Raw genomic sequence first — 112,619 nt, 5'->3', positions numbered from 1 at the left:
CGCTTCCGTGTGGAGCTGCTCGACGAGTCGGCCCGCGGTTATGTGTGCGAGAACTACGGCGCCCCCTTCCAGCTCCCCGACCTCGGCCCCATCGGCGCCAACGGCCTCGCCAACGCCCGCGACTTCCTCGCCCCCGTCGCCGCGTACGAGGACGTCGAGGGGCCGGTGGAGGTGGTCAACAAGTTCTGCGGCAACCTCTGGTCGGCGACCTACGACCACTCCCCGCTCGACGTGGTCGCCTGGCACGGCAACCATGTGCCGTACGTCTACGACCTGCGCCGCTTCAACGTCATCGGCTCCATCTCGTACGACCACCCCGACCCGTCGATCTTCACCGTGCTGACGTCCCCGTCGGACACCCCGGGCCTGGCCGGCGTCGACTTCGTGGTCTTCGCGCCGCGCTGGCTGGTCGGCGAGGACACCTTCCGGCCGCCGTACTTCCACCGGAACGTGATGAGCGAGTACATGGGCCTGATCGAGGGCGCCTACGACGCCAAGGCGGAGGGCTTCGTGCCGGGCGGCGGCTCGCTGCACAACATGATGTCGGCGCACGGCCCCGACCGGGAGACGTTCGACCGGGCGAGCGCGGCCGAGCTCAGGCCGCAGAAGGTCGACGACGGGCTGGCGTTCATGTTCGAGACGCGCTGGCCGGTGACCCTCACCGCGCAGGCGGCCGGGGCGGACCACCTCCAGTCGCACTACGACGACGTGTGGCGGGGCCTGGAACGCCACTTCCGCCCGTTGCACTGACCGATCCGCGGAAGGTACGGATAGCCCGTGACCTCCTTCGCCCCGGACTCGATCGTCCTGAACCGCAAGCTGCCGCTCTGGTACCAGGTGTCGCAGTCCCTGCGCGCCTCGATACTCGGCCGCTCCCCGCAGGACCCGCTCCGCCTGCCCACCGAGGAACAGCTCGCGGGGCACTACGGCGTGAGCGTGCTGACCATGCGGCAGGCGCTGAAGGAGCTGGAGGACGAGGGGCTGATCACCCGTCACCGGCGCCGGGGGACCTTCATCGAACCGGACGCGAGAAGGGGCAGCCCGGTCCGGCTGCTCGGCTCGGTGGACGCGATCGTGGCCCAGCAGTCCGGTATGACGACCGAGCTGCTGGAGCACGGCAAGTCCGCCGTGCCGTCCGAACTCGCCGAGCACTTCCCCGAGTTGGACGAGGTGACGGCGTACCACCGGCTGCGCAGCGACGAGCGGACGGGCGAGCCGACCAACCACGCCCGCAACTACGTCCGCCCCGAACTGGCCGCGCTCATCGACCCGTCCGACCTGGTGCGCTGGCCGATGACGAAGGTGCTGCGGGACGTCGTCGGGGCGGACATCAGCCGCATCACGGACACCGTGGAGGCCCGGCTCGCGGACCCGGAGACGGCGCGGCTGCTGCAAGTGCCGCTGCTCAGCCCGATCCTGCACTACACGGGCCTGGCGTACGACGCGCAGGGCCGGGTCCTCGACGCGGCGGTGATCCACTACCGGGGGGACCGCTTCTCCTTCACGGTCACCCTGGACGCCACGTGAGCCCACCGGCCCCGGCTGCCTGTCGGCGGAAGGCCGTACGATGCCCAGCGTGACGCACGACGACGCTCCGCCGCTGGCGGACCTCATGCCGTGGTCCGTCGCACCGCCGCGGCTCGGCCGGGGGTGGCCGACGGGCCCCGACGCGGCGTCCCTCAAGGCCCGCTGGGACGCCCTGCTGAAGGCCGAGGGGCCCGACCGTGAGGCCCTGTTCGAGCCGACCCGGTCCCGCACCCTGCGCTCGGCGGTCGGGCAGCTTCCGGGCCGCACGGGCGGCACGGAGAGGCTGGCCCGCGCCACCGGCCCCTGCCCGGAGCCGGTACGGGTCCTGCACGCGCCCTTCGACGAGCAGTGGCTGATCCCGGACCACCGGCTGATCGACGCGGCCCGGCCCGAGCTGTGGCGGGTGGCGGACGAGGCCCAGGTGTTCGTGGTGGAGACCCCCACGGACGGGCCGGGCCCCCGGCTCCTCGCGACCTCGCTGCTCCCCCTGCTCCGCCCGGGCCGCGTCCGCCCGCTGTACCGCCGCCCCGGCGGCACCGAACCGAACCTGGCCCCGGGCCTCCTGGAGCACCTGCGCACCCGGCTCGGCGTCCCGGTGGAGCCCTTGGACGTGCTTGCCTGGATGCTGACGGCGGTCCGCCCGGACCTCACCGTCCCGCTCACCGCCGACCCCGAACTGTGGCTGCGGGGCGTCGAGTCGGGCCACCGCGCCCTGTGGCTGATGCGCCGCGACGGTGACCGCCCCAAGCTGCCCGGCGGCCGCCGCCCGTACGTCCGCGCCCCCCTGCCGTCCCGCCCCCTGCTCCTGGACTACGACCGCGACGAGGAGGCTCTGCTGCTGGACGAGGGACGCGTGTCCCCGGTACCGCCGGAGGCCTGGGACTTCGAGGCGGGCGGGGTACGGGTGCTGGAGCAGTGGTTCGCGGCCCGGGTCGCGGAACCGGAGCCGGGCACCCTGTCCGCGATCCGCCCGGCGACCTGGCCGCAGACGTGGACGTCGGAACTGCTGGAGCTGATCACCGTGCTGGCGCTGCTGGCGGATCTCCAGCCCCTCCAGGACGAGTTGACCTCACAGATCACGACGGCCGACCTGCGCGAGGCGGGGGTGCTGCCGGCGCCGGAGTCCTCGCGTCGCCCGGCGTCGGTCCTGGACGGCCACGAAGAGGGCCCCGAAGGTCAACTGACGTTGCTGTAGCCCGCCGGGGGCGCGGGGCTGCATTGCATTTGCGGCTACCGCCGCGCGGGCGCGACCTGCCACGACCAGCGCCGCACCGGGCCCCCGGACAGCCCCCCGGTCCTTCCTCGTGCCGGGACCGCTCGTGGCGACGGCGGCGAGCGGGATCATGACCGGGATGTTCCAGGCCGCCCAGGACGGTCTGCTCACCGGCGGCGAGGAGGCCGCGGGTCAGCTGGGCGGGGCCGCCTTCGTCCTGCCGCCGCTGTCGAACGCGTACATCCCGACCGAGGGGCTGCCCGGGTGGCTGCGCGCCCTCGCCGAGTGGAATCCGGTCAGCGCGGTGACGACGGCCCTGCGGGACCTGTTCGGCGACGCTCCAGTGCCGGAGGGGGCCGCCTGGCCGGTGGCCCATCCGGTCGCCGGGTCACTGATGTGGTGTGCGGTGCTGATCGCGGTCTTCGCTCCGCTCGCCGTACGCAGGTACGCGCACGGCGGAGGCTGAACACCTCTTGCCGGGAGGGGAGTTCGGGCCCTGCCGGGGCCCGGGCCGACCTCGGAGGCGTGCATGCCAAAGGTGTTGCGTACGGGAGGGCGCCGGGGCACGGGCCCCGCGCTCGGCCGACTCACCTGGATCGTGCTGCATGCCGTGGGGATGGCGGGCAGGATCGCAGCACGATACCGGGCGGCGAGGGCTCAGTGTCCGCCGAACAGCGAACGGCGCAGTCGGCGCAGAGGCGCGAACAGCGAGACACGGCGAACCCGTGCACCCCTGTCACTGCGCTCCTGCTTGCTGGTGTCACGCGCGGTCAGCTCGAGCATCAGCGACGTCGCCTCGGCCGTCTCCCGCTGCGGGACAGCAGGTCCCGACAGCACCGAGAGATGGCGGTCGAGGCGCGAACTGGTCGCGCTGCTCCCGCAGGTGATCGCAGGGACCCTCGCCCTGCGCACTGCTATCTGTTCCATGTCACTCCCCACCCGTACGAGTCCACCCGGCCCGGGCAGGGTAACCCTATCGCCCCGTCGAGGCACACGTGTATCGGCGTCACAGGATTCACCTTCCCCGTAAGGGCGTTGACGACCCCTCCATGATTACTCTCCGAATCCAACAGATTTCAGGGCGAGTTGGACAACCGGCTGGGTAGTGGGCTGTGGTGATCCCCCGTCGGGCTCGACCGTCACAGCGAGTGATGTCGCCGACTTGTCGAGTCCGCTCGCGACCAAGGGCGTGTCGGCGGCGAACAGCCCGAGGGAGCGCGGTTGCTCGTTGGGGCGCATGAGCCACAGTTGGCGCACGCGGCCGCTCGGAGGCGCACCGTACCCGCTCAGGGTGACGACCGCGCGCCCCTCGGATGCGGAAGCGATCACTCCGATCGTTCGGCCCTGGGCGTCCTGCCCCCGGGTCGCGAGCGCGTCCGCGGCCTGGAGAACGTGGGCGATCTCACTGGCCTGGGCCTTCTGCGCGTCCAGTTCGTCCTGGGTCCGGTTGGCCTGGACGGCGAACAGGGAGGCGACGACGAGGGCCGCGGCGGCGGTGGCGGTCGCGAAGGGCACGAACAGGGGACGCCGGCTCTGCCGGGGCGGCGGCTGGGTGCCCCAGACGTGCGGCGGCAACTGCGACCTGCGCGCGCGGGCCGGCTCCGGCCGCGCGCGGGCCGGCTCGGGCCGTGCGGCGGACTCCTGCGGGGTGGCGCGTACGGCCGCCAGCACCCGGTCGCGCATCGCACTCGGCGGCGGAGCGGCGGCCGACCACGCGAGCCGTACCGCGTCCTCGGACAGCGCGCGCACCTCCGCCGCGCAGCTGTCGCAGTTCCTGAGGTGCCGCTCGAAGCGGGCCCGCTCGGCGGGCTCCAGCGCGTCGAGGGCGTACGGGGCGGCGAGGGAGTGGAGATCCTCCCGGCGGAAGAGGCTCATGCCGCACCTCCCAGGCACTCCCGCAAGCGGGTCAGTCCGTCACGCATCCGCGTCTTCACCGTCCCCAGCGGCAGGCTCAGCCGCTCGGCCACCTCACGGTACGTGTAGCCGTCGTAGTAGGCGAGGGTGACCGACTGGCGCTGGAGCTCGGTCAGCCGCTCCAGGCACCGGCGCACCCACTCGCGTTCGAGGCCCGCCTCGACCTCCTCGGTCACCTGGTCGAAGGCGGGGTGATGGGCCTGGCGTGCCTCGCGCTGCTCGCGTTCGCCGGCCGCGCGGGCGCTGCGCACCCGGTCGACGGCACGGCGGTGCGCGAGGGTGAGGACCCAGGACAGCGCGCTGCCCCGGCGCGGGTCGAAGCGCGCGGCGGACCGCCACAGTTCGAGCAGCACCTCCTGCGACACCTCCTCCGACTGCGCCGGATCACGCACCACACGCCGTACGAGCCCGAACACCGGCCCGGCGACGAGCCCGTAGAGCTCCTCGAATGCCTTCTGGTCCCCGCCCGCCACGAGCAACAGAAGCTCGTCCGCCTCCAACTCGCCGCCCCCTCCCGCAAAGCCGCACCTGGGCCGTCCCGTCCCACGAGGTATTCGCAACGAACACACCTCCGGATGGGGTTACGGATCAGATCGCCGAAAACGCGGGTCGAGCAGCAGAAAAGAAGTTTTGAGATTCGACCAATCCGGCCCGGCCACCACTCCGAATCCCCGAGCGTCAGGCAAGTTGGACTGAGGACGGACGGCATGACACCTATCTCCAGGAGCGGCTCGGGACGCAGGAGTCTCGCGACCCTCGTATGTGGTGCGCTGGCCGCCGGAGGGCTCGCAGCCGCCGGTGTGGCCACGCTGGAACCGGGGGCGGCCTCCGCCTCCAGCCACCGGGAGGCCCCGCTGATCTCGGGCGACCCGCAGTACGACAACACCGACGTGTACGCGTTCGTCAGCCCCGACAAGCCGGACTCGACGACGATCATCGCCAACTGGATCCCCTTCGAGGACCCGTCGGGCGGCCCGAACTTCTACCAGTTCGCCGAGGACGCCCAGTACGACATCCACATCGACAACAACGGTGACGGCCAGGGCGAGCTGCTGTACCGCTTCACCTTCAAGACGCACGTCAAGAACAAGAAGACGTTCCTGTACAACACGGGCGCGGTCGACAGCCTCGACGACCCGGACCTGAACGTCACGCAGACGTACGACATCGAGCTGTTCCGGCTGAAGAACCAGAAGGTCCAGTACAAGACGAAGGTCGCCGACGACATCCCGGTGGCCCCGTCGAACGTCGGCAAGGCGTCGATGCCGAACTACGAGAAGCTGCGCGACCAGGCGGTCTACAAGCTGCCCGGTGACGCGACGGCGTTCGCCGGCCAGGCCGACGACCCGTTCTTCCTGGACCTGCGCGTCTTCGACCTGCTGTACGGCGGCAACCTCAGCGAGGTCGGCAACGACACGCTCAAGGGCTACAACGTCAACTCGATAGCCCTCCAGGTCCCGACGGACATGATCACCGAGTCCGCGCACCAGCCGGTCGTGGGCATCTGGTCGACGACCCAGCGCAGGAACGCGCAGGGCTACTACTCCCAGGTCTCGCGCCTCGGCAACCCGCTCGTCAACGAGGTCGTCAACCCGCTGAAGGACAAGGACAAGTTCAACGCGTCCGCGCCCTGGGACGACGCGCAGTTCCTGAAGAACGTCACCAACCCCGAGCTGCCCAAGCTCATCGAGGCGATCTACAAGATCCCGGCCCCGAAGGAGCCCCGCAACGACCTCGTGGACGTGTTCCTGAAGGGTGTGAAGGGGCTGAACCAGCCGCCCCACGTGCGGCCCGCGGAGGAGCTGCGCCTCAACACGTCCATCAAGCCCACCGATTCTCCGAAGCGGCTCGGTGTGCTTGATGGCGACAACGCCGGATTCCCGAACGGGCGCCGGCTGACCGACGACGTGATCGACGCCTCGCTCCAGGTCGTCGAGGGCGAGCTGGTCGGGTCCAAGAACGACCTCGGTGACGCGGTCGACAAGAACGACAAGGACTTCGAGAAGTCGTTCCCGTACCTGGCGCTGCCGACGGAGGGTTCGCGGGGTCCGCTCGCCAAGGGCACATCCGGCGGGAACGACGTCCGCAACCAGCTGGGTGACGCGCTGTCCCCGGCGGGGTCCTCCGGGTCGGACGACATGGGGCTGATCGCCGGGTCCGCGGGTGCGGGTGCGGCCGGGATCGTGCTCATCGGGGCGGCGCTGGTGTGGTGGCGTCGGATGCGGAGGCGTGCCTACTGAGGTGGGCGGGTGCCTCCTGGGGTGCCTCGGTCTGTCGTCCGGCGGCTGCGGGTTCGTGGGGGCTGGTCGCGCAGTTCCCCGCGCCCCTAAGACCCCCCCCATCACCCCCTGTTACTGGCGCGGCCTGCGCGTATTCATCCCCCACGGTGCAGGCCGCGCCGCAGTACACGATCGATCACGAACGAATCAGGAGCGGGCATGTCCGGGTCCACGACCGACAGCGCACCCGAGGACGAGCAGAGCGGTTCACCGGTGACCGTGGAGCCTTCCGCCCGGGCCGAGGACGAGAAGGTCGCCGCCGTGCGGCGGGTCGCGGCGGCCGGTCGGCGCTGGCGGGCCGCTCAACTCGCCGGGTGCGCGGCCCTGTTGGCCGTCGCCCTGACGGGCGGGTCGATCGCCTTCGGGGCGCTGCGGGACGGCGGCACGGCCACCGTGGCCAGCACGTCGCCCGCGGTCTCGCCCGGGCTGATGGCGAGCGGCGACCTCGATGCGGGCATCGAGGCGGTCCAGGCCCATCTGCGCGGCCAGCCGAAGGACTTCGGCGGCTGGGCCACCCTCGGGCTCGCCTACGTCGAGCAGGCCCGGACCAAGGGCGACCCCTCGCGCTACCCGCAGGCCGAACAAGCCCTCCGGAAGTCGCTGGAGTTGAAGGCCGACAACGAACAGGCACTCGCCGGTCTCGCCGCCCTCGCCGCGGCCCGGCACGACTTCAAGGGCGCCCTCGCCCACGCCGACCGGGCCCTGCGGCAGAACCCGTACAGCGAGCGCGCCCTCTGCTCCCGGATCGACGCCCTCGTCGAACTCGGCCGCTACGACGAGGCGTCGAAGGCCGCCGACCTCGCGGACGAACGGCGGCCCGGCATCCCGGTGTTCACCCGCTATGCCTACGTGCACGAACTCCGCGGCGACGTGCGCACCGCCCGCACCGTGCTGGAGCGGGCCCTGTCGAGCGCGACCGGCCCGGGCGACATCGCGTACGTGGCCACCGCGCTGGGCCAACTCGCCTGGAACCAGGGCGACTACGACACGGCCCTGGCCGACTACGCCCGCGCCCTCGCCGCCGACGACGCCTACCTCCCCGCCCTGGAGGGCAGGGCCCGCGCCCAGGCCGCGAGCGGGGACCGGGCGGCCGCGATCGCGGGCATGGAGGCGGTCGTAGCCCGGTACCCGCTGCCCGGGCCGCTCGTCGCGCTCGGGGAGCTGTACGAGGGCCGGGGCGGCGCCGGCGACAAGGCAAGGGCAGGCGACCAGTACGCGCTGGTGGACGCCTGGACGGCCCTCGCCCGGGCCAACGGCGTCAACGCCGACCTAGACACCGCGATGGCCGCCGCCGACCACGGCGACCGGGCCGCCGCGCTGCGCGCCGCCCGTGCCGAGTGGGCCCGTCGGCACACCGTGCACACCGCGGACGCGCTCGCCTGGGCCCTGCACGTCAACGGCCGCGACGAGGAGGCCCTGCCGTACGCCAGGCAGGCCACCGCGACCGGTTACCGCAACGCCTCCTTCCGCTATCACCGCGGGATCGTCGAGCTCGCCGCGGGTGACCGGAAGGAGGCCGAGTCCCAGCTCACCTCCGCCCTGAAGCTGAACCCCGGCTTCTCCCCGCTCGGTGCCCACGAGGCCCGCAAGGCACTGAAGGAGATGGCCCGTTGAAGCCCCGCCGTCTGTTCGCGTCCCTCACGGCCGTCCTGACGGCGGCCTGTGCGCTCGCGCTGCTCCCTTCCGGCAGCGCGAGCGCCCACCCCCTGGGGAACTTCACCGTCAACCGCTACGACGGTCTCGTCGCCGCGCCGGGCCGGCTCCGCGTCGACCACGTCGAGGACCTCGCAGAGATCCCCGCGACCCAGGCCGGGCCGGACATCGAGAAGCTCGGCATGACCGAGTGGGCCGCCCGACGCTGCCGGAAGGCCGCCGAGGGCGCAGTGCTCACGGTCGACGGCCGTACGGTCGGCCTCACCGCGAGGAGCAGCCACGCGCGCGTGCGTCCCGGTCAGGCGGGGCTCGACACCCTGCGCGTGGAGTGCCGGCTGACCGCCTTGCTGCCCAAGGACGCCACCGTCACGCTCGGGTTCCACAGCGCGGGCACCGACTCCGGACCCGGCTGGCGCGAGATCACCGCACGCGGCGACCGGATGACACTTACCGCGTCGGACGTGCCGAGGACATCGGTGTCCGACGAACTGACCTCGTATCCGCAGGAGTTGCTGTCCTCCCCCGCCGACACCGTGACCGCCTCCCTGCGGGTGCGGCCCGGTGGGGCGGCCCTCACCGAGGAACGGCAGGACGCCCCCGCGGCATCGGTGCTGCCCCGGGGCGCCGACCGCTGGACCCGCGCCCTGGACTCCCTGGTCGCCCGGCACGACCTCACCGTCGGCTTCGCGGCGCTCGCCCTGCTCGTCGCGGTCGCTCTCGGCGCGATGCACGCGCTGGCCCCGGGGCACGGCAAGACCCTGATGGCAGCGGTGGCCGCGGCCCGCGGCGGCCGCGCCCGGATGAAGGACGTCCTGCCGCTGGCCGCCTCCGTGACCGTCACCCACACCCTGGGCGTGGTCGCCCTGGGCCTCCTCGTCGCGGCCGGCTCGACGGCGGCGCCCTCGGTGATCGCGTGGCTGGGCCTCGCGAGCGGGGTGATGGTGACCGCGGCGGGCGTCACCCTGCTGCGCCGGGCCCTGCGCACCCGCGCGCACCAGCACGGACACGGACACACGCACGACCACGATCATGACCACGGCCACGGCCACGGCCACAACCACAGCCACGGCCACCCGCACGACACCACCACCGGCGCCGACCGGCCCGAGGAACGCTCGCTGGTCCTGGTCGCCGCTCGCACGGAGACCGCCCGGGCGACGGCGGAGGCCCACCCGCACCCCCACGCGCCCGGACACCCGCACGACCACGGCCACGATCACGGGCACCCGCACCCCCATGACCACGACCACGGGCACCCGCACCCCCACGACCACGGTCACGACCACGGACATGACCACCCCCACGCCCTGGAGCACACCCACGGCGGCTTCACCCACACCCACGCCGTCGCCCCCACCCTCCGCGGCACCATCCTGCTCGGCTTCGCCGGCGGCCTCGTGCCCAGCCCGTCCGCCGTCGTCGTGCTCGTCGGTGCCGCCGCGCTGGGGCAGGCCTGGTTCGGCCTGCTGCTCGTCGTGGCGTACGGGGTCGGGCTGGCCCTGACCCTGACCGCGGCCGGATTCGCCGTCGTCAGGCTGGGCAGTGGAGTCACACGGCTGCTGGACAGGCGCCCCCGCCTGGCCGCGAGCCCGGTGACCGCCCTGGTTCAAAGGACCGCGCCCCTGATGTCGGCGTTCGTCGTGGTGGCTCTCGGGGCAGGATTGGTGCTCAAGGGGGCGGCATCCGCACTCGGCTGAGCTACTTTTGTACAGAATTCACGTGCAACATCACGCGGAGTGGAGATTTCGCCCGGATGCGAATGGGGGACGCCCGTGTCCGAAGAACCGGGCAGTGAACGAGTGATCGCGGGCCGCTACCGCCTCCTGTCCCCGCTCGGCGAGGGCGGCATGGGAACCGTGTGGCGGGCCCGTGACGAGGTGCTGCACCGCGAGGTCGCCGTCAAGGAGGTGCGCGCACCGCACGGACTGCCCGCTCACGAGGTCGAGCGGCTGTACGCCCGCCTGGAACGCGAGGCGTGGGCGGCGGCCCGGGTCGCCAACCGCAACGTGGTGACCGTGTACGACGTGGCCACCGAGGACGGCCGCCCGTGGATCGTCATGGAGCTGGTGCGCGGCATCTCGCTCGCCGAACTCCTGGACGCGGAGGGCCCGCTCGGTCCGCAGCGCACCGCGCACATCGGCGCCGAGGTGCTCTCCGCGCTCCGGGCCGCGCACGAGGCCGGGGTGCTGCACCGGGACGTGAAGCCCGCCAACGTACTGCTGTCGAACGACGGCCGTGTGGTGCTCACCGACTTCGGCATCGCCCAGGTCGAGGGCAGCTCGGCGCTCACCATGACCGGTGAGGTCATCGGCTCCCCCGAGTTCCTCGCCCCGGAGCGGGCGCTCGGCCGCACCCCGGGCCCGGAGTCGGACCTGTGGTCGCTGGGCGTGCTGCTGTACGCCGCCGTCGAGGGCAACTCCCCCTTCCGTCAGAACACCCCGCTGAGCACCCTGCGCGCGATCGTGGACGAGGAGCTGCCGCCGCCGTACCGGGCCGGTCCGCTCGCGCCGGTGATCGAGGGGCTGCTGCGCAAGGACCCGGCGGAGCGGCTGCCGGCCGAGCAGGCCGAGCAGGAGCTGCGGATCGTCGGGGCGGGCGGCACGCCCCGGGCGGACGCCGTGCAGGCGGGGCCGTACGCCCCGACCGTCGCGGCACCCTTCCCGCAGGAGCCGCCGACGGCCCCGTACCGACCCGCGCCCACGCCCGCCTCCACCGCCACCGCGGCCTCCCGGCCCCCGGAGCGCGACCGCCGTGCGGCCGTCTTCCTGGTCGCGGGCGTGCTGGCCGTGGCGCTGGCGATCGCGGGGCTGACGTACGCGCTGCTGAACCGCGACAACGGCGACAAGGACGGGGAGACCGCCAAGGACTCCGCTCCGGCGGTGAGTTCGCCCGCGCCGACCAGGACCGACGAGACGGGTGAGGACTCCCCGTCGGCGAGTCCGAGCAAGAGCACCACGAGCGCGCCCCCGCCGCAGTCGGTGGACGTCTCGCTCTCGGGCTCGCACACCGAGTACACGGGCACCTGCCCGCCGGACAGGTCCGCGGCCCCCACCTTCACGGTCAGGCTGACGGTCGGGCGGCTCCCGGCGACGGTGACCTACCGCTGGGTGTCGGAGAACGGCTCGGTGAACGGCAGTTGGAAGACGCTCACGTTCCCGGCCGGCGGTGACCGGACGCAGGAGGACCGGCGGTTCGTCACCACGCAGGACGACAGCGGGACGTTCGAGGACACCATCAGCGTGGAGGTCCGCGAGCCCGTCGAGAAGACGTCCGAGTCGGTTCCGTTCTCGCTGACGTGTGTGGCGGAGACCCCGTCCGGCGCCACCGGCGGGGCCTCCTCCTCTGCGTCCCCGTGAGGGGGGTTCAGGCCGCGCTGTTCAGGACCGGGAGGTAGCCGCCGGACTGACCGGCCGCGGTCGGGTGGTAGGACTCGCCGATGTTGAGCAGGTTGAGGCTGTGCAGCCAGGCACTGCCGGAGCAGAGTTCGTGGCCGGTGAAGGCGGAGCGGACGTCGCCCCAGGTGAAGCCGTGGTCCGCGGCCCGCTTGGCGATGGCGTCGTCGAGGTGGTCGGCGGCGTCGTTGATGGCCTTGCGCTTGGTCTCGGAGAGGCCGAGGCAGGTGGTGCCGAGCTTGTAGAAGCGGGGGTAGCCGAGGACGACCACGTGGGCGTTGGGGGCCCTGTCGCTGATCTGTGTGTAGACGGTGTCCAGTTGGCCCGGGAGGGTCGAGTCGACGTACGCCTTGGCGGTGTTGATCCGGGAGAGGCAGGAGCTGTCGGACTGGAGCACACAGGTCGTCATGACGTCGGCGAAGCCGGCGTCGTTGCCTCCGATGCTGATGGAGACGAGGGCGGTGGCGGAGCTGAGCGGGGTGAGCTGGTTCGCCAGAACATCACCCGTTCGGGCGCCCGAGCAAGCGGTGAACGCGAACGACGAGGGTGAGTGGGCGGCCGCCCAGAGGTAGGGGTAGGACTTCGTGCTGCGCTTGCAGTCGCCGCTCGACGTGAGGTAGCTGCCGGCGCCGACACCCGAGGAATACGAGTCGCCCAGGGCCACATAGGGGCCCTCGGCGGCGTGGGCGGTGCCTGTCCCGGTGAGGACTGCGGCGAGTGCGAGGAGGAGCGAGCCGACGTACGCGGCAAATCGGGAACGTCTCATGGAACCTCCCTTTAGCAGGATCTCTGCCGTATCCGTCGTAGCAACGACACGCAGCGACGGGAAGTGTCCATGCCAAAATCGGTGCCGCCGCCATCGACCGCGGGGCTGTGCGCTCTTGACGCTCCCCCAGGCGCTGCGCGACATTGAAGCCCGGCATCCGGCGCTTTCTGGGGGGAAACGTCGCCCATGCAGACAACAGACATCCGCAGACCTTCCCGTGCGTCGGGAAGAGACCTGACGCCCTTGCTCGCGGGCGCCGCGAGCGCCGTGGGGGGATGCGGCGCACTGCTCGCGCTCACCGGCTCCGACTCACCGCTGCGGGCCCCGCTCGCGCTCTTCTTCCTGCTCGCGGCACCCGCCGCGGGCATCGCCGCCGCCCTGCGCGGCTTCGATCCGTTCGCCCGGGCGCTGGCCTCGCTGGCCGGCTCGGTCGTCCTCAACATGCTGGTGGCGCAGGGCATGCTGGCCACGCACCGCTGGTCGGCGCGCGGCGGGGTCACGGCGATGGCCGTGATCAGCGTCCTGATCCTCCTGCCGGTGCTGCTGCGAAGGCGCCGTACGGCGAAGGGCCAGGACGCCTGACGTGGACATCAGCGTGTACCGCCCCGGCGAGCTGAGCGCGGCCGACCGGGTGGCGTGGACCGCTCTGCAGTCCAAGGCCCATCTCCAGGGCTCGCCGGGTCTGGCGAACCCCTTCCTGTCCCCCGAGTTCGCGCTCGCGGTGGGCCGGTGCAGGCGGGGCGTGCGGATCGCCGTCGTGCGGGAAGCGGGCGAGCCCGTCGCGTTCCTCCCCTTCCAGAGGACCGCCGCGGGTGTCGGCCGGGCCGTCGGACTCGGCGTCTCGGACGCCCAGGGGCTGGTGCACGGGCCCGGATTCACCTGGGACGCACGGGAGTTGCTGCGCGCCTGCGGGCTCGTCGTCTGGGAGTTCGACCATCTGGTGGAGGGACAGGGGCCGTTCGAGGCGGGGGCCTCCGGCCGGTTCCCCTCTCCGGTCATGGACGTCGAGCAGGGCTACGAGACCTATCTGGCCGGGCTGCGGGAGCGCTCGCCGAAGTTCACCCGCACCACCCTCGCCAAGGAGCGCAGACTGGCCCGCACGGCGAGCGGGGTGCGCTACGTCCACGACGAGCGCGACCCGGCCGCCCTGCGCGCCCTGATGGCCTGGAAGTCCGCCCAGTACCGCAGGACCGGCCGCAGCGACCGTTTCGCGCACGAGTGGATCACCCGCCTGGTGGAGCAGCTCTTCCACACCCGCTCGGAGTCGTTCGCCGGGATCCTCTCGGTGCTGTACGCCGACGGGAAGCCGGTCGCCGCCCACTTCGGGCTGCGCACCGAACGGGTGCTCGCATGCTGGTTCCCGGCCTACGACCCGGAGTACGCGAAGTACTCGCCGGGCCTGATCCTGCACCTGCGGATGGCCGAGGCGGCGGCCGCCGACGGCATCGCCCACCTCGATCTGGGCCGGGGGCAGAAGGAGTACAAGGACTCCCTGAAGACACGGGACCTGACCGTGTCGGAGGGGTGGGTGACCCGCCGGCACCCGGTCGCGGTCGGACACCGCGTCCGCCGGGTTCCGATGCGGGCACTGCGCAACGCCGTGGTGGCACGTCCGGAGCTGTTCGAACCCGCCGACAGGCTGCTGAAGAAAATGGGAAAGATCCGCTCCGGCGCGTCTGTAACGGTCAAACCAACAAAAACGTGAGACGTCGTTCCAGGTCTTGCCATACAGGTTCAAACGTCAATACCGTCATACATCACACCCGCATCGTCCCGTCATCGAGCGGCTCTAGGGGAGGGCTCAAGGACCGCGACGGGGGACGCGGGGCGCGGTAGGGGGGTGCCGTGCTCGGTGACCGCAGGTGACCGAGTCGTGCCGCGCGACCGGCTGTCGTCTCTTCGGAACAAGCACAGCACGACGGCGGTCGGCCAGCTTTGCCAGCTCACCCGGCACGTACGGAGATTCCTTCCGGCATGCCGTGAGTGAGAACCCCCCTTTCGAACCGGAGCAACAAGCCGGACCGCCCAGGGGCGGGCGGTCCACCGGACGAGAGGGAACCAGACTCATGAGTTCAGTTCTGCGCCCGGCGACTGCGGGCCAGGATGTGCCGACAGCCAGCCAGTACCGGCCGATCTCCACCCATCTGGCCATAGCGCCACCGGTGAGCGTGGTCATACCCGCCATGAACGAGGCGGAGAACCTTCCGTACGTCTTCAAGACCCTTCCGGACTGGATCCACGAAGTGGTCCTGGTGGACGGCAACTCCACGGACGACACCGTCGCGGTGGCCCGCGAGCTGTGGCCCGAGGTCAAGGTCGTGAAGCAGCACGGCAAGGGCAAGGGGGACGCCCTGATCACCGGGTTCGAGGCCTGCACCGGTGACATCGTCGTCATGATCGACGCCGACGGCTCGGCCGACGGCAACGAGATCGTGTCCTACGTCTCCGCCCTCGTCTCGGGCGCGGACTTCGCCAAGGGGTCCCGCTTCGCCAACGGCGGCGGCACCGACGACATGACCTTCGTCCGCAAGCTCGGCAACTGGGCGCTGTGCACCATCGTCAACCGCAAGTTCGGCGCCCGCTACACGGACCTCTGCTACGGGTACAACGCCTTCTGGCGGCACTGCCTCGACAAGATCGACCTCGACTGCACGGGCTTCGAGGTGGAGACCCTGATGAACATCCGGGTCGTCAAGGCGGGGCTGAAGGTCCAGGAGATACCGAGCTACGAGTACCTGCGCATCCACGGCGCGAGCAATCTGCGGGCCGTGCGGGACGGGTTCCGGGTGCTCAAGGTGATCCTCGGGGAGCGGTCCAACCGGCGTGCGCTGCGCCGCCGCGCCCACCACTCGCCGATGCTCGACTCGGTGCGGGGAGAGGTGTCTTGAGCGGTCCCGACGTCTCCGTCGTGATCTGCGTGTACACCGAGGACCGCTGGGAGGACATCCTCGCGGCGGTCGCCTCGGTGCGGACGCAGTCGTACCCGGCCCTGGAGACACTGCTGGTCGTCGACCACAACCCGGCGCTGCTGGACCGGCTGGCCAAGGAGTACAAGGAGGTCGAGGAGGTCCGGGTGCTCGCCAACGCGGGCCCCCGCGGCCTGTCCGCGGGCCGCAACACGGGGATCGCCGCCTCGCGCGGCGAGGTGATCGCCTTCCTGGACGACGACGCCGTCGCCGAGCGCGACTGGCTGCGGTACTTCGCCGCCGCCTACGCCGACCCGCACGTCATGGCGGTCGGCGGCCGTACGGTGCCGATCTGGGCGTCGGGGCGCAGGCCGGCCTGGTTCCCGGAGGAGTTCGACTGGGTGGTGGGCTGCACCTACAAGGGCATCCCGGCCGGCCGGGTCCAAGTCCGCAACGTCCTCGGCGGCAACGCCTCCTTCCGCCGCAGCGCCTTCGAGGCGGCGGGCGGCTTCGCCACCGGCATCGGGCGGGACGGCGACAAGCGCCCGCTGGGCTGCGAGGAGACGGAGCTGTGCATCCGGCTCAGCCGGGCCGCCCCGGACGCGGTCCTGCTGATCGACGACCGTGCGGTCATCCACCACCGGGTGCCCGAGGCGCGCGAGCACTTCGGGTACTTCCGCGCACGCGCCTGGGCGGAGGGCCTGTCCAAGGCCCTGGTGGCCCGAAGTGTGGGCGCCGGCAAGGGACTCGAGTCCGAGCGCCGGTACACCACCCGGGTGCTGCCCGCCGGGGTGGCGCGCGGGCTGCGGGACGCCGCGCTGGCCCGGCCGGGCGGGGCGGGCCGGGCGGGCGCGATCGTCGCCGGGGTGCTCACGGCGGCCGGCGGCTACGCGGTCGGCTCCGTCCGGGCGCGGCGCGGCGCGGCCACGTTCTCGGTCGTGGACATACGGGGGGACGAAGATGGCTGAGCCGCCCGTACCCATCCTCATGTACCACTCGGTCGCCACCGACCCGAACGACGCCACCCGCGTGCTGTCGGTGTCCCCGGAGGCCTTCGCCCGGCAGATGGAGCTGGTCGCCGAGTCGGGGCTGACACCGATCAGGACGGCGGATCTCGCGGCCCGTTGGCGCACCGGCCGACCGCTGCCCGCGCGGCCCGTGCTGATCACCTTCGACGACGGCTACGAGGGCGTCCACCGGCACGCCCTGCCCGTGCTCGCCAAGCACGGCTTCCCGGCCACGGTGTTCGTCACCACCGGCTGGCTCCGTGGGCCGTACGACACCGGCGGCGGCCTGGACACCATGCTGGACTGGGACCAGGTCCGCGAACTCGCCGCGGCGGACGTCGAGATCGGCGGCCACACCCACACGCACCCGCAGCTCGACCAGCTCGACGACACCGCGCTGCGCCACGAGCTGATCCGCTCCCGGGAGATCGTCACCGACGAACTCGGCACCGCGCCGGCCTCGCTCGCCTACCCGTACGGCTACTCCAGCCGCCGGGTGCGCGAGGCGGTCCGCGAGACCGGGTACGGTCAGGCGCTCGCCGTGAACAACGGCCTCGCGCGGCGCCGTCAGGGGCCGTACGCGCTGACCCGGCTGACCGTGCGCCGGGCCACCACGGCCGAGGAGTTCGAGCGGCTCGTCCAGGGCCGGGCGATCGCCCGGAGCTTCGCCAGGGACCGTGCCCTCACCAAGGGGTACGCGTTGGTCCGAAGAGCACGACAGGTCCGCCGGAAGGTCTCCCGTTCCCGTGTCTGACACGACGACCACGACCGAGCCCGAGTCGACCGCGTCGAAGGCGCCCGAGCAGCCGGGGCGCCGTCTTCGGCTGCCCGGCCTCGGCGGCAGCGGGGGCGGCGGCAGCCAGCTCTTCCGCAATGCCTACGCCCTGATGCTGAACACCGGTATCTCCGCGGTGCTGGGCCTCGGCTTCTGGCTGGCGGCGGCCCGCTACTACTCCGAGTCCGCGGTCGGCCAGGGCTCCGCCGCGATCGCCGCGATGAAACTCCTCGCGGGACTGACGGCGGTGACCCTGACCGGGGCGCTGGCCCGCTTCATACCGGTCGCGGGCCGGGCCACCGGACGTCTCATCGCCCGTACGTACGTGGGCAGTTCGGTGGTCGTGGCGATCGCCGCGGTGGTCTTCCTGCTCACCCTGGACGTGTGGGGGCCGTCGTACCGGTTCTTGCACGGGCCGGTGAACGGCCTCGGCTTCATCGCCGCCGTCGTCGCCTGGAACGTGCTCACCCTCCAGGACGGCGTGCTGACCGGGCTGCGCAGCGCGCTGTGGGTGCCGGTCGGCAACACCGTGTTCTCCGCGGTCAAGCTGGGGCTCCTGGTCGCGTTCGCGGTGGCGATCCCGACGGCCGGTGTCTTCGTGTCGTGGGTCGCGGCGATCGCCGTGTCCGTGCTGCCGCTGGGCTGGCTGGTGTTCCGGCGGCTGGCACCGCGCCATGTGAAGGCGACCGAGGACCACGCCGAGCCGCCCTCCCTCCGGGAGATCGGGCGTTTCCTCGCGGGCGACTACACCGGCTCGCTGTTCTCGCTCGCCGTGGTCTACCTGGTGCCGGTGATCGTGGCCTCCCAGGTCAGCTCCCAGGACAACGCGTACTTCTACATCACCACGACGATCGGCGGCACCTGCAACCTGCTCGCCATCAACATGGGCGCCTCACTGACCGTCGAGGGCTCGCACGACCCGGGCCGGCTGGCCGCCAACACCCGTGCCGCGCTGAAGCGGATGGCGCGGATCATGCTGCCGGTGGCCGGGATCCTGTTCTTCGGGGCGCCCTGGATCCTCGGCGTGTTCGGGGCGGGCTACGCGGACGCGGCCACCCCGCTGCTGCGCTGGTTCGCCGTCGGCGCGGTGCTCCGGGTCGTCATGGAGACGTACTTCGCGGTGCTGCGCGCGCAGAGCCGGACCTCCGGACTCGCCTGGTTGCAGGGCCTGTTGTGTGCCATGGTGCTCGGCCTGACCCTGCTGCTCCTGCCCCGCATGGGGCTCACCGGGGCGGGCGTCGCCGAGATCTCCTCGCTCGCGGTGATCGTCGCGATCGCCGCGCCCAGGCTGTACCGGACGATCCGGCACGCCCCGGCCGCCGAGGTGCCCGCGGCCGCCGCTCCCGACGGCGACCTCGCCGATCTCGGCGCGCGCGAGGCACCGGCCGCCGGACGCACCCGGCGCCCCGGCTGGGCGCTCGACCAGGACACCCTCGCGCTGGGCATCCACGTCGACTTCGACCACCTGGAACGCCGTCCCGACGTACGCCCGGGGCCCGGCACCCCGCCCACCGGCACACCCGTGACCGGCGTGACGCGCGACCGGCCGACGTGGGCGCTGCGGAAGCCGTCCGACCCGGGACTCCCGGTGGAGCAGCGCGAGCCCGGCTCCGAGTCGTCGCTGGGCCCGTCCGAGCCGGAGGTGGACGCCCCGTTCGAGGTGGCCTTCGACGCGGGCAAGGAGATCGCCGTACGCGAGGAGCCCGTCGGAGCGGAGGAGCCGGTGGTGCCCGAGGAGGCGCCGCGGCCCGCCCAGCCGCCGCGGCCCCTGTCCCCGCGGGAGCGGCTCCAGCCCACTTGGCTCGGGACGTTCCTGGGCGGTCTGCTGGCCGTGGCGCTGCTCCTGTACTGGGTGCCGGTGCTGGGCCTGGGCGAGGCCGACCTGGACCGGATGGGCGGGCTCGGGCTGATCTCGGTCCTGCCGCTGCCGACCCTGGCCGGCGCGGCGCTGCTGGTCGTGGTGTTCGCCTCACTGCTGTGGCTGGGCCGCGAGCACAAGGCGCTGCTGCTGCTCACGCTGGTGGCGACGGTGGTCTCGCTGCACGCGCTGCCCGCGGTGATCGAGGCCGAACCGCGGTTCGCGACGGCCTGGCAGCACCTCGGGTTCATCGACCACATCGACCGGACCGGCTCCGCGGTGCCCGACCTGGACGCCCGCTGGAGCTGGCCGGGCTTCTTCGCTGCGGCCGCGTTCGTGGCGCAGGCGTGCGGGGTCACGGACTTCACCGAGGTCATCCGCTGGTGGCCGACCGCGATCCAACTCGCCTACCTGGTGCCGATGTTCCTGCTCGTCCGGCACATGCGGGCGAGCTGGCGGGCCAAGTGGACCGGGATCTGGATCTTCGTGCTGAGCGGCTGGGTCGGCCAGGACTACTTCTCCCCGCAGGGCTTCACCTATCTGCTGTACCTGGTGTTCGTGGCGGTCCTGCTCGTCTGGTTCCGCGCCCCGCGCGTGATCTGGACGAAGCGGCGCCCCGGCGAGGCGGAGGTCGAAGCCACGAACCGCCGTCAACGGGCCGTGCTGCTCGCGGTGTTGATCGGTCTGTTCGCGGCGAGCGTGCCCACCCATCAGCTCACCCCGTTCGTGATGCTCGGCGTGCTGGCGGCGCTCGTGCTGATCGGCCGCAGCGAACTGCGGGGCCTGCCCGTGCTGTTCGCGGTCATGGTGACCGCCTGGATCGGCTGGATGGCCGAGCCGTACTGGTCGGGTCACTTCGACGACCTGTTCGGCGGGGTCGGCGGCGTCGGCGGCAATGTCTCCTCGTCGGTCTCCGGCCGTATCGAGGGCGGCAGTTCGACCCACAAGCTGGTCCTGTACGTGCGGGTGCTGCTGGCCGGCGGGGTCATGGCGCTCGCGTGCTACGGCTGGTGGCGGCGGCGTGAGCACAAGTACCGGGAAGCGGCACTGCTCGTCCTCACCTTTGTGCCGTTCCTCGGCTTCGGCATGCAGTCGTACGGCGGCGAGATGGCTCTGCGGGTCTTCATGTTCGCCCTGCCGGGTGCCGGTCTGCTCGCCGCGCTGGCGCTGTTCCCGCGCACCGGGATCACCGCGAAGGAGCGCGAGAAGGACAGGGTGAGCCTCGCCCCGGTGGCCGCGCTGATGGCGGGCCTGCTGCTCGTCGGCGGCTTCCTGGTGGCCCGTTGGGGCAACGAGCCGTTCGAGCGCATCCAGCCCGGCGAGGTCGCCGCCATGGACTACGTCTACGCCCACGACGATCCGACGGTCCGGGTGCTGTGGCTGTCCAACGACACGGTGAACAACGTGACCCCGGCGATGCCGTGGGGCGCGAAGGACATGGAGAAGGTCTCGTACGTGCCGACCCTGGCACCGACCGACCCGGTGCTGGTGTCGGGCCTGGTCAAGGCGCTCAGGGACGCGGGCCCGAACTCGTACCTGATGGTCAACGTCAGCCAGGTCACGTATCTGCGCCTCGACGTGGGCTATTCGCGGACGTGGGAGCCGCGGCTGCTCGACAACCTGGACAGCCGCAAGGAGCTCAAGCGGGTCCTCACCAACGACGACGTGACGATGTACGCCCTGCGCGACCAGCCCGCCGGGAAGGTGCCGAAGGCCGATCCGGGGCCGATCGGACCTCAGGTGACCTGGACGCCCTGGTCGGTGGTGGGGGCGCTGGCCGCGCTGGCGCTGATCCTGCTGCTCTCGGCCCGTGAGGTGGTACGGGTCGCGGTGCGGCCGGGGGTGCGGCAGCTGCGGTGGCTTCAGAGCAGCTTCTGGTTCGCGCTGCCGCTCCTCGCGGTGTTCCTGGCGGCCCTGGTGCAGCGGTTCCTGACCATGAAGTGAGGCCCCCCGGAGGTCAGGTGGCTCAGCGGGTGAGCCACCTGACCTCGTAGGCCTGCATGTCGAACCGCTTCCCGTCGACCTTCGCGCTGATCCTCCGGTCCAGGGTGTTGACCACCAGGACCGTGCTGTCGGTGGCGAGGACGCGGACGTTGGGCACGTCGTCGGGGGCGACGGGGACGGTCGAGTACGCGGTCCCCGGCGCGAAGGCCCTGCTGAACCGGCTGACGAGGTCGTACATCGGCAGTGGCTGCCCGCCGCCCTTGCCGCTCGTCGGCGTCCAGAGGCAGCCCGCGCAGTCCGTGCCCTTCTCGTTCTCCGGGTTCCAGTAGAAGGCGGACGTGGTGCCGCCCTTGGCCAGCGCGATCATCCCGGCGGCCTGCACGGCGACCCGGCGGTTCTCGGACCAGCCCTCGCGTTCGTCCCGGCTGTCGGCGGGCTCGACGTAGTACTCGGCCCACCACAGCGGCAGGTTCCCGGTCCGCTGCCGCACCCACCGGCTCACCGCCGTGAACTTGCCGGTGGCCGCGAACTCGTCCGGCAGCAACTCGTCGTCGTTGGTGTAGCTGGAGCCGTCCACGACCACGAAGTCGGCGCCGGCCTTGTTCCGGTTCCAGTAGTCGAAGGCGTCGAGGATCCGCTGGTCCATCGCGCCCCAGGGGCCCTTGAAGGTCGCGGAGGCGTCCGGGGAGCGCGGGTCGACGCTGTCCATCACGAGGTAGGGACCGCCCACCATGATCTTGGGGTCGACCTTCTTCAGCGCCTTGTAGACCAGGTTGTAGAGCCGGGTGTACCCCTCGTAGTCCCAGCGGGCCTGCGCGTCGTTCCAGAAGCCCTTGAACTCGTTCCAGACGATGAAGTGCCGCACGTCCGGGTAGCGCTTGGCGACGGTCGCGGCGAGCTCGGCGTAGTCCTCGAAGTGCGCGGGATCCGGCGCGGTCTCCAGCGCGGCCTTGCTCCAGTCGGTGTTGCCGACGCCCGCCTCGCCGCCCTTCATCCAGTCCGGCGCGCAGCACAGGGTGATGGTCGGGGTGGACCCGGAGGCGCGCATGAAGTCGACGCGCCGGTCCAGGTCCTCGAAGTCGTAACGCCCCTTCACCGGCTCGGGGTTGTCGGCGCCCCAGCCCATGATGTGCTGGTTCTGTGGGAGTCCGCCCGCGTCCTCGATCCGGTGCCGGACCCGGTCGGTGGCCGCTGCGCTGCCCTCGTCGGCGCTGAACTGGGTGTGCGTGAAGCCCCAGCCGACCTCCGGGGTGTCCGCGTCCGGCGTGGTGGTCGGAGTGCCGTGGACCCTGTCGCCGTTGCGCGAGGTGCCGTCGGTGCCCGCGCCGCTGCCCGGAAGCGTGTTCAGAAGGGTCACGACCAGCGCCAGAGCCGCCGCGCCCACACCGAGCAGAGCGGTGAGCCGCCACCGCCGTGCCCCCGAGTTCCACTCATGACGTCCCATCGAGGGCAACGGTATCCGCGAACACACCTGTGCGGGCAGATGCCGGAGATGCACAGCTCTGTAACAGGATGTACGGGACAGAGCGGAAGTACGGGGACAGGCCCGACACACCTGGCGCACCACGGAAACCGGATGCGTGGGGCGTACTCGTGCCGGATCATGGGCGGCATGTCTGCGAACCCACACGACGCTCTGCCGATCCGGCTCAACGTCGACGACAGCGACTCGCCGTCCGACGTCGTCGACGCGCTGTTCCTCGGCCGCTTCGCGACGGGCGAGCAGCCGTACTCGCACGCGGCCAACATCGACCGGGTCCGCTCCGGGGCCACGCTGCTGCCGCCGGACGCCCGGGTGCTGCGCGTGGCCCGCGACGACGACCGCAGCGCGACCCTCGCCGAGGGCGACGGCTGGACCCTGCTGATCTCCCGCTGGAACCGCGGCGCCGACGTCACCGTCACGGCGACCGACGCCGACCTGGCCAAGAAGGTCCTCGACCAGGCCACCGACGGGGCGGCGGACGAGCCCGAACCGCAGCCGGAGAACGTCACGATGGGCTTCTGGTACGTCTCCCCCAGGCGCGGCCCGCACCGCACGACCCGGCAGATCTCCGCGGGCACCTGGGCGGAGGTGCGGGACAACTACACGGCGCCGGTCGCGGACGCGATGGACCGCCTGATGAAGACGACCCCGCAGGACATCGCGGGCCGGCTGCTCCTGCTCCACGGCCCGCCGGGCACCGGAAAGACCTCCGCCCTGCGCACGCTGGCCCGCTCCTGGCGGGACTGGTGCCAGGTGGACTGCGTGCTGGATCCGGAGCGGCTGTTCAGCGACGTCGGCTATCTGATGGACATCGCGATCGGCGAGGAGGACTCCACGGGCAAGGGCCGCTGGCGGCTGCTGCTCCTGGAGGACTGCGACGAGCTGATCCGCGGCGAGGCGAAGCACACCGCGGGCCAGGCCCTGTCGCGGCTGCTGAACCTGACCGACGGCCTGCTCGGGCAGGGGCGCAACGTCCTGGTCGGCGTCACCACCAACGAGGACCTGGAGCGCCTGCACCCCGCCGTGGTCCGCCCCGGCCGCTGCCTGGCCCGGATCGAGGTGGGCCCGCTGACCCGCCGGGAGGCGGTGAACTGGCTCGGCACCGAGGAGGGCGTGGGCCGCGAGGGAGCGACCCTGGCGGAGCTGTACGCGCTGCGCCGGGGCACGTCACCGACGGCGGTGCCGGAGCCGCGGCCCGGGGCGGACGCGGGGCTGTACCTGTAGTGCTTTGATGGGGGTATGACGCTGTTCGTCGGCACGTCGGGATGGCAGTACAAGGACTGGCGGGGCGTCCTGTACCCCGAGGGTGTCCCCCTGCGGCTCTGGCTGGAGGAGTACACGGCGCACTTCCCGACGGTCGAGATCAACAACGCGTTCTACCGGCTGCCGTCCCGGGAGACCTTCGAGGCGTGGCGGCAGCGGGTGCCGGAGGACTTCGTGGTGGCGGTGAAGGCGAGCCGGTACCTGACCCACATCAAGCGGCTGAAGGACCCGCAGGAGCCGGTGCACCGCCTGATGAGCCACGCGGAGGGGCTGGGCGACCGGCTGGGTCCGGTGCTGTTGCAGCTGCCCCCGACCCTGCGCGCCGACCCGGACCTGCTGGACGCCTGCCTTGCCTGTTTCCCCGCCTCGGTCCGGGTCGCGGTCGAACCCCGGCACGTGTCCTGGTGGACGCCCGAGACCCGCGAGGTGCTGGAGACCCGCGGCGCGGCCCTGTGCTGGGCCGACGTCCGGGCCCGTCCGGTGACCCCGCTGTGGCGCACCGCCGACTGGGGGTACGTCCGCTTCCACGAGGGCCGGGCCCGGGCCTGGCCGGGCTACGGCAGGCAGTCCCTGAAGACCTGGGCGGACCGCGTCACCCAGACCTTCTCCGGCGACGAGGACGTGTACGCGTACTTCAACAACGACCCGAACGGCGCGGCGGTCCGCGACGCACCGGTGTTCGAAGCGTTTCTCCGCCGCAACGGCGCTCAGTTACGACGACGCATCACGGCGGTGCCCGACCCCGCTCAGCTCTCCCCGTAAGTCGCCCGCAGGGCATCCCGTACGGCCGCCAGGGCCTCGCCCTCGGTCAGTCCCAGCCGCCGCACCCGCTCGGCGTAGGTCTGAGCAGCCGACGCCGCCTCCCGCTCGGCGGCCGAGCCGGCGGCAGCCACGAACGTGCCGTTGCGCCCCCGCGTCTCGATCACCCCGTCGCCCTCCAGCGCCCGGTACGCCTTGGCGACGGTGTTCGCGGCCAGCCCGAGCGACTCGGCGAGCCCCCGCACGGTCGGCAGCCGGTACCCCACCGGCAGCACCCCCGCCCGCGCCTGCTCGGAGATCTGCACCCGCACCTGCTCGTACGGCGGCGCGCTGTCGTCGATGTGGATCTTCAAGGTCACGAGCCGATTGTCCCGCACCCGCCGGAAAATGAGAGGCATCCGGGCGGGCCTCCCCCGTAACGTGCGCCTTCATGACCGTGATCGTGCGCGACCTGCGCCCCCAGGACCCGGCCGACGTCGAGAGCTTCGCCCACGTCCGTCATCTGGCTCTCCCGTACGTGCTGTGGACCCCGGCGGGCGTGCTGCACCGCCTCGTCCACACCCATCCGGACGCGCACTACGCCTCCCTGGTGGCCGAGGAGGACGGCGAGGTGATCGGCACGGCCCAGGTCGGCCTCGCCCACGACAGCCCGGAGCCGGGCCAGGGCTATCTGAACATCTACGTACGCCCGGACCGCACCCGGCGCGGGGCCGGCGCCCTCCTCGTCCGCACCGCCGAGGAACACCTGGCGGCGCACGGGGCGACCAGGCTGTTCTCCTGGGTCCTGGACGAGCCGCAGAACCGCGAGTTCGCCGAGCGGCACGGCTACCGGCCCAGCCGCTCGGCGCACTTCCTGCGCCTGGACCTGGCGAACGGCACACTGCCCCCGCTCCAGCCCCTCCCCCCGGACGTGGAGGTGCGCACCGCCGCCGACTTCGGGGACGACCCGCGGTTCTTCTTCGAGCTGGACGCGGAGACCTCGGGCGACGAGCCGAGCGACGTGGACACCGAACTCACCGACTACGAGGCGTGGATCGAGGAGAACTGGAAGCACCCTCTCCTCGACCGTGCCCTGACGACGATCGCCCTCGTCGACGGCCGCCCGGCCGCCTTCAGCGCCGCCCACACCGACGGCGCCGGCCGCTACGCCACCGCCATGACCGGCACCGCCCGCGCCTTCCGCGGGCGCGGCCTCGCCAAGCTCGCCAAGAACCACTCCTTGCACCGCGCCCGCGCCGCAGGCTGCACGGAGGCCCTGACCGGCAACGACGCCGCCAACGAACCCATGCTCGCGATCAACAAGTGGTTCGGATACGAGATCTGCGCCACGGAGGTACGTCATGTCCGCGAACTCACCTGAGCCCCCGCAGCGGGTGGACGTCGTCCTGCTCAAGGGGGGCCGCACGAAGATCCGTTACGCGGCCGACCTGCTCACCGACGACGGCACCCGGGTCACGGTCCGCGCTCCCTGGGCCGGAGACGGCGTCCGCGACTTCGGCTTCGTCCGCTTCGAGCCCGGCGACGTGTTCACCGAGCACTACTGGCGGGACCGCTGGTACTCCGTGAAGGAGGTCCGCACGGCCGACGGCACCCTGAAGGGCTGGTACTGCGACATCACCCGCCCGGCGGCACTGAACGGCGCCGAGCTGGTCGTGGAGGACCTGGACCTCGACCTGTGGGTCTCGGCGGACGGCAAGGAGGTGCTCCGCCTGGACGAGGACGAGTTCGAGGAGAGCGGATTGAGGGAGCGGGACCCGGAGGCAGCCTCAGCGGCAATGACAGCTCTGAACGACTTGGAGCGACTTGCCCGACCTAGGGGCGCGGGGAACGGCGCGACAAGCCACGGACGGCCCGCACCCGACACGCAACACAGCTTCCCACCCCTCTAGTCGCCCGACACCACCACCGCATACCGCTCGTCGTCCACGTCCTTCCCCCACAACAGGGAATCCTCCGAAAGCCGCTCCACCCGCACACGCCCCCCGAGCGGCTCAGCCAACACGCTGACGGCCTCGGCGGACATCCCGAACGCCCCCCACACCCCCTCCACCAGCACCAGCCGTCCAGCCGGCCGCAACAACCCCCACCACCGCCGCAGCACCCGCCCGGGATCCGGCAGCGCCCACAGCACATGCCGCACGAGCACGACGTCGAACCGTTGCTCCCCAACGGGCGGATGCGCGGCGTCACCGACCAGGAACACCGCGTCACGCCCCGCGAGCTTGGCCCGAGCGCGCTCCACCATGGCCGGAGAGAGATCCACCCCGGTCACCCGGTGCCCCTGCTCGGCAGCGAGGAGCGACAGGCTGCCGGTCCCGCACCCGAGGTCGAGGACGTCGGACGCGCGCGCCGGGAGCCACCCCCGCAGCCGCTCGGCCCAGGCCGCGCGCACCCCGGGGTCCCGCAACCCGTGGTCCGGCTCCTCGTCGAAGGACGCTGCCTCGGCGTCCCAGTCCACGCCCTCCGCGCCCCCACCACCACTGTTCTGCGTCATGTGCCCAAGAGTGACACCCGCCACTGACAGTCCGATCGTGACAGCCGCCACTGACAGACCGCCGAGCGATGAGGAACTCTCCCCCAAAGGGTCTACCTCCGTGAGAACGCGGAACTCGGTAGGCACTGAAGGAGGCAGCCATGCGCCGTACGACCGTGCAGAAGCCCCTGAAGAGGACTGACGCCCGCCGACTCCCGGAGGAGGCCGACGAGCGCCCCGCGGGACGACCCGAGGTCCGCAAGGACATCGCGCGGACCTGGTGGCCCGACGGCTGACGGCGGCAGGCGTGCTCCGTGTCAGACCAGTCGCTTGCGGTAGTGGACGCGGTCGTAGGGCCCGTCCACTCGCCGTTCCACGACCTCGTAACCGAACTTCGGGTAGATCTTCTGGTTCTCCCACATCATCGCGTTGGTGTAGAGCCTGACCTCGGGCAGTCCCCGCGCACGCGCGTGTGCCTCGACGAACCGCAGCAGCCGTCCGCCGACGCCCTGCCCCTGGGCGTCGGGCCGGACGGCGATGTTGTCGAGATAGAGGTGGTCCGGGTGCTCCTCGACCACCACGAGCCCGGTCACGGGGTCGCCCGTCACGTACACCCGCCCCGCGGCCACGTTCGCCGCGTGGTCCCGCCGCATGGGCTGCGGCACCTGCCCGATGCGCTCGATGTAGTGCTCGTACGCGGCGTCTGTGACGGCTTTCACGGCCGGTACGTCGGCCGCCTCGGCGCGTCGGATCTCCTCGTTCGTCATGCGCGCACGCTACCTACCTGATCTGCGTCTCAGCACTCCCTTAAGAGGGCCATAAAGATCGCCACGGGCCGTCACAGGCCGGGGATTTCAGGGTTTCTTTGATCCGGCACGCATCAGTACCGGTTCCGAGGAGATCCCCCATGCCCGCACGCCGCAAGGCCGCAGCCGTCGCCGCCGTCGGCCTCGCCCCGCTCGCCCTGACCGCGTTGGCCGCGGCGCCCGCGTCCGCGCACGGCTCGATGGGCGACCCGGTCAGCCGGGTCGCGCAGTGCTACGCGGAGGGTCCGGAGAGCCCGAGGTCCGACGCGTGCAGGGCGGCGGTCGCGGCGGGAGGCACCCAGGCGCTCTACGACTGGAACGGCATCCGTATCGGCGACGCGAACGGGCGGCACCAGGAGCTCATCCCGGACGGCAGGCTGTGCAGCGCGAACAACGACGAGTTCAAGGGGCTCGACCTGGCCCGCGCCGACTGGCCGGCGACGAGCGTGAGCAGTGGCTCGTACACCTTCAAGTACCGCGTGACCGCCCCACACAAGGGCACCTTCAAGGTGTACCTGACCAAGCCGGGCTACGACCCGGCGCAGCCGCTCGCCTGGGACGACCTGGACCTGTCGAACCCGGTCGCGACGGCCACCGACCCGGTCGCCTCGGGCGGCTTCTACACGTTCTCCGGCACGCTCCCCGAGCGCTCCGGCCGGCAGCTCCTGTACGCCGTCTGGCAGCGTTCGGACAGCCCGGAGGCGTTCTACTCCTGCTCGGACGTGACGTTCGGGGGCGGTGACTCCGGTGCCCCGGCCGGCGGTGTGACGCCTGCCCCGAGCGCCTCCGCGCCCTCCGAGGAGCAGATCGAGGACGGCACCGACAGGTCGACGGTCGAGCACCACGGGCACGGTGACGACGACGCCGGTACGTCGGCGGAACCGGTGGCCGCCGCGTCGGCGAGCCGTCCGGCCAACGACGTCCAGGCGGCGGGCAGTTCGCAGCTCCTCGCCGAGACCGGCGGTGACGGCAGCACCTCGTACCTCGCGGTGGGCGGCGCCGCCGTGCTCGCGGCCGGCGCGGCGCTCCTGTTCGGCTCGGTACGTCGGCGGGCGGCGAACGGCGGTGCACGGCACGGCCGTTGACCGAGGGAACTCCGGGGCCTGACCGGCGGCTCAGGCCGGACAGGCCCCGGTGCCGCTCAACTCAACGCCGACGCGCAGGTGGTGGCGGTGGCGTGGGCCGGGTCGAGGGCGTTGGCCACCTCGTGGAAGGCGATCCGGTCGAACAGTCCGATGGCCACGTGCTCGGAGAGGTCGAGCGGACACAGGTCCTGGAGCAGGACGTTGTGGACGCCGTCCCCGCTGAGGAACTGGCTCCGGTACGGCGTGACGACCTCGTCGTACCTGGTGGCGAGGACGGTGTACCTGACGCCGGGGACGGTGTCGCCGCCCGCGTTGAGCTTGGTGAGGAAGGCGGAGCCGGCGACCTGGTCGGCGAGGGCGGGGGTGTTGGTGGTGAGGAAGTCCCCGACACCCGGGAAGTACGGCAGCAGGTTGGTGAGGCCGGACAGGGTGGTGCCGTGGTTGTCGGGTGCGATGCCGACGAGGGCGTTCACCTTGGCGGCTCCGCCGAGGAACTTGAGGTAGTAGCGGGGCATCAGACCGCCCTGGGAGTGGCCGACGAGGTCGGTCTCGGCGGCGCCGGTGGCGGCGAGCACCTTGTCGACGAAGGTCTTCAGCTGCTCCGCCGACTTGTCGATGGGGCCGAGGCCGTGGACGAGGGGCACACCGGGGAGCTGGCCGTAGTCGAGGGAGAAGACGCAGTAGTCGCGGTTCTCCAGGTAGGGGGCGAGGGCCAGCCAGTTGTCGACGGAGTTGGCGAAGGTGCCGTGCACGAGGACGACGGGGCGGGGGTGGGCGGCGGAGGGCTTGCAGGAGTAGTCGTTCCAGCCGCTGCTCGGGGCGTCGGCCGCCTGGGCGGCGGCAGCGGGGACGACGGCGACCGCGGCGGTCAGCAGCAGGGCGGCGAGGGGTCTGAGCAGTCTGTTCCAGGGCAGCATCGGGTGATCTCCTTGCGGCTCAAGGGGAAGGTGCGATGGCCGTACGCCCTGTGACCCGGATCACGGGATGCTGTTCAATTCGAAAGTTACGGACGAGTAGTGCGCTTGTGAAGTTACGCGTCAGTAAAAACTTCCAGCGCTAACCGTCGCGTACGCGTCTACTGATGAACCGTCACCAGGCGGGCCTGATGGGACCATAGGGAGCGATCCGCCCCAATCGTTCGCGCAACGCGCGCACTTCACTCTCACCGAGTACGTCGACCCACGTCCGCACGGCCTCCGCGGCGGCCTCCTCCGCCGCCCGGGTGCAGGCCCACCCCCGCTCGGTCAGCACCACGAGCCGGGCCCGCGCGTCCCCGGGGTGCGGCCGCCGCTCGGCGTACCCCTTGCGCACGATCTCGTCGACCAACTGGCTCGCCGCCTGCTTGGTCACCCCGAGGTGGGCGGCGAGTTCCGTGACCGTGGCCCCGTCCGGCGCGAGCCTCGTGAACGCGAACCCCCAGGCGGGCCGGGCCTCGAAGCCCCGGGCGACGACCCCGTCGTTGATGCGCTGGGTCAGGTCGCCGGCGGCGGCGAGCAGGGCGGCGGACAGGGCGAGGGCTTCGGAGTTCTGCACCCACGCATTGAAACACCCTTGACGAATTGGTCAAGCAGCTTGACCATGGGTCATATAGTCAATCTGCTTGACCATCTGTCGACCTGGAGGCCCCATGCCCGTCGTCCGCTCGTCCGAGGCCGTCACCCATGAGATCCACGGCGCCCGTTTCGTCTCGTACGCCACTCCCCTCAGCGGTTCCAAGGAGCTCTGCGCCTGGCGGGGCGAGATCCCCGCGGGGACGAAGGCGCCGGCGCACACCGTCAGCCGTGAGGAGATCTTCCACCTGCTCATCGGCGAGCTCCTGATCACCCTCGACGGCACCACCCACCGGATCACCGCGGGCGACACGGTGATCGTCACCCCCGGGGCGACCTTCGCCGTCGAGAACCCCACCGGTCACACCGCCCTCACCTGGGTCACCACCTCCGTCGGCCTGGAGGCGACGCTGGCGGACGGCACCCGGATCACTCCGCCGTGGGCCAACTGAGTCACGCGGCCAGCGTCCCCGGCAGCACCGCCAGCGGTCCGAACCGGGCCCGGGCGCGGTCCGCGGCCTCCTCGATGCGGCGGAGTTTCTCGTCGGTGGGGTCGAAGGTGAGCTGGTGGGAGGCATGCTCGGCGGGGTCGAGGCCCTCGGCGCGCAGGGCCATGGAGCGGACCCGGGCACGCTGGAGACCGAGCGCCTCGTACATGCCGTAGGCCGCCCTGGTGAGGGCCGCCGAGTGGGCCGTCGGTTCACCCAGGGTGCGGCTGCGGGTGGTCGCGGTGCGGTCGGCGTAGCGCACGGTGAGGGTCAGGGTGCGGCAGACCTTGTCGAGGGCGCGCAGCCGGGAGCCCAGTTCCTCGGCGGCGGAGAGCAGGGCGCGGCGATGCCGGTCGGGGTCCAGCTCGTCGCGGGTGAAGGGGCGTTCGGTGGCCAGGGAGCGCGAGACGCCGTTCGGGACCACCCGGCCGCGGTCCACGCCGTTCGCCTTCTCGTGCAGTTCGCGGCCCGCTTTCGCGCCGACCAGCCGCTGGAGGGTGGACAGGGGTGCGGCGGCGACCCGGCCCAGGGTGTCGAGGCCGTACTCGCACAGGGTGCGGGCGGTCGCGGCGCCGACGCCGGGGAGCGCGGCGACGGGCCGGCCGGCGAGGAAGTCCGGCACCCCGCTCTCGGGAACCGCGCGGGTCACCCCCGGCCGGGCGTCCTTCAGTGCCATGCGGGCCAGCATCGGTCCGGGTCCGGCGCCGATCGCGCAGTCGACGCCGTGCAGGGCGAGGGCGCGGACCCGGATCACCGAGGCCAGTTCGACGGCGTCCCGCTTGAAGTACCGTTCGGCGCCCCGCAGGTCGGCCAGCGCCCGGTCCGGCGGCAGCGCCTCGACGACCGGGGTGAACTCCTCCAGGAGGCCGAGCAGTTCGGGCAGGGCCGCCTCCCGCGTCGGCGGCAGCTGGAAACGTACGCAGAGGATGGTCATCCCGCACTCCCCGGACTCTGGTGCCACAACTTCCTTGTCTGTGAGGGCTCTTGACCCGCCGGTCGCAGATCGGCCCACGGATGCAGTTCGTATCCCGTCGGCATTTGGATTCGCCGGCCGCCGGTGGGATCGCCGGCCGGGTCACCGTCCCCGGTCGGCACCGGCTCCGCCAGCCGCGCCGCCACCGCGTCGAGGCCTTCCCTGTCCCGCAGTTCGACCAGTTCGGCGAGGTTCCAGGCGGCCGCGCCCACCACGCTGAGGCTGCGCGGGCCGCGCCGCTGCACCACCCCGCGCACCAGCAGCAGCCAGGAGTGGAAGACGGTGTGCGCGCAGGTGTCGTGCGAGTCGTCGAAGAAGGCGAGGTCGACCAGGCCGGTGCCGTCGTCCAGGGTGGTGAAGATGACCCGTTTGCCGGACCGGATCGGCGGTGTCTGGGTGGCCGCCTTGGCCCCCGCGACCAGCACGGTCTCGCCGTGCCGCGCCTCGCGCAGCCGTCGTGCGCTGATCACGCCCAGCTCACCCAGGAACTCCTGGTGGTCGTCCATCAGGTTGCGCGAGACGTCCATCGACAGCACTCCCAGCTCGGCGCTGAGCTTCTCCACGGAGGACAGGTCGGGCAGCCCGACCGAGGCCGTCTTCCGCCCGCCGGACAGGGGGAGCTGGCCCCCGCGGCCGGCGCGGGCGCCCCGGTGCAGCTCGGTCAGGTGCAGTTGCAGATCGCGCCGGTTGGCGCCGAAGGCGTCCAGCGCGCCGACCTGGGCCAGCCGCTGGGCCACCGGGCGGCTGGGCCGCCCCCGTTCCCAGAAGTCCAGCAGCGAGGAGTACGGCTGTCCCTCGGCGATCCGTTCCGCCTCGGCCTCGCTGATGCCGTGCACGTCGGAGAGGGCGAGCCGCAGGCCCCACACCGAAGGATTATCAGACACCAGTTCGATCCTGTGTGCGACCCCCGACTCGTTCACGTCCAACGGCAGGATCGGCACCCCGCGCCGCCGCGCGTCCGCCAGCAGCAGCCGCTTCGGGTACATCCCGGGGTCGTGCGTGAGCAGCCCGGCGTAGAAGGCCGCCGGGTGGTGCGCCTTCAGCCACGCCGACTGGTACGTGGGGACGGCGAAGGCGACCGCGTGCGCCTTGCAGAAGCCGTACGACCCGAAGGCCTCGACGATCTCCCAGGTGCGCTGAATCGTTTCCGCGCTGTATCCGTTCGCCGCCGCGTGCTGGGCGAACCAGAACCGGATACGGCCCTGCGACTCCGGATCGGACAGCCCGCGCCGCACCCGGTCCGCCTCACCCCGCCCGCACCCGGTCATGATGTCGACGATGTCGATGATCTGCTCGTGGAAGACGACGACCCCGTACGTCTCCTTCAGCGGTCCCTCCAGGTCGGGGTGCGGATAACGGACGGGCGCCCGTCCGTGCCGGGCCTCGATGAACGGCCGGACCATGTCGGCGGCGACCGGACCGGGCCGGAAGAGCGAGATGTCCACGACGAGATCGTGGAAGGTGGCCGGCTGCAACCGTCCGACCAGGTCCCGCTGTCCCGGCGACTCGATCTGGAAGCACCCCAGCGTCTCGGCGGACCGGATGAGCCGGTACGTCTCCGGGTCGCCCGGCGGTACGGCGTCCAGGTCGACCCGCTCCCCCGTCGCCCGCTCCACCTCCGTGACCGCGTGCGCCATCGCCGACTGCATCCGCACGCCCAGCACATCGAGCTTGAGCAGTCCGAGGTCCTCGACGTCCTCCTTGTCGAACTGCGACATGGGCAGCCCCTCGCCGCTGGTCGGCACGACCGGGGTGCGGCGGAGCAGGGACGCGTCGGAGAGCAGCACCCCGCACGGGTGCATGGCGACCCCCCGGGGAAGGGCGTCGAGTGCCTCGACCAGTTCCCACAGCCTGCCGTACCGCTCCTTCTCTCCCGCGAGTTCCTTGAGCTCGGGCAGTTCCTCCAGGGCGGCGCGGGCGTCCCGTGCCCGGATGTGCGGGAAGGACTTGGCGATGCGGTCGATGTCGGCGGGGTCCATGGACAGGGCCGCCCCCACGTCCCGGATCGCGTGCCGCACCCGGTACGTCTCCGGCATCGAGACGGTCGCGACCCGTTCGGTCCCGAACCGCCCGATGATCGCCCGGTAGACCTCGATGCGGCGCGCGGACTCCACGTCGATGTCGATGTCGGGCAGCACGAGCCGCCGCGTGGACAGGAACCGCTCCATCAGCAGCCCGTGCTCGACGGGGTCGGCGTGGGCGATCCCCAGGAGGTGGTTGACCAGGGAGCCGGCGCCGGACCCGCGTGCGGCGACCCGGATGCCCATGTCCCGTACGTCGTCGACGACTTGAGCGACCGTCAGGAAGTAGGAGGCGAAGCCGTGGTGGGCGATGATGTCCAGTTCCTCGTGCATCCGCTCCCAGTAGGCGCGCCTGCCCGTGTATCCCTTCAGCACCATCCCGGCCGCCGCCCGGGAGGCCAGGGCCCGCTGGGCGCTGCGCCGGCCCGCGCCGACCAGGTGCGGTTCGGGGAAGTGGACGGTGCCGATCCCGAGGTCGTCCTCGGGATCGACCAGGCATGCGGCGGCCATCGCCTGCGTCTGCTCCAGCAGCCGGTGCGCGGTGTCGCGCCGGAAGCCCGCGGCCTCGACGATCCGCTCGGCGGCCGCCAGCATGGCGCCCGCGTCCTTGAGCCAGGCCTCGCCCGAGTCCAGTTCCTTGACGGCGCCGACGGGGACCAGGCGGCGGGCGGAGTCCAGGACGTCGGCGACCGGACCCTGTCCGGGATCGGCGTACCGTACGGCGTTGCTGAGCACGGGCCGGATCCGCTGCTCGGCGGCGAATCCGACCGTACGGGCGGCCAGCCGCAGGGAGCCGGGGCCGGTGCCCTTGCGTCCGTGCCAGACGGCCTCGAGGCGCAGTGCGTCGCCGTAGGTCTCCCGCCAGGGGGCGAGGAGCCGGGCGGCCCGGTCGGGGCGGCCGGCGGCGAGGGCGCGGCCGACCTCGGAGTCGGGTCCGAGCAGCACGGTCAGTCCGTCCCCCCGGTTCTCGGCCCGGGGCACCAGGGGTATGCCCTGCTCGTCCTTGTCGGCGTGCGCCGCCGTGACGAGCCGGCACAGGTCGGCCCAGCCGCGGGCACCGTCCCGGGCGAGAAAGGTGGCGCGGGGAGCCGACTCGTCGACGAAGGCACCTCCGCGCACGGGGGCGCGGCGCCGCTCCTGCCGTACGGGCTCGGCCTCCGCCACGGCCAGCTCCGCCCCGAACAACGGGCGCACCCCCGCCTTCGCACAGGCCTTGGCGAACCGGACCGTGCCCGCGAGGGTGTCGCGGTCGGTGAGCGCGAGGGCGTCCATGCCCCGCTCGGAGGCACGCTCGGCGAGGCGCTCCGGGTGCGAGGCGCCGTAGCGCAGGGAGAACCCGGAGACGGTGTGCAGATGAGTGAAGCCAGGCATCCGCACCTCCCGCTGTCGAACATCAGTTCCCTATCGCCTCACCTCCACCATAGACCAAAAACCGAACATGCGTACGACAGCGTTCGGGCCACCTCCCACCTGCGGAAACGGCTATTCGGACCCGGATGTGTCGGTCTCGGTGGATTCCTCTCCGCGGGGCTCGCCCGTGACGCTCTGCGGGGCCCCGGCGGCCGTCGCGCGCTGCGCGGTCTCCAGGGCGTGCAGGCGCCGTTTGATGTCCCGGAGCTCGGTGAGGAGGGTGTCGGGGCGGTTGATCCTGGTCACGGAGTGCTCCTCGGGTTCAGGGGATGTCGGTGGCGGGGGTGACGGTGAGCTGGACCTGCTCCTCGCCCGCGTCGTTGCCGGGGGTGACCTCGATCCCGGTGATCCGTACGCCGAACCGGACACCCTCGGGGAAGAACACGTCCTTGATCACCACGAGGGCGTCGTCGCCGACCTGGTAGGAGCCGAGGACCGGCTCCAGGTCGGCGCGCACGGTCAGCTCGGGCAGGACCACGGGGGCGGAGACGGCGGCGAGGGCCGAGCGGGCCTGGGAGCGCAGCAGCTCCGGGTCGGTGAGATGGACGTAGGAGACCTCGGTCTCGGTGAGCGGTCGCCCGGTGGCGGGGTCCTCGGCGACCGCGACGAGCTGGCCGGCCTCGCCCTGCTCGCCGAGGGCGAAGACCCGGCTCGCGGTGGAGGCGCCGTCGGCCGGCCAGGTGTAGCCGATGAGGTTGGCGCCGTACTCCCACACGTGCGGGGTGCCCTGCTGGCCGAGGTGCGGGGTGCCCACGCGCAGCCTGCGCACGGGACGGCCGTCGCTGCCGTACGCCATGTCGAAGAGGAAGTCGGGGCCGTCCTCCAGGCTCGCCAGTTCCCGCAGCGCCTCCCCCGTGCTCTTGAGGTCGCTGCCGGGGTAGACCAGGGTGCGGGTGACACCCGAGCGGGTCCCGGCCTCGGGGCGTACCCGGATGTCGCCGCCGGGGTGGGCCTGGGCGATGGCGACGAGGTCGCGGGCGATGTCGCACTGGTCGCGGTCGGTGAAGGAGACGGTGACGGAGGCCAGGTCGGGGACGGCCGGGTCGAAGTCGGCGGGCAGGACCCGGCGGTGGTCGAAGTAGGAGAGGAAACCGGCCGCCCCGATCTCCAGGTGCTGGTCCGCGGAGGTGTACTTGACGGTCCAGATCACCCCGCCCCAGACGAGCACGCCGTCCCGCTCGACGTAGAGGGCGGCGCGGCCGGGCTCGGTGAGTTCGCGGGGCCGGTGGACACCGGCCCGCGGGTCGCCCAGAGGCAACCGGGCGCGGAACTCGCCGGCTTCGTTGAGTTCGGTGCTGAACGTGGCGTCGTACAGGGGGAGTTCGTCGGTGATGGCGCCGGTGGCGAGGTCGGCGATGTAGTAGGTGTAGCGGGTCGGGCGGCCGGTCACTAGCCCACCAGCCAGGTGGTGTTGATGTAGACCAGCTGGTCGACGGGCAGGGCGGTGGTCTGCGGGTAGAGGTTCACGTTGCCGTCGGTGTCGACGATGCCCTCCACGCCCGTCCGGGTGCCGCCGAGCACCGCGTACCAGTGGTGCCGTACCGCCGGGCGGAAGGCGGCCGGGAGGTTCATGAGGATCGTGGGGTTGGCGGCCTGGGCGACGCCGGTGCGGATCGCGCCGCGCAGGTAGGCGACCGCGCCGACCCTGCGGACCGCCGGTGTCTCGTTGTTGTACACGGTCCAGGCGGCGGGAAAGGTGAGCGTGGTCCAGCCGGTGTCGTTGTTGACCGCCCGCCAGCCCGCCGTACTGTCGTACCACTCCAGGTGGTTGGTGTCCCAGCGGTGGATGTACATGCCCGAGTAGGGGTACGTGGGCCGTCCGGCCTCGCCCCAGACCCGCAGGATGCCGCCGGCCGCCGCGGTCCAGGGGCGCAGGTCGTCGATGTCGGCGGCGGTGACGGAGGAGGCGTTCTTCGCGATCCTGATCCGGGCGAGCGGGATGAAGTCGCCGGTCACCGCGGGGTCCACGGGGGTGGCGGCGGCGGTTCCCTTCACGAGTTCCACGGTCATGCCGGTGGTGGGGTCGCCGTACTGTGCGTCGCGCTGCCGGGCCACCACCAGGTCGTTGCGCGGGTTGCCGGAGTCGGCGGGGTTGGTACCGAGGACGTCGAGGGTCTTCTGCTGGCCGAGGGTGACGAGATAGGCGCCGGTCGCACTGGCCCGGGTCCCCTGGATCACGCCCTGGAAGGGGGCGACGGTGACCTTGCCGGAGACGGTGGCGGTGGCCTGGACCCGGCCGGGGTCCCCGGTGGCCGGCCGGATGCCGCTGCGGGCCTGGACCGGGCTCGGCCCGGGCGTGGCGAACACGCCCGTGGCGAGGCGGGCGTCCTCGGCGTCGACGACTCCGCCGGAGATCCAGCCGGAGTCGCGTTCTGGGGTGGGCGTGCTCATGGGGATGCCTCTTCCGGTCGGAGCGTCACGGGACGGGGAACGCGATCACACGCAGGCCGGTGTAGTGCGCCTCGGCCGAGCCCACGCCGGCGGTACCGGTCGTCATGCCGCCGCCCCGGCCGACGTACTGCGTCAGGACCAGCGGTGTCGCGGCGGGCAGCAGGTGATGCCCCTGGGCGACGCTGGTGGTGATCCTCGTGGGGCCGCCGTGGAAGCAGGCCAGGGACAGGGCCGTCCCGTCCTGCTTGCGCACCACGTGGTCCCACCGCTCGTCGGCGCCCGAGGTCACCGCGTACAACTGCCCTGTGATCAGCAGCATGCGGGGGTACGGCGCCGCGGGCACGGTGACCTGGTTGAAGGTGTACCCGGTGGCTCCCGCCGAGCCGCTGGTCCGCGGCCAGCCCGCGTCGGCCGGCCCGAAGAACTCCACCGCTCCGGTGGCCGCGGGACGCCACGCCGTGCCGGTGCGGACCAGGTCGAGGCCGTTCTCGAGGTCGTACAGCCGCTGTCCGGGATGGCCGTCGGCCGGGAGCGACTCGTAGGACTGGAGCGGCAGCACCCCGCCCGCGGCCACGGTGAACATCCGCAGATCCTTGATGTCCGCCTGGGTGACGGAGCCCGCGTTCGCCCGCACGGTGATCTGGGCGAGTGGCAGGCAGTCGCCGGTCAGCCTCGGCGCGACCGGCGTCGGCGCGGGTGCCCCGGCCTCCACCTGCACCACCATGCCGTCGCTCGCGTCGCCGTACTGCCGGTCGGTCTGCCGGGCCACGACGAGGACGATCCGGGAGTACGACGAGTGGGCCGGGGCCTCGGTGAGCACGTCGAGGCGCTTCAGCTGGCCGAGCGTGATCAGGTACGCGCCCGCGTACGGCGCGCGGGTGCCCTGCACGACCCCCTGGAAGGGCCGGATCTGCACAAAGCGCGAGGGTGTCGCCTCCGCCTCGACGTAACCGGGGTTGCCGGGGCCGGGTTTGATGCCCGTGCGGGCGGCGATCGGGTTGCCGGGGTCGGCCGCCGCCGAGGCGAGCACGCCGGTGGCGAGCCGGGCGTCCTCGGCGTCCACGACCCCGCCGGAGAGCCATCCGGAGTCGCGCTCGAAGTCTTTCGCCATGCGGGTGCGTTCCTTCTGCTAGCTGAGGCGGGCGGTATCAGAGCCAGGCGTCCCGCCACTCCGCGGTCAGCCGGGCGGCCGGGGCGTAGTCGCGGGCGCGGAAGAGCACGGGCGTCGCGCCCGGTCGCAGCGGAAACCAGTCCGAACCGGGCAGCAGTGCGGCCCGCCGGGAGGCGGTGCCCTGGAGGAGGACAGAGCGGGCGTCGGTGTCGACGAGCAGGAACTCGCCTTCCTGGAGGGTGAGTTCGAAGGCGAGTTCCTCACCGGTGGCGGTGTTGCTGATCACCGGCTGCACGCAGGGTCCGCCGATCCGCCAGACCGGCCAGGTGGGGACGGTGCCCTTGTTCTCGAGGAGCAGCCGGCCACCGGAGGAGCCGGACCCGAAGTCCAGGGGGAAGGAGAGCGGGAAGGCGACACCGCCACTGGAGGACGGCAGCGGGCAGGTGCTGCTGTTCAGTCCGTACGAGTACCGCAACGGGTCCGGCGCGGTCATGGTCAGGGAGAACTCGAAGGCACCGGACTTGCGGTCGACGATCTTCGTCTCGGCGGTGAGCCGGACCAACGCCCGCCGCACGCGGTGCGGTTCGGTGACGACGAGCGGCGACAGCGTGCTGCCGTCGGCGAGCACGGCGGCCAGCCGGTCCTTGGCCTCCTCCCGTACGGCGCGTTCGGGGGCGATGGCCATGCCCTCCAGGGTGACCACGCGAGGTCCCCGGTAGGAGGGGGCGTCGAACGCGCCGTGCCGTTCGGGGCGGTCGGTCAGGGTGAGCCGGACGGGCGGGGTGGCGGCCCAGCCCTGCTCGCTGGTGACCCACCACTCGACGCCGTCGTCGTCGACGGTGTTCCCGGCCCAGCCGTCCACCTCGAACACCGGCTGCTGGAGCTGGCGCCCGCTCATCGCTTGGCCGCCCAGGCGAGTTCGCGGGCGGTGATCCGGCCGATCTCGTACTCGGACTGGCCGGGGCGGGGGTGGACGTTGACGGTGACGGGGGCGGTGGCCGCCGCGGCCGCCGTACGGCCTCCCGCGCGGGCGGCGGTGCCGGTGAGGCCGTAGCCGGGCCCGATCACCCCGCGCGCGGTGGCGTCGGCGAGCCGCCCGGCCGCTCCGGCCACCCTGTTCCCGGCGCCCTCCATGCCGAGGGCCAGTCCCTCTCCGACGTCCCCGCCGAACCCCATCATCACCTTGGACGGGGACGAGATCCCCAGGATGCTGCGGATGGGCCCGGGAATGGTGTTGACGATGAAGTTCTTCACGGTGTTGAGCAGCGCCGAGGCCGAGTTCTTGATGCCGTTGATGAGGCCCTGGACGATGTCGCCGCCCAAGCGCAGGAGTTTGTCGGGGAGTTCGGCGAAGAAGCCCCAGATCTTTCCGGGCACGCCCCGCAGAAAGTCCACCACGGCGTTCCACTTGTCGACGATCCAGTCCCGTACCGAGCCGACGGCGTCCTTGATCCGGTCCCAGTGCTTGACGATCGCGAGCACGGCGATGCCCACGGGGCCGGTGAGGATGGCGACGAGCAACGGCCAGTTGGCCTTGAGCCAGTTGACGACGTTCTTGCCCGCGTCGATCAGCCAGTTGATGGCGACCGACGCCCCCTTCATGACCGTCCCCACCACCTGCCCGATGACCTTGAACGCCGCCTGCATGACGGCCTGCACGGTCTTCGACTGCATCGCCATGTCGATGAGCTTGGTGATCAGCGGCATGATCAGGGCGAGGATGGCGCCGAGGATGTTGGCCTTCATGGCGGTGTTGAGACCGCGCTGGGCGGTGGTGGCGGTGCGCAGCCCCTGACTGAACCGGGAGAACAGCCCCCCGCCGGACGCCGCGTTCCGCCCGGCCCGCTGCACGTCACTGGATGCCCGGGCGGCTGCGGTCCGCACCTGGTTGAGCCCGGCGCTCGCCTGAGTGGCGGAGGTCCGGAGCCGGCCGGTGGCGGTACTGGCCTGGGTGGCCGAGTTCTTGAGCCGGTCGACGGAACTGCTGGCCCCGGTGACGGCGGTCCGCATACGGGTGACGGCACCGCCGGTGCTGGTGGCCGCGGATCGCATCTGGTTCAGCGCCCGGGTGACCGATACGAGTGACGTCTGCATGATGGGTTGGCTCCGTCGCTGTCGTGTGTGCCGTTATCGCCGCAGGTCGCGCTCGAGCGCGTTCAGGTCGTTCCGCAGCCCCTTGACTGCCTGGCTCGTCGTCTTGGCTCCGCTTTCCAGCGCGCGAACCCGCTGCATTCCCTTGTCGACCTGACCGCGCAAGCTGTCGACCTGGCGGAGAGCGGCTCTGGTGTTCCGCTCCACCTCGTTCGTTCTGGTGCGAACCTGCTTGCGCACCTCGCTGACCTGGGTGAGGGCGTTCTGGGCCTTTCGCTCGGCGCTGTTCGCCTTGGTGCGCGCGGCCCGGCTGACACTGCCCGCCTCCTTGGCGAGTGCCTGGGCCTTGGTGCCGCGTTGCTCCGCCTTCGCGGCCGTCCGTTCGGCGGCCCTCAGATCCTTGCGAAGGGCCGCGATCTGTTCCTTCAACGCGCGGTCACCTTGCCGCGCGACGTCACCGGCCTTCTTGACTGCGGCATCGATGCTCTCTCGGACCTTCTTGATCGACGCCCTCTGCGTGCCGTCGATCCGTTTCAGCTCTGCCAGCTGCTCGTCGATCTTCCGGTCCCGCTTGAGCTGCTCCCGGTCCTCGAGGAACTTGGTCACGCTGTACTCATGCTTGAACAGGCCGTACTCGAACTGCCCGACGAACACGTCGGACTTGAGGCCGGTGGCTTCCAACTTGGCGCCGGTGGCCGGAATGTTGTCGGGAAGCCATTTGGGATCGATGAGCTTCTTCTGTTCGGCGTCCTGCTGCGCCTTCCAGGAGGAGATCTCTCCTTGAACAGCCTTCTTGAACTCGCCGCCCGCACTCAATGCCTGCGCGAACTGCTCCTTGAACCGAGCAGTGAAGTTCTCCGTGCCCTCCAGAGTCGCTACCCGGGCGGTCAGCTTCTCGACCAGGTCCCTGATGTCCTCACCCACGCACCGGCTCCTCTCAACTCGGTGAACTCAGGAAGGCCATGATCTCCACCGGCGACGCCCCTTCCTGGACAGTCGCCCGAGGCCCGCCCTCAGAGCTCTCGGTGCTCCGGCCCCCGGGCCGCGGCACAGCCTCCGGATAGTCCGCCGGCTCCGTGTCCTCGTCGCGGTTGACCGTTGCGAACATCCAGTTGGCGACGGCGAGATGGTCCACGACCGCTGCCAGCAGATGGTCCGTCACCGTCCAGTCCGCCTGTTCGCCGTGGACCGCCCGGGCGAAGGACGAGTCCGCGGGAAGGTGTTCCACGAGGACCCGCAGTCGGCGGGAGGAGAGCCGGCCCCGGTGCCAGTCGAGCAGGTCGACCCCGTAGTGGCGGAGCAGATCCGCCTCCAGAGCCTCGGCGTGCTCGTCGACCAGCGCGCCGAGGCTCAGCCTTCCCCCAACGACATGCCGGTGTCGTTGCCGTACGCCTCCAGGATCGCGGAGACATCCTGGACACTGGTGTCGTACTTGCAGAAGCGCTCGAACTGCTCCGCTCCGAGCAGCAGCGCCAGCAACCCGTCGATGTCGTTGTCGTCCAGCGCGGCGATCTGCTTGGCGATGCTGCGCGGGAACTCGGTGGGCAGCCGGAACACATCCCCGTCCACCTCGAACTCCCAGTTCTTTCCGACTGCTTCGAGGCGCTGGGCACGGGCGGCGTTGACGTTGAAGGGGGCCATGTCGGTGGAGCTCCTTGCTGTGGCACGAAAGGGGGCGTACGGAGGGGTCAGGCCGCGCTGAAGTTCGGGTCCTTCATCAGGAAGGTCGCCAGCGGGGCACCGTCCACCGTGGCCAGCGCGGTGAAGGTGACACCGAGCTTCACGGGGGCGGTACGGACGAGCGCGAGCTCCTCGGTCTCGGTCACCTGACCGCGGGCGACGATCATGCGGTACTTGACCTCGTCCCCGTCGCTGAACTCCAGTCCGAGCATCCGCTCGTCGAACTTCGGCTCGGCCGCCAGCTCGTACTTGTAGAGGCCGGACCCGGTCGCCGTCTCCTTCACCTGCCCGCCGCCGAAGAAGAACGGCAGGGTGTCCTCGTTGAGCTGGAGGAGCTGGAACTTGAAGCTGAGGTCGCGGTCGGAGTAGACGAACCGCGCCGAGCTGACGCTCTGCCAGGTGTCCACCGGGTCCAGCTTGTCCTTCTTGGAGATCTTGACCCCGTCGGTGGTGGTGTAGCCGAGGTCCTTCCACCCCGCGCCCCACGCCGCGGCGGTGTCGGCGGGCGGTGCGGTGGCGAGCGGGGCGATGAGCACACGGCCACTGCCCGCGACCCGGATCTCCTTGGCGTTCGTTCCGGCCATCACTGCTCCTTGCTGGGAGTTGGACATGACGTGCTGATCTGGGAGTACGGCGAAGTCACGCCGGGAGTACGGCCGTTCAGGCCGGACGGACCACCAGGCGGGTGGTCGAGACGTAGCGGTTGGCACTGCCGTGCCGGTAGTCGGGCAGCCAGCGCGGCCCGTCCTCCTCGACGACGTCCACGACGGTCGCCCCGCCGTGGCGCACCCCGCGGAGCTGGAGCATCAGGGAACGCGCCACGAGGGAGACGGTGTGGGCCGCGGCCTTGGAGGGGCCGTACACCTCCAGGTCGACCAGCGGATTGTCGAGCCGGGGGTCCTCCGCCCAGGCGCCGCCCATCCGGGAGACCAGTACGGCGCGCTGCGAACCGTCGAACCCCGAGGGCGGCTCCACGTCGACGACGACACCCGCCAGCTCGCTGCGGTCCTTGAGCAGATCGACGACCAACTGCTCGACGTCCGGAAAGGCGACGTAGGGCTCACTCATCGGAGTCTGCGGAGGAGTTCGCGGAGTCCTCGGAGACCTCCAGGCCCTCCGCGGGCCGCGCGATGACACCGAGCAGTTCTCGCGCGATCGGGTCGTCGACGTCCACGACGTCACCGGGCTCGTGCCCGTCCCACCAATAGGTCAGCTGGATCTTCTGCACAGCGCTTCCCCCGAAACGATTGCCTGTGAAGGACCTGATGAGTGATCAACTTCCATTGGTCACGGGGAAGTTGAAGCCCCAGGAACCGCAAATGTAACGGCCGCCCCAAGCGTGACGTGAGCAACTCGAGGTCTCGAACGGATAACGATGGCGGACGGCGACGACAGGAAACGCGGAAGCCCCGCCCCCACATACAGGGGACGGGGCTTCACGCACACCGAACCGCTGAACCGTCAGCCGATCGACGCGCCCGTCGCCGACAGCGCCTCCGTCACCGGCTGGAAGAACGTCTCCCCGCCGGAGGTGCAGTCACCGCTGCCACCGGACGTCAGCCCGATCGCACTGCTCCCCGAGAACAGCGACCCGCCGCTGTCCCCCGGCTCCGCGCACACGTCGGTCTGGATCAGCCCGTTCACGATGTCGCCGTTGCCGTAGTTCACCGTCGCGTCCAGGCCGGTGACCTTCCCGGAGTGCACCTGGGTGGTGGACCCGCTCCGCGTCACCGACTGGCCGACCGTCGCCGACGCGGCGCCGGTGATGGCCTGCGCGGACCCGTTGTAGAGATCGACCTCGCTGGGGTGGTCGACGTCGGCCGTGTACTTCACCAGCCCGTAGTCGTTGCCCGGGAAGCTCGACACCTCGTTGGTGCCGAGCTTGTTCCCGCTGGAGTCCGACCACGTCGAGATCGACTCGGTGCAGTGCCCCGCGGTGAGGAAGTACGGCTGTCCGCCCTTGACCACGTTGAACCCGAGCGAGCACCGGCCGCCGGACCCGCTGATCGCGTCGCCGCCCGCGATGAAGGGCTTGAACTCCCCCTTCGTACGCCGAAGTTCGGCCACCTGGCCCAGTCCGTCGACCACCTTGGTGAGCTTGGCCCACTCGGCCGCGGAGACCGTGCGGTCGGCGGTGACGACGACCTTGTTGGTGGTGGGGTCGGTCACCCAGGACGTACCCGGGACGGTCGCGTCGTCGGCGAGCGTCGTACGGGCGCTCTTCAGCTCGGCGAGCGAGTGGGAGACGACTCTGGCCGAGGCCCCGGCCGCCGTGACGGTCCGTGCCGCGTCCTCGTCGAGCACGTTCACCACGAGACTCCTGGTCTTCGCGTCGTAGAACGTCCCCGCCGCGTCCGCGCCGAGTTGCGCCCCGAGCGTCGAGGCGAGTTTTCCGGCCGCGAGGACCGAGAGGGTCTTCACTTCCGGCACGGCCGGCGTCTCGCTGGCGTTCGCAGTCTGCAAGGTGACGCCCGCGGCGACGAGCGCGGTGACACTCGCGCCCGCCATGACGATCCGCCGCCTGGGTATGCGTCGGTGCTTCAACTCGCGTCCTCCTGTGGGGGGTCGGCCCCGGAGACTGTGGGGGTCTCGGGGGCCGGAAGGCTGGTTGACGAGCCCTCACTCTTCCGAACCCCGCAGGGAGCGCACAAGGGTGACTTCCGGACGCGCGTAGAACGCGGTTGCGCGCCCCCGCCGCTTTTGACAGTCCACGGTCACCACTGGCCGTTCACGCTGCAAACACTACGTGCGAGTAACACCTCACCGGCCTGTGAGGTCTAGTCCTGTCCTGAATTCGCCCCTGCGGAATCCCGATCCGGCCGGGGCTCAAGAGACGGACGTTGCTCCTGCACCGATTGCTCCACGGCCTGTACGGACGGCACGGGCTGCACCGGCTGCACCGGTTGCCGCGAATCCGGCGGCGCCACCACCGGCTGCCCCTGGCCTTGGGCCTGTCCCTGCCCCTGCCCCTGTCCCTGCCCCTGCCCCTGCTGCGCCTTCTCCAGGAACCGCAGCAGTTCGACGGGAAACGGCAGCACCAGCGTCGAGTTCTTCTCCGCCGCCACCGCCACCACCGTCTGCAACAGCCGCAGTTGCAGCGCGGCCGGCTGCTCGGACATCTCCCTGGCCGCCTCGGCCAGCTTCTTCGACGCCTGGAGCTCCGCGTCCGCGTTGATGACCCGGGCCCGCCGCTCCCGGTCCGCCTCGGCCTGCCGGGCCATGGACCGCTTCATGGTCTCGGGCAGGGAGACGTCCTTGATCTCGACCCGGTCGATCGTGACCCCCCACTCCACCGCGGGACTGTCGATCATCAACTCCAGTCCCTGGTTGAGCTTCTCGCGGTTGGACAGCAGATCGTCCAGCTCGCTCTTGCCGATGATCGACCGCAGCGAGGTCTGCGCCATCTGCGCGACGGCGAACCGGTAGTCCTCGACCCGCACGACCGCCTCGGCCGGCGAGGTCACCTTGAAGTAGACGACGGCGTCCACCCGCACCGTGACGTTGTCCCGGGTGATGCCCTCCTGTCCGGGCACCGGCATGGTCACGATCTGCATGTTGACCTTCCGGAGCTTGTCGATGCCCGGAACGATCATCGTGAACCCCGGCCCGCGCACTTCCGGCAGGAGCTTTCCGAGACGGAAGACCACGCCCCGTTCGTACTGCTTGACGACCCGCGCGGCCGCCATCACGTACACCGCTCCGGCGGACACGAGCGTCACGCCCGCCGCCACCAGCTCCTCGACCATCGCGACCCCCAGGGTCCGAACCAGGCGCTCAAGGTGAGTACTTCGACGGTAACTCCGCTGTGTACACAACGGGAGACGGAGGACACGGGTGGTCCACGGCATCAGGACACCGGACGGCCGACACCTGACGCCCGGGACCCGACGACCGACACCTGACGCCCGACACCGCCCAGGACGTGGTGGGACCGGCCGGCGCCCTCGAACTGCGCGACTGCTCGTCTCCCTCCGCGACGGGCTCACGGACACCGACCGGCGGACCGTGCCCGTCCCGCCGGTCGGCGAGATGCTGCGCGCCTACCGGGAGGCGCCGCGCGGTTCGTCGTACGGCTGCTGCGGCACGGCCCCCAGGACACGCTCTCCGGGGCCGGACCCCGTCGTGAACACGACGAACCCCCGTACGGCGGATGCGTACGGGGGCTCGAAGGGTGCCGGCTGTGCTGCCGGCCGTGGCCGGGGCTAGAAGACGCTGACGCCGTAGGCGCTCAGGGCCTCGGTGACCGGCTGGAAGAAGGTCGTGCCGCCGGAGGAGCAGTTGCCGCTGCCGCCGGAGGTCAGACCGTAGGCGATACCGCTGTTGGAGTAGAGCGGGCCGCCGGAGTCGCCGGGCTCGGCGCAGACCGTGGTCTGGATCATGCCGTAGACGACGTCGCCGCCGCCGTAGTTGACGGTCGCGTTCAGGGCGGTGACCCGACCGCTGTGGGTGCCGGTGGTGGAACCGCGGCGGTAGACCGTGGTGCCCACGCTCGGGGTGGCGGCGCTGGTGATGTCGACGCTGCCGACGGTGCCGGAGATCGACGAGGTCGGGTAGCTGGACGAGTACCGGACGAGCCCGTAGTCGTTGGTCGGGAAGCTGGAGCCCGCCGTCGAACCGAGCGTGCTGGTGTGCCCGGAGTTCGACCACCAGGTGCCCGCGCCGTCGGTGCAGTGACCGGCGGTCAGGAAGTAGTAGGTGCTGCCGCTGCGGACGTTGAAGCCGAGGGAGCAGCGCCAGCTACTCGCATAGATGGCGTCGCCGCCGGAGATCAGCTTGTTGAACTTGCCCGGGGTCCGCTTGATCGTGAGCGCGTCGGCGTTGCTGCCCGCCTGCTCCTTGATCTTGGCGATCTCGGCCTGCGAGACCGTGCTGTCGACGGTGACGACGACACGGTTGGTCTTGCTGTCGACGGCCCAGGCGGTGCCCGGGATGTCGGCCTTGAGCACCGAACTGCTGGCGCTCTTGAGTTCGGCGGTGCTGAACGGGGTCGCAGCAGTCGCGTTCGCGCTGGGGACCGCGATCGCGGCCGCGGCCACGAGGCCGGTGGTACCGGCGATCAGCCGGGTCCGTCTCGCAATGCCGCTGCGGGGGTTGGTGCGCTTGATCCTCACGTTTCGTTCCCTCCAAGGGAAGTCGGGGGCCCGCGTGGGGTCGGGGCCCGTGAGGCGCAGTCAGCGGCACGAGTGTCCGGTTTACGAACACGCCGTGCTCCTGACAAGCGCTGAGGGGGAGTATTCGGCCGAACGGACGGTCGGCGCAAGGGCGCCTTTCGGCCGTCAACCTTTGGAAGATCTTTGTGTTTCAGCGGGAACCGCGACGCCCAGAAGTACGTCCCGCTCCCCTGCCGCGACGGTGACTTCCGGGGCTCCCGGCGGACGCGGAGGGCCGCGGAAGCAATGGTCGGCGAGGGGACGGGGCGTCAGCGGCGCCCGGTCGACGCCGACCTTCGTCCGGCCGTCGGCCTCCGGCGCGGACGGGGACGGAAACGGAATCCGCGGTTGCCGTCACCGCCCGCCGGATCGCCGAAAACAGACCCCGGCAGTTGCCCCCGCTCGGTGCCTGCGACGGCGCCGCCCGCCCGGGAGCGAGCGACTCGGAGGCATCCCCTCACGCCTCACGAGGCTCTCCCGTGGCCGGCACCCTGCCGGGCGGGTCCGGCGAGGCCCAGGTGTTCGCGGAGCGTGCTGCCCGGATAGAAGGTGCGGAACAGTCCGCGGTGCTGGAGCACCGCCACTGTGCCGTTGACGAGCCGTTCCAGGTCGCGCGGCGATTCGGCGGGCGTGAGGTGGAAGCCGTCGACGACGCCCTCGCCGTGCCAGGTGGCGATCAGTTCCGCGAGGTCGACGGGGCCGCCCCGGTACAGCGGCCCCCGTGCGGTCTGTCGGGGGCCGCCTCCGCCGTGGCCCGGCTCGGCCGCGTGCTCGCCGTCCCCGAGGTCGACGAGAAGGCCGGCCAGGACCCGCGGCTCCTCGGGACGACGCCCGAACTCCGCTGCGGCAGCACGTATTTGATCCCGTACGGCGGCCGCCTGCGCGGCACTCGCGGCACGCACGAGGGCCACGTCGGCGTACCGGGCGGCAGCCCCGCGGGCGGGCTCGTCGGTGGCGTCCACCACGCGGACCGGCCGGCCGTGCGGAGGTCCCGGCACGGTGAGCCGCGGCGCCTTGACGGAGGAGGACACGCCCCGCAAGTCGACGCGGTGCCGCCCGGCCCGGTCCTCGGAGGGGGCGGCCGGCATCCCGGCGCCGTCCACCCGGCGGTCCCCCGACTCCGCTCCCGCGTAGGCGACTTCACCCGTCTCCTGAGACAGCGCGCCGACCGGCCCGGTCCGCCGACGGCCCGGTGGACGAGCCTCGCCCCCGGCGGTCGTGACGTCGGTCCACCAGCCGGCCCGGCCCCCGCTGACCCGGTCGAGGACCGCGACGCCGGCAGGCACGTGGAAGGGCTCGGTGTGCGGGGTCGCGACGGGCACCAGGCCGATCCGGTCGGTGGCGGCCGCGACGCGGGACAGGACCGAGAGCGCGTCGAGGCCGGGCCGGGCGAAGGTGTCGTCCAGGGTCACGAAGTCGAGCCCGCCGCGTTCGGCGAGCTGTGCCGCCTCGACACAGGAACGCTCGTCGTACGACGAGGACAGATCGAGGGCGGCGGCCAGGTGCACCAGCCCCCGGCCGGACGAGGAAGCCATGTGGGATAAATCCTTTCGGGAAAGGGAGAATCCGGCCCGCCGGCCGGAAGCGGCCACCGGCGCGCGGACCGGCAGCCGGATCGCTCAGCGCGCCTCGGAGAGCGCGGTCGAGGACCTCGGCCCACCGGGCGTGGGTTCGGGCCGCCCCGCGAGGAGCCGCAGCACGGCCCGCGCGGTCGCGTCGTTCTGCCGGAAGGCGGGGCCGCCGGTGCGGGGCCGGGTGAAGGCGCCCGGGGTACGGCCGTCGGTGTGCGGCCCGAGCGCGAAGCGCCGCGGGTGCGGCCGGCCGGACCGGTCCAGGAGCCGCCCGTCGGCACGGTCCACGCGCAGCAGCCCGTCCAGGGTCTCGCCCACGCCCTCGGCGTGCAGCCCGCGCAGCAGCGGATCCAGGGCCCGCCGGACCGTCGGGTCGGGCAGCCGTGCCTCGACCAGCGCCCGCGCCTCGACCGAGCGGCCCGGCACGGTCGGGCTCGACGCCCGGAACACCCCGTCCTCGGCGCGGACCGCCATGTCCGCCCCGACGAACCTGACCACGCCTGCCCTGGACAGCGCGAGCAACTGCCGCAGCCGGGGCCCGGGCGGCCCGGAGGCGAGGTAGCTGAAGAAGCCGTGCCACCAGCCGCCGATGTCACCGAGCCGGACCACCTGCCCGTAGACGGAGAGCAGTCCGAGGAACACGGCCAGGTCCGGGCTGTACTGCGGGTCATGGCGACGCCTCAGGTCACTCTCGACATACGCCCGCAGCCCGTCCTGGAACTCCTCGTGCGTCGCGTACCGCACGCCCTCCAGCGGCCGGTCGAGCGCGGCGAGGTCGAGCCGGTCGCGGGGATCGGGCACGGCGGAGGCCACCAGCGCCTCGCGTTCGACGGCGTCCTCGGCGGCCGCGTACTTCTCGTCGAAGTCGCCCCAGGGCATCGCGGTCCGCTCCGGATGGACGGTGAACAGCCGGTGGTAGTGCGCGAATCCGAGCTCCTTCTCCACCAGCGGCCACACGTCCCGCCGGAAGTCGAAGCCGTCCGGGCGGGCGAGCAGCCCGTCGATCTGGGCAGGTCCCAGGAAGCGGGGCAGCGGCGGCCGCTCGCCGGTCCAGTCGTAGCCGATCTTCGAGTGGTACGGCACTCCCCGCCGCGATCCGACGTGGAGCACCGGCTCCCGCCCCGACGGCACGTACGTGTCCCCGTCGTACCGTCCGCCCCGGCCCTCGGTGAGCAGCGCCATCAGGTCGACGAAGGCGAGTCCGAACCCGCGCACCAGGACCGGTTCGCCGGGCGCGAGGGCGGACAGGTCGCTGTCGGCGGTGAAGTCGGGCGGCAGGTGGACGAGGCCGTGGGTGCGGGCGTACTGCGCCAACTCCTTCTGTTCGTCGTCGGGTTCGGCGTCGAGGTGGCCCAGGGTGAGGACGACCAGGTCGGCGAGGAGCGGGCGTGGGCGGCCCTCCAGCCAGACCCGCTGGCGTCCGTCGCGCGGTCCGCTCACCCGCACGGCGCGCCGCGGATGGTGGTGGACGCGGACCGACGGCGGCAGCGCGGCCACCGCCTGCTCGTGCACCCAGCGCAGGTACGCGCCCTGGAGCTGCCGGTCCGCGAAGGTGCGGCCGTCGATGCCGGCCCACTCGTGCAGGGTGGGGCCGGGGCGCACGGGTCCGGCCATGTCCACCGTCTCGTCGGTGAACATGGTGACGTCCTCGGCGTGCGAGTTCATCCACAGCAGCGGTGACTGCGCCGCGCGCCAGATGCGTCCGGCGCCGGGCGGGTGCGGGTCCACCAGGTGCAGGTCGAGCCCCGCTCCGTCGTACAGTTCGGGCGCGTTGGCGGCAATCCGCTCGATGAGGCCGGTGCCCCGCGGCCCGGCTCCGACGATCACCAGCGAGCGCCTCATCGGGTGCGCTCCGAGCCGGGGATCAGCCGGTGCGGACGCTCGTGCGGGGCGAGCCCCTCGGGGGCGGGGATGACAGGTTTGCGGGAGGGCATGCGTGGGCTCCGTGGCATCGAGTCGGTCGAACTCGGATCGGTGCCTTCACACGCGTACGTCTGACACGGCCGAGCCCCTCAGCAGGGCCGTATCCGCCGAGACTACGGGGCTGTTTCCCCGGACTGTCAAGGTTGTCCACACTGTGGGCGGTACGTCTCAAGTCAGTTGACGCCGCACCGAATGCCTGTTCCACTTGCCCCATGCATCCGCAGCAGTGGCTGGTCAAGCGCTCCCACATCGACCTCGGTCGCGTGTGGTCCTCTTCCTGTTGAGCTGACCCACTGCGCGCCCCGCGTCCGCGGGGCGCCTTTCGCGTTCTCCTTCTCCGCCTTCACGCACACCCCCGCCTTCACACGCGCCCACCCCTCACCCGGCGTTTCTCATTTCCCAGAAGTCCGCTTCACCGCGCGCATGTGCGCCTGAGCGACCGTCAGAACCGGTACCCGGCAGCGGACGGCGACGGCCCGGCGAATCCGGGAACAGCGATTCCCCGTGCTCGGCACGGCGTTGAGCAGCGGATTCACCCCGGGCGTGGCGTTCACCCGTACGCCCCGCGCCTCACCCGTACGCCGTGAAGAATCATATTTCACTCACAGTCAGCAGCCGTATGGGACGCGACCCTTGGGGTACCTGGGCTCTCGACGTATTCGCTGTGCACCAGTACCGTCACAAACCCCCCGCGCGGCGGCTATCCACTTGGCGCGCGATCCGCATCATGGATGACCATAGGGATACAGAAGCAAGAGAAACCGCTGTGAGAGGAGGCGTCCATGGGATCGGTGCGCAAGGCGAGTGCCTGGCTGGGCCTCGTTGACGACAACGATGACGAGCGTTACTACGACGACGACGGATACTCCGAAGGGACCGAGCCCGGGGATGCCTGGGTCACCGACCCACGGGTCAAGGTGGCCTCGGACGTCGCCGAGGAGAAGGGCCGTCGCATCGGCACGGTGACCCCGGACAGCTTCCGGGACGCCCGCGCCATCGGCGAACTGTTCCGCGACGGCGTCCCCGTCATCATGAACCTCACCGCGATGGAGGCCGGTGACGCCAAGCGCGTCGTCGATTTCGCGGCCGGGCTGATCTTCGGACTGCGCGGTTCCATCGAGCGCGTGTCCACCCGGGTGTTCCTGCTGACCCCCGCCAACACGGAGATCGTGAACGGCGACCCCGCCGCGCACCGCACGGACGGCTTCTTCAACCAGAGCTGAGGCAGGGCCGCTCACCGGCCCTGCCCCCAGCAGGGTTCACCGGAAGGCATCCAGTCCGGTGAGCGCCTTGCCCAGCACGAGCTGGTGCATCTCGACGGTGCCCTCGTACGTGAGCACCGACTCGAGGTTCGTCGCGTGCCGCATCACGGGGTATTCGAGGGAGATCCCGTTGGCACCGAGGATCGTCCGCGCCGTACGGCAGATCTCGATGGCCTCGCGGACGTTGTTGAGCTTGCCGAAGCTGACCTGCTCGGGACGCAGGCGGCCGGCGTCCATGCGCCGCCCCAGATGGTGGGCGAGCAGAATCCCCTTGTGCAGTTCGACCGCCATGTCGGCGAGTTTGGCCTGGGTGAGCTGGAAGCCCCCGATCGGCCGCCCGAACTGCTCCCGCGTCTTCGCGTAGTCCACTGCGGTCTCGAAACACGACCGCGCCGCTCCCATGGCACCCCACACGATCCCGTACCGGGCGTGCGAGAGACAGCTCAGCGGCCCCTTGAGCCCGACGACCTCGGGCAGCACCGCGTCGGCGGGCAGCCGTACGTCGTCCATGACCAGTTCACTGGTGACGCTGGCCCGCAGCGACCACTTGTGCTTGATCTCCGGCGCCGAGAAACCCGGCGTTCCGGTCGGCACCGCGAAACCGCGGATCCCGTCGTCGGTCTGCGCCCACACCACGGCGACCCCGGCGACCGACCCGTTGGTGATCCACATCTTGCGCCCGTTCAGGACCCAGTCCGTGCCGTCCTTCTTGGCGTAGGTCCGCATGGAGGCGGGGTCGGAGCCGTGGTCGGGTTCGGTGAGGCCGAAGCAGCCGATCACCTCACCGGCGGCCATGCGTGGCAGCCAGTTCTGCTTCTGCTCCTCGCTGCCGAACCGGTGGATCGCGTACATGGCGAGCGAGCCCTGCACGGAGACGAGCGAGCGGATGCCGGAGTCGGCGGCCTCCAGCTCCAGACAGGCGAGTCCGTACTGCACGGCGGAGGCGCCGGCGCAGCCGTACCCGCTGAGCGACATCCCGAGGGCGCCGATCTCCCCGAGTTCACGGGCGAGTTCCCTGATCTCCGGCAGCTCGCCCTTCTCGAACCAGTCGGCGACACGGGGCAGGACGCGGTCGGCGGCCCAGGTCCGCACGGTCTCCCGGATCGCCAGGTCCTCCGGCTCCAGCAGGTCGTCGAGGCCGAGGGGGTCGGCGGGGTCGAGGGGGTCGGCGGGGTCGAACGGGGGCATGGCACATCCTCCGGCAGACGAACGGCTCGAAACTAGCAGCGCTAATTAAGGTGCGCGGCCGACGTTACAGCGCGGTCCCCCGCACAGCCAGACACCGTCAGGCCGAGACGCGTGACTCCGCGACTTCCCTGGGCGCCGGCAGCTCCACGGCCGCCGGGGCCTCTCCACACTGCATCGTGCGCGGCAGCCGCAGCGCCATCACCGCGCCCAGCAGCAACAACCCGGCACTCACCAGCAAGGTCACGTGCAGGCCGTGCACGAAGGAGTCCTGGGCGGCCCGGCGCAGGGCCACACCCGCGGACCCGCCGAGGCGTCCGGCGACCTCGTAGGCCTCGCCCAGGGAGTGACCGGCCGACCTGGACGCCGACTCCGGCACCCCGGGCACGCCCGAGAGACCGGGCGTGTACGCCGCGTTCATCACGCTGCCGAGCAGCGCGATCCCGATGCCGGCGCCGAGCTGGTACGAGGTCTCGCCGATCGCCGCGGCCCCGCCCGCCTGCTCCGGCGGCGCCTCGCTGAGCATCGACTCGTACGCCCCGAACAACGTCGTCTCCAGCCCGAACCCGAGCAGCACGAACCCGGCCACCAGCAGGCCCGTGTTGTCCGCGTCGCCCATCGCGGTGAGCAGCAGCACGGCCAGGGCCGTGAGACAGAACCCGGCGCTGACCATCCGGCGTGGCCCGAACCTGCGCAGCAGCCGCGCCCCGGCCAGCCCCGCCGCCATCGCGGCGATCGTCAGCGGCAGCAGCCGCAGACCGGTCTCCAGCGGGGACAGGTCGAGCACCAGTTGCAGGTACTGGGCCGCGATCAGTTCGAGCCCCACCAGCGCGAGCATCGCCAGCACGATGCAGCCGACCGAGGTGCTGAACGCGGGGCGCGCGAACATCCGCAGGTCCACCAGGGGATGCGTGAGCCGCCGCTGCCGCCGTACGAAGAGGACGAGCAGGGCCGCGCCCACGAGCAGCGGGACAGCGGTGAACGCGTCGAGGTCCCCGGCGCCCAGCCGCTTGACGCCGAGCACGAGGGCGAACAGCCCGGCGGCCGCCGTCAGCGCGCCGACCACGTCCCAGGGACCCTCCCGGCTGCCCTTCGACTCGGGCAGCAGCAGCCGGGCCACCGGCAGGCTGACCAGCATCAACGGAATGTTGACGAGGAAGACCGAGCCCCACCAGAAGTGCTCCAGCAGGAAGCCGCCGAGCAGCGGTCCGACGGCCGCGCCGACCGCGGCGACCGCGCTCCAGATGCCGATCGCGAGCGCCCGCTCACGCCGGTCGGGGAAGACCTGGCGCAGGATGGACAGCGTCGCGGGCATGATCATCGCGCCGCCGACGCCGAGCAGCGCCCGCGCGAGGATCAGTACCTGGGCGGTGTCCGCGACGGCGGCGACACCGGAGGCGACACCGAAGAGGGCGTAGCCGAGGAGGAGGACTCTCCGGCGGCCCACGCGGTCGCCGAGCGTGCCGAAGAGGATCAGCAGCGAGGCGCAGACGAGCGGATAGACGTCGACGATCCAGAGCAGTTCTATCGCGCCGGGCTTGAGGTCCTCGGTGACGGCGGGCACCGCCACGTGCAGCACGGTCGCGTCGAGGGCGACCAGGAGCAGGCTCACGCAGAGGACCACCAGGACGACCCAGCGGTTTGCACCGGCCCCGGCCGCCCGACGGCGCAGCGCGACGGCGGCCGTGGTCGTCCCGGACATGTACGTACCTCCCAGATGTTCCCTCGCGTTCGGCGGGCGCACGGGGTGGGGACTCCCCATGCTCTCGGCCGGAGAGGAGCGGTGGTCTCCGGCCCGCGCAGCGAACGGCGGGTGACACGTCAGGGTACGCGAGTTCACGTCCAGGCCCAGTGGCGGACCTCTCACACTTCGGACGGAACACGTGTGGCGTGCGCCACTTCTCCCGCCTGTCGCCACCGCCCGGCGGACGGGCGGGTGCGGCGGCCGGTCGATAATCGGACCCGTGACCGATCTTGGAACGCGCACCGAACCGGCCCTGCGCCGAGCCGCCCCGGCCCTGCTCGGCTACGCGGCCGTCCGCGCCCTGGGCCTGCTCGCGCTGGCCCTGTGGAGCGCCGCGCGCGACAAGAACGCGTACACCCTGCTGACCGCCCGCTGGGACGCCCTCTGGTACACGAGGGTCGCCGAGCTCGGTTACGGCTACGAGGTGCGGCTGCCCAACGGGGACGTGCACTCCAACCTGGCCTTCTTCCCCCTCCTTCCGTGGCTGGAGCGGCTGCTGTCCGCGACGACCCCGCTGTCGTACGCCGACGCGGGCTTCACGGTCTCGCTGCTCGCGTCCCTGGCCGCGGCCTGGGGGATCTTCGCGGTCGCGGACCATGTGTACGGCCGTCGGGCGGGCGTCTGCGCTGCCCTGCTGTACGCGGTCGTGCCCGTCGGGATCGTCCAGTCGATGGCGTACAGCGAGTCGCTGTTCACGGCCCTGGCGGCCTGGTCGCTGTACGCGGTGCTGACCGGCCGCTGGGTGACGGCGGGCCTGACGGCCTGTCTGGCGGGCCTGACCCGCCCGGTGGGTCTCGCGGTGGTCGCGGCGGTGTGGGCTGCGGGCATCGCCGCGTTCCTGCGGGACCGGCGGGCCCCCGGCGCGGGCGCCGACCGGACGGCCGTCCCGGCCCGGCGCGCCCTGGGCATGGCCCTCGCTCCGCTCGGCACCGCCGCCTACGTCCTGTGGGTGGGGCACCGCACCGGCCAGGGCCCGCTCGGCTATCTCGACGTGCAGGCGGGCTGGCGCAACGGATTCGACGGCGGGTACGCCTTCGCCCGCTTCGTCGCCGACAAGTTCACGTCGTTCCCCTCGGCTCTGGCGGGGGCCGGCCTGATCGTCGGTGTCGGGCTCGTGGTGTGGCTGTACGTCGTCTGCGCACGGCAGGGCCAGCCGCTGCCCCTCCTGGTGTACACCGGGGCCGTCACCGCGCTCGCCCTGTGCGCGTCGAGCTACTTCGGCTCGAAACCGCGCCTGCTGATGCCCGCCTTCCCCCTGCTGTTCCCCCTCGCCCTGGCCCTCGCCCGGGCCCGGACCCGCAGGTCAGCCGCGATCGTGGCCCTGGTCGCCCTGGTGTCCGCGCTGTACGGCGCCTTCTGGCTGAACGGCTCCGGTCCGCCATGATCCACTCCGGGCGTCGATGAGCGCCCGGAGAATTCCGCCCCATGATTCGGTGAACGAATTCATAAGGGCCATAAAACCGCCACCCGGAATGATCAAAAGAATTGAAGGGCGCAGCCGCCCGCCTTTGCGGAATCCCTGGAAATAGGGCCCCGCCTGAGAGGAATCCCACATCACATCGTCATCACAAAGCCGCTGATTCGCCAGGGAACAGAGCTCACTCGCTGTAACGTCGATTGGGTGCGTACCGAACGAAACCCCACCCGTCTGGACCGGGTGTTCGCCAGGCTGGACCGTGAGCCGGAACGGCCGGCCCACCTCAGCGTGCCTCGGGCGAGCCGCCACCGGACCGTCCTCGTGGTCGCCGCCCTGGCGTTCTACCTGGCGATCGTGTGGCTGGTGGTGACCACCTCGTGGCTGGTCCGCCTCGACTGGCAGGTCATGTTCTTCCGGCCGTACCAGCAGTGGGCCTCCATCCACTGGTTCGTCGACTACTACGTGGTACTGGGCCAGCGCGGCCCGACCGCGGTGATGGTCGCGGCCTGGCTGGGCTGGCGCTCCTGGCGGCAGCACACCCTGCGCCCGCTGCTGACCCTGGGCACCTCGCTGCTGCTGCTGAACATCACGGTCGGCGCCGCCAAGTACGGCATGGGACGGCTCGGACCGCACTACGCGACCGTCATCGGCTCCAACGAGATGGGCCTGGGCGGCGATATATTTCCCAGCGGCCACACCGCCAACGCCGTGGTGACCTGGGGAATTCTGGCGTATCTGGCCTCCACCCCGAGAGCCCGCCGCTGGCTTTCCGCGATCTCCGCGGTGACCTCGCTGGGCGTCGGCATGGCCACCGTCTACCTCGGTACGCACTGGCTGAGCGACGTCCTGCTGGGCTGGGTCGCCGGTCTGCTGATCCTGCTCGCGCTGCCCTGGTTCGAGCCGCTGATCGCCCGCACCGAGGACTACGCCTTCGACCTGCGCGACCGCTGGCGGTCCCGCGGCGGCGCGAAGGCCCCGGCCCCGGTCACCCCCGTCACCGCGCCCGCGCCCGCCCGCCTCAAGCCGCTCACGGCCCCGCAGAACGAGACGGCGGCCCGCGAGGCCACCGCCCCGGCGCGCGGCCCCAGGTCACCCGCCTATCTGTCGCCGGGCCCGCACACCGCCCGCTCGGAGCGCACCCCGGTCACCCCGGCCGGCAGCCGCCGCCCGCCGCACCCGGACCGGACCGTGCGCGGTACGGCGTCGCCGGCCACCCGGCCGGTGACCGGCGGCTGACCCGCCTCACGACCGTCGGGGCCGGTACGCACCGCCGCCCCGGGCACGACAGGGCCCCGGCTCCCCCACAGGGAACCGGGGCCCGTGTCATGCCGTTCAGCCCTTCCAGGCCCGTGCCACGCGGCCGTCCTTCACCTCGAAGTTCAGCCGGCCCGCGCGGTACTCCATCGTGATGATCGCCCCCGGCGGCAGCGACCGGACCGTGGACCAGCCCCGCTCACGCGCGATCCGCTCGGCGGAGTCGGAGTCGAGGCCGAGGTAGGTGTCCGGGCTGTCCTGGGGTTCGGCGGGCGGTGTCGGAATGGATGCCATACGGCCACGCTAGGCCCTGCCCGGCGGCCGCGGAAGTCCGGATCCCGCCCGCCCCCTGTCACGCTTCTGTCACAGGATGCCGTCACCCGTTTCCCTCGCGCTGCGTCACACGGACGGGCGTTTCCCCCGCCCTTCCGCGCGTATTCGAACGCAATTCCCGCGCGGCGTACGACTTCCACGAATGCGTCCCGGGAAGGCTTGCCCGAGGACTGGCCCGCACCTGTTTTCCCACCGATTCCGGACAGGGTCATGACGGTCCGCCGCGCATAGGAATTACACGGTTCCGACACAGAACCCCCTTACGCCCTCTGTCGCCGCGCACGACGGCCGAGCATCATGGCGTGAGCCGAGCGAAGGGGCGAGCGATGGGGACGCAGACCGTGCAGGCCACGGCACGACCCGTGCGGACCGAGCGGCACGGGCGGCTGATCGTGGACTGGCTGACCACGACCGACCACAAGAAGATCGGTCACCTCTACCTGATCACATCATTCGTGTTCTTCCTGGTCGGCGGGGTCATGGCGCTGCTGATGCGCGCGGAACTCGCCCGGCCGGGGCTTCAGATCGTGGACAACCAGCAGTTCAACCAGCTCTTCACGATGCACGGCACGGTCATGCTGCTGCTGTTCGCGACCCCCAGCTTCGCCGGTTTCGCCAACGAGCTGATGCCGCTCCAGATCGGCGCCCCGGACGTGGCGTTCCCCCGGCTGAACATGCTGTCGTACTGGCTCTTCCTGTTCGGCGGCCTGATCGTGACGGGGTCGCTGCTCGTGCCGTCCGGTCCGGCCGCCTTCGGCTGGTTCGCCTACGCGCCGCTGAACGACTCCGCGCACTCCCCCGGCGTCGGCCCCGACCTGTGGATCATGGGCCTCGCGCTGGCCGGCTTCGGCACGATCCTCGGCGCGGTCAACTTCATCACCACGATCATCGGGATGCGCGCGCCCGGCATGACCATGTTCCGGATGCCGATCTTCACCTGGAACACGCTGTTCACGTCGATCCTGATCCTGCTGGCGTTCCCGGTCCTCGCGGCCGCGCTGCTGGTCCTGGAGGCCGACCGGCGCTTCGGCTCGCAGGTGTTCGAGGCCGACAACGGCGGGGCGCTGCTGTGGCAGCACCTGTTCTGGTTCTTCGGGCATCCCGAGGTGTACATCATCGCGCTGCCGTTCTTCGGGATCATCACGGAGATCATCCCGGTCTTCAGCCGCAAGCCGATCTTCGGCTACCTGACGCTGGTCGCGGCGACGATGTCGATCACCGGACTGTCGGTCGTGGTGTGGGCGCACCACATGTTCGTCACCGGCGCGGTGCTGCTGCCGTTCTTCTCCTTCATGAGCTTCCTGATCGCCGTCCCGACGGGCGTGAAGTTCTTCAACTGGACCGGGACGATGATCAAGGGCTCGCTGTCCTTCGAGACGCCGATGCTGTGGGCCACCGGCTTCCTGGTGACGTTCCTCTTCGGCGGTCTGACCGGGGTGCTGCTGGCCTCGCCGCCGCTGGACTTCCACGTCTCGGACACCTACTTCGTGGTGGCGCACTTCCACTACGTCGTGTTCGGCACGGTCGTCTTCGCGATCTTCGGCGGGCTGTACTTCTGGTGGCCGAAGTTCACCGGGAAGATGCTCGACGAGCGGCTCGGCAAGATCCAGTTCTGGACGCTGTTCGTCGGCTTCCACACCACGTTCCTGGTCCAGCACTGGCTGGGCGCCGAGGGCATGCCCCGCCGCTACGCCGACTACCTCGCGGCCGACGGCTTCACGGCCCTGAACACCATCTCGACGATCGGCGCGTTCCTGCTCGGTGCCTCGACGCTGCCGTTCCTCTACAACGTCTGGAAGACCGCCAGGTACGGCGTGCCGGTGGAGACCGACGACCCCTGGGGCTTCGGCCGCTCCCTGGAGTGGGCCACCTCCTGCCCGCCGCCCCGGCACAACTTCACGACGCTGCCGAAGATCCGCTCCGAGTCCCCGGCGTTCGACCTGCACCATCCGGAGTACGCGGCGCTGGCTCCGCAGCCCGAGCCGAAGAGCGAGCAAGCGAGCGAGCGAGGCGGTCGTGAGCCGTCCTGATCGCCTCGGTCAGCTCGGCCGGCTCCAGCACCTCGAAGTCGAAGCCCGTCATCATCACGTGGATCACCATCACGTCGAGGCTCGACGCCCCGGTGCGCAGGATGCAGCTGTCGGGCCCCTCCGCCTCCAGCACCCCGGCGCTCGGTGAGATCCGCTCGGCGGCCCGCTCCTTGGACACCAGCAGCCGCACGACCGCGTGCGCGGCGTACGCGCGCGTGGAGACACCCCGCGAGACATAGGCGGCGAGGTCCTCGGCGGGCGGGGTGCGCGGCACGAACCGCGGGCCGTGCGGCGGCTTCGGGGTGATCCGGTCGACGCGGAAGGTCCGCCAGTCGTCCCGGTCCAGGTCCCAGGCGACCAGGTACCAGCGCCGCTCGCTGCACACCAGGCGGTGCGGTTCGACGCTGCGGCGGCTCGGGGTGCCGCCGTGGTCGGCGTACTCGAAGCGCAGGCGCTCGGCGTCCCGGCACAGGTTGGCGAGCTCGGTGAGGACGCCGGGGTCGACGGCATCCGGTTCCGGGCCGCGGAGCATCGGCACCGTGAAGGCGTTCAGGGCGCCCACCCGGCGGCGCAGCCGGCCCGGCAGGACCTGCTCCAGCTTGGCGAGGGCCCGCACCGAGGTCTCGCCGATGCCCTCGATGCCCTGGCCCGCGGCCGTGCGCAGGCCGACGGCGACCGCGACGGCCTCGTCGTCGTCGAGCAGCAGCGGGGGCAGTTCCGCGCCCGCGCCGAGCTGGTAGCCGCCGCCGGTGCCGGGGCTGGCGTTGACGGGATAGCCGAGCTCGCGCAGCCGGTCCACGTCCCTGCGGACGGTGCGCGGGGTGACGCCGAGGCGGTCGGCGAGGTCGGCGCCGGACCATTCGCGGTGGGCCTGCAGGAGCGAGAGCAGGCGCAGGAGTCGTGCCGAGGTCTCCAACATGGTGCCGAGTCTGCCAGCCATTGCGGACAGCAACTGTCCGCAAGCCCTCCTACCTTGGACTCATGGCAGACCACAGCGCGACCGCAGAGAACCGTGAGAGCCGTGAGACCGGTCGGATCCGTCCCTTCCGGATCGACATCCCGCAGGCGCAGCTCGACGACCTGCACACCCGCCTGGACCTCACCCGCTGGCCGGACGAACTCCCGGACGCGGGCTGGGAGTACGGCGCCTCCCTGCCCTACCTCCGCGATCTCGCCGCCTACTGGCGGGGCGCGTACGACTGGCGCGAGCACGAGGCGGCCCTGAACGAACTCCCGCAGTTCGTCACCGAGATCGACGGCGCCCAGGTGCACTTCCTGCACATCCGCTCGTCCCGCCCGGACGCCCTGCCGCTGATCCTGACGCACGGCTGGCCGGGGTCGGTCGTGGAGTTTTTCGGCGTGATCGGCCCGCTGCGCGAGGACTTCCACCTGGTGATCCCGTCCATCCCGGGCTTCGGCTTCTCCGGCCCCACCCGCGAGAAGGGCTGGAACGTCAACCGGGTCGCCCGCGCCTGGGCGGAGTTGATGCGCAGGCTCGGCTACGAGCGCTACGGCGCCCAGGGCGGCGACATGGGCGCGCTGATCTCCCCCGCGCTCGCCCGGATCGCGCCGGAGTCGGTCGTCGGCGTCCATGTGAACGCCGCCTCCGTCGGCTTCATCCCGCTCGGCCCGGTCGACGAGGAGGCCCGCGCGGGACTGACCGAACGCGAGCTGAGGAGCCTCGCGAGCATCGCCGACTTCACCACGGACGGCTTCGGCTACAACGCCCTCCAGTCGACCCGCCCGCAGACCCTGTCGTACGGCCTCACCGACTCGCCGGTCGGCCAACTGGCCTGGATCATGGAGAAGTTCCAGGCGTGGACGCACTCCTCGGCCGTGCTGCCGGAGGACGCGGTCGACCGCGACACCCTCCTGACGAACGTGATGCTGTACTGGCTGACCGGCACGGCCGGTTCCGCGGCCAGGATGTACTACGAGAACAGCCATGTACCGGACTGGTTCCCGACGTCGAGCTCCGGGGTGCCGACCGCGGTGGCCAACTTCGCCGAGGACGTGGCGGTCCGCCGCTGGGCCGAGCAGGCCAACACCGTCGTCCGCTGGACGGAGTTCGACCGCGGTGGCCACTTCGCGGCCCTGGAGGTGCCCGAGCTGCTGGCCGGTGACATCAGGGAGTTCTTCGGCTCACCGCGGTGACGGGCGGGAGCTCACTGCCGGTAGGGCAGTTGGGGAACGTCGAAGCAGGTGCGGTTCATGTCGCCCTGGGAGACCCAGCCCCGGCCGTCCTGCCAGCGGGCCACCGAGAGGCAGGTCCTGCGGGACCTCGGCGGCTCGGCCAGGCGCTCGAACCGTACGGGGACGAGCAGGCCGTGCGCGGTGTACTCCTGGCTGCGGTTCATGAAGGCGTCGACGCACGCGCGCGTGACGCCCTGTGGCGCACAGGACTTCGCCGCGTCCGTGAACCACATGGCGGCCGCCCAGCCCTCCAACTGCCACTGGGAGTGCGTCTCCAGGCCCTTCGTGGCGTCCCTGAACTCCCGTACGGCCGCGTTCCCGGTGTCCTCGTGGTTGCGGCTGGATCCGGTGGCCCACAGGGCGTTGCGGCAGCGCGGCGCGTCCTTGTAGTCGTCCTGGACGGTGGACGTCCAGGACTGCACGTTGGTGACCTTGGCGGTGACCTCGACGCCGGCCGCGTCCATCGCCTCGCACAGTCGGGCGTTGCCATGGCTGTCGACGGCGTCGAAGACGAGGTCGGCGCCCTGCTCCTTCAGGTCGGCCGCCACGGCGCGGAAGTTGGGCAGCGCGAAGTCGACCTGCTCGGTGACGACCTTGTAGCCCTCGGCCCGCAGCCCCTGCTCGACGAGCCGGGCGTACGCGGCGGACGCCGCCTGGTTGTAGGAGACGACGGCGGCCGTGCGGGCCCCGTGCTCGCGCTTGAAGTAGCGGTAGACCTCGGTGCCGCCGTACTGCTGCCCGTCCCAGCCGGTCGTGCCGTCGCGCGGCGCGAGGCTGCCGTAGATGCCGTAGAGGTGCGGCCAGGTGTCGTAGGCGGCACCGATGGGCTGGCCACCGATGTCGGGCACGCGCGCGTGGGAGACCCGGGAGGCGCCCGCGTAGTCGAGGACGGTGGTGGCGACCAGGGCGACCACCTTGTCCTCGTCGATCAGCCTGTGCACACAGGTGTTGTTGCCGACCCCGCTGCCGCCGTCGTCGCACGCGCGCACCTCGACGCGGCGGCCGTCGACGCCTCCGCGCGCGTTGAGCCGCTCGAACCAGACCCTGGCGCCGTCGCGCGGGCCGGTGAAGGCGCTGCCGCCGACCGGGCTGGTGGCGCTGGTGACGATGCCGACGCGGATCGGGGTGCGGTCCCGGACGGGGGCCGTCCGCTCGCGATGCTCGAAGTCGCTCTCCGGCAGCCTGCTGCCGCACGCCGTGACGAGCGCGAGCAGCAGGACCGCGAGGGCGGCCTCAGCAGCCCGGAAGCGCCGACGCGGAGGCATTGCCGCTCAACTGGACCAGTGCGCACAGGGTGTTGACCGAGACCTTCCAGGTGCCGCCCTGTTCGACCGCCGTCCCGGAGGCGTCCGGCAGGGCGGTGGCGCCGTTCAGCAGCAGGGTGTACGACACGTCGGCCGCGGTCGCCCCGGTGAACGCGACCTCGGTGACCCGCGCCTGCACCTGTCCGCCGCGCTGGTCGCCGCTGAAGGCCCGGAGCACCGGACCCATCCGGTCGCCGTTCTCCAGGACGGCCTGCTTGTCCTCGGTGGAGGTCTTCGGGTCGAAGAACTTCTCCCAGTTCGCCTTGATCTCCCGCCGGGCGGCGGCCGCGTCGGCGGGGCCGCTCGGCGACGGTGCCGCGGACGGTGCGGTCCGTTCCACGGAAGGCGTCGGGGGCGGGCTCTCGCTGCCGCCGCCGCTGTCGTCGCTGCACGCCGTGAGGGCCACGGCGAGGGCGAAACCCACCGCCACCAGCCCCCGGCTGCCGTTCCCCCACGTGCGGTCGCTCCCGAGAACCATCTGGCTCACCACCGGGTGTCGGTCCGGGCCACGTGCGCCCGGTGCTTTCAGGGTCAGCTTCAAGAAGGCATAGTGCAAGCGATTGGCTTACATGGACAGGCATGCGACATGTGGGAGCCAGAGATGCGGACAGCCCGACTGCGGACCGTGCACCCCGTCCTGTGGGCGGGCTGGGCCGCGCTCGCCGCGGGCGCGGTGCTGTGCGTCCTCGGCTGGTACGGCGTCTCGGGTGAGCGTTTCGCCGAGCGGCAGGTGCCCTACCTCGCCTCCTGCACGGTGCCCGGGGCCGCGCTGATCGTCGCCGGGGCGGTGCTCCTCACCCACGGCCGGGGCGCGCTCGCCGCCGCGCGCGTCGAGGAGCTGTACGGCCTCCTGGTCGCCGAGGAGCCCGCCGGAGCCGCGGGGGAGCCCGGTACGGCGGCCGGCGCGCCCCTGGCGGTCAGCGGGGACCTGCTGATGGTGCCCGGCGGCACCCTCTGGCACCGCGCGGACTGTCCGCTGGTCGCCGGGAAGGCGGAGTCGGTGCCGGTGGACGCCAAGCTGCTGGCGAGCGGCGAGCTGGGCCCCTGCCCGATCTGCGAGCCGGTCGAGGAAACCGACTGATGTCGTCGCTGACCTACGACCTGACCCTCGCCGGGTTGTCGGTCGGCGCCGCGGCCGCGCTCACCGGGATCGGCCTGATCGTGACGTACCGGGCGACCGGGGTGCTGAACTTCGCCCACGGGGCGGTCGCGATGGTGTGCGCGTACGTACTGCGGCAGTGCGTGGTGGAGTGGGGCTGGCCGCTGTGGGCCGGGGCGGCGGCGACCCTGCTGGTCCTGGCGCCGGCCCTGGGCGTGCTGCTGGAGCGGTTCGTCTTCCGGCCCCTGGCGGTCCTGGGCGGCGACCCCGCCCAGACCCTGGTGGCCTCGCTCGGCGTCTTCGTGCTGCTGGTGGGCGGGGCCGCGCTGCTGTGGGGCCAGGGCGCCCGGGACGACGCCCCGGAGCTGGTGCCGGCGGACCCGTGGGGGCAGCTCGCGGTGGTCCTGGTCCTGGCGGCGGGCGTCGGGGGCGTGATCCGCTGGACGCGTTTCGGGCGGGAGCTGCGGGCCGTCGTGGACGACCGCGGGCTGGCCGTGCTCGGCGGGATCGACGCCGACCGGGTGGCGGCGGCCGGCTGGGCGTTCGGGTCGTTCACGGCGGGCCTGACGGGCGTGCTGCTGGCTCCTTACGTCCGCCTGGACCCGTACGGGCTGCCCCTGCTCGTCATGGAGGTGGTGGCGGTCGCGGTGGTCGCGCGCATGCGCAGCCTGCCGGTGGCGGTGGTGGCGGCGCTGGCCGTCGGGGTGGCGCAGAGCCAGCTCACCCGGCTGCACCCCTCGGGCCGCTTCGAGCCGTTGCTCCAGGCGGTGGGGTCGAACCTGTTCGTCGTGGCCCTCCTCGTCGCGGCCCTGGCCCTGCCCGGCGTCGGCACCCGGGACGTGCTCCCGCGGACGGCCACCGCGCGCGTGCCCACGCCGCCGGGCGCGTGGATCGTCGCGGCGGTGCTGTTCCTGCTCCCGCTGGGCTTCGCGGGCTCGGACCTGCACACGTCGGTCCAGGTCCCGGCGCTGGGCGTGGTGCTGCTCTCCCTGGTGGTCGTGACCGGCAGAGGCGGCCAGATCTCCCTCGGCCAGGCGGCCTACGCCGGCCTGGGCGCCCTGTTCACGGCTCTGCTGGCGGCGGGCCGCTTCCCCGGCCTGCCCCGCCTGCCGGAACTGGCCGCGCTGGCGACGGCGGTCGTCCTGGTGGCCCCCCTGGGCCTGCTGACGGGCTGGCCGGCGATCACCCGCCGGGGTCTCGCGCTGGCCCTCGCGACCTTCGCGGTCGGCGTCGGGGTGAGCCGCTTCGTCTTCGCCCAGCCGTACGCCACCTCCGGCCTGTCCCTGGACCGCCCCCACGGCTTCGACGGCGACCGCGCGTACTACGTCCTGGAGCTGGCCCTGCTGGCGCTCGCCCTGCTGGCGACCCGCGCGCTGCGCAGGGGCCGCACGGGCCGGGCCCTGGCCGCCCTGCGCGACCACGAGTCCGGGGCCTCGGCCGCGGGCGTCCGGGTCCCCGCCCTGAAGCTGCTCGCCTTCGTGGCGGGCGCCGCGCTGGCCGCCCTGGGCGGCGGCATGCTCGGCATGGGCCTGCGCGCCTTCGACCCCACCGCCTACGACCCCGTCCGCGGCCTCCTCTGGTTCGCCGCGGTGGTCGTCCTGGGCGCCGACAGCACCCTGGGCGCCCTGGCGGCCGCGGCTCTGCTGGTCGGCCTGGACGCGGGGGCGCGCGGCGGGGTCGCGGCGGCGCTGATCGGCGTGCTGGCGGTACTGGTGGGCCGCTTCCCCGGGGGACCGTACGAGGCGGTACGAGCACTGAGGGTGCGGCTGAGGCCGACCGGCCCGGCGGTCCTCACCCCTTCGGGAGCCAGGGTGAGACGACATCTCCACAGGCCACCCCTCCGCGCCCCCGCACATGGGCCGGCGCCCGCACAGGGCCTCACCCCCGCAAACGGCACCACCGCACCCGCGCCCGCCGAGAACGCCGCCCGCATGGGCACGCCCGCCCCCGCCGACGGCGCTCCACCCTCACAGGGGTCACGCGCACCCGACCGTGAACGCGGCACGGGTGGTGCGGGTGGGTGCACGAACCCGGCCGGCGGCCGGCCAGTCCTCACCGCCCACGACCTCCACGCCCGCTACGACGGCTTCACCGCGCTCGCCGGAGTCGACCTGACCGTCCCACCCGGCCGCATCACCGCGATCATCGGCCCCAACGGCGCCGGGAAGTCCACGCTGTTCCACTGCCTGGCAGGAACGATCCGCCCCACCCGAGGCCAGGTCCGCTACGCCGACCGCGACATCACCCACCTCTCCGCCCACGCCCGCACCCGCCTCGGCATCGCCCGCACCTTCCAGCAACTCGCCGTCTTCCCGACCTTGACCGTGGCCGAGAACATCCAGGTGGGCGCGGAACAGGGACGGGTCCCGGACCCGGCAGCGCCGGACCGCGCCCTGAGGCTGTTCGGTCTGCACGGCCGCCTGCGCGACGCCCCCGCCGCCGGCCTGCCCACCGGCACCCTCCGCCGCGTGGAACTCGCCCGGGCCCTCGCCGGCTCCCCCCACGTCCTCCTCCTCGACGAACCCGCCGCCGGCCTGGACACCGCCGAGGTGACCGCCCTGACCCGCGTCCTGCGGGCCCTCGCGGCGGACGGCACCGCCCTCCTCCTGGTCGAGCACGACCTCGACCTGGTCGCCGACCTCGCGGACGTCGTCCACGTCATGACTGCGGGCCGGGTCATCGCCTCCGGTCCTCCGGCCCACGTGCTGGACGCGCTCGACGCCCGGGAGACCGCCGTATGACCGCGAGGACCGCGAGGACCGCCGTGGCCCTGCGCCACGCGCGCGTGCGCTACGGCCCCCTGGAGGCCCTGCACGGCGTCACCCTCACCGCGCCCGGTCCCGGCCTCACCGTCCTGCTGGGCCGCAACGGCTCCGGCCGTACGACGGCACTGCGCGCCCTGGCCGGGACGGTGCCGCTCACCGACGGCAGCGTGCTGTGGGACGGCGTCGACGTGACCCGCGTACCGGCGTACGAGCGGGCCCGGCGCGGTCTGTGCCTGGTCCCCGAGCGGCAGGCGGTGTTCGGCACCCTCACCGTCCGCGAGAACCTCGAACTCGCCGCCCCCGACCCCGACCCGGCCCTGGACGCCTACCCGCAGCTCGCCCCCCTGCTGGCCCGCCGCGCCGGCACCCTCTCCGGCGGCGAGCAGCGCATGCTCGCGCTCTCCCGCGCCCTGCTGGCACGCGCGCGCGTGGTGCTCGTCGACGAACCCGCGCAGGGCATGTCCCCCGCGGTCGCGGCCCGCACGTACGAACTCCTCGGCGCGCTGGACGCGTGCGTGGTCGTGGCCGAGCAGCGGATCCCGCCCGCGCTGCACCGCCGGACCGCGATCGTGTACGAACTGCGGCGCGGTGCGGTGGTCTTCAGCGGTGAGGCGGCGGAGCTGCGGCCCGGGCGGCCCTGACCGCCCTGTGCGCCCGCACGCCCCGGGGCCCCGCCCGGTCGCAGGACCGGACGGGACCCCGTGCCCGTGCGTGGGGCACTCAGATCTCCAGGCGCTGACCGGGCACGATCACGTCGGGATCGGCGCCGATGACGGCCTTGTTGGCGGCGTAGAGCTTCTGCCAGGTGGTCCCGTGCCGGGCGGCGACCTCGCTCAGCGTGTCGCCCGCGCGGACGGTGTAGTCGCCGCGGGAGGCACCGCGGTCGGTGCGGTTCTGCGAACGGGCGGGTGCCTTCTCCTGTTCGGCGGGAGCGGCCTTGCCCGCGGACGAGGTCCGCGCCGGGTCCGAGGAGGCCGCGGGGGCGCTGCCGTACGCGCCGGCGCGGGCCGAGCAGGTCGGCCAGGCTCCCCAGCCCTGGGCGCGCTGGACCTTGGTGGCGACCGCGATCTGCTGTGACTTGGTGGCCTGGTCGGCGGTGGGCGCGTAGGCCGTGCCGCCGTACGCGCGCCAGGTGCCGGCGGAGAACTGGAGTCCGCCGTAGTAGCCGTTGCCGGTGCTGATGTGCCAGTTCCCGCCGCTCTCGCACTGGGCGATGCGGTCCCACACCCCGCCGTCCGCGGCCACCGAGTTGCCGGCCGCGGCCAGCAGCCCGAGGGGGGCGAGGAGGGCGGCCCCGGCGAGGGCCGCGGTGGTCCGGGTCCTACGAGCGCTGTCGCGCCCGGTATGCGCACATTCGGACATGTGATCCCCTCTCGAAGGACTCGGGGTCCCCCAAGACGGAACGCGCTCCCGGCACAGGGGCCGGGCGGTCGCGCTCCGCCCCGTCCGCCGGAGGTGGTGCGAGGTACGGCTTCGTGCGCCGACGGACGAACCCGAGCGGTGCTCGCTGCACACGGCGGAGGAATGTAGAGAGGCCGACCGGCCGGTATCAACCAACTCCTTGTCATTCCAGGCCAGTTCGCCGTTACCGCTGGTATCGGCGATTTCCGGCCACCCACTTCATTCCCTGATTTCCTGATTTGTCGACCAAGCGCCATGGCGATCTGTGACCCACTTCACGCACCCAACTCCCCTACCTTTCCCGGGTGTTGACGGTGAGTGCCGAATTCCGCACGAACTGTGACCCTGCGCTGTGGATGGTTCGATTCCGTTCGCCGTGGAGCGTGACTCCCGCCACAGATCACCCGTTGTCATCTTCATGAGCCCGGGACCGCCCGGTTCACGGGCCGGGAGCCACCCGGTCCCGCCACGCACCACTTCCCGAGGGAGCCACCCGTGCCGCGCATGCTCGACGTCAGCGACGAGGTACGCGCTGAGATCGGCGACGAAGAAGCCGACCGGCTGCTCGCCGGAGAGAACGCCCCCGGCAGCTACGACTGCACGTCCTGCCGCACCCAGGGCGACTCCGAACAGGAGCGCACCAGCACCGTCCTGTTCATCGGCGACGAGACCGCCGTGCTGGCCTTCGCCCACGCCACCTGCCTGCCCTCCCAGGTCGTCCAGGTCACCGAGGAGCAACTCCAGGGCGCGGTGAAGTCCATCACCGGCGACACCGTCGACCTGGAGCCGGACAAGGTCGTACCCCAGCAGGCGGTGCTCGGGGTGACCAGCGGACTCGTCCTGATCGCCGGGGAGTTGCACCCGGCGCTGGTCGTGGAGCCGACCGGGCCGATCGCGCGGCCGGGTGCCACGGGACGCGGCGACGACTTCCTGCCGCTGCTGATCGAGCAGGGGTTCATGCCGCTGACGGCGATCGAGTCGGTGCCGCCGGTGCTGCACGGGTGGTCGGTGCTGCTGGCGGTGGGACAACTGCACGCGGTGCTCCAGCCGTCGGCGGGCGGCGGGCAGCCGGTGGCCTGGTGGCAGGCGCACCAGCCGCTCCAGGTCACCGAGAGCTGGCGCGCCGCCGCCAACAAGCACCAGCAGGTGCTGATGTTCGCCGCGCCGGTGGGGTCCATCGGACGGCAGCCCCGCGAGGACCTGCTGCGGGACGCGCTGGACAAGGCCGCCGCGAACGGCAAGCTGGTCGCGGCCGCGATGCCGCTCGCGGGCACGTGAGCGCCGGCTGAGGGATCACGGCGAACCGCATCCCCGAGGTCCCGGTGTCGTTTGGACATACGTGCACCCATACGACGCTCCGCGCCGGTCCTCCGGCGGACCATCGGCCACGCCGATCTACGACGCGCTCTACTCCGAGTACGTCAAGACCTTCCGTTCGCTGCCGGGTGACCGCAGCGGCGAGGAGGAGCTGGGCTTCACCGCGTTCGGGAACATCCCGCACGCCTCGGGCTCGTTCAGCAGCTCGTACAGCGCCTACAGCGCGGGGGCGTTCAGCGCCCGCCAGCAGTCGCAGTGGCAGCGGGTGGGACACGTCGGGCAGCAGCACGGCCGGATGCACCACGTCCCGGCGGCGCTGCCACCCGGCCCCCGCAAAGGAACCTGACGCATGAGGAAGGGCGGCCCCGGCGGGGCCGCCCTTCCTCATGCGGACGTCACTTCTTCTTCGCACCGCGCTTCTCGCGCACCCGCACCGAGATGTGGATCGGGGTGCCCTCGAAGCCGAACTCCTCGCGCAGCCGGCGCTCGATGAAGCGCCGGTAGCCCGCCTCGATGAAGCCGGAGGCGAAGAGCACGAACCGCGGCGGCTTGGTGCCGGCCTGGGTGCCGAAGAGGATGCGCGGCTGCTTGCCGCCCCGGATCGGGTGCGGGTGGGCGGCGACCAGCTCACCGAGGAAGGCGTTCAGGCGGCCGGTCGGGACCCGCGTCTCCCAGCCCGCCAGAGCGGTCTCGATCGCGGGGACCAGCTTCTCCATGTGCCGGCCGGTGCGCGCGGAGACGTTGACGCGCGGCGCCCAGGCGACCTGGCCGAGCTCGGTCTCGATCTCCCGCTCCAGGTAATAGCGGCGCTCCTCGTCGAGGGTGTCCCACTTGTTGTAGGCGATGACGATCGCACGGCCCGCGTCGACGGCCATGGTGACGATCCGCTGGTCCTGGACCGAGATGGACTCGGAGCCGTCGATCAGGATGACCGCCACCTCGGCCTTCTCGACGGCGGCGGCGGTGCGCAGCGAGGCGTAGTAGTCGGCGCCCTGCTGGAGGTGGACCCGCTTGCGGATACCGGCGGTGTCGACGAACTTCCAGGTGACACCGCCGAGTTCGATCAGCTCGTCGACGGGGTCGCGGGTGGTGCCGGCCATCTCGTTGACGACGACCCGCTCCTCGCCGGCCACCTTGTTCAGCAGCGAGGACTTGCCGACGTTCGGGCGGCCGATCAGCGCGATCCGGCGCGGGCCGCCGATCCCGGCGCCGCCGAAGCTCTGCTCGGGCGCCTCCGGCAGGGCCTCCAGGACGGCGTCGAGCATGTCGCCGGTGCCCCGGCCGTGCAGCGCGGAGACGGGGTGCGGCTCGCCGAGCCCGAGGGACCACAGGTAGGAGGCGTCGGCCTCCCCGCTCGGCCCGTCGACCTTGTTGGCGCACAGCACCACGGGCTTGCCGGCCTTGCGCAGCAGTCGTACCACCGCCTCGTCGGTGTCGGTGGCACCCACCTTGGCGTCCACGACGAACACGACGGCGTCGGCGGCCTCGATGGCGTACTCGGCCTGCGCCGCCACGGAGGCGTCGATGCCGAGGACGTCCTGCTCCCAGCCGCCGGTGTCGACGACCTTGAAGCGGCGCCCCGCCCACTCGGCCTCGTAGGTGACGCGGTCACGGGTGACGCCGGGCTTGTCCTCCACGACGGCCTCGCGGCGCCCGATGATGCGGTTCACCAGAGTCGACTTGCCGACGTTCGGGCGCCCGACGACGGCGAGCACGGGCAGCGGACCGTGACCGGCCGCCTCGATGGCGCCCTCGACGTCCTCGATGTCGAAGCCCTCTTCCGCGGCGAGCTCCATGAACTCCGCGTACTCGGCGTCGCCAAGCGCCCCGTGGTCGTGCTCCTCGCCCGAGCCCTCGGAGTGGATGTGGTCGTTCATGAAGTCCGTACCTCGTTCATCGTGGTGATCGGTGGACCACCCGGCTCTTTCGCCGGGCTGATCCACTACTCAGTGTCGCCTAGCGCCCGGTCAGGCGCCTGGCGTTTTCCAGGTGGGCGCTGAGCTGCTTCTGGATGCGCTCGGTCGCCTCGTCGAGCGCCTTGCGGGTGCGCCGTCCGCTGCCGTCGCCCGCCTCGAAGGGGTCGCCGAAGACGACGTCGACCCGGCTGCGCAGCGGAGGCAGCCCCTTTATCAACCGTCCCGGCTTCTCGGAGCTTCCCAGTACCGCGACCGGGACGACCGGCGCACCGCTGCGCACCGCGAAGTACGCGAGCCCGGCGCGCAGGGAGGCGAAGTCGCCCTCGCCCCGGGTGCCCTCCGGGAAGATCCCGAGGACCCCGCCGGCCTTGAGGACGTCGAGCGCCCGCGTGATCGCCCCGCGGTCGGCGCCCGAACGGTCCACCTTGACCTGCCCGATGGCGGTCAGGAAGGGATCCAACGGCCCGACGAACGCCTCCTTCTTGATCAGGAAGTGCGTCGGCCGGGGCGCCACGCCCATGACCATGGGGCCGTCGATGTTGTGGGAGTGGTTGACGGCGAGGATCGCGGGACCGGTGGCGGGCATCCGCCAGGCGCCGAGCACCCGCGGCCGCCACAGCCCGTACATCAGCCCGACGCCGATGCGCCGGCCGACCTCGGCACCCTTCTCCGACGGAACGGTCACTTCCCGGCCCGCTTCTCCTCGACGAGGGTGACGACGCACTCGATGACCTGCGCGAGGGTGAGCTCGGTGGTGTCCACCTCGACCGCGTCGTCCGCCTTGGCCAGCGGCGAGGTCTTGCGGCTGGAGTCGGCCGCGTCCCGCTTGATCAGGGCCTCGCGGGTGGCCTGGACGTCGGCGCCCTTGAGCTCCCCGCTGCGGCGGGCGGCGCGGGCCTCCGGCGAGGCGGTGAGGAAGATCTTGAGGTCGGCGTCGGGCAGCACGGTCGTACCGATGTCCCGGCCCTCGACGACGATGCCCTTCTCGGCGGAGGTCGCGATCGACCGCTGGAGCTCGGTGATCCGGGCCCGCACCTCGGGCACCGCGCTCACGGCGCTGACCTTGGAGGTGACCTCCTGGCCGCGGATCGGACCGGCCACGTCGGTCCCGTCCACGGTGATCGTCGGGTTCTCCGGGTCGGTGCCGGAGACGATCTCCGCCTTCCCGGCCACGGCGGCGATCGCGGTCGGGTCCTCGATGTCGATCCCGTTGGTCACCATCCACCAGGTGATCGCCCGGTACTGGGCGCCGGTGTCCAGGTAGCTCAGCCCGAGCTGCGCGGCGACAGCCTTCGAGGTGCTCGACTTGCCCGTGCCGGAGGGGCCGTCGATGGCGACAATCACGGGCTGGGCGGCGCCGTTTTCCACGGGGGGACACCTTTCGGGGCGGTCTGGCGAGTGGTGTGGGGGCGCGACTGTGCCCCGCACCAGGTTACTGGGTGCGCGTCACTCGTCCGGACGCGTGGCCGACCTACGCCGACCGGGGCCGGGCGTCCGGGGGCGCCGGGGTCTCATGGGGGCCGGCGAGGACGTCCACGGGCACCGGGGCCGTACGGCAGCGGCAGGACCGCCCGGAGGCGAGGACGGAGTCCGGGACGTCAGCGCCGGACGCCGGCAGGCTCGTCCGGCGGGCGGGGACGGACACCGGGGCGCCGCCACCGCAGGGCGGCAGGCTCGACGGGAACCGGCAGGGCCGCAACAGGCCGCGAGGGCGCCGGGACGGCGGGAGCCCGGCGACCGCGAGGGCGTCCGGGGCGACACCCACAACCCGCACCACCGGCACCCCACACCACCGGCACCCCACACCACCGGCTCCCGCCGGATCCCCTCACTGCCGAATCGACCAGCCCCGCTCCCGCAGCGCGGCCGACAGCACGGGTGCGGCCTGCGGCTCCACCATCAGCTGGACCAGACCGGCCTGCTGCCCCGTCGCGTGCTCGATCCGCACGTCCTCGATGTTGACCCCCGCCCGGCCGGCGTCCGCGAAGATCCGCGCGAGCTGCCCCGGCTGGTCGTCGATGAGCACGGCCACGACCTCGTACACCCGGGGAGCGGACCCGTGCTTCCCGGGCACCCGCACCTGCCCGGCGTTCCCCCGCCGCAGCATGTCCTCGATCCCTGACGTGCCCTCGCCCCGCTTGGCCTCGTCGGCGGACTGGAGCGCCCGCAGCGCCTGCACGGTCTCCTCCAGGTCCCCAGCGAGTTCGGTGAGCAGATCGGCCACCGGGCCCGGGTTCGCGGAGAGGATGTCGATCCACATACCGGGGTCGGACGCGGCGATCCGGGTCACGTCCCGGATGCCCTGGCCGCACAGCCGTACGGCGGCCTCCTCGGCGTGCTCGAGCCGGGCGGCGACCATGCTGGACACCAGGTGGGGCATGTGCGAGACGAGCGCCACGGCTCGGTCGTGGGCGTCGGCGTCCATGACCACCGGCACCGCGCGGCAGTGCGAGACCAGTTCGAGCGCGAGGTTCAGCACCTCGGTGTCGGTGTCCCGGGTCGGGGTCAGCACCCAGGGCCGCCCCTCGAAGAGGTCCCCGGAGGCGGCCAGCGGCCCGGACTTCTCCCGCCCGGACATCGGGTGCGTGCCGATGTAGGAGGAGAGGTCGAGTCCGAGGCCCTCCAGCTCCCGCCGGGGCCCGCCCTTCACGCTGGCCACGTCGATGTACCCGCGGGCCGCGCCCCGCCGCATGGCGTCGGCGAGCACCCCCGCCACGTGCGCGGGCGGCGCGGCGACGATCGCGAGGTCCACGGGCCCCTCGGGCGCCTCGTCCGTGCCCGCGCCGAGCGCGGCGGCCGTGCGGGCCTGCTCGGGGTCGTGGTCGGCGAGGTGGACGGTGACTCCCCGCCCCGCCAGCGCCAGCGCGGCGGACGTCCCGATGAGCCCGGTCCCGATGACGAGTGCGGTCCTCACTGGGCGATGTCCTTGCGCAGGGCGGCCGCGGCGCCGAGGTAGACGTGCGCGATGTCGGCGCGGGGCCGGTCGGACTCGATGTGCGCGAGGACCCGGACGACCCGGGGCATGGCGCCCTCGATGTCCAGCTCCTGTGCGCAGATCAGGGGTACGTCGACGATGCCGAGCTTGCGGGCCGCGGCCGCCGGGAAGTCGCTGTGCAGGTCGGGCGTGGCCGTGAACCAGATGCTGATCAGGTCGTCCGCGGTCAGCTCGTTCCGCTCCATGATGGCGGTGAGCAGCGCCCCGACCTGCTCGTCCATGTGGCCGGCCTCGTCCCGTTCGAGTTGGACGGCGCCCCGGACCGCTCGTACCGCCACGGCTTTGCTCCTTGCTGATGTACAACCCGGCTCTCTGTCCGACCAGCCTAGTCAGCCCCCGCGGGGCGGGTGCGCGGCGCCCGCCTCCTGAGACGGCCTCCGGACCGTGCCGATGTCACCTGGATGTCGCAGTTCCGCCACTGGGCGTGAGAACGCCCCCGTGCGCCTCTGGACGCGGGATGCCGGGTCCGCTCTCATGGGCAGGAAACCCGCCTCGGGGGAGGCCCTTCCATGAAGCGTTCCGGACCGCTGCTGACACTGCTCGCGGGATTGCTGCTCGGCCTGTTCATGCTCTCGCTCAACGCCACCACGGGAGAGAAGCCGACCTCGGCCACCGTGCAGCCGTCCGCGTCCGGGAAGCCGTCGCCCGGCACCAAGGCGTCACCGGGCACCGCGCCGGCACAGCCGTCGGCACCGACCAGTCCGTCCCCGGCCCGGACCGCCGTGCCCGAGGGCGTCTACACGGGCCGCACGGACGACGACTCCTCGGCGGTCGCGATCACCGTGCGCGACGACAAGGCGATCGCGTACGTCTGCGACGGCCGCAACGTCGAGTCGTGGCTCCAGGGCGACGTGGAGGACGACGGCAGCCTGCGGCTCACCGGCAAGGGCGGCGCGAGCCTCGACGCCGGGGTGAAGGGCGCCAGGCAGATCCGCGGCACGGCCCACGTCGGCAGTGGAGGGTACGCCTTCACCATCGCCCGGACGGCGAAGTCGTCCGGGCTCTACCGGGCGAACGGCAACGTGGCCGGCGCGAGGATCGAAGGCGGCTGGATCGTCCTGCCGGACGGTGAGCAGGTCGGCATCCTCAAGCGTGACGGCAAGCCGTCCCCGGCACCGGAGATCGACCCGCAGACCGGTGCGGTGACGGTCGACGGGCAGCGGCTCACGGCCCGCCCGGTAACCCCCTGACCCAGCCCGAGGGAGCCGATCATGACCGTCGACCCGAATGCGGCCACCCAGAGCTGGCCCTCGCCCGAGCCCCGGCGCGGCCCCGGCGCGGCCCGCTATCTGGTCCCTGCCCTGGTCGCCGCCGCGGTCGCGGTCGCCCTGGGCGCCTACGGCAAGGTCCACGACCCGGCGGGGACGGCCTTCAACCTCGCCGGGTTCAGCAGCACCGGAGCGGTGAAGTCGTGGCTCGCGACGGCCGCGTTCTTCTTCGCCCTCGTACAGCTCGTCTCGGCGCTGATGGTGTACGGCAGGCTGCCGGGCCCGAGCTGGTCCGCCGCCCTGCACCGCTGGTCCGGCCGGGCGGCGTTCCTCCTCGCGGTGCCGGTCGCGGTGCACTGCCTGTACGCGCTGGGCTTCCAGTCGTACGAATCACGCGTTCTGTGGCACTCCCTGCTGGGTTGTTTCTTCTTCGGCGTGTTCAGTGCCAAGATGCTGCTGCTCCGCTCGGAGCGACTGCCCGGATGGCTGCTGCCGATCGTCGGCGGGCTCGTCTTCACCGCGCTCACGATCCTCTGGTTGACCTCCGCCCTCTGGTTCTTCCGCACCTTCGGAGTCACGACATGACGCACAGCCCGACGCGGCGCACGATCCTCCTCGCGACGGGCGCGGCCACGCTGGCCGTCGGCTGCGGCGAGTACGGCGACGAGAACGGCGACTCCGGGTCGAGTTCGGTGCAGGCCGGCACCGAACTGGCGAAGGCGAGCGAGATCCCGGTCGGCGGCGGGAAGATCTTCAAGGATGAGAAGGTCGTCGTCACCCAGCCGGAGAAGGGCGAGTTCAAGGCCTTCTCCAGCATCTGCACGCACCAGGGCTGCCAGGTGACCAGCGTGTCCGGCGGCACCATCAACTGCCCTTGTCACGGCAGCAAGTTCGACATCACCGACGGCTCGGTGGCCAACCCGCCGGCCGACCAGCCGCTGCCCGAGAAGCGGATCAAGGTCAGCGGGGACTCGATCGAGCTCGCCTAGGGCTCCGGCCCGGCGCACCGGCCGGGTGGAGTCGCGCGGTGCCCGAGCTGCAGCGGCTCCACGCCGGTCATGCCCCGGCGGTCCTGGCCTTCGAGCTGGTGAACCGCGCCTGCTTCGCCGCCTCGGTCTCCGACCGCGGCGACGCCTGCTTCGACCGGTTCACCGACCGGTTCGACGCCCTGCCGGCCGAACAGGAGGCCGGCGTCTGCGTTTTCCATGTGCTCGTCGCCGGGGACGGCTCGGTGCTGGGCCGGTTCAACCTGTACGACCTGGAGGACGGAACCGCCGTGCTGGGCTACCGGGTCGCGCGGCACGCGGCCGGCCGCGGCACGGCGACCGCGACCGTGCTGGAGCTGTGCGACCTGGCGGCGACCCGGTACGGACTGCGCACCCTGCGGGCGGCCACCGCCCACGCGAATGCCGCCTCCCGGAGGGTTCTGGTCAAGGCCGGGTTCGTCCCATTCGGTCCCGCTGAACTCGGCGGTAAGCCGGGCACCTGGTACCGGCGCCCGCTCACACCCCCGCGGTAGCCCGCAGCGACCGGCCAGGTCCGCCGGCCGAGGCGTCAGGCGTCCCAGAGCGCCCCGAGCGTCACCAGCTCGCTGCCGTACTCGATCCGGTCGGCCCACTCGGCGGGCCACGCCTCCGCTCCCAGATGGGCGCCCGCGAAGGCACCCGTCAGGCAGGCGATCGAGTCGGAGTCGCCGGAGCTGCACGCGGCCCGCCGCAGGGCCGTCAGCGGCTCGTCGGGGAACTGGAGGAAGCACAACAGCCCGGTTGCCAGGGCCTCTTCGGCGATCCAGCCCGCTCCGGTGGCCAGACACGGGTCGTCCTCGGGTGAGGCACCGCGCACGGCCTCGCCGAGCCGGTCGAGGACCGCGAGGCACTCGTCCCAGCCCCGCGCGATGAACTGCCCGGGCGTCGGGTCCTGGCTCCTCGTCCACAGGTCGCCGAGCCAGCGCTCGTGGTACTGGCCCCGGTTCGCCAGGGCGTACGACCGCAGCAGTGCGACCAGTTCGCCCGGTGCGGTGCCCTGCGCGAGCAGCCGTACGGCACGGGCGGTGAGGTCGGACGCGGCGAGTGCCGTCGGATGGCCGTGGGTGAGCGCGGCCTGCAACTGGGCGGCACCCGCCCGCTGTTCGTCACTGAGTCCCGGGACGAGTCCGACGGGAGCGACCCGCATGTTGGCGCCGCAGCCCTTGGAGCCGGTCTGGCTGGCGTACTGCCAGGGCAGCTCCGTGCGCTCCAGCAGGTCACAGGCCCTCAGGCAGGTGTTGCCCGGGGCGCGGTTGTTCTCCGGGGAGCGGTTCCACGCTATGAACTCCCGCCGGACCGGCTCCGCCATCTCGGGCCCGAGCACGCCCCGGTCCATCGCCGCCCGCAGCCCCCGGCCCACCGCCAGTGTCATCTGCGTGTCGTCGCTGACGACCGCGGGTGTGATCAGCTCCATCTCCCGCCAGGGCCCGCACTTGGCGAGGATCGACGGCACGTCGTTGAACTCGGTCGGGAAGCCGAGGGCGTCTCCGAGGGCGAGGCCGAGGAGGGTGCCGGTGGCGGCGCGCTTGGTCAGGATCATGGTCATGCGGGGCGTCCTTCCGGGGACGGTCGGAGGAGAGGGGGGCGCAGCGCGGTGGCCGGTCCTGCGCGGTAGAGCGCGGCCGGTTTGCCGCGGCCGCCGGTCAGTCGCGCGGCGCCGGGGACGGCCTCGACGAAGCCGGGCGTGGCGAGCACCTTGCGGCGGAAGTTGGGCCGGTCCAGGGCGCTGCCCCACACGGTCTCGTACACCTGCTGGAGCTCACCGAGGGTGAACTCGGGCGGGCAGAAGGCGGTGGCGAGGCAGGTGGACTCGAGCTGGGCGCCGACGTGTTCGCGGGCGTCGGCCAGGATGCGGTCGTGGTCGAACGCGAGCGGCCCGGCTTGGTCGTACGGCACCCAGCGGGCCTCGGCCGCGTCGCTGCCGCCGTGCGGTTCGGGCGGGTCGGGCAGCAGTGCGGCGAACGCGACGGAGACGACCCGCATCCGGGGGTCGCGGTCGGGCTCGCTGTAGGTCCGCACCTGCTCGAGGTGCAGCCCGGAGAGGTCCGACAGGCCGGTCTCCTCGGCGAGTTCGCGCCGGGCCGCGGTCTCCGCGGACTCGTCCGGGTGCACGAATCCGCCGGGCAGCGCCCGGTGTCCGGCGTACGGCTCCTGCCCCCGCTCCACGAGCAGCACGTGCAGGGCGCCTTCGGCGACCGTGAGGACGGCGAGGTCGACGGTGACGGCGAAGGGTTCGTGGGCGTACTTGTCGTAGCCGGGCGGAACGGACACACCCGCTCACCCCCTTTATGGTCAGAATGACCAATAGTCACTACGACTATAAAGAGGGCGCCCGGCTTCGGCAAGCCCCAAGAGTGCGTTGAGCGGAGCCTGGCCGCACACGAACCCGGGGTCAGCCGGCCTCTCGGAAGTCCCGCCCCAGGAACCCCAGAAGCCGGGCCTCGGGTCGCGCGCCGGAGGGCACGGCGACCGGAGCGCCGAACCGCACGCCCCGGTCCTCCTCCCCCACCACGCACTGGGCGACGGACAGGAGCTCGGCCGCGAGAGCCTCCGGGATGGGTCGCGGCCGGCCGCAGGACCGGGCCACGTCCCAGCCGTGCACGGTGATCTCGACGGCGCCGACGGCGGCCATCACGTGCACGTCCAGCGGGCGTCCACCCACCAGTACGCCCTCGGGCGGCCCGGCAGCCCAGGCGCCGAGCACGGCACACGCGCGTGTACGGAAACCGCAGACCCGGTCGGTCTGCGGGAGCAGTCCGATCCGCCCGCCGCTCAGCCCCTCGTACAGCGCGTCCAACGAGTCGTCGAGGTGCCCGAGCAGCTCGCCCAGATCCCATTCGGCGCACGGCGTGCCCCGGTCGAGCCCCACCTGCCGTGATCCCGCCACACTGCCCAGCGCGTAGGCGAGCGAGCGCTCCAGCAACTCCCCCGCGCTCATGACCGCACCTGCGCCGGAGCGCCCCAGCAGCCCCTCAGCGGCCGCCCGGACCTCTCCCGCTCCCCCGGCACCCCGCCGGGCCGTGCAGGCCGCACACAACCCTCCAGCGCCGCCGGACACGCCTCGCCACCGTTGCCGTTCCTCTGGTCCATCCCCACTCCCTCCGTCACGAATACAGACGTGCGGCGGGGCGAAAACGCATCGGCCGGCCCCGGAGCATTCCGGAACCGGCCGCACACGCGCGGGGAGGGACTACAGGTCGACTTCCTTCATCAGCATGCCGACCTCGGTGTTGGACAGCCGCCGCAGCCAGCCGGACTTCTGGTCGCCCAGGGTGATGGGGCCGAAGGCGACCCGGACCAGCTTGTCGACCGGGAAGCCCGCCTCGGCGAGCATCCGGCGCACGATGTGCTTGCGCCCCTCGTGCAGGGTGACCTCGACGAGGTAGTTCTTGCCGGTCTGCTCGACGACCCGGAAGTGGTCCGCCTTCGCGTACCCGTCCTCGAGCTGGATGCCGTCCTTGAGCCGCTTGCCCAGGTCCCGCGGGATCGGGCCCACGATGTGCGCGAGGTAGACCTTCTTGACGCCGTACTTGGGGTGGGTCAGCCGGTGGGCCAGCTCGCCGTGGTTGGTGAGCAGGATGACGCCCTCGGTCTCGGTGTCGAGCCGTCCCACGTGGAAGAGCCGCGTCTCACGGTTGGTGACGTAGTCGCCGAGGCACTGCCGGCCCTCGTTGTCCTCCATCGTGGAGACCACACCGGCGGGCTTGTTCAGCGAGAAGAACTGGTACGACTGCGTCGCCACCGTCAGGCCGTCGACCCTGACCTCGTCCTTCTCCGGGTCGACCCGCTTGCCCTGCTCCAGCACGATCTCGCCGTTGACCTCGACCCGCGCCTGCTCGATGAGCTCCTCGCAGGCCCGCCGCGAACCGTAGCCCGCGCGCGCGAGGACCTTCTGGAGCCGCTCGCCCTCCTGCTCTGCGCCCGGGAAGGTCTTGGGGAGCTTCACGTCCTTCTTGCCGGCGTACCGCTCCCGGTTGCGCTCCTCGGCCCGCGCCTCGTACTCGCGGGAGGTCGCCGGCACCCACCGGCCGCGCCCGGTGCCCTGGCCCTGCTTCGGCCCGCCCTTGGCACCGCCGCGCGCCGAGGCGCCGCGCCCCGACTTCGGGCCGTCCGGGGAGGCGCCGGGACCTACGTCGTAGCGGCGCTCCTCGGGGCGGGGCTTCTTCGGCCGGCCGCCCTGCTTGTCGTCGCGGTCGTTGCCGGCGCCGCGGTAGTTGCCGCGTCCTCCGGTGCTCCCGCCGCGACCACCGCTGTTCCCACCGCGGCCGCCGCTGTTGCCACCACGGCTCCCGCCGTTGTTTCCGCTGCTGTTCCTGCCGCTGCTGCTTCGCATCAAAGTTCCGTCTTGTCGTCTGCGTCCTCGGAATCCGGGGCGTCCGGATCGAACGACGGTACGGCCTCCTGGGTCTCGGCCTCGATCGCCTCCGCCTCCGGGAGGAAGGGCGCGAGCTCCGGGAGCTCGTCCAGACCGCGCAGGCCCATCCGCTCCAGGAAGTAGTTCGTCGTCACGTACAGGATCGCACCTGTTTCGGGTTCCGTCCCCGCCTCCGCCACCAGACCCCGCTGGAGCAGGGTGCGCATCACACCGTCGCAGTTCACTCCGCGCACCGCGGAGACCCTGCTGCGGCTGACCGGCTGGCGGTAGGCGACCACCGCGAGCGTCTCCAGGGCGGCCTGGGTGAGCCGGGCCTGCTGGCCGTCCAGGACGAACCGCTCCACCGCCGGGGCGTAGGCGGCCCGGGTGTAGAACCGCCACCCGTTCGCGACGTGCCGCAGCTCGAAGCCGCGCCCCTGGGCGGCGTACTCGCCGGCCAGCTCCCGCAGCGCCCTGGTGATCTGCCGCTTCGGCCGCTCCAGGATCTTCGCCAGGTGCTCCTCGGTCGCGGGCTCGTCCACGACCATGAGGACGGCCTCCAGGGCCGGCTTCAGATCGAGGTCGGCGACGCCCGGCGGTCCCGCCGGGACCTCGGTGGTCTCCTCGCTCACGCCTTGTCCTCCTTGGGCGGCTCGGGCGGTCGGTCGAACTCGTCGGTCACCATCGGCTCGGCCTCCCCCTCACCGCCGGTCCAGCGCACGAGCAGCTCCCCGAGCGCGGTCTCCTGGTCCAGCGCCACGGCCTTCTCCCGGTACAGCTCAAGGAGTGCGAGGAACCTCGCCACGACGGTCAGGGTGCCGTCGGCGTCCTCCACCAGCAGGCGGAAGCTGGCCTCACCGAGCTCCCTGAGCCGCGCGACCACGATCCCCGCCTGCTCCTGGACGCTCACCAGGGGCGCGTGGATGTGGTCGACGTACACCTGCGGCTTGGGCTTGGGCTGCATCGCCTTCACGGCGAGTTTCGCGAACCCCTCCGGCCCGATGCTGATGACGACCTCGGGCAGCAGGTCCGCGTGGTGGGGTTCGAGTCCGACGGTACGGGGGTAGCGCCGGGCCTCCTCGTCGAGCCGCCGGTTGAAGATGTCGGCGATCTGCTTGTAGGCGCGGTACTGGAGCAGCCGCGCGAAGAGCAGGTCCCGGGCTTCCAGGAGCGCCAGGTCGGCCTCGTCCTCCACCTGTGCGGCGGGCAGCAGCCGGGCCGCCTTCAGGTCGAGCAGGGTGGCCGCCACGACGAGGAACTCGGTCGTCTCGTCGAGGTCCCAGTCCGGCCCCATGGCCCGGATGTAGGACATGAACTCGTCGGTGACCTTGGAGAGCGCGACCTCGGTCACGTCCAGCTTGTGCTTGGAGATGAGCTGGAGGAGGAGGTCGAAGGGGCCCTCGAAGTTGGCGAGCCGGACCTTGAAGACCCCGTCGGCCTCACCCTCGCGCGAACCCGCAGGGGCGGCCTCGGACGCCGGGCCGATCTCCGGCACCGGACCGATCCCGGACGCCGCGACGGCCTCGGGCGCCGGGACGGTCTCGGACGCCGTAACCGCCTCAGGCGCGGTAACGGCCTCGGGCTCAGGCTCGGGTTCGGCCTCCACCACCGGCTCGGGCCCGGCCCCGGGTTCGGCCTCCACCACCGGCTCGGGCCCGGTCCCGGGTCCGGTCTCCACGACCGGCTCGGCCCCCGGCTCCGGACCCCGCTCCGGCAGAGCCCCGGGCTCCGGGACAGTCTCAGACCCCGCGCCCTCGGTCTCCGGCTCAGACGGGACCGGCATCGCCCCTGTCCCCGGCGCAAGCCGCGCAGCGCCCGGCCCCCGGCCCAGCGCACGCCGGCGTCCGGCGGAGCCGCCGGGGCCGGGGACGGAAGAGTCGTTCGAGGTCATGGCCCCCGCAGGCTACCGCTACCGCCCACGCAGCCGACGGACGAGGATGCTCGCGTCCCCGCGGGACTCCAGGTCGGCCAGCACCACGGCGACCGCCTCGCGGACGATCCGCCCGCGGTCCACCGCCAGCCCGTGCTCACCTCGGAGCACGAGACGGGCGTGCTCCAGATCCATGAGCTCCTCGGCCGACACGTACACGGTGATCTTCTCGTCGTGACGCTCGCGCCCACTGGGACGCCGGGCGGGCGACCTGCCGCGCTTGCCGCGCGGCTGCGCGCCGGCGGCGGGGGCAGAACCTTCCTGCGCCTCCTGACGTCGCGCGGTGCGCTCGGCGGCAGCGGCCCGGAGACGGGACTCGCCCGCCTCCGCGGACTCGGCGTCGGCCGCCACGTGCTCGGCCCCGTCACCGTCCCCGCCCTGCGCGGGCACGGACTGCGGCGCGTCCTCGGCCGCGGCCCCGTCGGACTCCCCCGCGGGAGCCGGTACCCGGGCCTCGCCGTTGGCCCCCCGCCGGGGAGTGGACGCCTGGAGCGCCATTCCCCCTGTCGTACGGAACAGTTCGTCGGCCCCCGGCAGACTCACTCGGCGTGACACCGGGCGAGCACCTCCCTGGCGAGCTGGCGATAGGCGGCGGCACCGACGGAGTTGGAGGCGTACGTGGTGATCGGCTCACCGGCGACCGTGGTCTCCGGGAAGCGCACCGTGCGCCCGATGACCGTGTGGTAGACGTGGTCGTCGAACGCCTCGACCACGCGGGCCAGGACCTCACGGCTGTGCACCGTGCGCGAGTCGTACATCGTGGCGAGGATCCCGTCGAGCTCCAGCTCCGGGTTGAGCCGCTCCTGGACCTTCTCGATGGTCTCCGTCAGCAGTGCGACACCACGCAGGGCGAAGAACTCGCACTCCAGAGGCACTATCACCTTGTGCGCGGCCGTCAGGGCGTTGACCGTGAGGAGGCCGAGCGAGGGCTGACAGTCGATCACGATGTAGTCGTAGTCGGCCATGAGCGGCTTCAGGGCGCGCTGCAATGTCGACTCGCGGGCGACCTCGGAGACCAGCTGGACCTCCGCCGCCGACAAGTCGATATTGCTCGGCAGCAGGTCCATGTTGGGGACCGCGGTCTTCAGCAGGACCTCGTCGGCCGCCATGCCCCGCTCCATGAGCAGGTTGTAGACGGTGAGGTCGAGCTCCATCGGGTTGACACCGAGACCCACCGACAGCGCGCCCTGCGGGTCGAAGTCCACGAGCAGCACGCGCCGGCCGTACTCCGCGAGCGCGGCACCCAGGTTGATGGTCGACGTGGTCTTGCCGACGCCGCCCTTCTGGTTGCACATCGCGATGATCTTCGCGGGGCCGTGGTCGGTCAGCGGGCCCGGGATCGGGAAGTACGGCAGCGGCCGGCCCGTCGGACCGACGCGCTCACGGCGCTGGCGGGCCGCGTCGGGCGCGAGCGTGGCCGCGTACTCCGGATCGGGCTCGTACTCGGCGTCGGGGTCGTAGAAGTGCCCCTCGGGCAGTTCGTCGTAGTCGGCGAAGTGGTTGTGGGGCGCGCCACTTCCGTCGCCGGCCATGGCGTTCACGTGATGGCCATCCATGCTCTGGTGTGCTGTCCGCACGGTCTGCGGACTCTGGTGGGCTGCGAAGGTGCGCACCGCGACGGAGCCGACAGCCTCGAACCCTGCGGGGCTCTGGGCCTCGGCAGGCATTCCTGGTTGACCACCCCCGGGAGAAAATGTCGACTCATTCACAAGTCGTCTTACCTCCTTGGTGACCAGGAAACTTCTAGACAAGGTCAGCGTGGCACCATGCCGACGGTTGGCGACTCTATGGCGTGTCGGGTGTTCACAGCAACACAATCCGCCGGACCCGGCAGGATGTGTCGGCAATGAAACATCCCGCTGTCAAGGGCGTACGGCAGTCGCACGGCAGGTTTCGCCGGTGTACGAATCGGTTCAAGGGTTACGTTCGACGCGAGTTGACCGAGAGTCGCAAAGTGACCATACACACATCCGGCCGGACCTTGTGGGCAAGGTCCGGCCGCATGTGCCTCGTTGACGCGTCTTGTTGACGTATCGCCTTCGCGAAAAGGTGACTTAGCTCTCTGCCGAGGTCACAGGCTCAGCCGAGCAGCGACTCCAGCTCGACGTGCTCCAGGCCGTGCGCCTCCGCGACCTCCCGGTAAACGACCTTGCCGTCATGGGTGTTGAGGCCCTTGGCGAGCGCGGGGTCGCGGCGCAGCGCCTCCACCCAGCCGCGGTTCGCCAGTTCGACGATGTAGGGCAGCGTGGCGTTGGTGAGCGCGTAGGTCGAGGTGTTGGGCACCGCGCCGGGCATGTTGGCCACGCAGTAGAAGACCGAGTCGTGGACCTGGAAGGTCGGTTCGGCGTGCGTGGTCGGGCGGGAGTCCTCGAAGCAGCCGCCCTGGTCGATCGCGATGTCGACAAGGACACTTCCGGGCTTCATCCGGGAGACGAGCTCGTTGGTGACCAGCTTCGGGGCCTTGGCGCCCGGGATGAGCACCGCGCCGATCACGAGGTCGGCGTCCAGGACGGCCTTCTCCAGCTCGAAGGCGTTGGACATGATCGCCCGGACCTTGGTGCCGAAGACCTTGTCGGCCTCGCGCAGCTTGTTGATGTCCCGGTCGAGCAGCGTGACGTGGAAGCCCATGCCGACGGCGATCTGGGTGGCGTTCCAGCCGGAGACACCGCCGCCGATGACGACGGCACGCGCGGGCTGGGTGCCGGGGACACCGCCGGGCAGGACACCGCGGCCGCCGACCGAGCGCATGAGGTGGTAGGCGCCGACCTGCGGGGCGAGCCGGCCCGCGACCTCGGACATCGGGGCGAGCAGCGGCAGCGCCCGGGAGGGCAGCTCGACGGTCTCGTAGGCGATCGCGGTGGTGCCGGACTCGATGAGCGCGTCGGTGCACTCCTTGGAGGCGGCCAGGTGCAGGTAGGTGAAGAGCGTCTGGTCCTTGCGCAGGCGGTGGTACTCCTCGGCGACCGGCTCCTTCACCTTCAGCAGCAGGTCGGCCGCGGCCCACACCTCGTCGGCGGTGTCCAGGATCTGCGCGCCCTCGGCGACGTACTCCTCGTCCGGGATCGAGGAGCCGATGCCGGCGCCGCGCTCGATGACGACCTGGTGGCCGTGGCGCACGAGCTCGTGCACACCGGCGGGGGTGATGGCCACCCGGAACTCGTTGTTCTTGACCTCGCGGGGGATGCCGACCTTCACGTGGATCACGGTCCTTGGCTCAGAGAGTGTGTGGGGCAATACAACACATACCCGGGCATGCGTGGGCACACCAGGAGACACCGCAGGAGAAGGTGCGGCAGAGCCAGTCTAATGAAGGTGTTCCCGCTGTCTAGCCTTTCATTGCATCAATCTTCAGCGGATGTACTGCGGATTTCGCAGGCATTCTCGCCTTGTTTCGGGTCCTCGACCTGCTGGGGGCCGGTTTCTCCCCCGGAAAGCTCCTGTCCCAGCAGGCGTTCGGCGGCGCCGCGGTGCAGCCGGGCGGCCGCGGGATCGCCGAGGCGGTCCAGCGTGTCCGCGAGCCTGACCTGGAGCGCGGCCAGCAGCCGGAGGTCCTCGGCGCGCCGCGCCCACTCCACGGCCTCCTGGCAGGTGCGCAGCGACTCCTCGGGGTGTCCGGCGTACTCCTGGACCCGGGCGAGCTCGCTCAACGCCCGTGCGTGGGCGGGCACATCGCCGTTCCTGCGGTGCCCGGCAAGGGCGGCCCGCCAGTTCCTGACCGCCTCGCCGTAGTGGCCCGCACAGGTGTGGGCGGCGGCGATACGGCCGTACAGCCGGGCGGCCTCCTCTTTCTCGCCGCGGGCCAGCCGCTGGGCGAGGGCCCGGCCGAACCAGTCGGCGGCCCGCTCGTAGTCCCCGAGCTCCAGGTACGCGCCGCCTACGGATTCCATCGCGCGGCCGGTCGCATACGGGTCGTTCGCCTCCCGTCCGGCGTCCAGGGCCGCCCGGTAGCGGACCAGTGCCTCCCGGGTGCGGCCGGTCTGCGCGTCCAGGTCGGCGAGGTTCAGCAGGGCGGCGGCCTTCTCGCGGGGCAGGGCGCGCCGCTCGGCCACGTCCAGGACGAGACCGTGCAGGACGTAGAGGTCGGGGGCCGCGGCCTTCATCCCGAAGTGGGCCACCATCGTGCGCACGAGCTGCGACATCAGGCGCCGGGCCAGGGTGTCCAGCTCCCCGTCGGCGACCGCGAGACGGGCCGCGGCGAGCAGGGCCGGCCTGCGCAGGCGCAGCCAGTCCTCGGCGGCCCGCGGGCTCGGGAAGCGCACCGAGGGCGGCATGCCCTGGAGCTTCTCCCGGGCCTCGGGGCTGTCGGTCTCGGTGATGACACGCGAGGACTGCAACAGCCGTACCGTCCGCTCCAGCATGCGGGCGCGGGCCAGCCGGAGCTCGCCCGGCCGGTCCTGGGTGTCGGCGAGGGCCCTGAGCAGGGGGTGCAGACAGCCGGGGACCTCGTACTGCGGCAGCGGGGACTCCACGGCGTGCAGCAGACCCAGCGCCACGAAGTCGTCCAGGGCGGAGCGGGCCTCGGCCACCGAGCAGCCGGCGAGCGCGGAGGCGGTGTGCGGGTCGACGAGGCCGGCCGGGGCGAGGGAGAGCAGTCGCAGGGTCCGGGCCGCGGCTGCGGGCAGGGTGCCGTGGACGAGCCGGAAGACCCGGCTGAGCGGGCTCCCCTCGTCACTCTCCGCATGCAGTTGCTTGGCCAGATCGGCGACGGCCGCCTTGGGCCGGGCGGCGAGCCAGCCCCCCGCCAGCATCAGCGCGGCCGGATGGCCCTGGCACTCCTCCACGAGCCTCTCGGCGGAACGGGGGTCCACGGTCACGCGGACCGATCCGGTGTGCCGGGACAGCAGTTCCAGCGCGGCCTTGGTGTCGAGACCGCCGAGGGTGCAGGGCCGGACGTCCGCGATCCCGGTCAGCGGACCTCCCGAGACGGCCACGACCAGGCACTCCGGGGTGTCCGGAATCAGGGCGTCCACCTGTTCCGCGGCCACCGCGTCGTCGAGCAGGAGCAGCGCGCGACGGTCGGCGAGGGCTTCACGCAGCACCGCCGTGAGGTCGTCCTCGGCGGCGCCGGCGGGTGCCGGTACGTCGAGCGCGGTGAGCAGTTCCCGGGCGGCGTCGGCGACCGGCACGGGGGTGCCGTCGGGTTCGCTCAGCCGGACGCGCAGCACCCCGTCGTAACTTTCTGCGACCGTCCGGACGAGTTCCTCGGCGAGCGCGGTGCGCCCGGAGCCGGGGCGTCCCGCGATGAGCAGGACGCGCGCGCGAGGTGCCTTGCGGCCGGCGAGCGTGTCGAGTCCCGCCCGCTCGATGTCGGCGCGCAGCTCCTTCAACTCCCGCGTCCGCCCCAGGAATTGGCCCTCGCCGGACAACCGTACGCCGTCTGGGTCCACCGCCTGATCCGTCACGGGCACACTCCCGTCCCACCGCACGCGCAAAGCCCGCCGGTGACCCCGGTTCGGGCACCAAAAGCCTAGTTCACGCTCTGCAACGTTCCCGGCGGAGCGCGGCGGTGGAGTCCCTCGATCGGATCAACGGATCATAGGATCACCGGTTCCGGGAGTGCCGCTGTCAGGGACGCGCGGAACCGCGCGACCGGCCACGACGAAGCCGCACCCGGCAACGGACCGCCACAACGGCGCAGTCCTGGGTGCCCGTCACGCCTCGAACGGCCGCGCGGGCCACTCCGCCTCAGCCGGCCGCAACCCGTCCAACCCACCGGAGGCCCGCGCCGCGACCAACGACAGAACCCCCGTCACCAGGCAGTTGTTGTGGAGTTCCCCCGCCAGCACCCCCCGGACGAGCTCGGGCACCGGCACGCGCGCGTACTCCAGGTCGATCTCCTCGTGCTCGACCTCGAAACGCTCACCCTCCGCCTCGGACAGCCCCCGCGCCAGAAAGATCCGGATCGCCTCGTCGCAGCCGCCCGGCGAGGTGTAGACGTCCGTCAGCACCCGCCAGTCCTCCGCCTTGACGTGCGCCTCCTCGTACAACTCCCGCTGGGCCGCGTGCAGCGGGTTCTCACCGGGCACGTCCAGCAGGCCCGCCGGGATCTCCCACAGCTTCTGCCGCACGGGGTGCCGGTACTGGCGGATCAGCAGGACCCGGTCCTCGTCGTCGAGGGCGAGCACGGCCACCGAACCCGGGTGGACCTGGTAGTCGCGGGCGACCACCGTCCCGTCGGGCATGACCACCTCGTCCGTGCGGACGGAGGTCTTGTTGCCCACGAAGGGAGTCTTCGTGGCCCGGATCTCCCACTCCTCCGGGGCGTCCTTGATCGTCATGCCCTGTCCTTCCCCACCTGCGCAAAAGAAGCCGGGACGCCCGCCCTTTGAATGCGTGCGCCCCGGCCACCGTACAACTGTCGTGCTACTTGGAACTCTGCCGCTCGACCGCGGCCTTCACCAGGCCGGCGAACAGCGGGTGCGGCCTGGTCGGACGCGAGCGCAGCTCGGGGTGGGCCTGCGTGGCGACCAGGTACGGGTGGACGTCGCGCGGGTACTCGACGTACTCGACGAGCTTGCCGTCCGGCGAGGTCCCGGAGAACAGGATGCCCGCCTTCTTCTCGAGCTCGGCGCGGTAGGCGTTGTTCACCTCGTAGCGGTGCCGGTGCCGCTCCTCGACGTACTCCTTGCCGTCGTACACCTCACGGACGATGGAGCCCTCGGCGAGCTTGGCCGGGTACATGCCGAGCCGCATGGTGCCGCCCATGTCGCCCTCACCGGCGACGATGTCGAGCTGCTCGGCCATGGTGGAGATGACCGGGTGGCCGGTGGCCGAGTCGAACTCGGTGGAGTTGGCGTCCGGGATGTCGGCGAGGTTGCGCGCGGCCTCGATCACGATGCACTGCAGGCCCAGGCAGAGACCGAGCAGCGGGATCTTGTTCTCGCGGGCGTACTTGATCGCGCCGACCTTGCCGAGCACACCGCGGTCGCCGAAGCCGCCCGGGATGCAGATGCCGTCGACGTCACCGAGCTGCGCCGCGGCGCCGGCCGGGGTCTTGCAGTCGTCGGAGGTGACCCACTTGATCTTGACGCGGGCCCTGTTGGCGAAGCCGCCCGCGCGCAGCGCCTCGGTGACCGAGAGGTAGGCGTCGGGCAGGTCGATGTACTTGCCGACCAGAGCGAGGGTGATCTCGTGGTCGGGGTTGTGGACGCGGTCGAGCAGGTCGTCCCAGGTCGTCCAGTCCACGTCCCGGAACGGCAGGTCCAGCTTGCGGACGACATAGGCGTCCAGGCCCTCGCCGTGCACGGTCTTCGGGATGTCGTAGATCGAACGGGCGTCGGGGCAGGCGACCACGGCGGCCTCGTCGACGTCGCACATCAGCGAGATCTTGCGCTTGATCGCGGTCGGCACCTCGCGGTCGCAGCGCAGCACGATGGCGTCCGGCTGGATACCGATGTTGCGCAGGGCCGCAACCGAGTGCTGGGTCGGCTTCGTCTTCAGCTCACCCGAGGGGCCGATGTACGGCAGGAGCGAGATATGGACGACGAAGACGTTGTCACGGCCGACCTCGTGCCGGACCTGGCGGACCGTCTCCAGGAACGGCAGCGACTCGATGTCGCCGACGGTCCCGCCGACCTCGGTGATGACGACGTCGACCTCGTCGGTCGCCATGCGCCGGATGCGGTGCTTGATCTCGTTGGTGATGTGCGGGATGACCTGGACCGTGTCGCCCAGGTACTCGCCGCGCCGCTCCTTGGCGATCACCGTGTTGTACACCTGGCCGGTGGTGACGTTGGCGGAGCCGTCGAGGTCACGGTCGAGGAAGCGCTCGTAGTGGCCGATGTCCAGGTCGGTCTCGGCGCCGTCGTTGGTGACGAACACCTCGCCGTGCTGGAAGGGGTTCATCGTACCCGGGTCGACGTTGAGGTACGGGTCGAGCTTCTGCATCACGACGCGCAGGCCCCGCGCCTTGAGCAGCATGCCGAGGCTGGAGGCGGTCAGCCCCTTGCCGAGCGAGGAGGCGACACCCCCAGTGACGAAGATGTGCTTGGTCGTCGTGGCTGTGCTGTTTCGAAAAGCAGCGGTCATGGCCAAGAGGGGGCTCCCGTGGTCGCGATCTTGAGGTGCGGTTCGGGGGTCAGGCGCCCACCGGTCCACGGGCTACCAGGGTATCAGCGCCTCGGGGAGATGGCTTCCGGCCACGCTCCGCACACATGCCGACACGGACCAGCACGAAGACACCCGTTTCTCACCCGTTGCTCACCCGTTCGGCCCAGCCGCGTTGCCCGGAGCGGCACACAGATCATCTACGTGCGTCGTATCCTGCTCGGACACTCACTGCCGAGCCCGGCCGGAAACACGGGACCACCCCCACCCGTAGGCCCCGGAACAACGAGAGCTCGTCAGTTCGTTGAGCAGCAGTTGTCGTTTTGCCTCACAGCGGCAGGACTGTTTTGCTTCACCGCTCAACGACGCATTACAACGACCCCCTTGACCGCACCAAGCGACAGCCCCCTTTTTCCCTGAGGGGGTGACGTGGCCGTTCGACTGGAGTTGCACGTGGCCGGGCGCATCGAAGACTACGCACTCATCGGAGACATGCAGACCGCGGCGCTGGTCTGCCGGGACGGCACGGTGGACTGGCTGTGCCTGCCCCGCTTCGACTCGCATGCCATCTTCGCCGGCCTGCTGGGCACCGAGGAGCACGGCTTCTGGAGGCTCGGGCCCGCGCACGCGGCCGACGCCGAGCCCCCCACCGCCGCCCGGCGCACCTACCGCGGCGACTCGCTGATCCTGGAATCGGAGTGGGACACCTCACGCGGCACGGTCCGGGTGACCGATTTCATGCCCCCGCGTGACGGCGCCCCGCAGCTCATCCGGATCGTGGAGGGCGTCTCGGGCCGCGTGCCCATGCGCTCGGCCCTGCGGATGCGTTTCTCGTACGGCCGTGTCGTGCCGTGGGTCCACAAGCACGAGGGGCGCACGGTCGCCGTGGCGGGTCCGGACTCGGTGTGGTTCGACACCGACTGCGAGACCTACGGCAAGTCGCTGACGACGTACTCGGACTTCACCGTCGCCCCGGGTGACCGGATCGCCTTCACCATCTCCTGGCAGCCCTCGCACAAGGAGCCGCCGCCGCTGCCGGAGCCGGAGCAGTCGCTGGAGGCCACCGAGGACTTCTGGCGCGAGTGGGTCGAGCACTGTACGTACCACGGCCCCTACCGCGAGGCCGTCATCCGTTCGCTGATCACCCTCAAGGCGCTGACGTACGCCCCCACCGGCGGCATCGTGGCCGCCCCGACGACCTCGCTGCCGGAGGACATCGGCGGCGTCCGCAACTGGGACTACCGCTACACCTGGCTGCGCGACGCGGCCATCACCCTGTCCTCGCTGCTGCGCACCGGCTACCGCGAGGAGGCCCGCGCCTGGCGCGAGTGGCTCCTGCGGGCCGTCGCCGGCGACCCCGAGAACCTTCAGATCATGTACGGCATCGCGGGCGAACGGGAGTTGGGCGAGGCCGAGCTGGACTGGCTGCCCGGCTACGAGAACTCCGCGCCGGTCCGGGTCGGCAACGGCGCCGCGCACCAGCTCCAGCTCGACGTGTACGGCGAGGTCACCGAGGCCCTGCACCTGGCCCACATGACGGGCCTGTCCCGCAACGACTACGCCTCCCTGCTCCAGCTCAAGCTGATCCGCTACCTGGAGCAGCACTGGGACGAGCCGGACGAGGGCATCTGGGAGGTGCGCGGCCCGCGCCGGCACTTCGTGCACTCCAAGGTGATGGCCTGGGTCGCCGTCGACCGCACCATCAAGCTCATCGAGTCCGGTGACGCGGACGGCCCCCTGGAGAAGTGGCGCGAGCTGCGCGACGACATCCACCGGGACGTCTGCGAGAAGGGTTACGACAAGGAGCGCAACACCTTCACGCAGTCCTACGGCTCCAAGGAGCTGGACGCCTCCCTGCTGCTGATCCCGCAGATGGGCTTCCTGCCGCCGGACGACAAGCGGGTCATCGGCACCATCGAGGCGATCCAGCGCGAGCTGTCCACCCCGGACGGCTTCATCCTGCGCTACCCGACCTCCAGCGGCGACGAGAACGTCGACGGCCTCCCCGGCGACGAAGGGGCCTTCCTGGCCTGCTCGTTCTGGATGGCGGACGACCTCGCGATGATCGGCCGCGTGGACGAGGCGAGGAAGCTCTTCGAGAAGCTCCTCTCGCTCCGCAACGACCTCGGTCTGCTCGCCGAGGAGTGGGACCCGCGGTTGCAGCGCCAGGTCGGCAACTTCCCGCAGGCCTTCAGCCACGTCCCGCTCATCGACACGGCCCTGCGGCTGACGGCGTCGGGGGCGTACGGCGGCTGAACAGGACCTGAGCGCCGGGCCCGCCTAGGCTGGGAGGCACCATCAGCCCCTGCACGGAAGGGGGCGCCCCATGGCATCCCCGTCGAAGGCGGGCGCGGCCCTCACCGCGCTGCGCGAGGATCTGACCGGCGACGTGTTCGCCCCGGGGGATCCGGGCTACGACGAGGCCCGGACCGTCTTCAACGCGATGATCGACCGCCGGCCCGCGGTGATCGCGCAGTGCGTGGACGAGGACGACGTCGTCCGGGCCGTGCGCTGCGCCCGTGACCTCGACCTGCCGATCGCGGTGCGCGGCGGCGGCCACAGCGTGGCGGGCATGGCGTCGAACGACGGCGGACTGGTCGTCGACCTCCGCCACATGCGCGCGGTCACCGTCGACCCCGCGGCCCGGGCGGCGCGCGTGGCGGGCGGCGCCACGATGAGCGACCTGGACCGCACCTGCCAGCCGCACGGACTCGCCACCACCGGCGGGCGCGCCTCCACGACCGGCGTCGGCGGTTTCGTCCTCGGCGGCGGCAGCGGCTGGCTGGACCGGTGCTGCGGACTCGCCGTCGACAACCTGCTCGATGTGGAACTGGTCACCGCCGACGGCACACGGGTGCACGCGAACGCCGAGGACAACCCCGACCTGTTCTGGGCGCTGCACGGCGGTGGCGGCAACTTCGGCATCGCGACCGCGCTGACGCTGAGGCTGCACGAGCTGCCCGAGTTCTCCATCGCGCTGCTGCTGTACCTGCCGGAGTTCGGCCCCGAGGTGGTGCGCACCTACCGGGACGTGATCGCGGCCGGACCGGACGAGGCGTCGGGCGGGGTGCTCTACCTCACCGGCCCGCCCGAGGAGTTCGTACCGCCCGACCTGGTCGGCACCCTGCTGTGCGGCGTCCTGCTGACGTACGCCGGCGGGGAGGCGGACCTGCGCAAACTGGCCGAGCCGCTGCTGGCGCTGCCGCATGTGACGGAGATCGTCGGGGCGATGCCGTACGCCGACGTCCAGTGCATGATCGACGATCCGCCGGGGATGCGGAACCACTGGTCGGCGGAGTACCTGACGGGCGCGCCGGACGACTTCGTGGACGTCTACTGCGCCCGCGCGGACTCCCTGCCGGTGCCGACCGGCAGCCAGCAGGTGCTGCTGCCGCTGGGCGGGGCGATCGCCGGCGGTCCGCGCGAGTTCCCGGTGCCGTACCGGGACGCGGCCTGGGCCGTGCACCCGTTCGGGATCTGGGAGGACCCGGCGGACGACGAGCGGTGCGTCCAGTGGGTCCGGGACATGCGCGCCGACGTCCAGCCGTGGAGCACCGGCGCGGTCTACCTCAACTTCATCGGCGACGAGGGCGCGGACCGCGTGGTGGCCGGGGTGGGCGCGGAGAACACCCGCCGCCTTGCCGAGCTGAAGCGCCGGTACGACCCGGACAACGTGTTCCGCTTCAACCACAACATCAGGCCGGCCTGAGCGCCGTCAGCGTGCGTTCGCCGCCCGGGTCCCCCGCGGTGGCCGGCACCAGGGCGATCTCGTCCAGCCCCGCCTCGGCGTAGGCGTCGATCCGCGCCCGTACGGCGTCCAGGTCGCCCACCAGCCCGACCGTGCCCGCGGCCGCAGCGGGCAGGGCCCGCACCAGGGTCTCCCGGTCCGCGCCGCGCGCGGCGAGCTCCACCGCCTCCCCGAACCCGGCCGCGGCGAAGACCTCGCGGTAGCCCGGCACGGTCAGGTACCCGGCGATGCCGCCCAGCACCTGCGCGAGCGACCCCGGGCCGGGGTCGACGGCCGCGGGCAGCCAGGCGGCGAGCACGGGCGGGGTACGGCCCGCCTTCCGGGCCGCCGCGTCCAGGTCCGCGCGCAGGGTCCGCACCTGCTCCGGGGAGACCACGTCCAGCAGCATGCGGTCGGCGTGCGCGGCGGCCGTGGCGATCGCGCGGGGCCCGAACGCGGCCACCGTGAGGGGCCCGCCGGGCGGCGGCAGGCGGCGGCGGAAGGGGCTGCCGGGCACCACCGGTTCGCCCGGGGAGGCGTGCAGCAACCGTCGTACGGCCGCCGCCTGCTCCTCCAGTACGGCGGCGGGCCGCGCCCGGGGCCGGCCGTGCACGCCCTCGACCACCCGCGTGCTGGACGTGCCGAGGGCCACCCCGACCGGGCGGCCGACGAGGGCCGCGACCGAGGCGGCGCCGCGGGCCGTGGTGTACGGATCACGCACGTTCACCGGGACCGGTCCCGCGGTCAGCGCGACCCGTTCGGTGGCCCGCCCGATCGCGGTGGCGAGGACGAAGGCGTCCCAGGTCGGGCCCTCCCCCGCCCACACCTCCCGGTAGCCGAGCCGGTCGGCGGCCACCGCCACCCGTACCGGCTCCGCCACCGCGCTGTCGTCCTCCCGGGCCACGGCCACCACGCTGAGGTCCATGCCCCGGCCGTACCCCGGCACGGCACCGGGCACGCCTCGGGTAGCGTCCGGCTCATGGACAGCGGCACGAACAGCGGTTTCGGCACCCAGGGCGGCGGGATCACCGTGCAGCGCGCGCTGGAGCTGCCCGGTCTGCGCAGCGGGCTCCCGGAGATCCTCGCGGGCGCGGACAAGCTGCACCGGACCGTGCGCTGGGTGCACGCGGGCGAGGTGCCGAACATCGCCTCCCTCCTCAAGGGCGGCGAGCTGCTGCTGACCACCGGCTACGGGCTCGGCACCCGTCCGGCCGAGCAGCGCGCGTTCGTGCGGACGCTGGCCGAGCGCGGGATCGCGGCCCTCGTCGTCGAGCTGGGCCCGCGCTTCGCCCGGCTGCCCGCCGCCCTCGTCGACACGGCTCGCGCGACCGGCCTCCCGCTCGTCCAGCTGCACCGCGAGGTGCCCTTCGTGACCGTCACCGAGGAGATCCACACCGAGATCGTCAACGGCCACTACGCGCTGCTCCAGCGGGCCGAGGAGGTGCACCGGCGCTGCACCGAGGCCCTGCTGGGCGGCGGCGGGGTCCCCCAGGTCCTCGGCATCCTGGCCGACTTCGGCGGCAACCCGGTCTTCCTGGAGACGACGGACGGACAGCTCCTGTACGCCGCCGGGGAGGGCCCCGAGGGCGCCGACCCGCTCCAGGTGTGGGAGGGGCTGCGCGGCCAGCACAAGGACGCTCCGCCGTCCGGCTCGGTCCTGGTGGACGTCCCCGGGGGCGGGCCGGGGGCGGGTTCGGTACGGGCGCGGCTGGTGCTGCTTCCGGTGCGGGCCCCGCTGGCCCCCGTGCACCGCATGGCGGCCGAGCGGGCGGCGGGCATCCTGGCCGTCGTCCTGATGCAGGCCCGCCAGGAGGAGGAGCTCGCGGCCCGCGGCCGGGGCGACTTCCTCACCGACCTCGCCGAGGGCCGCATCACCCCCGAGGACGCGCCCGCGCAGGCGCGCGTGCTGGGTTTCAAGCCGGGCACCGGACCGCTGCTGCCGGTGGTGATGCACCTCGGCTCCTCCGGCGGCGGCTGGGCGGTCCTGGCCCGGGCGGTCTCCGAGGAGCTGGCCGCGGTCGGCGTGCCGGTCCTGCTCGGGGTACGGCCCGTCGAGGGCCGGGTGCTCGTCCTGCTCGGGCTGCGCTCGGAGTCGGAGCGGGCGGCGGTCGCGGACCGGGTCGCGGCGGCCCTGCGGGCGGGTGTGGAGCGGGCCGGGATGCAGCGGCCGGGCGCCCAGCCGCCGGTCGTGGTCGTCGGGGTCGCCGGGGGCTGGGCGGCGGCCTCGGCGGGCCTGCGCCACGCGGCCGAGACGGCGACGGCGGCGCAGGGCCTGTCGGACCGCCCCTGGTACGACGCCCGCCGTCTCGACATCGACCTGCTGCTGTGGCGGCTGCGCGACCACCCGGATCTCGCGGCCTTCGTGGACCGCGCCATCGGCCCACTGCGCGCCCACGACGACCGCTCCAGACCGCCCCTGCTGCCGACCCTGGAGACCTATCTGGCGCACGCGGGCCGCAAGGCGGAGACGGCCCGCGAACTCCATCTCAACCGGCAGACCCTCTACAACCGCCTCGCCCGCATCGGCGAGTTGCTGGGCACGGACCTCGACGACCCGCAGACGGTACTGGCGTTGAGCCTGGCGCTGCGGGCCCGCCGGCACGTGCCCTAGGTCTGCGCGCCTTTCCCGCGGGCCTTCAGATGAGCGGCCGGGGCTGGGTCAACTCGTCGTAGACGCTGAGCACTTGTGCCACCGTCTCGTCCTCGGTCGGCCAGGTCGCCGCCTGCCGCGTCCCGCGCTCCTTGAGCAGCTCCCGGCGCTCGGGATCGCCCAGCAGCCGTACGACCGCGCCGGTGAGCGCCGCCGGGTCGCCGTACGGGACCAGTTCGGCCGCGTCGCCGACGAGTTCGGGGATCCCGCCGACCGCGGTCGCGACGAGCGGCACCCGCGCGTGGAAGGCCTCCTGGGCGAGCACCGAGCGCGCCTCCCAACGGCTGGGCAGCAGTACGAGATCCGCGGCGGCGAGCAGTTCGGAGATGTCGTCGCGCCGCCCGAGCAGCCGGACCGGCAGTCCCTCCTCCTCGATACGGCTCTGCAGGACCGCCCGCAGCGGCCCCTCGCCCGCGACGACGACCAACGGCAAGGGGTCGAGGAGGCTCCACGCGCGGGTGGCGTCCAGCAGCGTCTCGTAGCCCTTGTGCCGCTCCAGGGCGCCGACCGCCATCAGCAACGGCCGACCGATGGCGCCGAGTTCGGCCCGCACCTTGGGCCGCAGCCGGTCGGGATCCTCCTGCTCGTCGACTCCGCGCGGCTTGGGCAGGGCGACGGCGGCGAGGCGCGCGTCCCGGGCACCGGTCCTGCGGGCCCGGTCCACGAGTGCCGAGGTGGACCCGAGCACCACGGACGCCGCTTTCACGACCCGGCGTTCCAGAAGGCGCACGAAATGAGCCCGGGCGCCCTCGGCGTACGCCCGGTCGTGCCAGGTGACGACGAGCGGGGTCCGTCGTCCGCTCAGCGCCAGCACCGCGCGGAAGGAGGCGTGCAGCCCGTGCGCGTGCACCAGATCGGCGTCCGCGCAGGCGGCCCGGAGCACGGCGACGGAGGTCGGATCGCTGCTGCGCGGCACGTGCACGTGGTCAGCGCCGGCCCCCGTGAAGTCGTAGGCGCGGTCCGTCTCGGCGGGGGCGCACACCGTGACCCGCACGCCCCGCGCGACGAGCCCCGAGGTCAGGGAGCGCACATGCGCGCTGCTGCCGGCGTTGCCTCCGCCCAGCACCTGCACGGTGCGCAGCGGCGACTGGCCGTGCGGTGAGTGGCTGCTCACGGGGGTCACGTGGCCGGGCTCCTGGTTCGGGTCGGACGGTCACGAGGAAACGTACAGAAGGTGTCGAGCGGAGGGGTGTCCGCGCGCTTCCTACGCGTGATGGGTTCTCTGCCAAGGATGCCAGGACGCACGGGTGTTCCGTGCATGCGGAGAACGGGGGAAGGGCGTGTGCGGCGCGTCGCGTCACTCACAAGAGTGACGTGACCCCGCTTCCCTGCTCGAAGGTGTCCGACCTGAGGGGGCGCGGGGAACCGTCCGAGAAACCCCACCGGCCCGCAGCCGCCGCACGACTCACCTGATCCCCGCAGACCGCCGCGGCGACAACGGCGGCCGCGTGCACGAGGAGCCCCACCCTCCCGTTCGCCGCGACGACGGCGGTTCCCAGCGCCGCCCCCAGCGCGTGCGCCCCCACGTCCCCGATCATCACCCGCTCACCGAGGTCGTCCGGCAGCACGGCGGCCGCCGCGCCCACGGCCACGCCGGCCAGCTCCGACCGCGCCATCCCCGGCACCCCGAGCGCGACCACCGCACCGGCCGCCCGGCCGGGCCGTACGTCCACGAGGTTGACGACATGCGCGAACCCGGCGATCACCACACCCGCGAGCACCCGGTCGGCGGCCCGCTCCTTCATCAGCGCGCCCGCGACCAGCCCGGCCGCCGAGATCCCGAACAACTTGACGGCCCCGCTGGTGACTTCACCGTCCCGCAGCGCACCCAGATGTGCCCGGAAGCCCCGCCGACGGTCCCCGGCGAGGTCGTCGTACGCCCCGCAGAGCCCGGCGACGGCGACAGCGAGCCCCGCGGCGGGCCGGACCCGCCAGGCCCCGACCGAGGCGGCCAGCGCACTCGCGGGCCCGGCGTACAACCCGACCGTCCGCCCGGCGTGGTTCGTCCGCTCCCACCGCTCCCGGCCGCCCGGCGCCCTGGCGCGGAGGACGGCCGTTCCGGCGCGCGTGAGGGCGGCGGTCAGTACCGGGGCCGCACCCCTCACGCGTCCGCCCGGGCCGTGGCCAGCAACTCCTCCGCGTGCGCCCGGGCCGTCTCCGAGTCCTCCTGTCCGGCGAGCATCCGGGACAGCTCCCGGACCCGCTCCTCGCCCTCCAGCACCTTCACACCGGACCGGGTGACCGAACCGTCGTTGGTCTTCTCGACCAGCAACTGCCGGTCGGCGAAGGCCGCTACCTGCGGCAGGTGGGTCACCACCACGACCTGCGCCGTCTTCGCGAGCCGTGCCAGGCGCCGCCCGATCTCGACGGCCGCCTTGCCGCCGACACCGGCGTCGACCTCGTCGAAGAGGTACGTCGGCACGGGGTCGGTCCCGGCGAACACGACCTCGACGGCCAGCATCACGCGCGAGAGCTCACCGCCGGACGCGCCCTTGGCGATGGGCCGCGGCGGGGCGCCCGGGTGCGGGGCGAGCAGCAGCTCGACCTCGTCGGCACCGGCCGGTCCGTACGCGACCGCACGCCCGCCGACCTCCACGCCGTCCGGGTCCTCGGTCTGCCGGATGGCGAAGGACACGCGCGCGTGGGGCATCGCCAGCGAGGCCAGCTCCGCCGTCACCGCCGCGGCGAACCGCTCCGCGGCCTCGGTCCGGGCATCCGTCAACGCCTGCGCGAGTCCGCCCAGTTCGGCCCTGAGCGCGTCCCGCTCGGCGGTCAGCTCCTCGATCCGCTCGTCGTCGCCGTCCAGTTCGGTGAGCCGCGCGGCGCTCTGCTCGGCCCAGGTGAGCACGGCGGCCACATCCTCGCCGTACTTGCGCGTCAGCGCGGTGAGCGCGGCCCGCCGCTCCTCCACGGCCGACAGCCGCAGCGGATCGGCGTCCAGGTCGTCGGCGTATCCGGCGAGCTCGCCGGCCACGTCGCCCAGCAGGATCCCGATCTCCCCGATCCGGTCGGCGAGCGCGGCGAGGGCCGGGTCGTGCGACCGTACGGCTTCCAGAGCCCGCTGGGCGCCCGCCACGAGCGTCGCGGCGTCGATCCCCTCGGGGTCCTCGGGATTGCCCGCGAGGGCGGCATGGGCGGCCGTGGCGGCGGACGACAGCGCCTCGGCGTGACCGAGCCGCTCGGCCTCCTCGGCCAGCTCGACGTCCTCGCCGGCCCGCGGCTCCACCCCCGCGATCTCGTCGAGCCCGAACCGCAGCATGTCGGCTTCCTGGGCCCGCTCACGCGCGCGCGTGACGATCTCGTCCAGCTCGACGGAGACGGCCCGCAGCCGCCGGTAGGCCTCGGTGTACTTGGCGAGCGGCACGGCGACCGCGTCGCCCGCGTACCGGTCCAGCGCCTGGCGCTGCCGGTTCAGCTTGAGCAGCCCCTGCTGATCGGTCTGCCCGTGGACGGCGACCAGCTCGTCGGCGAGTTCCGCGAGGACCCCGACCGGCACCGACCGCCCGCCCAGGTGCGCCCGCGACCGCCCCTCGGCGGAAACGGTACGGCTGATCAGCAGCGCCCCGTCGTCGAGCTCGGCCCCGGCCTCCTCGGCCCGTACGACGACGGAGTCTCCGGCGGACACGGTGATCCGCCCCTCCACGACCGCCTTCTCGGCCCCGATCCGTACGAGCGCCGCGTCCGCCCGCCCACCGAGCAACAGACCGAGGCTGGTGACCACCATGGTCTTTCCCGCACCCGTCTCACCGGTGACAGCGGTGAACCCGGGCGACAGCTCGACGACAGCGTCATCGATGACTCCGAGCGACCGTATCCGCATCTCTTCCAGCACGGTGAAGACCTTACGAGGTCGGGGCGGCCGAGTGCGAGGTGCCCTTGTCACCCGGGGGAGTGTCAGGCTTTCAGGGGCGCGGGGCTGTATCGATTTGCGGCTCCGCCGCGCGGGCGCGAGCGACCACAGACCACCCGCACCCGCCGACGCCCCGTGACCAGCCCCTGCAGCCGGCTAGTGAGGCGCACCTCGCCATCCGGAAACGGGCAACGCGAACTTCGCCACAAGCCGGTCCGTGAACGACGCGTGATGCAGCCGGGCCAGCCGCACCGGCACGGCCCCCCGCCGCACCTCCACCCGGGCCCCAGGCGGCAACTCGAACGTCCGCCGCCCGTCACACCACAGCACCCCCGGCGGAATATGCGGCAGCAGCTCCACGGCCAGCACGGAGTTCGGCGAGGTCACCAACGGCTTCGCGAACAGCGCGTGCGCGGAGATCGGCACCATCAGCAGCGCCTCCACCTCGGGCCACACCACGGGCCCGCCCGCGGAGAAGGCGTACGCCGTGGACCCGGTGGGCGTGGACAGCACGATCCCGTCGCACCCGAAGCCCGTCACCGGCCGCCCGTCGATCTCCAGCACGACCTCGAGGAGCTTCTCGGCGCCGGCCTTCTGCACGGCCGCCTCGTTCAGGGCCCAGTCGGTGTGGACGATGTCCCCGTTCCGGTGAACGACGACATCGACGGTCATCCGCTCCTCGACCTCGTACGCCTTGGACACCACCCGGTCGACGACCTTGTCGAGGTCGTCCCGCTCGGCCTCCGCGAGGAACCCGACACTGCCCAGGTTGACGCCGAGCATCGGCACCCCGGACGCACGCGCGAACTCGGCGCCGCGCAGCAGCGTCCCGTCACCGCCGAGCACGATGAGCAGCTCGCACCCTTCGAGGCACTGCGGTGTCGCCTCCTTGACCAGCTGCACCTCGGGCGGCAGCGGCAGGTCGGCCGCCTCGTACTCCAGGACGCGCACCCCGATGTCGGAGCGCAGCAGCCCCTTCACGACCAGCTCGGCACTGCGAATGGCGGCGGGCCGCCCGGTGTGGGCGAGCAGGAAAACAGTACGAGCTCGGTTCTGGCTCAACGCGGCCCCTCCGCAACTGCACGGTCGACATCGGCCGGGTTCAGGGCGGGCGCCCCGGCACGCAGCCACAGAAAGTATTCGACATTGCCCGAGGGCCCGGGCAGCGGACTGGCCGTGACCCCGTTCACCCCGAGCCCGAGCTCGCCCGCCTTCTCGGCCACCCCGCGCACGGCCTCCGCCCGCAGCTGCGTGCTCCGTACCACTCCCCCGCTGCCCAGCCGTTCCTTCCCCACCTCGAACTGCGGCTTCACCATCATCACCAGATCGGCGTCCGGCTTCACGCACCGCACCAGGGCGGGCAGTACCAGTCCGAGCGGGATGAAGGACAGATCCCCCACGACAAGATCCACTGGTTCCCCATCGATCGCTTCGAGCGTCAACTCGCGTACGTTCGTACGGTCCTTGACGGTGACGCGTTCATCGCTCCGGAGAGACCACGCGAGTTGTCCGTAACCGACGTCGACGGCGACCACGTGCGCGGCCCCGGCCCGCAGCAGCACATCGGTGAACCCGCCGGTGGAGGCGCCGGCGTCCAGCGCCCGCCGCCCCTCGACGACCAGCCCCCGGGGCACGAAAGCCTGAAGGGCACCCGCGAGCTTGTGCCCGCCCCGGGACACGTAGTCGGGATCGCCGTCGTCGCTCTGCACCACGATCGCCGCCGCGGTCTCCACCTGGGTGGCGGGCTTGGTCGCGACGGTCTTGCCGACGGTGACCCGCCCGGCCGCGATCAGCTGGCTGGCGTGCTCACGCGAGCGCGCCAGCTTCCGCCGGACCAGCTCCGCGTCCAGCCGACGGCGTGCGACTCCTGCCACGTTCGGTTCAGCTCCTAGTGCCATACGAGGGTGAGGGCGCCCTCTGGTCATACGACGGTGAGGGCGCCGGAGGTCCCGGGCGCGCGTCGAGCGCGGTGAGCGCGTCGCGCAGCCCCCGGTGTACATCCTCGTACACCTCCAGGTGTCCGTCCGTGGCGAGGTGGTCGGCGTCGCCGAGCCGCTCCAGGCCGGCGTCCACCTCGGCGTTGCCGGTGGGGGTGCGAGGGACGTTCAGAGGGGCGGGGGCGGCCGGGTCGTACCCGGGTTCGGCCGCGGCCTCGTGCGAAGGCTCCGGAACAGCGTCGCTCATGCCCAGACGCTACCCCGAACCGCTGGGGTACCGTCGAGCGCGATGGCCACGATCGAGGAGTGCCGCGCCGCACTCGAGAAGCTCTCCGACAGCATGGGCAACGCCGAGGGGGACGTCGCCGCTGCGGCGTCCATGGACCGCTCGGTGAGCTGCCGCATCACCGATCTCGACGTCACCTTCGTCGGCCGGATGACCGGCGGCCGGATCGTGGTGCACGACACCCTGCAAGGTCCTCCGCGGGAGAAGGCCCAGATCGGACTGAGCATGTCCGGCGACGACCTGGTGGCGCTGGTCGACGGCGAGCTGAACTTCGCCAAGGCATGGGGCTCGGGCCGGGTGAAGCTGGAGGCGGGCCTCAGGGACCTGTTCCAGCTCAGGAAGCTTCTTTAGCGATCACGCCCGCGCGTGCCTTGCGCGCGGCCGGCACCACCAGCGGTGTGCCCGTCTCCGGGTCGTCGATGACCTGGCAGCGCAGTCCGAAGACCTCCTCGACCAGCTCGGCCGTGACGATGTCGTTCGGGGCGCCCTCGGCGATGACCCGCCCGCTCTTCAGCGCGATGAGATGCGTGGCGTACCGGGCCGCGTGATTGAGGTCGTGCAGGACCGCGACCAGGGTGCGGCCCTGCTCCTCGTGCAGCTCGGCGCAGAGGTCGAGGACGTCGATCTGGTGCTGGATGTCGAGGTAGGTCGTCGGCTCGTCCAGGAGCAGCAGGGGCGTCTGCTGGGCGAGCGCCATCGCGATCCACACCCGCTGCCGCTGACCGCCGGACAGCTCGTCGACGTACCGCTCGGCGAGTTCGGCGACCCCGGTCTGCCGCATGGACTCCTGGACGACCCGCTCGTCCTCGGCGGACCACTGGCGAAGGATGCCCTGGTGCGGGTAGCGGCCGCGGCCGACCAGGTCGGCGACGGTGATCCCGTCGGGTGCGATCGACGACTGCGGGAGCAGGCCGAGCGTGCGGGCGACCTTCTTCGCCGGCATCGACTGGATGACCTGTCCGTCGAGGAGCACCTTGCCCTGGCTGGGCTTGAGCATGCGCGAGAGGGCCCGCAGGAGCGTGGACTTGCCGCACGCGTTGGGGCCGACGATCACCGTGAAGGAGCGGTCGGGTATCTCCACCGAGAGCTGCTCGGCGATGACGCGCTGGTCGTAGGCCAGGGTGACGGTGTCGGCGGACAGGCGGTTCACGGTGCTCCTCGGGTTGTTCAGTCCGCTGCTGGGGGCGGTCTCGGCGGTCATATCCGGCCCGCCCTGCGCTCGGTGACCAGGAGCCACAGCAGGTAGACACCGCCGAGGACTCCGGTGACCACGCCGACGGGCAGCTGATCGGCGCCGAAGACCTTCTGCGAGACCAGGTCGGCGGTGACCAGGAGGGTCGCGCCCATGCACAGGGACGGCAGCAGGTTGGGGCCGGGCGAGCGGGTGAGGCGGCGGGCCAGCTGCGGTGCGGTGAGCGCGACGAAGCTGACCGGTCCGGCGGCCGCGGTGGCGGCGGCGGTGAGCAGGACGGCGGCGACCAGGAGCAGCAGCCGTACGCGTTCGACGCGCACCCCGAGCGCGTTGGACACGTCGTCGCCCATCTCCATCATCCTCAGGCCGCGCGCGTTGGCGAGGACCAGCGGGACGAGGACGGCGCACAGCCACAGCAGCGGCCACACCTGCGTCCAGTCCCGGCCGCTGAGGGAGCCGGTCATCCAGACCACGGCCTGGGCCGCCTCGGTGATCGTCGACCTGGTCAGCAGATAGCCGTTGACCGCCGTGACGATCGCGGAGACGCCGATGCCGACCAGGACCAGCCGGTACCCGTGCACCCCCTGCTTCCAGGCGAGCAGATAGATGGCGAGCCCGGTCACCAGGCCGCCCGCGAGCGCGCCGAGGGTGACCTGGGCCGCGCTCCCGGAGAACAGCACGATCACCGTGAGCGCCCCGGCCGTGGCCCCCTGGCTGAGACCGAGGACGTCCGGACTGCCCAGCGGATTGCGGGAGACGGCCTGGAACAGCGCGCCGCCGAGTCCGAGCGAGGCGCCGACCAGGAGTCCGACGAGGACCCGCGGCAGCCGCAGCTCGTTGACGATGAACTCCTGCCCGGCGTTGCCGTTCCCGAGCAACGTCTCGAGCACGTCCCCGGCGGGGATCGGGAAGTCGCCGGTGCCGATCAGCACGACGCCCGCGATGAGCGCGGCGAGCAGGATCAGGGCGACGACGACAGCGGCCCGGACGTCCAGCCGGACGGAGAGCCCGCCGGGGGTCCTGATGGCACGGTTGGTCCTCACAGCTGGGCCGTCCTCCGCCGTCGTACGAGAAAGATGAAGACCGGCCCGCCGATGATCGCGGTGACGATGCCGACCTGGAGCTCCGCGGGTCGGGCCACGATCCGGCCGATCACGTCGGAGCCCAGCAACAGCACGGGCGACAGGACGGTCGCGTACGGCAGGATCCAGCGCAGGTCGGGGCCGGTGAAGGAGCGCACGATGTGCGGCACCATCAGGCCGACGAACACGATCGGGCCGCAGGCGGCGGTCGCGGCCCCGCACAGCACGGTCGCGGAGAGCATGGCCAGCGCCCGGGTGCGGTTGAGGTTGGCGCCGAGGGCCTTCGCGGTGTCGTCGCCCATCTCCATCGCGTTGAGCGGCCTGGCCAGCCCGAGGGCGAGGAGGGAGCCGGTCGCGAGGAAGGGCAGCACCTGGAGGATGGTCGAGTTGTCCGCCGAGGACAGCGAACCGACCGTCCAGAAGCGCATCTTGTTGAGCGCCTGGTCGTCGGTGATCATCACGGCCTGGAGGTAGCCGTACAGGGCCGCGCTGATCGCCGTACCGGCCAGCGCGAGCCGCACCGGCGTGGCCCCCCGGCTGCCGCCCAGGAACCAGACCAGGGCGCCCACCGCGGCCGCGCCGGCAAAGGCGAACCACACATATCCGCTGAGCGAGGTGACGCCGAAGAAGGTGATCGCCGTGACCACCGCGGCCGACGCGCCCGCGTTGATGCCGAGGAGTCCGGGGTCGGCCAGCGGATTGCGGGTGAGCGCCTGGAGCACCGCCCCGGACAGGCCGAGCGCGGCCCCCGCGAGCAGCCCGAGGACGGTCCGCGACAGCCGGTCGGCCACCACGACGTCGGCGTAGCTCCCCGTGTCCTGGAACAGCCCGTGCCAGACCTGCTCCACGGACAGCCCTTTCGCCCCGACCGCGATGCTCGCCGTCGCGACGAGCGCCAGGATCACGACGGACACGAGGAGCCCAAGGACCCGTATCGCCCTGCAGGTTGGGGGCGCGGGGGCGGTCTCCGCGCGCTGTTCGGGAGGACTGTCGACCAACACGCAGTTAGGTTAGCCTACCCTGCCAACCAGCCACGATCCCGAGATGCAAACGTCACCGGACTCACAGATCCCCGCACCCCGCCGTCACAGTCGCAGCCGGTCCAGCGCCTTTCCCGCGTCCAGCTCGCACACACCGTCCCCGGCCGCCGTCCAGGCCGCCGCGCACAGCGCACGCAGCCCGTCCAGTGCCTCGCCGTCGCCGTCGAGTTCCAGCCGCCCAGCCTTCCCGGCCGTGGCGGTCCAGCCACCGCACCGGAACCCGTCGCCCGCCTCGACGACCTCGGGCTGACCGGTGAGCATCCCCCGCAGGTCCTGGTCCACATAGGTCGGCCGGTGCTGCGGCGGCGCGGCCAGGAGCTGGGCGCCGTCGGTGACACCGGTGAGCACGAGCAGCGAGTCCACCTCGCCGTTGAACGCGCCCTCGATGTCGGTGTCCAGCCGGTCCCCCACCACCAACGGCCGCTCGGCGCCGGTCCGCAGGATCGTCTCCCGGTGCATGGGAGGCAGCGGCTTGCCCGCGACCTGCGGCTCGGCACCGGTCGCGATCCGCACGACCTCCACCGCGGCCCCGTTGCCCGGCGCGATGCCCCGCCCGCTCGGAATCGTCAGGTCCGTGTTGGACGCGAACCACGGCACCCCGCGCGCGACCGCGTAACTCGCCTCGGCGAACCGCCCCCAGGGCAGGTCCGGCCCACCGAAGCCCTGCACCACGGCCGCCGGGTCGTCGTCGGCCGACTCGACGGGCTCCAGCCCCCGCTCCCGCAGCGCCACCCGCAGCCCCTCACCGCCGATCACCAGCACCCGCGCCCCGGCCGGCACCTGCTCGCTGATCAGCCGCGCGACCGCCTGTGCGGAGGTGATGACGTCCTCGGCCCCCGTCGGTATCCCCAGCTCGGTGAGGTGCCCGGCGACGACATCGGGCGTCCGCAGCGCGTTGTTGGTGACGTATGCGAGGTGCATACCCCCCTCGCGCGCGGTGGCGAGCGACTCGACGGCGTGCGCGATCGCGTTCCCGCCCGCGTACACCACCCCGTCGAGGTCGAGCAGCGCGGTGTCGTACGCCTCGCTCAGGGCCTGCCCACTGCCCTCGGGCCTCGTCCTCACGCGCTGACTCATTCCGCATCGCTCCTCGTTCGACGGCTTTCCCCCGATCATCCCCCATGCCACCGACACCCGTACGATGCCGGGATGAACACAGCAGGTCACCCGGAAGCAACGGCGCGCCGAGGCCTGGAACTCACCCCGTTCCGAGGCCTGCGCTACGACCCCGACCGGGTCGGCAGCCTGGCCGCCGTGACATCCCCGCCGTACGACGTCGTGGTCCGCCCCGACGGCCTGCACCAGCTCCAGTCGAACGACCCGTACAACATCGTCCGGCTGATCCTCCCGCAGGCCACCACCCCGGCCGAACGCAACGAACAAGCGGCCCGCACCCTGCGCGGCTGGCTCTCCGAGGGCGTCCTGGCCGCCGATCGCAAGCCCGGCCTGTACGTCTACGAACAGCACGACGGCGCCGGCCTGCTCCAACGCGGGCTCATCGGCACCCTGCGCCTGTCGGAGCCGTCGGAGGGCGTGGTCCTGCCCCACGAGGACGTCATGCCGCACGTCGTCGCCGACCGCGCCGCCCTCATGCGCGCCACCTGCGCGAACCTGGAACCCCTGCTGCTCACCTACCGCGGCAACGGCACGGAGTCCGTCACCACGGCCGCCATCGAGCGCACGGCCGAACAGCCCCCGCTCCTCGCCACCACCACCGAGGACGGCTACAGCCACCGCCTGTGGTCGATCACCGATCCCGCCGAAGTGGCCCGCATCCAGGCCGACCTGACCCAGCACCAGGCCCTCATCGCCGACGGCCACCACCGCTGGGCCACCTACCGCCGTCTACGCGCGGAGCACCCCTCCCCCAGTCCCTGGGACCACGGCCTGGTCCTGCTGGTCGACACGGCCCGCTATCCCCTGCGCGTCCGCGCCATCCACCGCCTCCTGCACGGCGTCCCGGTCTCCCGCTCCCTGGAGCTCCTCGACGGCCTCTTCCGCGTACGACGCCTCGACGTGCCCCTGGCCGAGGCCCTGGACACCCTCGCCGACGCGGCCTGCGCGGGCAACGCGTTCCTCCTCGCCGGGGACGGCGCCTTCCACCTCGTGGACCGCCCCGACCCGGACCTCCTGGCCCGCACCATCCCCGCGGACCGCCCCACCGCCTGGCGCACCCTGGACGCCACGGTCCTGCACGCCACGCTGCTCGCCCACGTCTGGCACGTCCCCGAGGATGACCCCGCCCGCATCGCCTACATCCACGACACGGCCGCCACGGTCGAGAAGGCGGAACGGAACGGCGGCACGGCGGTCCTGATGCACCCGGTCCGCGAGGACGTCGTCCGCGACCTCGCCCGCCAGGGCGTCACGATGCCCCGCAAGTCGACGTCGTTCGGCCCGAAACCGGCGTCCGGCCTGGTCCTGCGCGCGCTGGACGTGTGAAGCACGAAGGGGCGGGATCCCGGGATCCCGCCCCTTGTTCACCGAGCCGCGCGTGCGTCAGTCCTTGAGGTCGCCCTCTTCGTCGTCGACATCGTCTGCCACGACCTTCTCGACGCCCTCGGTGTCAGCCTCGTCCTCGTCCTCGTCGAAGGCGTCGACGAACTCGACCCCGTCGAGCTCGGCGAGCCGGTCGGAGGCGTCCGTGCTGCCGTCCTTGTCGGACTCGACGGCCTTGGCGAACCACTCCCGCGCCTCGTCCTCCCGACCGGCCGCGAGCAGCGCGTCGGCGTACGCGTACCTCAGCCGCGAGGTCCACGGCTGCACCGAGTTGGAGGCCAGCTCGGGGCTCTGCAGCGTCACGATGGCCGCGTCGAGCTGCCCCATGTCACGCCGGGCACCGGCCGCGACGAGCCGCATCTCGACCTGACCGGCCTTGTCCAGCTTGTGCACCTCGGGCGCGCCGGCCATGTCCAGCGCCTTCTCCGGCCGCCCGAGCCCACGCTCGCAGTCGGCCATGACGGGCCACAGGTCCACGTTCCCCGTCATCCGCCGCGCGGCCCGGAACTCGGCGAGCGCCTCGCTGTACTTCTGGTTGGCGTACGCCGCGAACCCGGCCGCCTCGCGTACGGCGGCGACACGCGACGCCAGCCGCAGGGCCACCTTGGAGTAGCCGTAGGCACCCTCGGGGTCCTCGTCGATGAGCCGGGCGACCATCACCAGGTTCTTGGCGACGTCCTCCGCCAGCCCCTTCGGCAGGCTCTGCAGCTCCTGGCGTACGTCCTTGTCGATCTCCTCGCCCGTGACGTCCTCGGGGATCGGCAGCCGCTTGATCGGCTCACGGTCGCGGTCCCGCTCGTCACGGAACCGACCGCCACCAGGACCACGCCGGTCGTCGCCACCGCGCCGGTCGTCGCGGCCACGGAACCCACCGGGCCGCCCACCACGGTCGTCCCTGCGCGGCCCACCGCGCCCGCCACGGTCGTCCCGCCGGTCGTCACGACGGAAACCCCCGCGCTCGCCCCGGTTGTCGTCCCGGCGGAAACCGCCACGGTCGCCCCGGTTGTCGTCGCGGCGCTCGTAGCTGCCGCGGTTGTCGTCCCGACGGAAGCCACCACGGTCACTACGGTCATCGCCCCGTCGATCGTCGCGTCGGTCGTCACGACGGTCGTCACGGCGCTCGTAGCTGCCGCGGTTGTCATCACGACGGAAGCCGCCGCGGTCGCCTCGGTCGTCACGACGGAAGCCACCGCGGTCGTTGTCGCGGAAGCCGCGGTCACGGTCGTCACGTCGTCCGTAGCCGCCACCGCGGTTGTCCCCACCACGCTGGTCGCCGGCACGGTTGTCGTCGCGACGGAAGCCCCCACGCTCCCCGCGGTCATCGCCCCGACGGTCGTCACGGCGGTCATCACGACGCCCGTAACCGCCGCCCCGGTTGTCGTCACGGCGGAAACCACCGCGGTCGTTGTCACGGCGCTCCACACGCTCGCCACGGTCCCCGCGCTCGTCCCGGCGGAAGGCAGGCCGGTCACCGTCGCGTCGGAACCCACGGTCACGGTCGTCACGACGGGGACCGGTCGGGCGGTCGTCGCGACGGAAGGCGGGGCGAGGTCCACGGTCGTCCCCACGCGGGCCACGGTCACGGTCGTCACGCCGTGCGAAGCCGCCGCCGCGGTTGTCGTCGCGACGGAAGCCGCCACGCTCCCCGCGGTCATCGCCCCGACGGTCGTCACGGCGGTCGTCACGGCGGGCGTAGCCACCGCCGCGGTTGTCATCACGGCGGTCATCACGACGGTCGTCACGCCGGCCGTAGCCGCCACTGCGGTTACCGCCGCGGTCATTGCCGCCGCGGTCGCCTACACCGCGGTCGTTGTCGCGACGGAAGCCGCCACGGTCACCACGGTCTCCTCGGTAACCGCGCTCGCCGCGGTCACCACCGTCCCGTCGCCGCTGGTCGCGTTCCGGTCGGTCGTCGGGAGAGTTGGTGGACATGGTGACTCCTGTCTTCGGTACTGCAAGCATTCTAAAAACAAAAGGACCCCTGGTCCCAGCTGAACGCTGGGACCAGGGGTCCTCCAAAGATTGTTCGGCGGTGTCCTACTCTCCCACAGGGTCCCCCCTGCAGTACCATCGGCGCTGTAAGGCTTAGCTTCCGGGTTCGGAATGTAACCGGGCG

At 72.0% G+C, this 112,619-nt stretch carries 104 protein-coding genes, 1 rRNA gene and 2 pseudogenes (1 of these 107 running past the window's edge); 40 read left to right on the top strand and 67 right to left on the bottom strand.

Annotated features, from left to right (window positions below):
• The 4 genes and pseudogenes from hmgA to ACIQJT_RS38715 form a co-directional block, all read left to right on the top strand.
• Nucleotides 1–750, top strand: the 3' portion of a protein-coding gene (gene hmgA, locus ACIQJT_RS38730; RefSeq protein ID WP_365457501.1) for a homogentisate 1,2-dioxygenase. The gene continues 567 nt to the left of window position 1, outside the view; 750 of the gene's 1,317 nt are visible here — the last part of the coding sequence; the start codon falls outside the window, past its left edge; it ends in the stop codon at nucleotides 748–750.
• 27 nt (nucleotides 751–777) lie between these two features.
• Nucleotides 778–1,527, top strand: a complete 750-nt coding sequence (locus ACIQJT_RS38725) for a GntR family transcriptional regulator (protein WP_053852392.1) — start codon at nucleotides 778–780, stop codon at nucleotides 1,525–1,527.
• 40 nt (nucleotides 1,528–1,567) lie between these two features.
• The gene (locus ACIQJT_RS38720; RefSeq protein ID WP_402650275.1) at nucleotides 1,568–2,722 is read left to right on the top strand and encodes a type ISP restriction/modification enzyme; all 1,155 of its coding nucleotides are present in this window, start codon (nucleotides 1,568–1,570) and stop codon (nucleotides 2,720–2,722) included.
• A gap of 67 nt (nucleotides 2,723–2,789) precedes the next feature.
• Nucleotides 2,790–3,206: pseudogene (locus ACIQJT_RS38715) on the top strand (hypothetical protein); the annotation flags it as partial.
• 191 nt (nucleotides 3,207–3,397) lie between these two features.
• Here ACIQJT_RS38715 and ACIQJT_RS38710 read toward each other — a convergent pair.
• The 3 genes from ACIQJT_RS38710 to ACIQJT_RS38700 form a co-directional block, all read right to left on the bottom strand.
• Nucleotides 3,398–3,667 (bottom strand): hypothetical protein, encoded by a 270-nt coding sequence (locus tag ACIQJT_RS38710; protein ID WP_053852397.1) that lies wholly within the window; start codon nucleotides 3,665–3,667, stop codon nucleotides 3,398–3,400.
• Between the two features lie 126 nt (nucleotides 3,668–3,793).
• On the bottom strand, nucleotides 3,794–4,615 hold the full coding sequence (locus ACIQJT_RS38705; RefSeq protein ID WP_402650274.1) for an anti-sigma factor domain-containing protein: 822 nt from the start codon (nucleotides 4,613–4,615) through the stop codon (nucleotides 3,794–3,796).
• Complete coding sequence (locus tag ACIQJT_RS38700) at nucleotides 4,612–5,154, bottom strand: sigma-70 family RNA polymerase sigma factor (RefSeq protein ID WP_402650273.1); 543 nt, start codon at nucleotides 5,152–5,154, stop codon at nucleotides 4,612–4,614. The genes ACIQJT_RS38705 and ACIQJT_RS38700 overlap by 4 nt, the downstream gene beginning before the upstream one ends.
• Before the next feature lie 207 nt (nucleotides 5,155–5,361).
• On the opposite strand from ACIQJT_RS38700, the gene ACIQJT_RS38695 reads away from it, so the two are divergent.
• The 4 genes from ACIQJT_RS38695 (at nucleotide 5,362) to ACIQJT_RS38680 (ending at nucleotide 11,942) form a co-directional block, all read left to right on the top strand.
• The gene (locus tag ACIQJT_RS38695; RefSeq protein ID WP_402650272.1) at nucleotides 5,362–6,894 is read left to right on the top strand and encodes a DUF4331 domain-containing protein; all 1,533 of its coding nucleotides are present in this window, start codon (nucleotides 5,362–5,364) and stop codon (nucleotides 6,892–6,894) included.
• Nucleotides 6,895–7,092: 198 nt separating this feature from the next.
• On the top strand, nucleotides 7,093–8,547 hold the full coding sequence (locus tag ACIQJT_RS38690; RefSeq protein WP_402650271.1) for a tetratricopeptide repeat protein: 1,455 nt from the start codon (nucleotides 7,093–7,095) through the stop codon (nucleotides 8,545–8,547).
• Nucleotides 8,544–10,283, top strand: a complete 1,740-nt coding sequence (locus tag ACIQJT_RS38685) for a sulfite exporter TauE/SafE family protein (RefSeq protein ID WP_402650270.1) — start codon at nucleotides 8,544–8,546, stop codon at nucleotides 10,281–10,283. Before ACIQJT_RS38690 ends, ACIQJT_RS38685 begins: the two co-directional genes overlap by 4 nt.
• 75 nt (nucleotides 10,284–10,358) lie before the next feature.
• Nucleotides 10,359–11,942, top strand: a complete 1,584-nt coding sequence (locus tag ACIQJT_RS38680; protein ID WP_402650269.1) for a protein kinase — start codon at nucleotides 10,359–10,361, stop codon at nucleotides 11,940–11,942.
• A 7-nt stretch (nucleotides 11,943–11,949) separates the two neighbouring features.
• Here the strand turns inward: ACIQJT_RS38680 and ACIQJT_RS38675 are convergent, their stop codons facing one another.
• Nucleotides 11,950–12,744: an SGNH/GDSL hydrolase family protein gene (locus ACIQJT_RS38675; protein ID WP_365457477.1), complete on the bottom strand. Its 795-nt coding sequence runs from the start codon at nucleotides 12,742–12,744 to the stop codon at nucleotides 11,950–11,952.
• Between the two features lie 186 nt (nucleotides 12,745–12,930).
• Here ACIQJT_RS38675 and ACIQJT_RS38670 point away from each other — a divergent pair, with 186 nt between their 5' ends.
• The 6 genes from ACIQJT_RS38670 (at nucleotide 12,931) to ACIQJT_RS38645 (ending at nucleotide 21,234) form a co-directional block, all read left to right on the top strand.
• Complete coding sequence (locus ACIQJT_RS38670) at nucleotides 12,931–13,326, top strand: hypothetical protein (RefSeq protein WP_402650268.1); 396 nt, start codon at nucleotides 12,931–12,933, stop codon at nucleotides 13,324–13,326.
• A gap of 1 nt (nucleotide 13,327) precedes the next feature.
• Nucleotides 13,328–14,449 carry a GNAT family N-acetyltransferase gene (locus ACIQJT_RS38665; RefSeq protein ID WP_402650267.1) on the top strand — a complete coding sequence of 374 codons (1,122 nt, stop codon included), beginning with the start codon at nucleotides 13,328–13,330 and terminating at the stop codon, nucleotides 14,447–14,449.
• 361 nt (nucleotides 14,450–14,810) lie between these two features.
• Nucleotides 14,811–15,632, top strand: coding sequence for a glycosyltransferase family 2 protein (locus tag ACIQJT_RS38660; protein ID WP_365457468.1), 822 nt, complete (start codon nucleotides 14,811–14,813; stop codon nucleotides 15,630–15,632).
• The gene (locus tag ACIQJT_RS38655) at nucleotides 15,629–16,618 is read left to right on the top strand and encodes a glycosyltransferase family 2 protein (RefSeq protein WP_402650266.1); all 990 of its coding nucleotides are present in this window, start codon (nucleotides 15,629–15,631) and stop codon (nucleotides 16,616–16,618) included. The genes ACIQJT_RS38660 and ACIQJT_RS38655 overlap by 4 nt, the downstream gene beginning before the upstream one ends.
• The gene (locus tag ACIQJT_RS38650) at nucleotides 16,611–17,411 is read left to right on the top strand and encodes a polysaccharide deacetylase family protein (protein WP_365457462.1); all 801 of its coding nucleotides are present in this window, start codon (nucleotides 16,611–16,613) and stop codon (nucleotides 17,409–17,411) included. Before ACIQJT_RS38655 ends, ACIQJT_RS38650 begins: the two co-directional genes overlap by 8 nt.
• The gene (locus ACIQJT_RS38645) at nucleotides 17,404–21,234 is read left to right on the top strand and encodes a lipopolysaccharide biosynthesis protein (protein ID WP_402650265.1); all 3,831 of its coding nucleotides are present in this window, start codon (nucleotides 17,404–17,406) and stop codon (nucleotides 21,232–21,234) included. Before ACIQJT_RS38650 ends, ACIQJT_RS38645 begins: the two co-directional genes overlap by 8 nt.
• Nucleotides 21,235–21,256: 22 nt before the next feature.
• Here the strand turns inward: ACIQJT_RS38645 and ACIQJT_RS38640 are convergent, their stop codons facing one another.
• Nucleotides 21,257–22,678: a xylan 1,4-beta-xylosidase gene (locus ACIQJT_RS38640; protein WP_402650264.1), complete on the bottom strand. Its 1,422-nt coding sequence runs from the start codon at nucleotides 22,676–22,678 to the stop codon at nucleotides 21,257–21,259.
• A 168-nt stretch (nucleotides 22,679–22,846) separates the two neighbouring features.
• Between ACIQJT_RS38640 and ACIQJT_RS38635 the strand changes: the two genes are divergently transcribed.
• Nucleotides 22,847–23,941: a DUF5925 domain-containing protein gene (locus ACIQJT_RS38635; RefSeq protein WP_402650263.1), complete on the top strand. Its 1,095-nt coding sequence runs from the start codon at nucleotides 22,847–22,849 to the stop codon at nucleotides 23,939–23,941.
• A gap of 15 nt (nucleotides 23,942–23,956) precedes the next feature.
• Nucleotides 23,957–24,742 carry a DUF72 domain-containing protein gene (locus ACIQJT_RS38630; RefSeq protein WP_365457450.1) on the top strand — a complete coding sequence of 262 codons (786 nt, stop codon included), beginning with the start codon at nucleotides 23,957–23,959 and terminating at the stop codon, nucleotides 24,740–24,742.
• On the opposite strand, the gene ACIQJT_RS38625 is transcribed toward ACIQJT_RS38630, so the two are convergent.
• Nucleotides 24,727–25,098, bottom strand: a complete 372-nt coding sequence (locus ACIQJT_RS38625; RefSeq protein ID WP_402650262.1) for a GntR family transcriptional regulator — start codon at nucleotides 25,096–25,098, stop codon at nucleotides 24,727–24,729. The genes ACIQJT_RS38630 and ACIQJT_RS38625 overlap by 16 nt on opposite strands.
• Before the next feature lie 71 nt (nucleotides 25,099–25,169).
• On the opposite strand from ACIQJT_RS38625, the gene ACIQJT_RS38620 reads away from it, so the two are divergent.
• Both ACIQJT_RS38620 and ACIQJT_RS38615 read left to right on the top strand, forming a co-directional pair.
• Nucleotides 25,170–26,099 (top strand): GNAT family N-acetyltransferase, encoded by a 930-nt coding sequence (locus tag ACIQJT_RS38620; RefSeq protein ID WP_402650261.1) that lies wholly within the window; start codon nucleotides 25,170–25,172, stop codon nucleotides 26,097–26,099.
• On the top strand, nucleotides 26,080–26,628 hold the full coding sequence (locus tag ACIQJT_RS38615) for a DUF402 domain-containing protein (RefSeq protein ID WP_402650260.1): 549 nt from the start codon (nucleotides 26,080–26,082) through the stop codon (nucleotides 26,626–26,628). Before ACIQJT_RS38620 ends, ACIQJT_RS38615 begins: the two co-directional genes overlap by 20 nt.
• On the opposite strand, the gene ACIQJT_RS38610 is transcribed toward ACIQJT_RS38615, so the two are convergent.
• Complete coding sequence (locus ACIQJT_RS38610; RefSeq protein WP_402650259.1) at nucleotides 26,625–27,233, bottom strand: class I SAM-dependent methyltransferase; 609 nt, start codon at nucleotides 27,231–27,233, stop codon at nucleotides 26,625–26,627. The genes ACIQJT_RS38615 and ACIQJT_RS38610 overlap by 4 nt on opposite strands.
• Nucleotides 27,234–27,373: 140 nt before the next feature.
• Between ACIQJT_RS38610 and ACIQJT_RS38605 the strand changes: the two genes are divergently transcribed.
• Complete coding sequence (locus ACIQJT_RS38605; RefSeq protein ID WP_020117828.1) at nucleotides 27,374–27,508, top strand: hypothetical protein; 135 nt, start codon at nucleotides 27,374–27,376, stop codon at nucleotides 27,506–27,508.
• A 21-nt stretch (nucleotides 27,509–27,529) separates the two neighbouring features.
• On the opposite strand, the gene ACIQJT_RS38600 is transcribed toward ACIQJT_RS38605, so the two are convergent.
• The gene (locus ACIQJT_RS38600) at nucleotides 27,530–27,979 is read right to left on the bottom strand and encodes a GNAT family N-acetyltransferase (RefSeq protein WP_402650258.1); all 450 of its coding nucleotides are present in this window, start codon (nucleotides 27,977–27,979) and stop codon (nucleotides 27,530–27,532) included.
• A gap of 140 nt (nucleotides 27,980–28,119) precedes the next feature.
• Between ACIQJT_RS38600 and ACIQJT_RS38595 the strand changes: the two genes are divergently transcribed.
• The gene (locus ACIQJT_RS38595) at nucleotides 28,120–29,103 is read left to right on the top strand and encodes a lytic polysaccharide monooxygenase (RefSeq protein ID WP_402650257.1); all 984 of its coding nucleotides are present in this window, start codon (nucleotides 28,120–28,122) and stop codon (nucleotides 29,101–29,103) included.
• 56 nt (nucleotides 29,104–29,159) lie between these two features.
• Here the strand turns inward: ACIQJT_RS38595 and ACIQJT_RS38590 are convergent, their stop codons facing one another.
• Both ACIQJT_RS38590 and ACIQJT_RS38585 read right to left on the bottom strand, forming a co-directional pair.
• The gene (locus tag ACIQJT_RS38590; protein ID WP_402650256.1) at nucleotides 29,160–30,020 is read right to left on the bottom strand and encodes an esterase/lipase family protein; all 861 of its coding nucleotides are present in this window, start codon (nucleotides 30,018–30,020) and stop codon (nucleotides 29,160–29,162) included.
• 172 nt (nucleotides 30,021–30,192) lie between these two features.
• Complete coding sequence (locus tag ACIQJT_RS38585; RefSeq protein WP_365457429.1) at nucleotides 30,193–30,636, bottom strand: MarR family winged helix-turn-helix transcriptional regulator; 444 nt, start codon at nucleotides 30,634–30,636, stop codon at nucleotides 30,193–30,195.
• Nucleotides 30,637–30,730: 94 nt separating this feature from the next.
• On the opposite strand from ACIQJT_RS38585, the gene ACIQJT_RS38580 reads away from it, so the two are divergent.
• A complete protein-coding gene (locus tag ACIQJT_RS38580; RefSeq protein ID WP_365457426.1) occupies nucleotides 30,731–31,105 on the top strand; it encodes a cupin domain-containing protein in 375 nt (124 codons plus the stop codon).
• A 1-nt stretch (nucleotide 31,106) separates the two neighbouring features.
• On the opposite strand, the gene ACIQJT_RS38575 is transcribed toward ACIQJT_RS38580, so the two are convergent.
• The 19 genes from ACIQJT_RS38575 to ACIQJT_RS38485 all read right to left on the bottom strand — a co-directional run bounded on the left by ACIQJT_RS38575 (nucleotide 31,107) and on the right by ACIQJT_RS38485 (nucleotide 51,381).
• Nucleotides 31,107–32,075: a DNA polymerase thumb domain-containing protein gene (locus tag ACIQJT_RS38575; RefSeq protein WP_402650255.1), complete on the bottom strand. Its 969-nt coding sequence runs from the start codon at nucleotides 32,073–32,075 to the stop codon at nucleotides 31,107–31,109.
• Nucleotides 32,072–35,506 (bottom strand): DNA polymerase III subunit alpha, encoded by a 3,435-nt coding sequence (locus tag ACIQJT_RS38570; RefSeq protein WP_402650254.1) that lies wholly within the window; start codon nucleotides 35,504–35,506, stop codon nucleotides 32,072–32,074. Before ACIQJT_RS38570 ends, ACIQJT_RS38575 begins: the two co-directional genes overlap by 4 nt.
• Before the next feature lie 111 nt (nucleotides 35,507–35,617).
• The gene (locus tag ACIQJT_RS38565) at nucleotides 35,618–35,791 is read right to left on the bottom strand and encodes a hypothetical protein (protein ID WP_402650253.1); all 174 of its coding nucleotides are present in this window, start codon (nucleotides 35,789–35,791) and stop codon (nucleotides 35,618–35,620) included.
• A gap of 16 nt (nucleotides 35,792–35,807) precedes the next feature.
• Nucleotides 35,808–36,935 (bottom strand): hypothetical protein, encoded by a 1,128-nt coding sequence (locus ACIQJT_RS38560; RefSeq protein ID WP_402650252.1) that lies wholly within the window; start codon nucleotides 36,933–36,935, stop codon nucleotides 35,808–35,810.
• Nucleotides 36,935–37,936: a hypothetical protein gene (locus ACIQJT_RS38555; protein WP_402650251.1), complete on the bottom strand. Its 1,002-nt coding sequence runs from the start codon at nucleotides 37,934–37,936 to the stop codon at nucleotides 36,935–36,937. The genes ACIQJT_RS38560 and ACIQJT_RS38555 overlap by 1 nt, the downstream gene beginning before the upstream one ends.
• A gap of 25 nt (nucleotides 37,937–37,961) precedes the next feature.
• Nucleotides 37,962–39,047, bottom strand: a complete 1,086-nt coding sequence (locus tag ACIQJT_RS38550) for a hypothetical protein (RefSeq protein WP_402650250.1) — start codon at nucleotides 39,045–39,047, stop codon at nucleotides 37,962–37,964.
• 37 nt (nucleotides 39,048–39,084) lie between these two features.
• Nucleotides 39,085–39,945 carry a phage distal tail protein gene (locus tag ACIQJT_RS38545; protein WP_365457405.1) on the bottom strand — a complete coding sequence of 287 codons (861 nt, stop codon included), beginning with the start codon at nucleotides 39,943–39,945 and terminating at the stop codon, nucleotides 39,085–39,087.
• On the bottom strand, nucleotides 39,942–41,141 hold the full coding sequence (locus ACIQJT_RS38540) for a hypothetical protein (protein ID WP_365457402.1): 1,200 nt from the start codon (nucleotides 41,139–41,141) through the stop codon (nucleotides 39,942–39,944). Before ACIQJT_RS38540 ends, ACIQJT_RS38545 begins: the two co-directional genes overlap by 4 nt.
• Before the next feature lie 33 nt (nucleotides 41,142–41,174).
• Nucleotides 41,175–42,062: a hypothetical protein gene (locus ACIQJT_RS38535; protein ID WP_402650249.1), complete on the bottom strand. Its 888-nt coding sequence runs from the start codon at nucleotides 42,060–42,062 to the stop codon at nucleotides 41,175–41,177.
• A gap of 13 nt (nucleotides 42,063–42,075) precedes the next feature.
• Entirely contained in the window at nucleotides 42,076–42,366 is a 291-nt protein-coding gene (locus tag ACIQJT_RS38530; RefSeq protein WP_402650248.1) for a hypothetical protein, read from the bottom strand.
• Between the two features lie 122 nt (nucleotides 42,367–42,488).
• Nucleotides 42,489–42,779 (bottom strand): hypothetical protein, encoded by a 291-nt coding sequence (locus tag ACIQJT_RS38525; RefSeq protein WP_020139388.1) that lies wholly within the window; start codon nucleotides 42,777–42,779, stop codon nucleotides 42,489–42,491.
• A gap of 47 nt (nucleotides 42,780–42,826) precedes the next feature.
• Nucleotides 42,827–43,402, bottom strand: coding sequence for a hypothetical protein (locus ACIQJT_RS38520; RefSeq protein ID WP_053849615.1), 576 nt, complete (start codon nucleotides 43,400–43,402; stop codon nucleotides 42,827–42,829).
• Between the two features lie 76 nt (nucleotides 43,403–43,478).
• Nucleotides 43,479–43,886: a hypothetical protein gene (locus ACIQJT_RS38515; protein WP_365457393.1), complete on the bottom strand. Its 408-nt coding sequence runs from the start codon at nucleotides 43,884–43,886 to the stop codon at nucleotides 43,479–43,481.
• A complete protein-coding gene (locus ACIQJT_RS38510) occupies nucleotides 43,879–44,046 on the bottom strand; it encodes a hypothetical protein (protein WP_402650247.1) in 168 nt (55 codons plus the stop codon). The genes ACIQJT_RS38515 and ACIQJT_RS38510 overlap by 8 nt, the downstream gene beginning before the upstream one ends.
• 233 nt (nucleotides 44,047–44,279) lie before the next feature.
• Nucleotides 44,280–45,362: a S1 family peptidase gene (locus ACIQJT_RS38505; RefSeq protein WP_402650246.1), complete on the bottom strand. Its 1,083-nt coding sequence runs from the start codon at nucleotides 45,360–45,362 to the stop codon at nucleotides 44,280–44,282.
• A gap of 233 nt (nucleotides 45,363–45,595) precedes the next feature.
• On the bottom strand, nucleotides 45,596–46,564 hold the full coding sequence (locus tag ACIQJT_RS38500; RefSeq protein ID WP_402650245.1) for a slipin family protein: 969 nt from the start codon (nucleotides 46,562–46,564) through the stop codon (nucleotides 45,596–45,598).
• Between the two features lie 456 nt (nucleotides 46,565–47,020).
• Entirely contained in the window at nucleotides 47,021–47,929 is a 909-nt protein-coding gene (locus ACIQJT_RS38495) for a S1 family peptidase (RefSeq protein ID WP_365457382.1), read from the bottom strand.
• Nucleotides 47,930–48,432: 503 nt separating this feature from the next.
• On the bottom strand, nucleotides 48,433–49,503 hold the full coding sequence (locus tag ACIQJT_RS38490; RefSeq protein ID WP_402650244.1) for an LLM class flavin-dependent oxidoreductase: 1,071 nt from the start codon (nucleotides 49,501–49,503) through the stop codon (nucleotides 48,433–48,435).
• Between the two features lie 84 nt (nucleotides 49,504–49,587).
• The gene (locus ACIQJT_RS38485; protein ID WP_402650243.1) at nucleotides 49,588–51,381 is read right to left on the bottom strand and encodes an FAD/NAD(P)-binding protein; all 1,794 of its coding nucleotides are present in this window, start codon (nucleotides 51,379–51,381) and stop codon (nucleotides 49,588–49,590) included.
• 863 nt (nucleotides 51,382–52,244) lie between these two features.
• Between ACIQJT_RS38485 and ACIQJT_RS38480 the strand changes: the two genes are divergently transcribed.
• Complete coding sequence (locus ACIQJT_RS38480) at nucleotides 52,245–52,685, top strand: cell division protein SepF (RefSeq protein WP_037715589.1); 441 nt, start codon at nucleotides 52,245–52,247, stop codon at nucleotides 52,683–52,685.
• A 36-nt stretch (nucleotides 52,686–52,721) separates the two neighbouring features.
• Here ACIQJT_RS38480 and ACIQJT_RS38475 read toward each other — a convergent pair whose 3' ends face one another.
• The gene (locus ACIQJT_RS38475; protein ID WP_402650242.1) at nucleotides 52,722–53,912 is read right to left on the bottom strand and encodes an acyl-CoA dehydrogenase family protein; all 1,191 of its coding nucleotides are present in this window, start codon (nucleotides 53,910–53,912) and stop codon (nucleotides 52,722–52,724) included.
• A 97-nt stretch (nucleotides 53,913–54,009) separates the two neighbouring features.
• Nucleotides 54,010–55,611, bottom strand: a complete 1,602-nt coding sequence (locus tag ACIQJT_RS38470) for an MFS transporter (RefSeq protein WP_402650241.1) — start codon at nucleotides 55,609–55,611, stop codon at nucleotides 54,010–54,012.
• 262 nt (nucleotides 55,612–55,873) lie between these two features.
• Here ACIQJT_RS38470 and ACIQJT_RS38465 point away from each other — a divergent pair, with 262 nt between their 5' ends.
• Both ACIQJT_RS38465 and ACIQJT_RS38460 read left to right on the top strand, forming a co-directional pair.
• Entirely contained in the window at nucleotides 55,874–57,037 is a 1,164-nt protein-coding gene (locus ACIQJT_RS38465) for a mannosyltransferase family protein (protein ID WP_402650240.1), read from the top strand.
• Nucleotides 57,038–57,274: 237 nt separating this feature from the next.
• On the top strand, nucleotides 57,275–58,306 hold the full coding sequence (locus tag ACIQJT_RS38460) for a phosphatase PAP2 family protein (RefSeq protein ID WP_365457364.1): 1,032 nt from the start codon (nucleotides 57,275–57,277) through the stop codon (nucleotides 58,304–58,306).
• Between the two features lie 96 nt (nucleotides 58,307–58,402).
• Here ACIQJT_RS38460 and ACIQJT_RS38455 read toward each other — a convergent pair whose 3' ends face one another.
• A complete protein-coding gene (locus ACIQJT_RS38455) occupies nucleotides 58,403–58,618 on the bottom strand; it encodes an I78 family peptidase inhibitor (RefSeq protein ID WP_402650239.1) in 216 nt (71 codons plus the stop codon).
• Here ACIQJT_RS38455 and ctaD point away from each other — a divergent pair.
• Nucleotides 58,612–60,513: pseudogene (gene ctaD, locus ACIQJT_RS38450) on the top strand (cytochrome c oxidase subunit I); the annotation flags it as partial. The gene ACIQJT_RS38455 and the pseudogene ctaD overlap by 7 nt on opposite strands.
• A gap of 40 nt (nucleotides 60,514–60,553) precedes the next feature.
• Here ctaD and ACIQJT_RS38445 read toward each other — a convergent pair.
• Nucleotides 60,554–61,606, bottom strand: coding sequence for a helix-turn-helix transcriptional regulator (locus ACIQJT_RS38445; protein WP_402650238.1), 1,053 nt, complete (start codon nucleotides 61,604–61,606; stop codon nucleotides 60,554–60,556).
• A 62-nt stretch (nucleotides 61,607–61,668) separates the two neighbouring features.
• Here ACIQJT_RS38445 and ACIQJT_RS38440 point away from each other — a divergent pair, with 62 nt between their 5' ends.
• On the top strand, nucleotides 61,669–62,841 hold the full coding sequence (locus tag ACIQJT_RS38440) for an epoxide hydrolase family protein (protein WP_402650237.1): 1,173 nt from the start codon (nucleotides 61,669–61,671) through the stop codon (nucleotides 62,839–62,841).
• An 11-nt stretch (nucleotides 62,842–62,852) separates the two neighbouring features.
• On the opposite strand, the gene ACIQJT_RS38435 is transcribed toward ACIQJT_RS38440, so the two are convergent.
• Together ACIQJT_RS38435 and ACIQJT_RS38430 are read right to left on the bottom strand one after the other, a co-directional pair.
• A complete protein-coding gene (locus ACIQJT_RS38435) occupies nucleotides 62,853–64,145 on the bottom strand; it encodes an ABC transporter substrate-binding protein (RefSeq protein ID WP_402650236.1) in 1,293 nt (430 codons plus the stop codon).
• Nucleotides 64,114–64,674, bottom strand: coding sequence for a hypothetical protein (locus ACIQJT_RS38430; protein WP_402650235.1), 561 nt, complete (start codon nucleotides 64,672–64,674; stop codon nucleotides 64,114–64,116). The genes ACIQJT_RS38435 and ACIQJT_RS38430 overlap by 32 nt, the downstream gene beginning before the upstream one ends.
• 111 nt (nucleotides 64,675–64,785) lie before the next feature.
• On the opposite strand from ACIQJT_RS38430, the gene ACIQJT_RS38425 reads away from it, so the two are divergent.
• From ACIQJT_RS38425 to ACIQJT_RS38415, 3 genes are read left to right on the top strand one after another with little or no spacing between them, the layout of a single operon-like run.
• On the top strand, nucleotides 64,786–65,265 hold the full coding sequence (locus ACIQJT_RS38425) for a hypothetical protein (protein WP_402650234.1): 480 nt from the start codon (nucleotides 64,786–64,788) through the stop codon (nucleotides 65,263–65,265).
• Nucleotides 65,265–68,024: an ATP-binding cassette domain-containing protein gene (locus ACIQJT_RS38420; protein WP_402650233.1), complete on the top strand. Its 2,760-nt coding sequence runs from the start codon at nucleotides 65,265–65,267 to the stop codon at nucleotides 68,022–68,024. Before ACIQJT_RS38425 ends, ACIQJT_RS38420 begins: the two co-directional genes overlap by 1 nt.
• Nucleotides 68,021–68,689, top strand: a complete 669-nt coding sequence (locus ACIQJT_RS38415; RefSeq protein WP_402650232.1) for an ABC transporter ATP-binding protein — start codon at nucleotides 68,021–68,023, stop codon at nucleotides 68,687–68,689. The genes ACIQJT_RS38420 and ACIQJT_RS38415 overlap by 4 nt, the downstream gene beginning before the upstream one ends.
• A gap of 79 nt (nucleotides 68,690–68,768) precedes the next feature.
• On the opposite strand, the gene ACIQJT_RS38410 is transcribed toward ACIQJT_RS38415, so the two are convergent.
• Nucleotides 68,769–69,410: a transglycosylase family protein gene (locus ACIQJT_RS38410; protein WP_402650231.1), complete on the bottom strand. Its 642-nt coding sequence runs from the start codon at nucleotides 69,408–69,410 to the stop codon at nucleotides 68,769–68,771.
• Between the two features lie 534 nt (nucleotides 69,411–69,944).
• Between ACIQJT_RS38410 and ACIQJT_RS38405 the strand changes: the two genes are divergently transcribed.
• Nucleotides 69,945–70,727, top strand: a complete 783-nt coding sequence (locus ACIQJT_RS38405; protein ID WP_365457334.1) for a hypothetical protein — start codon at nucleotides 69,945–69,947, stop codon at nucleotides 70,725–70,727.
• 61 nt (nucleotides 70,728–70,788) lie between these two features.
• On the top strand, nucleotides 70,789–71,112 hold the full coding sequence (locus tag ACIQJT_RS38400; protein ID WP_402650230.1) for a hypothetical protein: 324 nt from the start codon (nucleotides 70,789–70,791) through the stop codon (nucleotides 71,110–71,112).
• A 49-nt stretch (nucleotides 71,113–71,161) separates the two neighbouring features.
• On the opposite strand, the gene der is transcribed toward ACIQJT_RS38400, so the two are convergent.
• From der to aroH, 6 genes are all read right to left on the bottom strand, one after another.
• Nucleotides 71,162–72,643 carry a ribosome biogenesis GTPase Der gene (gene der, locus ACIQJT_RS38395; protein ID WP_365457328.1) on the bottom strand — a complete coding sequence of 494 codons (1,482 nt, stop codon included), beginning with the start codon at nucleotides 72,641–72,643 and terminating at the stop codon, nucleotides 71,162–71,164.
• Between the two features lie 79 nt (nucleotides 72,644–72,722).
• Nucleotides 72,723–73,310 (bottom strand): lysophospholipid acyltransferase family protein, encoded by a 588-nt coding sequence (locus ACIQJT_RS38390; RefSeq protein ID WP_365457983.1) that lies wholly within the window; start codon nucleotides 73,308–73,310, stop codon nucleotides 72,723–72,725.
• 53 nt (nucleotides 73,311–73,363) lie between these two features.
• Nucleotides 73,364–74,050, bottom strand: coding sequence for a (d)CMP kinase (gene cmk / locus ACIQJT_RS38385; protein WP_365457325.1), 687 nt, complete (start codon nucleotides 74,048–74,050; stop codon nucleotides 73,364–73,366).
• A 103-nt stretch (nucleotides 74,051–74,153) separates the two neighbouring features.
• The gene (locus ACIQJT_RS38380) at nucleotides 74,154–74,447 is read right to left on the bottom strand and encodes a hypothetical protein (RefSeq protein ID WP_402650229.1); all 294 of its coding nucleotides are present in this window, start codon (nucleotides 74,445–74,447) and stop codon (nucleotides 74,154–74,156) included.
• 63 nt (nucleotides 74,448–74,510) lie between these two features.
• The gene (locus tag ACIQJT_RS38375; protein WP_402650228.1) at nucleotides 74,511–75,596 is read right to left on the bottom strand and encodes a prephenate dehydrogenase; all 1,086 of its coding nucleotides are present in this window, start codon (nucleotides 75,594–75,596) and stop codon (nucleotides 74,511–74,513) included.
• On the bottom strand, nucleotides 75,593–75,955 hold the full coding sequence (gene aroH, locus ACIQJT_RS38370) for a chorismate mutase (protein WP_365457319.1): 363 nt from the start codon (nucleotides 75,953–75,955) through the stop codon (nucleotides 75,593–75,595). Before aroH ends, ACIQJT_RS38375 begins: the two co-directional genes overlap by 4 nt.
• 231 nt (nucleotides 75,956–76,186) lie before the next feature.
• Between aroH and ACIQJT_RS38365 the strand changes: the two genes are divergently transcribed.
• The 4 genes from ACIQJT_RS38365 to ACIQJT_RS38350 are packed head-to-tail and all read left to right on the top strand — an operon-like array spanning nucleotide 76,187 to nucleotide 78,404.
• Entirely contained in the window at nucleotides 76,187–76,867 is a 681-nt protein-coding gene (locus tag ACIQJT_RS38365; protein ID WP_402650227.1) for a hypothetical protein, read from the top strand.
• A gap of 21 nt (nucleotides 76,868–76,888) precedes the next feature.
• On the top strand, nucleotides 76,889–77,470 hold the full coding sequence (locus tag ACIQJT_RS38360; RefSeq protein ID WP_402650226.1) for a DUF6529 family protein: 582 nt from the start codon (nucleotides 76,889–76,891) through the stop codon (nucleotides 77,468–77,470).
• Nucleotides 77,467–77,874 (top strand): Rieske (2Fe-2S) protein, encoded by a 408-nt coding sequence (locus ACIQJT_RS38355; RefSeq protein WP_365457310.1) that lies wholly within the window; start codon nucleotides 77,467–77,469, stop codon nucleotides 77,872–77,874. The genes ACIQJT_RS38360 and ACIQJT_RS38355 overlap by 4 nt, the downstream gene beginning before the upstream one ends.
• Nucleotides 77,875–77,912: 38 nt before the next feature.
• Nucleotides 77,913–78,404 carry a GNAT family N-acetyltransferase gene (locus ACIQJT_RS38350; protein WP_365457307.1) on the top strand — a complete coding sequence of 164 codons (492 nt, stop codon included), beginning with the start codon at nucleotides 77,913–77,915 and terminating at the stop codon, nucleotides 78,402–78,404.
• A 35-nt stretch (nucleotides 78,405–78,439) separates the two neighbouring features.
• Here the strand turns inward: ACIQJT_RS38350 and ACIQJT_RS38345 are convergent, their stop codons facing one another.
• The 12 genes from ACIQJT_RS38345 to ACIQJT_RS38290 all read right to left on the bottom strand — a co-directional run bounded on the left by ACIQJT_RS38345 (nucleotide 78,440) and on the right by ACIQJT_RS38290 (nucleotide 92,222).
• The gene (locus ACIQJT_RS38345; RefSeq protein WP_402650225.1) at nucleotides 78,440–79,456 is read right to left on the bottom strand and encodes an ADP-ribosylglycohydrolase family protein; all 1,017 of its coding nucleotides are present in this window, start codon (nucleotides 79,454–79,456) and stop codon (nucleotides 78,440–78,442) included.
• Entirely contained in the window at nucleotides 79,453–80,181 is a 729-nt protein-coding gene (locus tag ACIQJT_RS38340) for an NUDIX domain-containing protein (RefSeq protein WP_365457301.1), read from the bottom strand. Before ACIQJT_RS38340 ends, ACIQJT_RS38345 begins: the two co-directional genes overlap by 4 nt.
• 121 nt (nucleotides 80,182–80,302) lie before the next feature.
• Nucleotides 80,303–80,848 carry a TIGR03086 family metal-binding protein gene (locus ACIQJT_RS38335; protein WP_402650224.1) on the bottom strand — a complete coding sequence of 182 codons (546 nt, stop codon included), beginning with the start codon at nucleotides 80,846–80,848 and terminating at the stop codon, nucleotides 80,303–80,305.
• 252 nt (nucleotides 80,849–81,100) lie between these two features.
• The gene (locus ACIQJT_RS38330; protein ID WP_365457295.1) at nucleotides 81,101–82,243 is read right to left on the bottom strand and encodes a pseudouridine synthase; all 1,143 of its coding nucleotides are present in this window, start codon (nucleotides 82,241–82,243) and stop codon (nucleotides 81,101–81,103) included.
• Nucleotides 82,243–82,896, bottom strand: coding sequence for an SMC-Scp complex subunit ScpB (gene scpB / locus ACIQJT_RS38325; protein WP_365457292.1), 654 nt, complete (start codon nucleotides 82,894–82,896; stop codon nucleotides 82,243–82,245). Before scpB ends, ACIQJT_RS38330 begins: the two co-directional genes overlap by 1 nt.
• Nucleotides 82,893–84,155 carry a segregation/condensation protein A gene (locus tag ACIQJT_RS38320; protein ID WP_402650223.1) on the bottom strand — a complete coding sequence of 421 codons (1,263 nt, stop codon included), beginning with the start codon at nucleotides 84,153–84,155 and terminating at the stop codon, nucleotides 82,893–82,895. The genes scpB and ACIQJT_RS38320 overlap by 4 nt, the downstream gene beginning before the upstream one ends.
• An 18-nt stretch (nucleotides 84,156–84,173) precedes the next feature.
• Nucleotides 84,174–84,749: a hypothetical protein gene (locus ACIQJT_RS38315; RefSeq protein WP_365457286.1), complete on the bottom strand. Its 576-nt coding sequence runs from the start codon at nucleotides 84,747–84,749 to the stop codon at nucleotides 84,174–84,176.
• Nucleotides 84,734–85,861: a ParA family protein gene (locus ACIQJT_RS38310; RefSeq protein ID WP_365457283.1), complete on the bottom strand. Its 1,128-nt coding sequence runs from the start codon at nucleotides 85,859–85,861 to the stop codon at nucleotides 84,734–84,736. Before ACIQJT_RS38310 ends, ACIQJT_RS38315 begins: the two co-directional genes overlap by 16 nt.
• A 412-nt stretch (nucleotides 85,862–86,273) precedes the next feature.
• Nucleotides 86,274–87,389: an alanine dehydrogenase gene (ald, locus tag ACIQJT_RS38305; RefSeq protein ID WP_159044427.1), complete on the bottom strand. Its 1,116-nt coding sequence runs from the start codon at nucleotides 87,387–87,389 to the stop codon at nucleotides 86,274–86,276.
• Between the two features lie 146 nt (nucleotides 87,390–87,535).
• A complete protein-coding gene (locus ACIQJT_RS38300) occupies nucleotides 87,536–89,596 on the bottom strand; it encodes a tetratricopeptide repeat protein (RefSeq protein WP_402650222.1) in 2,061 nt (686 codons plus the stop codon).
• Between the two features lie 249 nt (nucleotides 89,597–89,845).
• Nucleotides 89,846–90,472 (bottom strand): NUDIX hydrolase, encoded by a 627-nt coding sequence (locus tag ACIQJT_RS38295; protein WP_365457277.1) that lies wholly within the window; start codon nucleotides 90,470–90,472, stop codon nucleotides 89,846–89,848.
• A gap of 85 nt (nucleotides 90,473–90,557) precedes the next feature.
• Nucleotides 90,558–92,222, bottom strand: coding sequence for a CTP synthase (locus ACIQJT_RS38290; protein WP_365457275.1), 1,665 nt, complete (start codon nucleotides 92,220–92,222; stop codon nucleotides 90,558–90,560).
• Between the two features lie 471 nt (nucleotides 92,223–92,693).
• On the opposite strand from ACIQJT_RS38290, the gene ACIQJT_RS38285 reads away from it, so the two are divergent.
• Nucleotides 92,694–94,496, top strand: a complete 1,803-nt coding sequence (locus tag ACIQJT_RS38285; RefSeq protein WP_280908528.1) for a glycoside hydrolase family 15 protein — start codon at nucleotides 92,694–92,696, stop codon at nucleotides 94,494–94,496.
• 70 nt (nucleotides 94,497–94,566) lie between these two features.
• Nucleotides 94,567–95,949, top strand: coding sequence for an FAD-binding protein (locus tag ACIQJT_RS38280; RefSeq protein WP_402650221.1), 1,383 nt, complete (start codon nucleotides 94,567–94,569; stop codon nucleotides 95,947–95,949).
• On the opposite strand, the gene ACIQJT_RS38275 is transcribed toward ACIQJT_RS38280, so the two are convergent.
• Complete coding sequence (locus ACIQJT_RS38275; RefSeq protein WP_402650220.1) at nucleotides 95,936–96,892, bottom strand: LLM class F420-dependent oxidoreductase; 957 nt, start codon at nucleotides 96,890–96,892, stop codon at nucleotides 95,936–95,938. The two genes, ACIQJT_RS38280 and ACIQJT_RS38275, sit on opposite strands and share 14 nt — an antisense overlap.
• A gap of 54 nt (nucleotides 96,893–96,946) precedes the next feature.
• Between ACIQJT_RS38275 and ACIQJT_RS38270 the strand changes: the two genes are divergently transcribed.
• The gene (locus tag ACIQJT_RS38270; protein ID WP_365457266.1) at nucleotides 96,947–98,578 is read left to right on the top strand and encodes a PucR family transcriptional regulator; all 1,632 of its coding nucleotides are present in this window, start codon (nucleotides 96,947–96,949) and stop codon (nucleotides 98,576–98,578) included.
• A gap of 25 nt (nucleotides 98,579–98,603) precedes the next feature.
• Here ACIQJT_RS38270 and ACIQJT_RS38265 read toward each other — a convergent pair whose 3' ends face one another.
• The 6 genes from ACIQJT_RS38265 to ACIQJT_RS38240 form a co-directional block, all read right to left on the bottom strand.
• On the bottom strand, nucleotides 98,604–99,740 hold the full coding sequence (locus ACIQJT_RS38265; protein ID WP_402650219.1) for a glycosyltransferase family 4 protein: 1,137 nt from the start codon (nucleotides 99,738–99,740) through the stop codon (nucleotides 98,604–98,606).
• A 178-nt stretch (nucleotides 99,741–99,918) separates the two neighbouring features.
• Nucleotides 99,919–100,722, bottom strand: a complete 804-nt coding sequence (locus ACIQJT_RS38260) for a hypothetical protein (RefSeq protein ID WP_402650218.1) — start codon at nucleotides 100,720–100,722, stop codon at nucleotides 99,919–99,921.
• A complete protein-coding gene (gene recN, locus ACIQJT_RS38255; RefSeq protein ID WP_365457979.1) occupies nucleotides 100,719–102,437 on the bottom strand; it encodes a DNA repair protein RecN in 1,719 nt (572 codons plus the stop codon). The genes ACIQJT_RS38260 and recN overlap by 4 nt, the downstream gene beginning before the upstream one ends.
• A 186-nt stretch (nucleotides 102,438–102,623) precedes the next feature.
• Complete coding sequence (locus ACIQJT_RS38250) at nucleotides 102,624–103,529, bottom strand: NAD kinase (protein WP_053847878.1); 906 nt, start codon at nucleotides 103,527–103,529, stop codon at nucleotides 102,624–102,626.
• On the bottom strand, nucleotides 103,526–104,341 hold the full coding sequence (locus ACIQJT_RS38245; protein ID WP_402650217.1) for a TlyA family RNA methyltransferase: 816 nt from the start codon (nucleotides 104,339–104,341) through the stop codon (nucleotides 103,526–103,528). The genes ACIQJT_RS38250 and ACIQJT_RS38245 overlap by 4 nt, the downstream gene beginning before the upstream one ends.
• A 7-nt stretch (nucleotides 104,342–104,348) precedes the next feature.
• A complete protein-coding gene (locus ACIQJT_RS38240) occupies nucleotides 104,349–104,651 on the bottom strand; it encodes a hypothetical protein (protein WP_402650216.1) in 303 nt (100 codons plus the stop codon).
• A 42-nt stretch (nucleotides 104,652–104,693) separates the two neighbouring features.
• On the opposite strand from ACIQJT_RS38240, the gene ACIQJT_RS38235 reads away from it, so the two are divergent.
• A complete protein-coding gene (locus ACIQJT_RS38235) occupies nucleotides 104,694–105,041 on the top strand; it encodes an SCP2 sterol-binding domain-containing protein (protein WP_402650215.1) in 348 nt (115 codons plus the stop codon).
• Here ACIQJT_RS38235 and ACIQJT_RS38230 read toward each other — a convergent pair.
• From ACIQJT_RS38230 to ACIQJT_RS38215, 4 genes are all read right to left on the bottom strand, one after another.
• Entirely contained in the window at nucleotides 105,025–105,891 is an 867-nt protein-coding gene (locus ACIQJT_RS38230; RefSeq protein ID WP_365457247.1) for an ABC transporter ATP-binding protein, read from the bottom strand. The two genes, ACIQJT_RS38235 and ACIQJT_RS38230, sit on opposite strands and share 17 nt — an antisense overlap.
• Nucleotides 105,888–106,925 carry an iron chelate uptake ABC transporter family permease subunit gene (locus tag ACIQJT_RS38225; protein ID WP_365457244.1) on the bottom strand — a complete coding sequence of 346 codons (1,038 nt, stop codon included), beginning with the start codon at nucleotides 106,923–106,925 and terminating at the stop codon, nucleotides 105,888–105,890. Before ACIQJT_RS38225 ends, ACIQJT_RS38230 begins: the two co-directional genes overlap by 4 nt.
• The gene (locus tag ACIQJT_RS38220) at nucleotides 106,922–107,965 is read right to left on the bottom strand and encodes a FecCD family ABC transporter permease (protein WP_402650214.1); all 1,044 of its coding nucleotides are present in this window, start codon (nucleotides 107,963–107,965) and stop codon (nucleotides 106,922–106,924) included. The genes ACIQJT_RS38225 and ACIQJT_RS38220 overlap by 4 nt, the downstream gene beginning before the upstream one ends.
• An 84-nt stretch (nucleotides 107,966–108,049) precedes the next feature.
• Nucleotides 108,050–109,081, bottom strand: a complete 1,032-nt coding sequence (locus tag ACIQJT_RS38215) for an HAD hydrolase-like protein (protein WP_402650213.1) — start codon at nucleotides 109,079–109,081, stop codon at nucleotides 108,050–108,052.
• A gap of 72 nt (nucleotides 109,082–109,153) precedes the next feature.
• On the opposite strand from ACIQJT_RS38215, the gene ACIQJT_RS38210 reads away from it, so the two are divergent.
• Nucleotides 109,154–110,446, top strand: coding sequence for a DUF1015 family protein (locus ACIQJT_RS38210; protein WP_402650212.1), 1,293 nt, complete (start codon nucleotides 109,154–109,156; stop codon nucleotides 110,444–110,446).
• A 57-nt stretch (nucleotides 110,447–110,503) separates the two neighbouring features.
• Here the strand turns inward: ACIQJT_RS38210 and ACIQJT_RS38205 are convergent, their stop codons facing one another.
• Nucleotides 110,504–111,268, bottom strand: coding sequence for a tetratricopeptide repeat protein (locus ACIQJT_RS38205; protein ID WP_365457976.1), 765 nt, complete (start codon nucleotides 111,266–111,268; stop codon nucleotides 110,504–110,506).
• Between the two features lie 1,259 nt (nucleotides 111,269–112,527).
• A 5S ribosomal RNA gene (gene rrf, locus ACIQJT_RS38200) occupies nucleotides 112,528–112,619 on the bottom strand; the annotation flags it as partial.

This window comes from Streptomyces sp. NPDC091972, assembly GCF_044756385.1.
Classification (GTDB): Bacteria; Actinomycetota; Actinomycetes; order Streptomycetales; family Streptomycetaceae; genus Streptomyces.
This window is presented reverse-complemented; position numbering and strand designations above follow the sequence as displayed.

Coding starts and splice junctions, on each gene's coding strand:
- ACIQJT_RS38720 (WP_402650275.1), top strand. CDS start 1,568: ATGCCCAGCGTGACGCACGACGACGCTCCGCCGCTGGCGGACCTCATG.
- ACIQJT_RS38710 (WP_053852397.1), bottom strand. CDS start 3,667: ATGGAACAGATAGCAGTGCGCAGGGCGAGGGTCCCTGCGATCACCTGC.
- ACIQJT_RS38705 (WP_402650274.1), bottom strand. CDS start 4,615: ATGAGCCTCTTCCGCCGGGAGGATCTCCACTCCCTCGCCGCCCCGTAC.
- ACIQJT_RS38695 (WP_402650272.1), top strand. CDS start 5,362: ATGACACCTATCTCCAGGAGCGGCTCGGGACGCAGGAGTCTCGCGACC.
- ACIQJT_RS38690 (WP_402650271.1), top strand. CDS start 7,093: ATGTCCGGGTCCACGACCGACAGCGCACCCGAGGACGAGCAGAGCGGT.
- ACIQJT_RS38675 (WP_365457477.1), bottom strand. CDS start 12,744: ATGAGACGTTCCCGATTTGCCGCGTACGTCGGCTCGCTCCTCCTCGCA.
- ACIQJT_RS38670 (WP_402650268.1), top strand. CDS start 12,931: ATGCAGACAACAGACATCCGCAGACCTTCCCGTGCGTCGGGAAGAGAC.
- ACIQJT_RS38660 (WP_365457468.1), top strand. CDS start 14,811: ATGAGTTCAGTTCTGCGCCCGGCGACTGCGGGCCAGGATGTGCCGACA.
- ACIQJT_RS38650 (WP_365457462.1), top strand. CDS start 16,611: ATGGCTGAGCCGCCCGTACCCATCCTCATGTACCACTCGGTCGCCACC.
- ACIQJT_RS38640 (WP_402650264.1), bottom strand. CDS start 22,678: ATGGGACGTCATGAGTGGAACTCGGGGGCACGGCGGTGGCGGCTCACC.
- ACIQJT_RS38635 (WP_402650263.1), top strand. CDS start 22,847: ATGTCTGCGAACCCACACGACGCTCTGCCGATCCGGCTCAACGTCGAC.
- ACIQJT_RS38630 (WP_365457450.1), top strand. CDS start 23,957: ATGACGCTGTTCGTCGGCACGTCGGGATGGCAGTACAAGGACTGGCGG.
- ACIQJT_RS38620 (WP_402650261.1), top strand. CDS start 25,170: ATGACCGTGATCGTGCGCGACCTGCGCCCCCAGGACCCGGCCGACGTC.
- ACIQJT_RS38615 (WP_402650260.1), top strand. CDS start 26,080: ATGTCCGCGAACTCACCTGAGCCCCCGCAGCGGGTGGACGTCGTCCTG.
- ACIQJT_RS38610 (WP_402650259.1), bottom strand. CDS start 27,233: ATGACGCAGAACAGTGGTGGTGGGGGCGCGGAGGGCGTGGACTGGGAC.
- ACIQJT_RS38605 (WP_020117828.1), top strand. CDS start 27,374: ATGCGCCGTACGACCGTGCAGAAGCCCCTGAAGAGGACTGACGCCCGC.
- ACIQJT_RS38600 (WP_402650258.1), bottom strand. CDS start 27,979: ATGACGAACGAGGAGATCCGACGCGCCGAGGCGGCCGACGTACCGGCC.
- ACIQJT_RS38595 (WP_402650257.1), top strand. CDS start 28,120: ATGCCCGCACGCCGCAAGGCCGCAGCCGTCGCCGCCGTCGGCCTCGCC.
- ACIQJT_RS38590 (WP_402650256.1), bottom strand. CDS start 30,020: ATGCTGCCCTGGAACAGACTGCTCAGACCCCTCGCCGCCCTGCTGCTG.
- ACIQJT_RS38580 (WP_365457426.1), top strand. CDS start 30,731: ATGCCCGTCGTCCGCTCGTCCGAGGCCGTCACCCATGAGATCCACGGC.
- ACIQJT_RS38575 (WP_402650255.1), bottom strand. CDS start 32,075: ATGACCATCCTCTGCGTACGTTTCCAGCTGCCGCCGACGCGGGAGGCG.
- ACIQJT_RS38570 (WP_402650254.1), bottom strand. CDS start 35,506: ATGCCTGGCTTCACTCATCTGCACACCGTCTCCGGGTTCTCCCTGCGC.
- ACIQJT_RS38555 (WP_402650251.1), bottom strand. CDS start 37,936: ATGAGCACGCCCACCCCAGAACGCGACTCCGGCTGGATCTCCGGCGGA.
- ACIQJT_RS38550 (WP_402650250.1), bottom strand. CDS start 39,047: ATGGCGAAAGACTTCGAGCGCGACTCCGGATGGCTCTCCGGCGGGGTC.
- ACIQJT_RS38545 (WP_365457405.1), bottom strand. CDS start 39,945: ATGAGCGGGCGCCAGCTCCAGCAGCCGGTGTTCGAGGTGGACGGCTGG.
- ACIQJT_RS38540 (WP_365457402.1), bottom strand. CDS start 41,141: ATGCAGACGTCACTCGTATCGGTCACCCGGGCGCTGAACCAGATGCGA.
- ACIQJT_RS38525 (WP_020139388.1), bottom strand. CDS start 42,779: ATGGCCCCCTTCAACGTCAACGCCGCCCGTGCCCAGCGCCTCGAAGCA.
- ACIQJT_RS38520 (WP_053849615.1), bottom strand. CDS start 43,402: ATGGCCGGAACGAACGCCAAGGAGATCCGGGTCGCGGGCAGTGGCCGT.
- ACIQJT_RS38515 (WP_365457393.1), bottom strand. CDS start 43,886: ATGAGTGAGCCCTACGTCGCCTTTCCGGACGTCGAGCAGTTGGTCGTC.
- ACIQJT_RS38500 (WP_402650245.1), bottom strand. CDS start 46,564: ATGGTCGAGGAGCTGGTGGCGGCGGGCGTGACGCTCGTGTCCGCCGGA.
- ACIQJT_RS38490 (WP_402650244.1), bottom strand. CDS start 49,503: ATGGCTTCCTCGTCCGGCCGGGGGCTGGTGCACCTGGCCGCCGCCCTC.
- ACIQJT_RS38485 (WP_402650243.1), bottom strand. CDS start 51,381: ATGAGGCGCTCGCTGGTGATCGTCGGAGCCGGGCCGCGGGGCACCGGC.
- ACIQJT_RS38480 (WP_037715589.1), top strand. CDS start 52,245: ATGGGATCGGTGCGCAAGGCGAGTGCCTGGCTGGGCCTCGTTGACGAC.
- ACIQJT_RS38475 (WP_402650242.1), bottom strand. CDS start 53,912: ATGCCCCCGTTCGACCCCGCCGACCCCCTCGACCCCGCCGACCCCCTC.
- ACIQJT_RS38470 (WP_402650241.1), bottom strand. CDS start 55,611: ATGTCCGGGACGACCACGGCCGCCGTCGCGCTGCGCCGTCGGGCGGCC.
- ACIQJT_RS38455 (WP_402650239.1), bottom strand. CDS start 58,618: ATGGCATCCATTCCGACACCGCCCGCCGAACCCCAGGACAGCCCGGAC.
- ACIQJT_RS38445 (WP_402650238.1), bottom strand. CDS start 61,606: ATGTTGGAGACCTCGGCACGACTCCTGCGCCTGCTCTCGCTCCTGCAG.
- ACIQJT_RS38440 (WP_402650237.1), top strand. CDS start 61,669: ATGGCAGACCACAGCGCGACCGCAGAGAACCGTGAGAGCCGTGAGACC.
- ACIQJT_RS38435 (WP_402650236.1), bottom strand. CDS start 64,145: ATGCCTCCGCGTCGGCGCTTCCGGGCTGCTGAGGCCGCCCTCGCGGTC.
- ACIQJT_RS38425 (WP_402650234.1), top strand. CDS start 64,786: ATGCGGACAGCCCGACTGCGGACCGTGCACCCCGTCCTGTGGGCGGGC.
- ACIQJT_RS38420 (WP_402650233.1), top strand. CDS start 65,265: ATGTCGTCGCTGACCTACGACCTGACCCTCGCCGGGTTGTCGGTCGGC.
- ACIQJT_RS38415 (WP_402650232.1), top strand. CDS start 68,021: ATGACCGCGAGGACCGCGAGGACCGCCGTGGCCCTGCGCCACGCGCGC.
- ACIQJT_RS38410 (WP_402650231.1), bottom strand. CDS start 69,410: ATGTCCGAATGTGCGCATACCGGGCGCGACAGCGCTCGTAGGACCCGG.
- der (WP_365457328.1), bottom strand. CDS start 72,643: ATGAACGACCACATCCACTCCGAGGGCTCGGGCGAGGAGCACGACCAC.
- ACIQJT_RS38390 (WP_365457983.1), bottom strand. CDS start 73,310: ATGTACGGGCTGTGGCGGCCGCGGGTGCTCGGCGCCTGGCGGATGCCC.
- ACIQJT_RS38365 (WP_402650227.1), top strand. CDS start 76,187: ATGAAGCGTTCCGGACCGCTGCTGACACTGCTCGCGGGATTGCTGCTC.
- ACIQJT_RS38360 (WP_402650226.1), top strand. CDS start 76,889: ATGACCGTCGACCCGAATGCGGCCACCCAGAGCTGGCCCTCGCCCGAG.
- ACIQJT_RS38355 (WP_365457310.1), top strand. CDS start 77,467: ATGACGCACAGCCCGACGCGGCGCACGATCCTCCTCGCGACGGGCGCG.
- ACIQJT_RS38345 (WP_402650225.1), bottom strand. CDS start 79,456: ATGACCATGATCCTGACCAAGCGCGCCGCCACCGGCACCCTCCTCGGC.
- ACIQJT_RS38335 (WP_402650224.1), bottom strand. CDS start 80,848: ATGAGCGCGGGGGAGTTGCTGGAGCGCTCGCTCGCCTACGCGCTGGGC.
- ACIQJT_RS38330 (WP_365457295.1), bottom strand. CDS start 82,243: ATGCGAAGCAGCAGCGGCAGGAACAGCAGCGGAAACAACGGCGGGAGC.
- ACIQJT_RS38320 (WP_402650223.1), bottom strand. CDS start 84,155: ATGACCTCGAACGACTCTTCCGTCCCCGGCCCCGGCGGCTCCGCCGGA.
- ACIQJT_RS38310 (WP_365457283.1), bottom strand. CDS start 85,861: ATGCCTGCCGAGGCCCAGAGCCCCGCAGGGTTCGAGGCTGTCGGCTCC.
- ACIQJT_RS38295 (WP_365457277.1), bottom strand. CDS start 90,472: ATGACGATCAAGGACGCCCCGGAGGAGTGGGAGATCCGGGCCACGAAG.
- ACIQJT_RS38290 (WP_365457275.1), bottom strand. CDS start 92,222: ATGACCGCTGCTTTTCGAAACAGCACAGCCACGACGACCAAGCACATC.
- ACIQJT_RS38280 (WP_402650221.1), top strand. CDS start 94,567: ATGGCATCCCCGTCGAAGGCGGGCGCGGCCCTCACCGCGCTGCGCGAG.
- ACIQJT_RS38275 (WP_402650220.1), bottom strand. CDS start 96,892: ATGGACCTCAGCGTGGTGGCCGTGGCCCGGGAGGACGACAGCGCGGTG.
- ACIQJT_RS38270 (WP_365457266.1), top strand. CDS start 96,947: ATGGACAGCGGCACGAACAGCGGTTTCGGCACCCAGGGCGGCGGGATC.
- recN (WP_365457979.1), bottom strand. CDS start 102,437: ATGCGGATACGGTCGCTCGGAGTCATCGATGACGCTGTCGTCGAGCTG.
- ACIQJT_RS38240 (WP_402650216.1), bottom strand. CDS start 104,651: ATGAGCGACGCTGTTCCGGAGCCTTCGCACGAGGCCGCGGCCGAACCC.
- ACIQJT_RS38235 (WP_402650215.1), top strand. CDS start 104,694: ATGGCCACGATCGAGGAGTGCCGCGCCGCACTCGAGAAGCTCTCCGAC.
- ACIQJT_RS38230 (WP_365457247.1), bottom strand. CDS start 105,891: ATGACCGCCGAGACCGCCCCCAGCAGCGGACTGAACAACCCGAGGAGC.
- ACIQJT_RS38215 (WP_402650213.1), bottom strand. CDS start 109,081: ATGAGTCAGCGCGTGAGGACGAGGCCCGAGGGCAGTGGGCAGGCCCTG.
- ACIQJT_RS38210 (WP_402650212.1), top strand. CDS start 109,154: ATGAACACAGCAGGTCACCCGGAAGCAACGGCGCGCCGAGGCCTGGAA.